This window comes from Microvirga sp. 17 mud 1-3 (assembly GCF_003151255.1).
Taxonomy (GTDB): Bacteria; Pseudomonadota; Alphaproteobacteria; order Rhizobiales; family Beijerinckiaceae; genus Microvirga.
Map to the genome: position 1 here is coordinate 2263703 of NZ_CP029481.1, position 112159 is coordinate 2375861.

Here is a 112159-nt window from a genome sequence, read left to right on the forward strand (position 1 = left end):
CGCCGTCGGCACCCACGCGCTCTTTCAGGAGGGTGTCGCGTTCCACGACCTCGGCATTGCGGTGGTGGACGAACAGCACCGGTTCGGCGTCCATCAGCGCCTTGCGCTGGGCGCCAAGGGCGAGGCGGTCGACATCCTGGTCATGACCGCGACGCCGATTCCGCGCACCCTCGCGCTCACCTATTTCGGCGACATGGACGTGTCGGTGCTGGACGAGAAGCCGGCGGGCCGCAAGCCCATCGCCACAAAGCTCATCTCCATCGAGCGGCTGGACGAGGTCATCGGCGGAATCGGCCGGGCTGTCGCCAACGGCGATCAGGTCTATTGGGTCTGTCCGCTGGTGGGCGAATCCGAGACCCTGGACCTCGCGGCCGCCGAGGAGCGGTTCGAGCAGCTGCAGAGCATTTTCGGGGACCAGGTGGGCCTCGTTCACGGCAAGCTCCCGGGCCGCGAGAAGGACGCCGCCATGGAGCGCTTCTCGAAGGGAGAGACCAAGATTCTCATCTCCACCACCGTCATCGAGGTGGGGGTCGACGTTCCACAGGCCACCATCATGGTGATCGAGCACGCGGAGCGCTTCGGGCTGGCGCAGCTCCACCAGCTGCGCGGCCGCATCGGCCGCGGGTCGCGCTCGTCGACCTGCCTGCTCGTCTACAAGGGCCCCCTCGGGCAAACCGCGCAGGCAAGGCTCGAAATGATGCGCCAGACCGAGGACGGCTTCCGGATCGCCGAGGAGGACCTTCGCCTGCGTGGCGAAGGCGAGGTGCTGGGCACGCGCCAATCCGGCCTTCCGGGCTTCAGGCTCGCACGTCTTGAGAGCGACGGCGACCTTTTGGCCGCAGCGCGGGACGATGCGCGCCTGATCGTGGACCGCGACCCGGAGCTCACCAGCGAACGTGGCCAAGCCCTGCGGGTGCTGCTCTACCTTTTCGAGCGAGATTCGGCGATCCGGCTTTTAAGGGCGGGATAGCATCGCATCCTATTTTCGTGGGCGAAAGCACGCGGGAGGTACGGTCAGACAAAGAAGAAGTCCTTTTCGGTCAGCTTGAGGCCCTTCTTGAGGGTCGCAATCTCGACCGCAGCCTTCGACCCGGACCCATCCGCATCATAGGACAGCACGCCCGTCTTCTTGTCGTAGATGAAGAAGTCGTTGGCATCCTTGGCCTTGTCGCCCACCGTGAAGAACTTGCTCGCCATCTTCGCCGGCTTGGCCTCGCTGCCCTTCTTGATCGCCGCATAGAGGCTCTTGTTGGCCTTGAACAGGCTGTTCTCCAGCCAGAGCGTGTCGTCCTTCACATTGAAGTCGGCGATCTTGTCGAGGTTGGTCTTCTTGTTGAACTTGGCATCGAACACGAAGATGTCCTGGCCCGCGCCGCCATACAGCACGTCCTTGCCGGCCCCGCCGTAGAGCCTGTCATGGCCGGACAGCCCCTTGAGCACATCGTGGCCGTCCGCGCCGGTGAGCCGGTCAACCCGCGCCGTGCCGCGCAGGCTCAGCGCCACCGGGCCGGACGGGTTGCCGGCCCCACCGGACGAGCCGCCCCCTCCGCCGGCGGGCGTGTCGGCCACGTCGGTCACCGTGACGGTCACTGTCTCGGAGCGGGCAAGACCGTAAGCATCGGTCGCCGTGAGGGTGAGCTCATAGGCGTGCGGGCCGGTCTCGTAATCGGGCGCCTTGAGCAGCACGAGCTTCGTGCCGTCGAGCTTGAACGTGCCGGTCGGATCGGTGAGCGCATAGGTGATGGCATCGCCGTCCGCATCCGTGGCCGAGACGGTGGCGACCGTCGTGCCGGCGGGCGTGTTCTCGGCCACCGCGGAGGCCGACAGGGTGAGGCTGGCGGGCGCGGTGTTGGAGAGCACGACCGTCTTGTCGGCGAACTGGGCAAAGCGGATGTTGCTGAGCGTATCGGTGCCGTCGCGGCCGGACACTTTGTCCTGCACCTTGAAAAAGAGTCCTCCCCCCTCCAGGCTTTGAATAGAGTAATCGGCGGCTTTGCCGGAGAAGACCGCCGTGTTGACGCCGCCGCGGCCGTCGAGGGTATCGTCGCCTTTGCCGCCGGTCAGGACATTGTTGCCCGCATCACCTTTCAGCAGGTCGCCGGCTTCTCCGCCGATGACGTTCTCGATGTTCTGCAGCGTATCGGTATGGTTCGGCCCGACCGCCTGCGGCCCCGCCAGGCTGAGATCGATGATCACGCCATATGTTCGGTCTTCATACGAGACCGTATCGATGCCGGCGCCGCCATCCACGACGTTGTTGCCCGCTCCGGGCAGGAGGACGTCGTTGCCGCCATTGCCGGTCAGGGTATCGTCACCGTGTCGCCCCTCGAGGCGGTTGGCGCCGTCGTCGCCGATGAAGGTGTCCTTTCCGGCGGATCCTGTGAGGTTCTCGATATGGATCAGAGTATCCATCCCCTCGCCGGTGTTCTGCGCGGTGGTGAGGCGCAGGTCGACCGTCGCAGCATGGTCGAAGGCGACAGTGTCGAGGCCGCCGCCGCCATCGATTAGGTCATCGCCGAGGCCGCCATAGAAGACCTCGGTGCCGGCGCCGCCATAGGCGGAATCCTGCCCGTCGCCGAGACTAATATATCCAAAGAGAACGCTGCCCAGCTCCCCGTGATAGGTATCATTGCCTTTCGTGAGATCGACGATGCCCTTGATCGTTCCGCTGTTGGTGATCACGTCATCCCCGAGCGAGGCATAAATGGCATAATCTTGATTTCCTGGAAAATCGACGGCTAGCCGACTTTCGATGATTCCTGTGTTGGTGAGCACGAGACTGTCGGTTGGGCGTTGCCCAGAGAAGTTGATCGCTTGAGACTGCAGCGAGCTGATGTGGCCCGCATTCTCGATGATCGACGGGCCAATGAGACTGATGGTCGAAGCTCTAGTAACGCTACCTGAATTCGGGTCTGCGTGGACGTACCCTTCTGCCCCAATGGCGATGTACGAAGGGCCGCTAACCGCAATTGCGCCACGCAGCTTTCCGTAGACCTCACCGTTGATCGTGAGGCGCGTCGGAACAGCGGCGGTCGCGGCGCTCTGGACATAGACGCCGAAGGACGCCGCCCCCGTCGCCCTGAATAGGCACCCTCGTCGACAAAGAGGATATCGTCCTTTTCCATCGTAAGGGCCGGCGTATTGTCCGCCGTCGCCTCGAGGGAGGTCTCGGGCGTCACGATATAGGTAGTGGCCATGCGGCGTCTCCGAGGCGGAGGGGACAAGCCCCCATTAACGATATGATGTATCGTTAATGGATCACGCCAGATCCCGCAAGGTTACGCCCGGCGGCGCGATGGCGCAGGCCCGCCTAGCCCAGCCGCCCCAGGATCGGAAAGGTCTCCAGGAGCCAGAAGGACGCGTTGGCGATCCAGCCCGTGAGGAACGCGATGCCGGTCAGGACCATGAGGACGCCCATCACCTTCTCGACCACTGCGAAATGCGAGCGCATGCGCTTCATGAAGGCCACGAAGGGCTTCATCGCGAAGGCGGCGAGCAGGAACGGGACACCGAGGCCCGCCGAATAGGCCGCGAGCAGCAGGGCGCCGCGGGACACGCTCGTCTCCGATCCTGCCACCGCCAGGATGGCAGCGAGAACCGGGCCGATGCAGGGCGTCCAGCCGAACGCGAAGGCGAGGCCCATCACGTAGGCGCCCCACAGGCCCACGGGCCGGTTTACCGAGAACCGCGCCTCCCGGTAGAACAGTGCGATCCTGAAAAGCCCCAGGAAATGCAGGCCCATCACGATGATGGCGATGCCCGCGAGCGTGCTCAGAACGTCGAGATATTGCCGCACCGCCTGCCCCAGGGCCGAGGCGGTGGCGCCCAGGAGCACGAAGACGGTCGAGAAACCCGCCACGAAGAGGAGCGCCGCCGTCATAGCCCGGCGACGTACCGCATCGTCCCCCGCGCTCAGGCGGTCGAAGGTGGTTCCGGCCAGGAAGGACAGGTATGGCGGCACCAGCGGCAGGACGCAGGGGCTCAGGAAGCTAATGAGGCCGCCGAGGGCCGCGGCCGGAAAGGAGACGCTAAGCATGATGGGGGCTTTCTAGCCTCTCGTCCGTTCACAGGAAAGGCGACACGAGGCGCAATCGCCGCCTTGTGAACGTGGCTGTTTTGCGCTTGCCTTCCCGGATGATGACCCTACGCAATCTGATCACCGACGTGCCCGGCCTGCGGGTCGGCAACGCCCAGGACGAAACCATCGCGTCCGGCGTGACCGTGGCTCTCTTCGATGCGCCGACCGTCGCTTCCTGCGCCGTGCTCGGCGGCGCGCCCGGTACCCGGGAGACGGATCTTCTCGAGCCGGACAAGATGGTGCCCGGCATCCACGGCATCGTGCTCTCGGGCGGCTCCGCCCTCGGGCTCGATGCGGCGGGCGGCGTCCAGGCCTTCCTGCGCGAGCGGGAGATCGGCTTTCAGATCGGCAATATGCGCGTGCCCCTGGTCTCCCAGGCGGCGGTCTTCGACCTGCTCAACGGCGGCAACAAGGATTGGGGCCGCTACTCGCCCTATAGGGAGCTGGCCTACGAGGCGGCCGGCAAAGCTGGGGCTGAATTCGCCTTGGGGACAGCCGGCGGCGGCTACGGCGCCACGACCGTGAATCTGAAGGGCGGCCTCGGCTCCGCAAGCATCGTCACGGCTACCGGCCACACGGTCGGGGCCCTGGCGATCGTGAACAGCATCGCGTCGGCGGTGATCGGGGACGGCCCGCATTTCTGGGCCGGCGCCCTGGAGGTCGGCGAGGAGTTCGGCGGCGTCGGCCTGCCCGAAAGGGTTGCGCCGGAACGGCTGGAGCCGTTCTGGAAGGGCGGTCCGCAGCCCGCCACCACCATCGCGCTCGTGGCGACCGATGCCATCCTCACCAAGGCCCAGGCAAAGAGACTTGCGCTTTCGACCCATGCGGGCCTCGCCCGGTCCCTGCGCTTTTCGAACGGCCTCTTCGACGGCGATACGGTCTTCACGGCCGCCACCGGCCACAAGCCGCTTGCCGACGAGGCGACGGATTTCACCTACATCACGGTCGCGGCCGCCGATTGCCTCGCCCGCGCCGTCGCCCGCGGCGTCTACGAGGCCACCGCCCTGCCCTTCGAAGGCGCCCTGCCGGCGTGGAAGGATCTATTTGGCCAGAAGTGAAGGTGATGCACCAGGAGCGTAGACAATTTCCATGATATTACGAAATCACGTTACGTTTTGTTGGACACAATAGCGTCTTACGAGTAAAAGCGCCCTCTCTTTAAGGAAGGCAGGAGGGTCCGAGATGGCGCAGGGCTATGACGATCTCGTCGCGTATGTGAAGGTCAACAAATCGAACCCTCTCGCGACCGCGAAGGTCATGGTTTCCTGGATCTGGGCCTCGGTCGAGGCCCTGAACGGCCCGACCAAGACCTCGGAGGTCGTGAGCATGCTCAAGGGCGCCTGCGGCTGGCGAGACAATCTGCTCGAGTCCCTATTCGATACGATTGGTATCGAGCACCGGCGCGCCAACTTTTTCGACGTGCCGATCCAGTCGAACCATTCGGCGACGGAACTCCGCATCAATGGCAAGTGGATGTTCTTCGATGCAATGATGGGAATCTACTTCACATTCAAGGGAAGTTCGACGCCGATCTCTATGGAGGAGGTTCGCAACAACTGGCCGAACGTGATCGTTCACAAGTCGTCCCTAGAGGGATGGCAGGGTAAGTTCATAGACCCCAAGACGATCAGTCCCGCCAATTTCGAAGTCTATGACGACCTCTTCGTCCATGCTCCCAAGGATTTCTACAAGACCGACAACGCGATTCCGGCCGAGCTCTTCACGATCTATTTCGGGCCCAAGGCGGGCTATCTGCAGGACGGTAAGGCGACCAACATGGTCAACCAGTCCCGGTCATGGAAGACAGCCGTCGACCAGGCACATACAAAGGCGTGGGCCGAACAGACCAGCATCTACGATGCCAGCGGTCGCATCGAGGCCAATTACACGCGCTTCGACAACAAGTCCCATCGCTTCGTCCACCACGACCGGAGCAACAAATACGATTGGCTGACGCAGACGACCTTCCTCACCGCCAGTAGCCGCGTCGATCATAAAGTCACCGTCAACGACGATGGAAGCCGTACCTATCAAGCCTACAACATGGCAGGCACAGGCGACTGGAAGGAACAGACCACCTTCTATACGGCCGCCAAGGCCGTCGACCACGAAACCATCCTCAACAAGGACGGCTCGTCGATCGTCCGCGAGTATGACACTTTCAGTCTCGCCGACTGGCAATCGTACGAGGATGTCGTCTCGCCGGACGGCATCACACTCAGGACGACCCTCACGCAGGATGACGGCAGCACGACCACCTATGACTGGGCAACGGCCTGAAGGTTGCGGGCACGCCGGGCGACGAGTTCCTCACCGGCACGAGTGAGGCGGACGCGCTTTTCGGCTTCGGCGGGAGCGACACGCTCGACGGTGGCGCCGGCGTCGACCGGCTCGAGGGCGGACCTGGCAACGATGTCTATTACGCGGATTCGGTGGGCGAGATGGTGGTCGAAATGCCGGACGGCGGCCGGGACACCGTCTTCGCCGCGACCAACTATATCCTGAACCGGGAGGTCGAGAACCTCGTCCTCGGCGAGAATGCAGTCTATGGAACCGGAAATGCGCTCGGCAACACGATCATCGGCAGCGGGCTAGACAACATCCTTACCGGCGACGGCGGCAACGACCGCCTCGTAGGCGGGGCCGGAGCCGACATCCTCACGGGAGGCTCTGGCAAGGATATGCTGGAAGGCGGCGACGGTCCGGATACGCTCACGGGTGGGGCTGGGAACGATACCTTCCTTTGGCGCAATCTCGCTGAGACCGCTGCATCTCGGGCCGGTTCCGATCTGGTCAGAGATTTCGCCTCCTGGCAGGGCGACGTGCTAAATCTCCGATACATTGATGCCGACGCAACCCGGGCCGGAAACCAGAACTTTCAGTTCGTTGGCGAGGGAGCCTTCACGGCCCCCGGCCAGGTCCGATACGGCCATGTCGGGAAAGAGACCTGGATCTATCTGAACACAGATGGAGACGCCTCTCCCGAGGCCGTCCTGCGCCTCGCGGGTTCCCACGAGCCACAGGCCAACGGGTTCGTTCTCTAGTTTTTCACTACCCTCAAAACCGCTCCGGCCGGTAAGGCTTGGGATCGATCACCGGCGCCTCTCCGGTGATCATCTCGGCCAGGAGGCGGCCCGTGATGGGGCCGAGGGTCATGCCGTGATGGGCGTGGCCGAAGCCGAACCACAGGCCCTGGTGACGGGGCGCGCGTCCGATGATCGGCATCATGTCGGGCGTGCAGGGGCGCATGCCCATCCAGGGCTCCGGATCGACCCGCTCACCCAGGGGAAAGAGAGATTTCGCGATCGGCTCAGCCCGGGCGAGCTGCACCGGGGTCTTGGGCGCGTCGCGGTCGGCGAATTCCGCCCCCGTCGTGAGGCGGATGCCCCGAGCCATGGGCGCCAGGAAGTAGCCGCGCTCGAAATCCAGGGTCGGGCGGTTGAGGACTGCGTTGCCCTCCGGCCGGTAATGCATGTGGTAGCCGCGCTTCACGGCCAGCGGGAAGCGATAGCCGAACCGGCGCGTCACCACGTCGGCCCAGGGACCCAGCGCCACAACGACGGCGCCAGCCTCGACCGGACCCTTCTCGGTCTTGAGGCGCCATCCGCCGCCGGCCTGCTCCAGGGTGCGGGCGTCGCCCTCGGCAGCCTCGCCGCCCAGGCGTTCGAACAGCTCCACATAGGACATGACGAGGGCGTGCGGATCGTAGATCGCCGCCGGGTCGGTCCAGTGAATGCCGCCCTTCAGCGGGATCTTGAGATGCGGCTCGCGCTCCGCCACGGTCCGGCCGTCGAGGGCGTCGAAATTGACGCCGAAATCGCGCTTCACCTGCTCAGCGTCGCGGACCTGTACCTCCATGGCACGGTCGGAGCGGAAGACCTTCATCCAGCCGGTCGGGCGGATCAGGTCGACAGAGCCGGCCTCCTCGGCGAGGGCCATGTGCTCCGTCACGCTGTGTTCGATCAGCGGAGCGTAAAGCCGCGCGATGGCCTTGTGCTGGGCCGGGCGGGAATGCATCCAGTACTGGAACAGGAAGGGCGCAATCTTCGGCAGCGCCGCCATGTGGTAATGGGCATCAATGGTGTTGTTGAGGGCATAGCGCAGCAGCGCGCCGAAATCGTGCGGGAAGCCATAAGGATAGACGCCCTCGCGCTGGATCAGGCCCGCATTGCCGAAGGATGTCTCCAGGCCCGGCTGCCGCCTGTCCACCAGGAGCACGGATCGGCCCCGCTTCTGCAGGTGCAAGGCGATCGACACGCCGACAATGCCGGCCCCCAGAACCACAACATCCTTACGCATGAAGACCCTGCCCCGTTCCAGAACTCTCAGGCGCGGAAGGCCAAGCCTTCCCGCGACCGCTTCTTTACTCCCGTTCCTTTAGGGCCGTCCACGCCTTTCCTGTGGCAAATGGACCTCTCCCCAGCTCTCTCCGGACAAGCGGCGCGCTGCTTGTCCCGCAAGGCCGTTGCCGCGGGGAAAGGCTCGTGCTACCGGCGCGGCATGACACGCCCTCTCCTGATCGCCCCTTCCATCCTGGCCTCCGACTTTTCCAAGCTCGGCGAAGAGGTCCGCGCCATCGACGCGGCCGGCGCCGACTGGATCCACATCGACGTGATGGACGGCCATTTCGTCCCGAACATCACCCTCGGCCCGGATATCGTGAAGGCGCTTCGCCGCCACACGACCAAGCCTTTCGACGTTCACCTGATGATCGCCCCCGTGGACCCCTATCTCGAGGCCTTCGCCAAGGCCGGGTCGGACGTCATCAGCATCCATGCCGAGGCCGGCCCGCACCTGCACCGCAGCCTCCAGACCATCCGGTCGCTGGGCAAGAAGGCCGGGATCGTCCTCAATCCCGGCACCCCCGAGCACTCCATCGAGCCCGTGCTCGACATGGTGGACCTCGTCCTGCTCATGACCGTCAACCCGGGCTTCGGCGGCCAAGCCTTCATCGGCTCGGTCTGCGACAAGGTGCGGAGGGTCAAGGCCATGATCGGGGAGCGTCCCATCGACATCGAGATCGACGGCGGGGTCACGGCCGAAACCGCCCCCCTGGTGGTGGAGGCCGGCGCCAACGTGCTCGTGGCCGGCTCCGCAGTCTTCAAGGGCGGCCCGGAGGCCTACGCCCCCAACATCACGGCGATCCGCGAGGCGGCCGCAAAGGTGCGTTGAGATCGGGCGTCCGGCATGCTACCGCGCGGGGGAAACCTCCCCCGTCGGAAAGTGTGAGCCCATGATCCCCCGCTACAGCCGCCCCGAGATGGTGGCCATCTGGTCGCCCGAAACCAAGTTTCGCATCTGGTTCGAGATCGAGGCGCATGCCACGACCGCCCTCGCCGACCTCGGCGTCGTGCCCAAGGAGGCGGCGGCGCTCGTCTGGGACAAGGGCGCGAAGGCGACCTTCGACGTCGAGCGGATCGACGAGATCGAGCGTGAGGTGAAGCACGACGTCATCGCGTTCCTGACCCATCTGGCCGAAATCGTCGGGCCGGAGGCGCGCTTCGTCCACCAGGGCATGACCTCCTCGGACGTGCTCGACACCACCTTCAACGTGCAGCTGGTGCGCGCGTCCGATCTGCTCCTGAAGGACATCGACGGACTCCTGGCAGCCCTCAAGCGCCGGGCCTTCGAGCACAAGATGACGCCGACCATAGGCCGCTCGCACGGCATCCACGCGGAGCCGACCACCTTCGGCCTCAAGCTCGCCCAGGCCTATGCGGAGTTCGAGCGCTGCAAGCTGCGGCTCATCGAGGCCCAGCGCGAGATCGCGACCTGCGCCATTTCGGGCGCGGTCGGCACCTTCGCCAATATCGACCCGCGGGTCGAGGAATACGTGGCCGAGAAGATGGGGCTGTCCGTCGAGCCGGTCTCGACCCAGGTCATCCCCCGCGACCGGCACGCCATGTATTTCGCGACGCTCGCGGTCATTGCCTCCTCGATCGAGCGCCTTGCAATCGAAGTCCGCCATCTCCAGCGCAGCGAGGTGCTGGAGGCGGAGGAGTATTTCTCGGCCGGCCAGAAGGGCTCCTCGGCCATGCCGCACAAGCGGAACCCGGTGCTGACCGAGAACCTCACGGGCCTCGCCCGCATGGTCCGCGCCTATGCCATGCCGGCCATGGAGAACGTGGCGCTTTGGCACGAGCGGGACATCTCCCACTCGTCCGTAGAGCGCATGATCGGGCCGGACGCCACCGTGACCCTGGATTTCGCCCTCGCGCGCCTCACGAGCGTCGTCGACAAGCTCGTGGTCTATCCGGAGAACATGCAGAAGAACCTGGACCGCCTCGGCGGCCTCGTCCATTCGCAGCGCGTGCTCCTGGCCCTTACGCAGAAAGGGGCCTCCCGCGAGGACGCCTATCGGCTCGTCCAGCGCAACGCCATGCCGGTCTGGCGCGGGGAAGGCGACTTCCTGACCCTACTAAAGAACGATGCCGAGGTAACGAAATACCTGGCGCCCTCGGAAATCGAGGCCTGCTTTGACCTTGGCTACCACTTCAAGCATGTGCATACGATCTTCACGCGGGTCTTCGGCGCAGCACAAGCATAGCTGGAGGGGTGGAAATCTTTCCCCAATGCGCGACAATCCCCGTCGAGAGACAAACCACGACGGGGATTGTCCATGCTGTCGGAGACACTTCTCAAGACAGGTCTGACCCGGGCCGTAAAGCACGGCACCCTTAAGTTGACCACCGCCCGCGGCGAGTGCTTCAGCTTCGGCGACGGTACCGACCCTAAGGTGGCGATCCGCTTCACGGACGAGGCCGCCCAGCTCGCTCTCTGCCTCCATCCCGAGCTGAAGCTCGGAGAGCTGTTCGTGGACGGGCGGCTCGTCATCGAGAGCGGCACGATCTTCGACCTGCTCCAGCTCGTCCTTCAGGACACGCATGGAGAGCTCGACGATCTGCCGTTCCATCGCCTGCGCAAGATCCGGACCTGGATGCAAATGCGCAGCGAGAACGACGCCGCCCGCTCCAAACGCAACGTCGCCCACCATTACGACCTGGACGGGCGGCTCTACAGCCTCTTCCTGGACAGCGACAAGCAATATTCCTGCGCCTATTTCGACCATCCGGACGCTACCCTCGAGGAGGCCCAGCTCGCCAAGAAGCGCCATATCACCGCAAAGCTCCTCCTCGATCCGGGCCAGAGCGTGCTGGATATCGGCTCCGGCTGGGGCGGGCTCGGCCTCTACATGGCCCAGGTGGCCGGTGCGGGCTCCGTGAAGGGCGTGACCCTTTCGGAGGAGCAGCTCGAAGTGTCGCGTAAGCGCGCCGCCACGGCAGGCCTGCCGGACCGGGTCCGCTTCGAGCTCGAGGATTACCGCTCTACTCAAGGAACCTTCGACCGCATCGTGTCGGTGGGCATGTTCGAGCATGTGGGCGCCCCATCCTACGACACCTATTTCCAGACCTGCCGCCGTCTCCTGAAGGAAGACGGCGTCATGCTGCTCCACACCATCGGCCGCACGGGCCAGCCCTATCCGACCAATCCGTGGATCGCGCGCTACATCTTCCCGGGCGGGCACCTGCCGACTCTCTCGGAAGTCATGCCGGCCATCGAGCGGGCGGGGCTGGTCGTGACCGACCTGGAGGTTCTGCGCCTGCATTACGCCTTCACGCTCCAGAAATGGCGCGAGCGCTTCATGGCACAGCGGGAAGAGGTTCTTCGCCTCTACGACGAGCGCTTCTGCCGGATGTGGGAATGCTACCTCGCCATGTCGGAATCGGCCTTCCGGTTCCAGGATGCGGTGGTGTTCCAGATCCAGCTCGCCCGGCGCAACGACACGGTGCCGCTCACGCGGGACTACATCGCCGAGCGCGAGGCCACTCTCAAAGCCGCCGAGACGGCGGAGCTGAAGCAGAGCGCCTGAGCGCCCGTCTTGAACCGCGGCCTTCGGACCTCTACCTCCGGATCATGAAAACCTCCGATTGCGACATTCTCATCGTTCCCGGCTATCAGGATTCCGAGGCCGACCACTGGCAAAGCCGCTGGGAGCGGCAGCTCTCGACAGCCCGGAAGGTCAAGCAGGAAAGCTGGGATTCCCCCAACCGCGACGCCTGGGTCGCGAAGATCGTCGAGGACGTGGCGGCGGCGGAACTGCCGGTCGTCCTCGTGGGTCACAGCCTCGGCGTCCTCGCCATTGCGCATGCGGCGCCTCAACTTGCGCCCGACAAGGTCTCGGGCGCCTTCCTGGTCGGACTGCCCGACGTGGAGCGCCCGGATTTCATGCCGGCAATCGACCGTGCCTTCGCGCCGATTCCCCGCGATCCCCTGCCCTTCCCGTCCGTCCTCGTGGCAAGCCGCACGGATCCCCATTGCGACTACGACAAGGCGGAGGACATCGCCTATGCGTGGGGCTCTGCCATCGTGGATGCGGGCGATGCCGGGCACATCAACTCCGACAGCGGCCACGGCCCTTGGCCCGAGGGCCTAATGCGTTTCGCGGGCTTCCTGAAGAAGCTCTGAACGCCACATGACGAAAAGTTCATGCGGCCTTCATGCGTCGGACAGCACGGTGGTCCGATCCTGATGTCCTCATCATCGAGGAGGAGATTTGCATGAAGACCCTTGCCATCCTGTCCGCAGCTTCCGCGCTGGCCCTCGCCGGAACGGTGGCCTATGCGCAGCCCGCTCCTCCGCCGGCCGGCCCGGGTGGTCCCGGTGCGCGCCCGCCCATGAGCCGCGAGGATTTCGAATCCCTGACCGATGCCCGCATCGCGTCCATCCAGGCGGGCCTCAAGCTCACGGCCGATCAGCAGAAGCTCTGGGGCCCGGTCGAGCAGGCCCTGCGGGCCCAGTCCGCTGCGCGGATCCAGCGGGTCGAGGAGCGGCGTCAGAACGGCCCCCGCAAGGAGCGCCCAGACATGATGCAGCGCCTCGAGCGCAGGGCCGAGATGGCCTCACGGCAGTCCGAGTCGCTTAACAACCTCTCGACCGCCATGAAGCCCTTCTGGGCCTCTCTGGACGACCGGCAGAAGCGCCTCCTGCCGATCCTCATGCGTGACGGGCGCCAGGGCCGTCGCATGGCCTGGCACGGTCACGGTCACCGCGGCGATCATGGCCGCATGGGCATGATGCATCGTGGCCAAGGCATGCAGGGCCAGGGCGCGCAGGCTCCGGCGGGCAACCAGCCCCCAGCCCCGCCGAAGCAGCCGTAACGGGAAAAGGCCGCCTCCGGGCGGCCTTTTTCATAGGCCCGCCTTATGGAACCGGGAGAGGCAGCCCACGGCCGGAAACAGCCCCAAAGTCTCGGGCGAGACATCGAATTCACGTCCGAGGCTTTAAGTTTCTGTTTTTGAGCATCTTTTCCCCCAAAACAGCTTCCTACTTTTGCGCCCGATGCTCTAGTCACCCGGGCGTTCCGCCATTATGGTGCCGGCCAAATCGACAGGTTCAGAGCAGGCGCGATGGCTGAGAGCAAAGGCACCCCTCATTTTCACAACGAGCCGGGCGTTCCGGTGATTTACGTGGGCTCGAAGGAATTCATGTGCATCGGCGCGAAGCCGCCCATGGACCATCCTCACATCTTCTGCGACATGGGCCGGGATTCGGAGCTCGTCTGCTCCTATTGCTCGACCCTCTATAAGTACGATCCTTCCCTGAAGACCTTCGAGTCCCGCCCGGCGGAATGCGCCTGGGTCGAGCCCGAAATCGCCGCCGACATTCCGCATCCGGGCCGGTGAGCGGCCGCTCCTTCGCGGTCGTCGGTGCCGGCATCGGCGGCCTGACGGCAGCGCTCGTCCTGGCCCGCCAGGGCCATGCGGTCACCCTCGTGGAACGGCGGACCGGCTTTGCGGAGGTCGGCGCCGGGCTGCAGCTCTCGCCCAATGCGAGCCGCATCCTCCTGGGTCTCGGCCTCGGCGCGGCCCTGCGCCGGGTGGCGAGCGAGCCGGACCGGGTTGTGATCCGCAGCCTCCGCTCGGGCCGCGAGATCGGCCGGATCGCCTTAGGCTCCTTCATGCGCGAGCGCTTCGACGCACCCTACTGGGTGGTGCACCGGGCCGATCTGCAGACCGTGCTTCTCGATGCGGTGCGCTCCCTCCCGACCATCCGCATCGTCATGGGCCGCACGGTGGAAACAGTCACCGACGGGCCGGACCGGGCGAGCCTCGTCATGGAATCCGCCAATGGGGCCCGCGAGAGCCTCGAGGCCGATGCGATCATCGGCGCGGACGGCGTCTGGTCCAAGATCCGCCAGGCCCTCGGCGACAAGGCCGCACCCACCTTCCGCAACGCCATTGCGTGGCGCACCACCATCGACCGCCTCGCGGCACCGGCCCAACTGTCCGGCAACGAGACCGGCCTCTGGCTCGGCCCACGGGGCCACGTGGTCCATTATCCCATCGCGGGCGGCGCGAGGATCAACATCGTCGCCATAGAGAAGAGCACGAGCCCGGTGGACGGCTGGGCCGCCCCCGGGGACCGGAACGTCATCCTGGCCCATTACGGCTCCGCTGCTCCGGCCTTGCGCGCCCTCCTCGGCGCCGCAACCGAGTGGCTGCGCTGGTCCCTGTTCGATCACCCGGCCGGACGATTTGCGCAGGGACGTATCGCGCTCCTCGGGGATGCGGCCCACCCTGTCCTGCCCTTCCTGGCCCAGGGCGCAGCCCTGGCGATCGAGGATGCGGCCGCCCTCGGGAGCCTGCTCCAGGACCCGCAGGCGGATATCCCGCAAAGCTTCCGAGCTTACGAGGCCCAGCGCCGCGACCGCGCCCGACAGGTCCAGGATCATGCCCGGCGCAACGGGCGGATCTACCATGCGGGCGCCCTCGTGGCCTTCGGCCGCGACCGGGTCATCCGTCATCTCGGCCCCGAAGGCATGGTCGAGCGCTACGGCTGGCTCTACGGCTACGGGGGATGACTGCGCGCTCACGCCCGGACGGGCTTGCGCTCCCGCCCGCGGCCCGATAACCGTCAACCGATGCGGACGTGGCGAAACCGGTAGACGCAAGGGACTTAAAATCCCTCGGGCTATGCCCGTGCGGGTTCGACCCCCGCCGTCCGCACCATCCTAATTTGGGACGTCCTTCCGCACACGAAGACGTGATAAATGCTGTCCTTGTAGGGGCTTCGGCCGCCTCCCAATTCATGGAGTGCGGACCTCATCTATGCCCCCCGCACACCCCTTGTGCCAGGTCCGTAAACTGCAGAGACCTAGGTCCTTTTTTCAAAGCCCGCCACTTCAGAGCGGGCTTTCTTTTGTGCCCTGCACCTCGACAGGCCGACCGCCCCTGTTACTCTATCCACGTGACCACCTGAGGGGCCTTGCATGCACGCCGACATCGCACCGGGCGAGCCGCTTTTTGTCGAGACGGACACACCGCCGCCCGGCGCTTACGAGGCGCTGCTCGGCGAGCTGCGCCGTTTCACGACGGGCGCCGTCGGAGCGCCGGACAACCACGATTTCGCAGTCCTGATTCTCGATCCCGGCACCGAGGTTCCGCTCGGCGGGCTGTGGGCGCAGTCACGCTGGGGCGGGTTTCACATCGACATGATCGTCGTGCCCGAGGCCCTGCGCGGTCGCGGCGCGGGCACGCGACTGATGCAGGCCGCCGAGGCGGAGGCGCGGCGCCGGGAATGCCGGCATATGTGGCTCGAAACCTACAGCTTCCAGGCTCGGCCCTTCTACGAGAAGCTCGGCTTTCGCGTCTTCGGCCAGCTCGACGGACCGGGGCCGATCTATCCCCGTTTCTTCATGACAAAGATCCTGTCCTGAGACGGCTCTCTTCTCACGTGACGGAACCACAGCCGAGCCCATGACGTTCGCTCGGCACGGTACATGTTGATTTTCGGAGATCACGCGATGAAGAAGCTGGCTTTCATCCTGCTGGCGGGTGCCTTCAGCACGGCTGCCTTCGCCCAGGACACTACGACGACGATCAAGAAAGAGGACGGTATCCTCGGCAGCAAGACGACCATCGAGCGCAAGACCGAGCCGAGCGACACCACCACGTCCACGTCCGTGACGACCACCGGCAGCGTCGGCTGCACCACCGAGACGAAGCATAAGACGAACGAGTTCGGAGACACGAAGACGACGAAGAAGACGGAGTGCTGATCCCGTCAGTATCCGAGTCCTGCCGAAAAGCCCCGGTCTTCCGGGGCTTTTCCATATATGTCTTCCGGGATCAATCGTCGAAGAAATCCGCCGGGCCGCTGCGGCAGCGATAGCCGACAGGGCATTGCGGCGTATCACGCGCGGGCACCCAGGCGGGCTCGATATATTCGTTGATCTCGCAGAAGCTCCGGTCTCGGACGAAACGGTCATACGTATAGGTGCCGGTGCCCAGCACGGCGGCGCCGTTGGCGGCGACGATCTGCTGGGCTTGACGGCACGGCATGCTCGGCGTGAAGGGGCGCTGCTGCGCGAATGCGGTCGTCGCGAAGGCCGTGAAGGCGAGAGTCAGGGCTAACTTCTTCATCGTTCGTGTCCGATCCGGGACCTCTGCGGGAGAAACTAGAGGAAGGCCCGTCAGAGCCCAGCCGACAACACCGATTTGTGACCGAAGGATCCGATTGTCTGCTCAGCTTACAGCATCGGCTGCAGGCGCCGGGCCATCTCGACGGCGCCTGCATAATCCGTCTTGCCCGAGCCGAGGACCGGGATCGACGCAACCAGGATCGCCTTCGGCACCCAGAACTCCGGGAAGCCCTCTTTCTGGGCGTGACGGAGAAGCGCGTCGCGGTCCGCGTCCGGCTTCTCGGTAACGAGGACGATCTGCTCGCCCTTGCGTGGATCAGGCAGCGCCACGACCACGTGCGAGAAGGTGGGCCACAGGCGCTGGACCAACGCCTCCACGGCCGCGAGCGAGACCATCTCGCCGCCGATCTTTGCGAAGCGCTTGGCCCGGCCCAGGATGCTGACCAGCCCGTCCTCGCCCACGGCCACGATATCGCCCGTGTCGTGCCATCCGCCGGACGGCGGCAGGATCCCGCCCGGGCTATCCGGATCGAGATAGCCCTTCATGACATTGGGCCCGCGCACGAAGAGACGCCCGCCCTCGTGGACGCCCTCCACCGGGTCGAGCCGCCACTCGATGCCGGGCAAGAACGGACCGACCGCCCCTTCTCGGCTGCGGCCCGGCACGCTCACGGCGATCACCGGGGAGCATTCCGTCGCGCCGTAGCCTTCGAGGATCACGGTGCCGTGGCGATCCCAGAGCCTGCGGGTTTCGTCCTTCACGCGCTCGGCGCCCGCGATGGCGTAGCGCACGCTCGCAAGATCATCCTCTCCGGCCGCGCGGGCATAGCCCTGGAGGAAGGTGTCGGTGGCGAGCATGATCGTCGCGTGCGTTCCGGCCACGAGCTTCGGGATCTGCCGGTAATGCAGCGGGCTCGGATAGAGCACCGATTTCATGCCGTTGAGGACAGCCGTCAGGAGCCCGGCCGTCAGGCCGAAGGAATGGAAGATCGGCAGTGGGTTGAAGAAGACGTCGTCATCCCCCAGCACATCGCCCGCCTGAGCCTTCACCTGATAGGCATTGGCCACGAGATTGGCGTTGGACAGGGCGACGCCCTTCGGCCGTCCCTCGGAACCCGAGGTGAACAGCACTACGGCCGCATCGTCGGGCTTCACGCCCGCCCGGGCATGGACCTTACGGGCAAGCCAGCTCTCGACCAGGGCACGGATCTTATCGAGGCTCGTGATCGTGCCGCGCAGGTCCTCCAGGTAGAGGATCCGGCGCCCGGCGCCGAGGCTCGCGATCACGTCGTCGAGCTTGCCCTGCTCGATGAAACGGCGGGACGTGACAATGGTCCCAATTTTCCCGATCTCGCAGGCTGCCTCCAGGTTCCGGGTCCCGGCCGTGAAGTTGAGGAAGGCCGGAACGCGCCCGAAGGCGTTGAGGCCGAAAAGCGTGACCGCGATGGCCTGCACGTTCGGCAGCAGGATCCCGATCGTCCCGCCCGGCTCGACCGCCGCGGAGAGCTTGCGCCCGAGGAGCAGGGCCGCGAGAACGAGGCGCCCGAAGGTGACGGGCTGGCGCTCCATGTCCTCCAACGCGACCTTGTTGCGGCCGAAACGGTCCCGCGCGTCGAGAAGGGCGACGAACAGGCTCTTCCGCGTCGCGGCGATGTCGAATGCGGCCAAGGCGCCCTCCCCGGTCCGCCGGCTCAGCCGGCCGAGCCTTCGCGGATCGGCGCCTGGTAGGCGAGACCCATATCCCACGGGAAATAGATCCAAGTGTCCTGGCTCACTTCGGTCACGAAGGTATCGACCATCGGGCGGCCGGCGGGCTTGGCATAGACGGTGGCGAAATGGGCGTTCGGCAGCATGTCGCGCACGATCTTGGCGGTCTTGCCCGTATCGGTCAGGTCGTCCACCACGAGGACGCCCTTGCCGGTGCCGCCGCCAATCGCCTTGATGGGGGGAGCGATATCCTTGAGCACCCGCAGCTCGCCCTGGCTCTTGTAGTCATGGTAGCTGGCGACGCAGACGCTCTCGATCAGCCGGACGTCGAGTTCGCGAGCCACGATGGCGGCCGGGACGAGACCACCGCGCGTGATGCACACGATGGCCTCGAAGGGACCGGCCGCGGCCAGTCGCCAGGCCAGGGCCCGGGCATCGCGGTGAAACTGATCCCAGGAGACCGGGAAGGCTTTGGGGGAGGACGGGGACATCGGGTTCGCTCTCAGGCTTGACGGTTGGGGCAGATTCTAAAGGGGGTTGCGGTCGCCCTTGAGACGGGCGAGCAATTGGATGACCGCCTCGGCGGCGGCCTCGACCGCAGCAGCGTCCTTGCCGCGCACCACGATCTGGTTGCGGAAGCCGTTCGCCGAGAAGGACGGGTAGGAGCCGATGGAGACGCGCTCGTCGGCGGCCGCGATGGCCGCGAGGCCCTCGGCATAATGGCCTTCCGGGATCCCTTCCGCCTCGATGAGCCGGGAAATCATCTTCGCACCGGTCTCGAGGGTGGGCGCGATGGAATCGAGCATCACCTGCATGATGGCCGGCACGCCCGCCATGACGAAGACATTGCCGATCCGGAAGCCGGGCGCCTTGGAGATGGGGTTCTCGATGAGGTCGGCCCCATCGGGGATACGGGCCATGCGCATGCGGGCCTCGTTCAGCTCGCCGGGCTGGTAGCGCTCCTGCAGCATGGCGACCGCGCGGGGATCGTGGCCGATCCCGACCCCGAAGGCCTTCGCCATGCTGTCGGCCGTGATGTCGTCGTGGGTCGGGCCGATGCCGCCCGTGGTGAACAGGTAGGTGTAGCGCTGCCGCAGGGCGTTCACGGCCGCGACGATCTCGGCCTCCACGTCCGGAACGATCCTGACTTCGCGAAGATCGATGCCGATCCCGGTCAGGTACTTGGCCACGTAGCCGATATTCTTGTCCTTGGTGCGCCCTGTGAGGATCTCATCGCCGATGATGAGGAGCGCGGCTGTGACGGAAACGGCCATGGGCAAGGGTCCTTTTGAGGGCGTTTAGCGCCGGATGCGGCATTTCTCAAGCAAGCCTGCGGTTGATGCAGGGGCTTCTCCCCTGCTAGGGAGGCTGCCCGCCCTCCGATCCCGGTTTGTTCCCATGATTTTTTCCGAACCCCTGCTCGAGGGCCGCCTGATCGAACGCTACAAGCGCTTCCTCGCCGACGTGACGCTCGACACCGGCGAGCAGGTCACGGCCCACTGCGCCAATCCGGGCGCCATGATGGGGCTAAAGGAGCCCGGCTCCCGGGTGCTTCTGTCCCGCGCCTCCAATCCGAAGCGCAAGCTTGCCTATAATTGGGAATTCGTAGAGGTGGCAGCCGGCGGCGGGCCGCCCCAGCTCGTGGGCATCAACACCTCCCGGCCCAACCTCCTGGTCGCCGAGGCCCTGCGCGAGAACAGGCTCGCGCCCTTTACGGGGTACGACCGGGTGCGGCCGGAGGTGAAATACGGCCGCAACAGCCGGATCGACTTCCTGCTCGAGAAGGACGGCGCGCCGCCCTGCTACCTGGAGGTCAAGAACTGCCACCTGATGCGGGAGGCGGATTTCGCCGAATTCCCCGACTGCGTCGCGGCCCGCAGCGCCAAGCACCTCTACGAGCTCGCCGACATGGTTGCGGCGGGAGCCCGCGCGGCCCTGGTCTATGTGATCCAGATGCGGGCCTCCCGGTTCGCCGTCGCCCGCGACATCGACCCCGTCTACGACAAGGCCTTCCGCCATGCCCTTGCGGCCGGCGTCGAATCCTATGCCTATATCTGCCGGATCTCCCCGGACGGGATTGCGATCGACCATCCGGTCCCTATCGTGACCCCACGATAGACATGGCCGTCGGAGCAGAAAGCAAGGGCTGCTCTTCACTCGTGAGGGAGTGCCAGGCGGGCTGATCCGGTCTAGGAACCTGAGAACGATGCGACACGATCTCAAGGCGGCGCGGGCCGCCACCAGCAGCCTGTTCTTCGGCAACGGTTTCCTGATCGGCACCTGGGCCGCGCAGCTTCCGCGGTTCAAGGCTGCCCACGGGCTGTCGGATGGCGAGCTGAGCATGGCCCTGCTCGCCTTCGGGCTCGGAGCGGTGCTCCTCATGCCGCTCATCGGCTGGATGACGGCGGCGCTCGGCAGCGGGCGGGTGGCGGCCGCCTCGGCCTTCGCGTTCGCCGGGACCCTCGTCCTGCCCGGCTTCGCGCCGACCCTTGCGACCCTGGTGGCAGCCTCGTTCCTGGCCGGAGCCTGCAACGGCACCATGGACGTCTCCATGAACACCAACGCGACCCTGGTGGAGCGAGCCTGGGGCCGGGCTATCATGTCCTCGTTTCATGCCTTCTTCAGCCTCGGCGGGCTTCTCGGAGCGGCGGCCTCCGGTGCGCTGATCGCCGCAGGCTACGACATCGCCCCTACCCTTCTGGTCTCCTGCGGCGGAGCGGGCCTGCTGTTCCTGGCTGCGTCGTTCGCGCTCATGAATGAGACGGAGCGGTCCGGTCAAGGACACGGCCTCGCCCTGCCCCGCCGGGGCGTGCTGGCCCTCGCGGGGCTGACGCTCCTGTGCTTCCTAGTGGAAGGCGCCATGGTGGATTGGTCGGCGATCTATCTCCAGACCGTTGCGGGCGCGAGCCTGGAGGCGGCTGTCAGCGGGTTTGCGGCCTTCTCGCTCGCCATGACGGCCTGCCGGTTCATGGGTGACTTCGCGGTCCGGGCCCTCGGGCGGGTGCGCACCCTCATGGCCGGCGGTCTCCTGGCGGCCTTAGGCCTCGCCCTCGCACTCATCGTACCGCAGCCGACCGTCGTCTCGGCGGGCTTCGCCCTGGTCGGGTTCGGTCTCGCCAACGTGGTTCCGGTGCTGTTCAGCACGGCGGGCGAGACACCCGGCATTCCCCCGAGCATGGGCGTCGCCATGGTGGCGACGCTGGGTTATGCGGGTCTCCTGCTCGGCCCGCCGCTCATCGGCTTTGGGGCGGATCTCCTGGGCCTGCGTGCCATGTTCGGCCTTCTGGTCCTGTGCGCCCTCTCGGTCGTGCTGGTGGCGCGGCCGGTCCTGGCCCCCTCCCGGACTTTCCTTGCACCCGGAACGACCCGATAAGCTTGTCGCGCGTTGTTCATAAGACCTTCACGGGATCAGGGTCATAAACCAAGGGCAGGTCTGGAGTTCGGCCATGTTGTGGGACAACATCGCCCGGCGCAGCGCCGGGTCGGGAGGCGGTGGCGGCATTGCGGACATGCACGCCCCAACGGAACGGGATCCCCGCTCCCGGATCAGGATCGGCCTGGCGCTGGGCGGCGGCGCGGCGCGCGGCTGGTCTCACATCGGCGTCCTGCGGGCCCTGAGCGACGCCGGGATCGTGCCGGACGTAATCGCCGGCTGCTCCATCGGGGCCGTGGTCGGCGGGTGCTACGCGGCCGGCAAGCTCGATCAGCTCGAGACCTTCGCAATGTCCCTGACCAAGCGCCGGGTCATGGGCCTGCTCGATTTCCACATCAGCGGATCCGGCCTGATCGCCGGTACCAGGCTCCAGCGTCTCCTCGACCAGGATCTGACGGACCTGAAGGTGGAGGAATTGCCCATCCGCTTCTGCACCATCGCGACGGAACTGGCGAGCGGCCATGAGATTTGGCTGACCCGCGGTCCTCTCGTCCAGGCCATGCGGGCTTCTTACGCCCTGCCGGGCGTCTTCGACCCGATCCTCATCGGTGGGCGCTGGCTCATGGACGGCGCTCTGGTGAATCCGATCCCGATCACGGCCGCCCGGGCCCTGGGGGCCGACCTGGTAATCTGCGTCAATCTGAACGGCGAGATCCGGATCCGCGGCACGGTGATTCAATCCTACGAGACCGAGAACGAAAGCGACGAGCGCGAGATCGAGGAAGCGATCGTGGAGCCCCGGCGCTGGGGCATCTTTCCGGCCTCCCGCGCCGGCAAGCCGCGCAAGCCCAATGCGCCGGGCATTGCGACCGTGATGGTGGATGCTTTCAACATCACCCAGGACCGGATCGCCCGCTCCCGTCTTGCCGGCGACCCGCCGGACATCATGATCGCCCCCAAGCTCGCCAAAATGGGCCTCTTCGAGTTCCACCGGGCGGAGGAATGCATCGCACTCGGCCGTCTGGCGACCGAGCGCGCATTGCCGGACATTCTCGAGCTGATCCAGGATTCGTCCCAGACCGTCTGACCCGGCCGGTCAGGCGGTGGCGATGTAGTCCTTTATGGCCTGGGCCTCGGCCTCGATCTCGGCCAGGCGGTCCTTCACCACGTCCCCGATGGACACGATTCCGACCAGGGCGCCGTCCTCCACGACCGGGATGTGGCGGAACTTGCCTTCGGTCATGGTCTCCATCAGGTCGTTCACGGCGGTCCGGGTCGTGCAGGTGACGACCTTCGCGGTCATGAAACGGGAGATCGGCTCGTCGAGCGCCCGCGGCCCATGGGCGGCAACAGCCCAGACGATGTCCCGCTCGGAGATGATGCCCGAGACAGGCCGGACTCCGTCGACCGCCAGGAGGGCACCGATCTTACGCTCGGCCAAGAGACGGGCCGCCTCGCCCAGAGTCCTGTGGGGCTCGATGGTGACGACGTTGCGGCCTTTGGCCGAGAGGATTCGATGGACGGACATGCTCGCCTCCGTTGCGCGGCTGCGAGGCCTGTCCCGTCGCGGCCGCAAGACCGACGGCGAGGCTCCCGCCCATCGGGCAGGCTGACCTACCGTCAGGCGGCAATGATCCGGCGAAACGTCGCCCTTTTCAAGCGGTGAAGCGCGACTGGCGGGGCGGGAAAGGGTCGAGGACCGGAAAAAGCACCAGGCCGACCAGGAAGCCGCCGATATGAGCCTCCCAGGCGATGCTGGCATCGGTCACGCCGAGGGGCTGAACGAAGCCGAAGACGTAGTTCGCCGCGAACCAGACCCCCAGGAAGATCAGGACCTGCCGGTTGCGGACAATGTCGATGAGGCTTTCGCGGGGCCGTTCGTGCGGCTGGGTCGGCCTCCCCTCCGGATGCCAATCGACCGGGGCGAACATGAACCACGAGGCGGCCGCCATCATGCCCGACACGGCCGCCGATGCGCCGATCATCGGCAGGACCTGGAGGGGGTTCATGAAGACGAAGAGCACCGCCCCGCCGATCGCTGACAGCGCCGCGAGGGCGAGGAAGCGGCCCGTGCCGCAGCGTCGCGCGATGGGCGTGCCGAAGGCCGCGAGCCAGATGCCGTTGATGAGGACATGGCTCCAGGAGCCGTGCAGCAGCGCATAGGTCAGCGCCGTCCAGGGGCGCCCCTCCCCGTCCTGGAGGACATATTGCCCGAGAGCGACGAGGGAGGAGGATTGCCCGTCCAACGCGGCCCGTCGCAGAGCATCGATGACCTCCCGAACCTCGACACCCCCATAGGCCACTGACCAGCGGGCCGGGATCACGGCGTAATCCAGGAGGAGCTGGAAATCCGTCTCTTCGGACAGGAACGTCCGCAGGAGGTGGATGCCCACGAGGACACCGATGCTCCAGGCAACGACGGAGGGCAGGTTGAGGATCGGCTCGCGGGGCCGACGGGACGGATTCGAAACCATGGAGCAAGCTTTGCACGGAGAGGGCGCCGGAGCCAACGGCGGCCGCAATATCGGGTTCAGGCCCCTTTTTCGATGGAGGCGACAAAGGAGCCGGTTCCCTTAGCGGCATCTGCATGTAAGATCCGGATCCGGCAAGGCGAGCGGCCCAGCTTCCCCATCGAAAAAAACTGGAAACTTTTCGTTAACCATAACGGAACCGATCAGCCCGCGACGCGTTAACTCACCTTTTACTTTTTGCTTGAGCCGTGAATCCCACCGTGTCAGTTTGGTTAAAAGAACATTAACCGGCTGGTGGGGCATGCGGCAGGATTATTTCAAGAATTTATTCGGTCAGGCGACGAAGTCGTTCTTTTCCTCCAAAACCGTTCGTACAGCGTTTCTCGGCCTTTCGTTTCTCGCTCCGGCCTGCTTCGCCGAGGCGCAGACCCTGGCTTCGCTGCCGCCGGTTGGTCATTCCCTTGCCGATATGGGCGGCGCCAAGCCGATCATGGGCTGGGTAAGGTTCTGCGAGACCTATGCGTCGGAATGCGCCGTCAATACGGCCGAACCGCAGACCATCGAGCTCACTCCTCAGGTCTGGAAGATGATCACCTCCGTGAACCAGCGCGTGAACGCCTCCGTGAAGGCTGTCACAGATGCGGATCATTGGGGCGTGGTCGACGTCTGGGGCTTCCCTGACGACGGCAAGGGCGATTGCGAGGACTTCCAGCTCCTCAAGCGCCGCATCCTGGCGGAAAACGGCCTGCCCCGCCGCGCCATGCGCATGACGGTGGTGATCGACGAACTCGGCGAAGGTCACGCGGTCCTTCTGGTCCGCACGAATCAGGGCGATTACGTCCTCGACAACAAGACCTCGACGGTTCTTCCCTGGGATCGGACCGGCTACGTCTACATCAAGCGGGAAAGCCAGGCCGGAAAGGGCTGGGTCTCCCTCGGCGGCATCACGTCGCCGACGATCAGCTCCCCCACCACGACGGCGAACCGCTGAAGCCTGCCTAGGCGGATCAATCGATCCGCTTCAGGCCTGCGGCAAAACGCTTCCAATTCGCCACATAGCCCCGCGCGGAAGCACGCAGGCGCTCGATCGATTCCTCGTCGAGCGCTCTGACTGCCCGCGCAGGCGCGCCCACGATCAGGGCATTGTCCGGGAATTCCTTGCCTTCGGTCACGAGCGCATTGGCGCCCACGATGCAGTTGGCACCGATCCGCGCCCGGTTGAGAATCGTCGCCCCCATGCCGATCAGCGTGTTCTCGCCGATGGTGCATCCATGAAGGATGGCGTGGTGCCCGATGGTGCACCCGGCCCCGACGCTCAGGGGCGCTCCGGGGTCGGTATGCAGCATGGCCCCCTCCTGGATGTTGGTGGCCCCGCCGATGTCGATAAGCTCGTTGTCGCCCCGCAAAACCGCACCGAACCAGATGCCCACATCGGGACCGAGGCGGACCCGGCCGATCACGTGGGCATCGGGGGCAATCCAGAAGTGGCCAGGCTCAGGCAGGTCCGGAATCCGGTCGTCGAGACTGTAGATCGGCATGGGTCTTCCGGAGGATGCAAGGGGGCCGGCAGGCGGGATCAGTCCTCGAGATCCGTGTCGAGGATCGCCATGGTGAAGTTGAAGGAACGGTCTCCGTCCTCGTCATCGACGAAGAGAACGCCGACGAACTCCTCGCCGATATAAACTTCCGCCGAGTCGGTCTTCTTGGGGCGACCGACCACGCGGATCGAGTGGTTCGCGAAAGTCTGCCGCAGATACTGCTCGACCTTCGCCATCTCCGTTTTGTCCACCGCTAGTCCTTTCTTGATTTGCATGGGTGCAGCACTTGCCATGCCGGCCCAACGCGGGCAAGCCGCGATAGGTTCGCCCTGAAGGAAATGCGCGTCAGATGCCGTCCGCCTCGCTCAGGAGATGATCCATGGAGCGGGCAGGCTCCGCACAGCCGGCGCTGCCGACCACCTTGGCCGGGACGCCCGCCACCGTAGCATTATGGGGAACGGGCTTGAGCACCACGGAGCCGGCCGCCACCCGGGCGCAGTGGCCCACCTCGATATTGCCCAGGATCTTGGCGCCGGCGCCGATCAGGACGCCATGCCGGATCTTGGGATGGCGGTCGCCCCTCTCCTTGCCGGTTCCGCCCAGGGTCACGTTCTGGAGCATGGAGACGTTGTCCTCGACGACCGCCGTGGAGCCGACCACGAGCCCCGTCGCATGGTCGAGGAAGATGCCCCGGCCGATGCGGGCAGCCGGGTGGATATCGGTCTGGAAGACCTCGGACGAGCGGCTTTGAAGATAAAGCGCGAAATCCTGCCGGCCGCGGTGCCAGAGCCAATGGGCCAGGCGGTAGGCCTGGATGGCGTGGAACCCTTTGAAGTAGAGAACCGGCTCGATCACCCGGGTCGTGGCCGGGTCGCGGTCGAGCACGGCGCGGATATCGGCCCGGATCGCCTCTCCTATGCGGGGCTCCTGCGCGATGGCCTCCAGGAAGGTCTGCTCCACGATGTCGGCCCCGAGCGCCGCATGGCCGAGCCTGGTCGCCACCCGGTGGATGACGGCGGCCTCGAGGCTCGGCTGCTGCAGCACCGTCGCCAGCGCCACGCCGCCCATGGCCGGCTCGTCGCGGACGATGGCCTCGGCCTCGGCGCGCAGGCGATCCCACAGGGGGTCGACGGTTCCGGCGACGCGGTTCTGGAGGGCCGGTTTCATCCGTGGCTGTGTCATCTTGGGCTCCCTGCCGGAGACGGTTCGCAAGGTTCGGTCGAGTAGCATAGATAGGCGCAGCGCCTCCATTCCCCTAGATGCGAATCGGTCATGCCCGTTCAATTTTCCTCGCCCTCTCCGAACTTCGTCCTTTCCCTCGAGGGCGCCGTCGCAACCATCGCGATCCATAATCCGGCGAAGCGCAATGCCATCGGCCTGGAGATGTGGAAGGCCCTGCCGCGGATCGCTGCTACCTTGGAGGAGGATGAGCGGGTCCGCGTAATCGTGCTGCGGGGCGCAGGCACCGGCGCCTTCACGTCCGGAGCGGACATCTCGGAGTTCGAGACGGTCCGCGCCGATGCGGCGGGTGGGCGGCGCTACGAGGCCGCCAATGAGGCGGCGTTCCAGGCCGTCGCTCATTGCGCGAAGCCGGTCATCGCCATGATCCGGGGTTTCTGCCTGGGCGGCGGCTTCGGCCTCGCGCTCGCCTGCGACTTGCGCGTCGCCTCCGAGAACGCAACCTTCGGCATCCCGGCCGCGAAGCTCGGCGTGGGCTATCCTCCCGGCGCCATGCGCCTTGTGACGGCCGCCGTAGGCGGGCCCGCTGCCCGCGACCTTTTCTATACGGCGCGCCGAATCGGTGCCGCGGAGGCGGAGCGTCTCGGTGTCGTGCAGCGGGTCGTTCCGGACAGGGAGCTGGAAGGCGCCGCCATGGCCCTGGCACAGGAGATTGCCGGAAACGCACCGCTCACAATCCGGGCCGCAAAGGCGGCCATCGATGAAGCCCTCGGAATCGCACATCCCGGATCGGACCCGGTCGCCCTGGCGGATGCCTGTTTCGACAGCGCGGATGCGGTCGAGGGACGCCGGGCTTTCCTGGAGAAGCGCGCGCCGGTCTTCACCGGGCACTAGAGCATCGGACGCAAAAGTGGGAACCGGTTTTGCGTCCGATGCTCAAAAACAGAAATCTAGAGGCTCAAGCGTGAAGCCGGTTCCTCGTCCGAGACCCTGGGAGAACCCGCCTCATCCGTGCGGCGATAGACGTAGTATCGCCCCTCGGGAATGCCCGTCTCGGCCGTAATGTCGGCACAGTGGGGCAGCGCAAAGGCACGGTCCGCCAGGAGCAGCCCGCCGGGCTGGAGGAGCCCGTCGAGGAGCGGCGACAGCCGCAGGGCCACCTCCCGGTTCAGGGCCTCGTCGCCTGTGCCGATATCCGCATGGACCAGGGAACAGCGGTGCGCCCCCTTGGCGGAGATGAAGGACGGCAGGGTTTCGAACATATCGCCGACCAGCAGGTATCCGTCCGGCGGCATGCAGCTGGGATGCGCGGCGGGCCGGCGCTCGAAAACGTAGATCTCCCGGCCCGGCAGGCGGTTTCTCAGGTGGTCGTAGGTCCGGCCGTTGCCGAGGCCGAGCTCCAGCACGAAGCCGGTCGGGGCGACAAGACGGCTCGCCCAGTCGAGGAGATCGCGCTGGGCCGTGAGCCGCCGAATGGCACTGTCGAGTCGGGTCATCCAGGCTCCTCATGACTGTAGAGGAAATGTCCCGGCGGCCTAAGAAGTCAAAGGCCGGGCTGCGGACCGGTCACGGCCTTTGCGCCAGGAAGTCCAGGACACCCTGCTTATGGACCCGGTCGCCGACCGCCAGGTTGTGGTCCCGCCCGGGAATGTCGAGGGGCACGGCGTTCGGGATCAGTGCCGCAAGCTCCGGCCCAGAGCCCGCCACGTCGTCCCTGGTCCCCACGGCCACGAGGGTGGGCAGCGTGATCGACGCAACCTCCTCCCGGGTGAGGACCTGGCGCGAGCCGCGGATGCAGGCCGCGAGCGCCTTCAGATCGCTCTTCGTCTGCTCCGCGAAGGCCCGGAACATGCGCTGCATGGGGTCCGTGAGATCATCCAGGGACGGCGCCTCCATGGCGTCCGCGATGCCGAGCGGCAGGCCGACGCCCTCGACGAGGTGGATCCCTAAGCCCCCGAGGAGCACGGAGCGCATCCGCTCCGGCGCCGAAAGGGCCAGATGGGCCGTGATCCGCGCCCCCATGGAATAGCCCATCACGTCGGCCCGCTCGATGTCGAGATGGTCGAGAAGCCGGCGCGCATCAGCCGCCATGGCGTAGGAATCGTAATCCGCCGGCTGGTAGAGCTTTTCGCTCTGTCCATGCCCCCTGTTGTCGAGGGCAATCACCCGATAGCCGGCGCGGCTGAGCGTCTTCACCCAGAGCGTGTTCACCCAGTTGACGGCGTGGTTGGACGCGAAGCCGTGGATGAGAAGGATCGGCTCGCCCTCCCCGCCTTCGGGTGCAATGTCGACATAGGCGATGTTGACGCCATCGGAATTGAAGAAGCGCATGGGTCCGGGAAACGGTTTTGGCAATGATGCTGGAGTTGCCGGCGCACCCTAAGGCAGGCCCCGGCCCGGATGCAATCCTTGCCTGCCGCTGGCGTGGGCTACGAAGCAGCAGCACCCCCTCCGTCATTCCGGGCCCGGCCAAAGGCCGTCCCGGAATGACGGAGGGGTGCCGCAAAATGGAAAAAGGCCGCCCGAAGGCGGCCTTTCCCGAATGCAACCTCTCGCGGCGATTAGCGCGAGTAGAACTCGATCACGAGGTTCGGTTCCATCTGGACCGGGTACGGCACCTCGGACAGGGTCGGGATGCGGGTCATGCGGGCCGTCATCTTGGAATGATCGACCTCGATGTAATCCGGGACGTCGCGCTCAGCGAGCTGGCTCGCCACGACAACGATCTCGAGCTGCTTGGACTTTTCCTTCACCTCGATCACGTCGCCCGGCTTCACGAGATAGCTCGGGATGTTCACCCGGCGGCCGTTCACCTTCACGTGGCCGTGATTGACGAACTGGCGCGCGGCGAACGGGGTCGCGACGAACTTCGAGCGGTAGACCACCGCGTCGAGACGGCGCTCGAGCAGGCCAACCAGGTTCTCGCCCGAGTCGCCCCGCTGACGGATCGCCTCAGCGTAGTACCGACGGAACTGCTTCTCGGTGATGTTGGCGTAGTAGCCCTTCAGCTTCTGCTTGGCGCGCAGCTGCGTGCCGAAGTCGGAGAGCTTGCCCTTACGGCGCTGGCCGTGCTGGCCGGGGCCGTATTCGCGGCGGTTGACGGGGCTCTTCGGGCGACCCCAGATATTCTGACCCATACGGCGGTCAAGCTTGTGCTTGGCCTGAATGCGCTTCGACATCGCGATTCCTCTTGGATGATCGAAAGTTTCGAGGAACGCGCCCTCCTCTTCCAGTCTTCCGGTCAGACCCTAATGGGCCGTTGCGGGGACGGGACGACAGGCCGGCCGAAACCGGGCCACGGGAGCGTAAAAAGTTTGCGCGGCCGTTGCCGGACCGCGCGAACCGGGATGCCCTAGTGGAAAACGGCTGCCGAGTCAAGAAAGGTGCGTCTAATGCACCGCCTGGTCATGCAATTCCTGACCACCGCGCTTCATCCGCAGCACGAAGCGAGCTTGCGATTTAGCTATTGATGGCTCGTCGGCACTTCATCAGAGTAAGAAGTGCAGTTTACATCCTACTACTCAGCGGTCGGCACCGGGATCAGCTCGGGGGCGATTACGCGGACAGCACGCTTCTTGCCGTCGCTCGTGACCGCCTCGCGTTTCGCACCTTCACCTTGGGTGACGACGCGGTTGTTCTCGATGGATTTCGGCCCGATGCCGGAGGATTCCTTGCTGGCGGTCGGTGCAGCGGCGGCCGTTTCGGCGGCGGCTTTGGCCTCCTCGTCGGCCTTCTTGTCGGCGGCCTTGCGGGCCTGCACGACCTTGGGACGGGACATCTCCTCGGCCTTCTCGGCCGTCACGATAATATCGCCCTTGCGCTGCTCCAGCATGCTCTCGGCCCGGCGCAGGACCACGGCCCAGCTTTCGGTGTCCCGCTTGCAGGCCACCGCGGAATCGAAGCTCTTGCGGAACTTGAAGGCATTGGGAAGGGACGTGTAGGGCTTACTTCCGACGACCGACACGGCTTGGTTGAGCCCGTTATCGCCGCCCGGATACGCGAATGCGAGGGTCTCGGTCTCCGGGCAGAGGGCCTGACACATCTCGTTGGCGCCCTCGCGTCCGCCGGGCGAGACGCTCAAGGGGAAGAAGGAGCCGTCCCCGGTCCGCACGCAGATGAGCTTTCGGCCGCCATAGGCCTGCTGCTCCTCGGTGATGATCGGCTGGCCCTCGGGCATGATTTCGGCCGGCTGGGGCTGGCCGCGGGGCGGGCCGAACAGGGATTCGAAGAAGCCGCGCGGCTGGTCGGCGGCGCAGCTCTGCTGGACGGCCGCCATGAGCTGGCGACGCCGGAACTCGAAATCCCCCGAATCGTAGCCCTGGGCCGACAGCCTGGCGAAGTTCGCCTCCATCTGCCGGATGCGCCCCGCAATGGCGCCGCACTCGGCCGGCGGCGGACCGGCCAGGAAGCCGAGGGGGCCGCGCTCGCAGCCGATGGATCGGTAGTAATTGACGAGGCGGCCGATCTCGACGCGCATGCTTTCCGCCTCACCCGAGGTGGAGCGGCCGCCGCTGCGCTCCAGGGCGGCCAGCTGAGCCCGGAAGCGCTGGCACTCGGCGGATTGGGCGAACGCGGCTCCGCCGGCGGCCAAAAAGGCCGCGACGGCGACAAGGGAACGGAGGAAAGATGTCTTGGCCATTATGAGCGTCGCGAAACCGTGTCGTTCAAGTGGTTCTCCCGGAAGGGAGGACAAAAGACGTCGTGAAAAGGGCCCCAATATGGTCGGAGCCTTGCCGGATGAAGGGAAATGACCATCATGGCCCCCGGCCAGCAGAATCCCCGTCACACCGAGATCTGGGGGACAGCATGTACTCTCATACGACGATTGGGGCAAATGACCTCGACCGCGCAAGGGACTTCTATGACGCGGCCCTCGCGCCTCTGGACTTGCGGATCCGCTTCTCGTCGCCGGAAATGATCGCTTACGGTGCCGGCGGACGCCCTCTATTCCTTGTTGTGCGCCCCTTCGACGGCCGTGACCCCTCTCCCGGGAACGGCACCATGGTGGCTTTCATGGCCGAGCGGCGCGAGCAGGTCGATGCCTGCCATGCGGCCGCCCTCGCCATGGGCGGGCAGGACGAGGGGCAGCCGGGCCTGCGCCCCCAGTATCATGCCCATTATTACGGGGCCTATTTCCGCGACCCGGATGGCAACAAGATCTGCGTGTGCAGCCACCATCCGGAGTGACATCGCTGGGCGAATCCTCGGGCGCCTCCCCTCGCGAAAGCCATCTTCCGTTCCTACATGGCAGCTTGACCTTGGCGGCCCGATTCCGGGAGCGCGAGGATCCCGGCAGGCGGAGACCCCGCCGGATCATCTCTTAAGGAGACCGAAGCCATGCTCGCCCGCCTTGCCCTGGCCGCCGCCCTGACCCTGGGAGCCGTCTGCGGTGCCGCAGCGCAGGAGCCCGACGTCATTTTCAAGAAATCCACCGTCTGGCGCGCCCTGACCCCCAACGACAAGCTCGCCGTCTACGGGATCGACGACCCGGACATCGAGGGCGTGGCCTGCCATTACACCACCCCCGAGCGGGGCGGCATCTCAGGCACTTTCGGGGTCGCCGAGGAAGTCTCGGACATTTCCCTGTCCTGCCGCCAGATCGGCCCGGTGCGCTTCAAAAAGAAGTTCTCGCAAGGAGACGCGGTGTTCAGCGAGAGGCGGTCGCTCATCTTCAAGCGTATGCATATCGTTCGGGGCTGCGACGCCAAGCGCAACACCCTCGTCTACATGGTCTATTCTGATCGACCCATCGAGGGTTCGCCCAAGAACTCTACCTCCAGCGTGCCGCTTATGCCCTGGGGCACCGAGCAGCCTCCGAAATGCGGCGAGTGGCTGAACGGCTAGGATTGGTGTGGGCGTGCACGCTTGGCCAGATGGCTGGACGGTCAGAATTCGCCGGCTCAGCCGAAATTGATAAATGCCCCAAAGTTGCGGCGTTGCTGCTACTCCACCGTCACGGACTTCGCGAGATTGCGCGGCTGGTCCACGTCTTTCCCCATAAAGACGGCCGTGTGATAGGCGAGGAGCTGGATGGGCACCGAGTGGACGATGGGTGCCACGATCGGATGAACCGACGGCATCACGATGGTCGCGAGCGTATCGAGGCCCGTTTCCAGCGCGCCTCTCTCGTCCGTGATGAGGACGATGCGTCCGCCGCGCGCGGCGACTTCCTGCATGTTGGACACGGTCTTCTCGAACACCGCGTCGTGGGGTGCGATCACGATGACCGGCATGGCCTCGTCGATGAGCGCGATGGGACCGTGCTTCAACTCGCCAGCCGCATAACCTTCCGCGTGGATGTAGGAGATTTCCTTCAGCTTCAGGGCGCCCTCGAGGGCGAGCGGATAGGACGTCCCACGCCCGAGATAGAGCACATCCTTGGCCTTGGAGATCTCGCGCGCCAGGATCTCGATCTGGTGCTCCCGCTTGATGGCCTCGCTCATCTGGCCCGGCACGCCGATCAGCGCATCGACGATGGTCTTTTCATCCTCAGGGCTGAGGGTGCCCCGGGCACGGCCGGCCGCGATTGCGAGGCACAGCAGAACGGTGAGCTGACAGGTGAACGCCTTCGTCGAAGCGACGCCGACCTCGACACCCGCGAGCGTGGAGGCGATCACGGCGCTCTCCCGCGCCATGGTCGATGTGGGCACGTTTACGACCGAGAGGGTGTGTTGGCCCTCGGCGCCCGCATAGCGCAGGGACGCGAGGGTATCGGCCGTCTCGCCCGACTGGGACACGAAGATCGCAAGGCCGCCGGGTTCCATAGGCGCTTCCCGATACCGGAATTCCGACGCCACATCGATCTCAACCGGGATCCGGGCGAGGCGCTCGAACCAGTATTTTGACACCAGGCCGGCCAGATAAGCCGTGCCGCATGCGGAAATGGAGATCCGCTTCAGGTCCTTGAAATCGAACGGCAGCTCGACGGGCAGCTCGACCCGCCCGGCCGAGAAATTGACGTAATGCGCCAGGGTACGGCCGACGACTTCCGGCTGCTCGTGAATTTCCTTCGCCATGAAGTGGCGGTAATTGCCCTTGTCGGCAATGAACGAGCCCGAGAGAATCTTGTGACGGGGGCGATGGACCGATTGGCCCTTCTCGTCCCTGATGTCGACGTTCCTATGGCGCAGGATGGCCCAGTCGCCGTCCTCGAGATAGGCGATTTCGTCGGTGAAGGGCGCCAGTGCCAGGGCGTCGGAACCGAGATAGGTCTCGCCGTCGCCATAGCCGATGGCGAGCGGCGCGCCGTGACGGGCGCCGATCATCAGGTCGTCCTCGCCCGCGAACAGGAATCCGAGCGCGAAAGCCCCGCGCAGGCGCGGCAGGGTGACGGCAACCGCCTCGATGGGCGGGCGGCCCTGGCGCATCTCATAGGTGACGAGCTGTGCCACAACCTCCGTATCGGTCTCGGTCTCAAAGCGGATCCCCTTCGATTCCAGCGCCGCCTTCAGCTCGCGGAAATTCTCGATGATCCCGTTATGGACCACCGCCAGCTTGTCGGTCGCGTGGGGGTGGGCATTCGTCTCGTTGGGCTTGCCGTGAGTGGCCCAGCGGGTGTGGCCGATGCCGATGAAGCCCGAGAGAGGGGCCTGGGAGAGCTTGGCCTCCAGGTTGCGAAGTTTGCCCTCCGCCCGGCGTCGGTCCAGGCGTCCATCCTCCAGGGTTGCGACGCCGGCGGAATCGTAACCGCGGTATTCGAGCCGCCTGAGAGCCTCGACGATCTGTCCGGCGACAGGTTCCTTCCCGACGATTCCAACGATTCCGCACATGTCCGGCAATGTCCCCTGGGGCCCGAGGCCCGTTAAGCTTACGGCCCTGCTACAGAGGCACGTGCCTCATCTCAAATAAACTTGCGTGACCGATTGTGACATATGGCATCACTTCGACTTTGCGGCCTGTGATTTCACCCTGAAGTTCCGCGCCCACTCCTCCTTGACGACCTGACGCCCACGTCCGAGCGCAAGGGCATCGGCCGGCACATCCTCCGTCACGACGGACCCGGAACCTACGAAGGCTCCCGCGCCGATCTTGAGCGGCGCCACGAGGGAAGAATTCGAACCGATGAACGCCCCCTCTCCGATCTCCGTACGGTATTTGCCGAAGCCGTCGTAATTGCACGTGATGGCACCTGCGCCGATATTCACGTCGGCCCCGATATTCGCGTCACCGAGATAGGTCAGGTGGCTGACCTTGGCTCCGGCGCCGAGCTGCGTGTTCTTGATCTCGACGAAGTTGCCGATCTTGGCCTTCGGGCCGATCTCGGCGCCCGGACGCAGGCGCGCAAAGGGGCCGATTCCGGCCTGCGGGGCCACGTGCGTGCCTTCGAGATGGCTGAAACTGTGGACCACAGCGCCGTCCTCGACGACGACGCCGGGGCCAAACACCACATGCGGCTCTACGATGACGTCCCGGCCGAGTCTGGTGTCGTGGCTGAAGAAGACGGTCTCGGGCGCCACAAGGGTCACACCGTCCGCCATGGCGGCTTGCCGCAGGCGCTCCTGGATCATGCGCTCCGCCTGAGCGAGCTGTGCCCGGTCGTTGACCCCGTGCACCTCCTCCTCCGGCACCGTGGCGGCAACGGCCCGGTGCCCGAGCGAACGGGCGATGGCGACCGCGTCGGTCAGGTAATATTCCTGCTTGGCGTTCCGGTTCTCGATCTTCTCGAGGATGGCGAGGGCCACATCGCCCCGCAGGGCCATGAGGCCGCCATTGCAAAGGCGGATCGCCCGCTCGGCCTCGCTCGCATCCTTGTGCTCGCGGATGTCGAGCAACTCGTCGCCCGACATGATCAGGCGTCCGTACCCCGTCGGGTCCCGCGCCTCAAAGCCGAGAGAGACGACGGCCGCCCCCTGCGCCAGGGGCGCCCTCAGACGGGCCAGCGTCTCAAGGCTCACAAGGGGCGTGTCCGCATAGACCACGATGACATCGTCCGGCCGGCGCGCCAGGGCGTCGCGGGCGCTGAGTACCGCGTGGCCGGTTCCGAGCCTCTCCCGCTGCACGAAAATCTCCGCATCCGGGACCTGCCGGTGCGCATCCCTGGCAACGTCGTCCCGATCAGGGCCGATGACGACGGCTACCCGGTCCGCGCCGGCCTCCGTCACGGTGGCAAGGACGTGCCCGAGCATCGATCGGTTGGCGATCTCGTGGAGAACCTTCGGCTTCGAGGACTTCATCCGCGTCCCCTCGCCGGCCGCGAGGACGACGGCGAGACAGCTCCGGGATGGCGTATTCGACGGGAGAGATGATGTCATAGGGTTTCGATCCAGAGTCGATTCTTCACGGCTGCTAGCCCATTCAGGGGTATTCCGGCAATCATCGATGACAAAATGGCGAAGCTCGGCACCAATTCGTTTCCTTCTGCCCCATCTTTGCTGATATGTACGGGCACGCAAATCTCCGTCGTCTCTGCCTTGTTCACTCAATGAGTATCGCTGTGCCGGTCCCGATGGCTTCGCGCCTCTCTCATCCCCGCCGGCGCGATATGCTGGCCTATCTCGGCGTGTCCTTCGCCGGCCTCGCATATGCGCCGTCCCTTCGCGCCCAGACCTTTCAGGCAGTCGTTCAGGCCCGGATGGGCAACGGCCAGCCGTTTGACCCTGCTGTCGTGGTCGATATTGCGCGCCAACTCGCGAAAAAGCCTTATGTGGCGCCTCCGAACGACCTGCCGGACGTCTTCTCCGGACTGAACTACGAACAATATATCGGCATCAAGTCCCTGCAACAGCCTCTCTGGATCAACGAAGGCCGGGGAATTGCCGTCGAGCCGCTTCATCGCGGCTTCGTCTTCACCAATACGGTCGAGATCTTCCTGGTGGAGGACGGCGCGGTCCGGCGGATCGGCTACGACCCGTCGCGATTCGACTTCGGACGCATCAATGTCCCGGCCGGGATCGGCGATATCGGATTCTCGGGCTTCCGGCTGATTGCCACATCGAGCGATAGCCCTCCCTTCGACTTCGCCATTGTGCAGGGTGCAACCTTCTTCCGCGCCATCGCAAAAGGCCAGAATTTCGGGGCCATTGCCCGGGCCCTGACCCTGAAGCCCGCGGATCCGAAGGGTGAGGAATTCCCGGCCTTCCGGGCATTTTGGCTCGAACGGCCCGCCATCGGCAGCAACAGTCTTACGGCCCACGGGATCATCGATTCCGAGTCGGCCTCGGCGGCCCTGCGCATGACCTTCCGGCCCGGCGACATGACCATCGTCGATGTGGAGACGACCATCTTCCCACGCGTCAATCTGGACCATGTGGGCCTTGGAGGCATCGGCTCGACCTATTTCTACGGTCCGAATGACCGCCGCAATGCGGACGATTTCCGTCCGGCCGTCTACGAATCGACCGGCCTCCAGATGTTCAACGGCAAGGGCGAATGGCTCTGGCGCCCTCTCCAGAACCCGGAGACGCTCCAGATCTCGGCCTTCGTGGACGAGTCACCCCGCGGCTTCGGCCTGATCCAGCGCGACCGCGCCTTCGAGACCTTCCAGGACGATGAGGCCCGCTTCGAACGGCGGCCGAGCCTGTGGATCGAGCCTCTGGCCGACTGGTCGCAGGGCAGCGTCCAGCTCCTTGAGATCCCGACGGATGCGGAGATCAACGACAACATCCTGACCTACTGGCGCCCGAAGGCGCCGATGGCGGCCGGGTCGGAAGTGCCCTTCGCCTATCGCCAGTACTGGTGCTGGACCCCTCCGGAGCGCCCGCCCCTCGCGACCGTGGTCACGACCCGGGTGGGGCGGGGGTCGAGCGGCCGCAAGCGGCGCTTCGCCGTGGAATTTTCCGGCGACGTCCTGGGTGACAATCGCCCTGCTGACCTTAAATCCGTCCTCACGGTCAGCCCGGGTTCATTTCAGAACCTTAAGGTGTGGTCCTATCCGGAGAGAAAGGCGGTTCGCGTCGTCTTCGAACTTGACCCGGGCAATGAAAACGCGTGTGAGATGCGTCTCATTCTCGAAGCTGGCGGGAAGCAGATTAGCGAAACATGGCTCTATCGTTGGACACCATAGGTCCCGATTCGAAGAACGCCACGACCGGGCGCTCCGAACCCGGCATGCCGCCTGAAAACCGGCTGGAGATGCCGACCCAATCGCTCCGGCGCTGGTCCGCATCCCAGGAGCGTAAGCCTATCGTCGAGCGATCGGCCTGGCGCACGGCCCTGGCGCGCCTGTTCGTCTTCGGCGGCGCCCTGCTCCTGACAGGATACGGCACCTACGAGATGTACCAGGTGGTGTCGGTCAGCCGCACCACCGTGCTCCAATGGCTGCTGGTTGCGCTCTTCACGGTCAATTTCTCGTGGATCGCCGTCGCCTTTACGAGTGCTTTGCTCGGGTTCTTCACACTCCTGAGCCAACCTCGGACGCGCCCCGCCTTGCCGACAGCCCTCGCGGCCCGTACGGCCATCGTCATGCCCGTCTACAACGAGCAGACGGCGCGGACCTTCGCGGCCCTCGAGGCAATCTACGAATCCGTGGAAGCGACCGGACTCGGCTCCCATTTCGACTATTTCATCCTCTCCGACACCACGGACCCGGATGCCTGGGTTGCGGAGGAGCGGGCTTTTCTCGATCTGCGCCGTCGGCTCGGCCCGCAGGCCCGGTTCTATTACCGGCACCGGGAGAAGAACTATCACCGCAAGGCCGGCAATATCGCGGATTTCGTCACCCGCTGGGGTGGCCATTACGAGCAAATGCTGGTCCTCGACGCGGACAGCCTGATGACCGGCGACTGCATCGTGCGCCTCGCGGCCGCCATGGAGGCGGATCCGGATGCCGGCATCATCCAGTCCCTGCCGCTCATCATCAACCGCAACACCCTCTTCGCGCGCCTCCAGCAATTCGCCGCGCGGGTGACGGGCCCGGTCATCGCCACGGGCCTCGCAGTCTGGATGGGCCGGGACGGGAACTACTGGGGGCACAACGCGATCATCCGCACGAAGGCCTTCGCGGACCAGGCCGGCCTGCCGGACCTGAAGGGCAAGCCGCCCCTGGGCGGGCACATTCTCAGCCACGATTTCGTCGAGGCGGCGCTCATGCGCCGCGCCGGCTGGGACGTGTACATGCTGCCCGACCTCGAAGGCTCCTACGAGGAAAGCCCGCCTTCCCTCATCGACCTCTCGGCGAGGGACCGGCGCTGGTGCCAGGGCAACCTCCAGCACATGCGGGTGATCGGCGCCAAGGGGCTCAAGCTCCCGACGCGCCAGCATTTCGCCACCGGCATCATGTCCTATCTGGCCTCGCCGTTCTGGCTGTTCCAGCTCATCGTCGGTATCGCGCTGGTTCTGCAGACGACCTATATCCGGCCGGAGTATTTTGCCCGCGATTTCCGTCTCTACCCCATCTGGCCGCGCTTCGACCCCGAGCGCGCTCTCGCGCTCTTCGCGCTGACCATGGGGATCCTGCTCGCTCCCAAGATTTTCGGGACGCTTCTCATGCTCCTGCGGGGCCCTGAGCGTCGCGCCTCGGGCGGCGGAATTCGGGTGGTCCTGTCCTCCCTGATGGAGATCATCCTCTCGGCTCTGCTGGCGCCGATCCTGATGCTGATTCAATCAGGCTCCGTGTTCCAGATCCTGCTCGGACGGGATACCGGGTGGCAGCCGCAGCGCCGCGACGACGGGTCGATCCCCATGCAGGACATCATCCGCCGCCATCGGTGGCACACGGTCCTGGGCGCCCTGACGGGCATCTCGGCCTTCATGATCGCCACGTCCCTGTTCCTCTGGATGTCTCCGACGATTCTCGGCCTCCTCCTGGCCATTCCGCTCTCGTGGCTGAGCGGCCAACTCGGGGCAGGTCTCGCCCTCAAGCGCCTGGGGCTCCTGCGGACGCCGGAAGAGCATGAGCCTCCGGCCATTGCGGTGCGTGCCAACGAACTTCAGCAGCGCAACACGTCCTTCGGCTTCGACGATCAGGATGGCCTTTTCGCCCTCTGCTGCGACCGCGAGCTTCGCGAACGTCACGCCGAGATGCTGTCTCCTGCCTCCCGTCGGAAGCGGGGCGAGATCGAGACCGACCGGGCCTTGGCAGAGGCAAAGCTGACGGATGCCGAGACGGTCGAGGAAGCGCTCGGCTGGCTCAAGCCCAAGGAGCGTATGGCCATCCTCAAGGATCCGGCGCTTCTCACCCGGCTGGTTGAACTGAGCGGCAGAGGTGTCGAGGCCAAGGCGGCCGAGTAACCCTGCGGTCAGGCCGAGGCCTGCTCGGGGGCGGCTCGCTCCGCGTCGCTTGCCACCTCGCTCATCAGCCAGTCGCGGAAGGCCTGGATCTTCGGGGCGCGACGCCGCGCCTTCGGATAAACCACCCAGTAGCTCCGCTCCGCCGTGACCACGAGGTCAAACGGCTGGACCAGCCGTCCGGCCGCCAGATCCGCCCGGAAGAAGAAGGGGTTGATCAACGCCACCCCCTGCCCGGCCATCGCCGCCATGCCCTCGAATTGCTGCGCCCCGAGCGAGAAATCCGGCCGGCTCGACAGATCGACGCAGGACACGCCCGCGGCTGTGAACCAGTCCTGCCACCAGGGATCGCTGGGAGCAATCAGGGGCAATTGGAGAAGGTCTTCGGGCTCGCGCAGGCAGGCCCGCCGGGCGAGGTCCGGGCTGCAGACCGGCGTGAACTGGTTGGGGAACAGGAGGTGCGCCTCCAGTCCCGGCCAGTTGCCGGTGCCGCTGCGGATGCCGAGGTCGAAATCGTGCTTCGAAAAATCGACGATCTGCTGGTTGATGTCGATCTGAACAGCGATGCCGGGGTGCAGCTGTTGGAATCGGCCGAGCCGGGGCACCAGCCAGTTGGCCGCGACCGTCGTCAGCGTCGTGATGCTTAGCGTGGCCTGAACCGCCTCGTCGAGACCCTCGAAAGCGGCCCGCAGTAGGCCGAAGGCCTCCGTCACGGCGGGGACAAGCTGTTTCCCCTTGGCCGTCAGGCCAACATGACGGGCATGACGCGTGAAGAGCGGTGCTCCGATCCGGTCTTCCAGCATCCGGATCTGGTAGCTGACCGCCGCCTGGGTCATGCCGAGTTCCTCGGCGGCCCGGGTGAAGCTCTGGTGGCGCGCGGCCGCTTCGAAGACGCGGACGGCGCTCATGGGTGGGAGTTTCGACATCGAGGCTCATCCATAAGGCTGCCTTATGCCAGGCATCTGCCTTTCGCTTTGTCAAGAATCGAGCCGAAGCGCATCGTGATCCAGTCGCCGGATGACGTTGCTCCGGCCTTCAGCAATCGGATGATCGCCATGAGATACCAGGACGTGCGCCGCTTGAGCGGCGTCGAGGGCGCTTGGCTGCGCCTGAAACTGTGGTTGAGGCCCGTTCTCAGCCCCCAGGCAGCTCCGCTCATCGATAACCTCAGCCACCTGTCGGATCATGACAGACGGGATATCGGGATCCCGGACCCTGTGCGCTACCTGGACTGGCGCAGCCTCAGAGATCGGGGGTCGATCTATTGATCACGAACTCAGCCGGCTCGGCTTCAAGTCTCCGCTCTGCTCGAGCAGGGAATAGGCCGTTGCAGCGATGTGGGCCTCGATGCGCTTCAGATCGCGGACGACGTCGAGTTGGAGCGCCGAGGTATCGCCGACCGACTTGCCGGAGCGTAGCTGCTCGAAGTGGCGTTGCGTGATGTCCCGTTCGAGATCGCGGAACCGCTCTTTCTCAGCCACGAGGCGCCGGGCCGAGCCGATATCCTGGAACATCAGGACCGAGGCCGCCAGCTGGAGGTGCTCCAGGAGCTTGGCGTGCATGTCGTTGATGTCCTTGAGGCCGTCCTTGGGAAGGCGCAGATGGTTCTTGATGCGCTTCGCCGCGAGCTCCATCAGGTTCTTGTCGACGATGTCGCCCACATGCTCCAGGTTGATCGCGAATGCGAGGATGTCCGAGAGGCGCCTCGCTTCCTCGTCGTTCAGGGCTTCGTGGTTGATGGAGCTGAGATAGCGCCGCACGGCGCTGTAGAGCCGGTCGACCACATCGTCCGTCCGGCTGATCTCGTTCACGCGAGCGATATCCCCCTCATGGAAGAGATCCTGCGAGCCCCGCAGCATGGTTTCGACGATATCGGCCATACGCAGGACCTCGCGGGCCGCGTTCGAGAGTGCCACCGAGGGTGTGTCGAGCGCATCCACGTCGAGATATTGCGGAACGCCGGGATCGGCGGAGCGGATCTTGGCCGGAAAGAGCTTGAGCAGAAGGCCCGCGATCCAGGGCAGCGGCAGGATGAAGACAGCGGCTAGGACCACATTGAACAGGGTGTGGAAATTCGCCGCCATTCGCGCCGGATTGGGGTCGATCAGGTTCATAGCCGACAGGATCGGGTCGATGAGCGGCAGCGCCACGACGCATCCGACAGCCCGGATCGCCAGATTGCCGAACGGCACCCTCAGCTTCACAGGATCCCCGCCTGTGCCCTCGAGGAGCGGATTGAGGGAGCTGCCGAGATTGGCCCCGAGCACCATGGCCATAGCCGAATGGGAATCGATGACCCCCGCCGAGGCCAGCGACATGATGAACAGCAGGGCTGCGACGCTGGAATGAGCCGCCCAGGCCAGCGCCGCCGCAAGCATGACCAGGATCAGCGGATCGGGCGCGATGGAGGCCAGGAGATCCTTGAGCACTACCGAGGATTCGATGGGCCGAATCGTCTCGGTGAGGAGGTGAAGCGACAGGAGCATCAGCCCGAGGCCGATGACGACGCGGCCGAGGTCCTTGGCGCGGCTGGACGATCCCCTCCGGTAGCCCATGTAGCCGCCGAAGATCAGGACCGGGAAAATCAGCGTGATGTCGAAGGACAGGACCTGGACAATGAGGGTCGTGCCCACATTCGCGCCGAGCATGACCGCAAGAGCCGGTACCAGATCGACCGAGCCGCCCGCCGAGAAGGACGATACCATCAGGGCCGTGGCCGTGCTGCTCTGGAGAACCGTGGTGACGCCAAGACCCGCCAGGAACGCCCTGAGGCGGGTTTTCAGGCCCACACCGAGGATCCACCGCAGATCGCTACCGAAAGCGCGCTGGACCCCGCTGTTGACCATGTTGATGCCCCACAGGAGCAGGGCAATCTCTCCCAGCAGATGGATCAGAACGGCAGTAGCGGACATTCATTCCTCAAGAGGTCAGGCAGATTTCGAATATTCTGCTTAGTCCCCTTGGTCTCGGACGGCAATCAGGTTGCCGGCTAATAATTTACCGGCAGCGGCATTTTTTGACGGAACCGCCGTCTCTCCCCTGCCCGCTCGAGCCTAGATCGGGGGAAGATTCAGCCATTGGGCCAGGGCCGAAACGATGAGATTCACCGAGAGCGCCGCCAGGATCACGCCCATGACGCGGCGCAGTACGTTGGTGCCCCCGCGCCCGATGATGCGGCCGATCCTGTCACCGAGCAGGAAGATGACGAGGAGAAGCCCCAGCACGACGGCGAGCACCGCGAAGGTCGTCATTTGCTGCGAGAGGGTGAAGCGATTGTTGTCGGTCAGAATGATGATCGACAGCATAGCCCCCGGGCCTGCAATGATCGGGGTTCCGAGGGGATAGACGGCAACGTTGAGCGCATTGTTCGGGGCCGAGGCTTGAACCGCAGCCGGCGACGACGGCTCTGACAACACCATCGACGTCGAGAATAGCAGCAGGATGATGCCGCCGGCGATCTGGAACGAAATCAGGGAAATCCCCATGGCGTGGAGCAGGTACTGGCCTGCAATGCCGAAGAACACCAGGATCAGAAATGCGAAGCCCACGCCCATCAGGGCCGAGCGCTGGCGCTCTTGCCGGTCGAGATCGGCCGTTGCGCCAAGAAAGAGCGGCAGATGGCTGATCGGATCGAGCATTGCCCAGAGCGTGATGAACTGAGTGAGCAGAAGGTTCTGGTCTTCGAGCATCGGGAAACCGTCAGGACGTGTGCCATGCCCATTCCGGACAAGAGTCCGGGACCGGCGGAGAAATCCCTCGGTGCCAGGAAAAAAGGCAGATCGCAAGCGTTCCCAGGACCGAATTGCCCGGGACGTGCTTTAGGCGCGGCGTTCGGGGGCCGCCAGAGGCAGGCCGAGCAGCGCGCGGCGTTTCAGCCAGGGCGAAGGACGGTAGCGCGGATCGCCGTAGAAGGCATGGCAGGCCTCCAGGATCGCCAGGATCCGCTTTGGACCAAGCTCGTCCCCGAACCGGAGGGATCCGCGCGGATAATTGAGCCCGAGCTCAGTCGCGATATCGATATCCTCCGGTGCTGCGATGCGCTGCTGCGCAATCTCGCAACCCACATTGACGATGCAGGCCACGATGCGCTGGGCGATGAAGCCGGGGCTGTCGTGGATCACCGTGATGGCGCTCCCGTCGGCGGCGAGCCATGAATGAGCGGCGCGCAGGCTTTCCGGCGCAGTCGCGGGCGAGTGCATCAGGGTGCGGCGGCGGTCGAGACCGAACAGGCAATCGACCGCGACGGCGCGGGTTGGATCGAGATGTTCCGCGAGCGCAGCGGTTGTCGTGTCCTCTCCGAACGGCGTCAGGAGGATGACGGCCTCGGGAGATGGTTTGGGGCCGCCCTCCACGCTGGCTCCCGCTTTCGTCAAACAGGCCCGCAGCGCGTCTGCGGCCTCCGGGTACCGGTCAGACACCCAGAGTGGCCTCGTCCGGTCCGGAGACGGCGGCGGGGCCTCCGGCGGCTTCTCGGCCATACCGTCCCGGTAGGTGTAAAACCCCTCTCCGGACTTGCGTCCGAACAGGCCCGCGGCCGCGCGGCGCGCCGTCATGACCACGGGCCGGTGGCGCGGCTCTTCGTAATACTGGTGGTAGATCGATTCCATCACCGTGTGGGAAACGTCGAGCCCCGTCAGGTCGAAGAACGCGAAGGGACCCATGCGGAAGCCCGCAGCCTCGGTCATCACCCGGTCGACGTCCGCTACGTCGGCGATACCCTCCGAGACGATCCGCAGGGCCTCCGTGCCGAAAGCGCGGCTTGCGTGGTTCACAAGGAAGCCCGGCGTATCCGTGGCCCGGACGGGCTTATGACCGATCCGGCGAGCAAGCCCCGTGAGGGCCGCAAGCACGCCCTCGTCCGTCCGCGCGCCGCCGATTACCTCGACGAGGCGCATGAGCGGCACCGGGTTGAAGAAATGGAAGCCGGCAACTCGCCCGGGAAGGCGCGCATTCGCGGCGATTGCCGTGACCGAGAGGGATGACGTGTTCGTCGCGAGGACGCAATCATCGGCGACAACACGTTCGAGCGCCGCCATGACCTCATGCTTGACGTCGAGTCGCTCTGCCACGGCCTCGATCACCAGGCGGCAGTCGGCAAAATCCGCGTAGGGCTCCTCGGCGCCGGGGCTCGCCCCGCCGATCCTCGCAATAGCAGCCTCAGCAGCCTCGGGGTCAGGGCCCCTTTTGCAGCCTTGCGGCGGATCATGTCGGCGCAGAAATTCCGCGCCTCGGTGATCGCCTCAGGGCGCATGTCCGCAATGAGCACCCGAATACCGGCTTCGGCCGCCACCTGCGCGATGCCCCTCCCCATGATTCCGGCACCGACGATGCCGATGGTCAGGTCAGGGCGAGAAGGATCGAAGGTCATGATCAGCGCCCCGAGAAAGCCGGAGGACGTTTTTCCAGGAACGCCCTCATGCCCTCCTTCTGGTCCGCCGTGCCGAACATGAGCCTGAACGCATTGCGCTCGAGGAGCAGAGCCGAATCCAGCGAAAGGTCGCCGCCCTGGAGCACCAGCTCCTTGATGGTCCGTGCCGCGATGGGCGGAAGCGCCGCGATCTGGCCCGCAAGGGCAAGCGCCCGGTCGAGCACCTCCCCGTCCGGCACGACCTCGCTCACGAGCCCCATCGCCTCCGCGTCCCGGGCGGAGACGAAGTCCCCGGTCAGGAGGATCTTCATGGCCTTGAACTTGCCGACCGCCCGCACGAGGCGCTGGGTGCCGCCGGCGCCCGGGATGATCCCGACCTTGATCTCCGGCTGGCCGAAACGGGCACCCTCCCCGGCCACGATGATGTCCGCATGCATGGCGAGTTCGCACCCGCCACCGAGGGCGTAACCGTTCACGGCGGCGATCAACGGCTTGGGGAACTCCTTGAGCACCTTCCAGGCCCGGTCCCCGGGCCGGTTCATCATATCGATGGGCTCGGCCTCCGCCATGGCCTTGATGTCGGCCCCGGCTGCGAAGACCTTGTCGGTCCCGGCCAGGACGGCACAGCGCACTGAATCGTCCGCCGCGATTTCTGCGAAAATTTCTGCCAGACGCTCACGGATCGCACCGTTCAGGGCGTTCCGCGCCTCCGGTCGGTCGATGCGAACGAGCGCGACGTTCCCCGGGCGGCACTCCAGAGTGACTTCCATCCGGATTTCTCCTTGGCGGTACACAGAATCAGGCGCTCTTGGGAACGACTGCCGTCGCCTCGATTTCGACCCGGGCCTCCCTCTCGACCAAGCGCACCACCTGCACAAGGGCCATGGCGGGATAATGGGCGCCGAAAACTTCCCGGTAGGCTCGCCCCAGATCGCGCAGATGGGTGAGGTAGTCGTCGATGTCGACGACATACCAGGTAAGCCGCATCAGATGCTGCGGCCCGGCCCCGCCCTCCTCAAGGATGGCCCGGATGTTGAGAAGCGTCTGGCGCACCTGGGCGACGAGCCCTTCCGGGAAGACGCCGTTCTCGTCCCAGCCGACGACGCCGCCCGTGACGAGGAGCCGGCCCTCGGCCATCATGCCGTTGGAATATCCCTTCGGAACGGGCCAGTTCTTCGGGTGCAGGATTTCGGGGACGTCGGAACGGTCGGACGGAGCCGTCGCGCTCATAGCGTGTTTCACTGGCAGCTCTCCCAATAGCGCTCCAGCGCCGCGCGCAGATCGTCGGGCAGCGGAATCGAGCGGTGGATGTCGAGGGACGTGGTGACCATGACGAAACGTGCGGTGAGGACTGCCTCTCCGTCGCGGCTCGCATGGATGTGGAAGGTGAGCGAGGAGCGGCCGATCCGCTCCACGGTGACGGCGCAGGATAGGCGGTCTCCCATGAAGCCGGGCGTCGCGAACTCGGCCCCGGCGCTCACGAAACCGAGCCCGGTGCGCCTGCGGCCGATCATGTCGTGATAGTCGATCCCGAGCGCCTCGGCGAACCAGTCCTCGACCACCCCGTTGAGCATGTCGAAATACCGGGCGAAGTAGACGATGCCGGCCGGGTCGCAATGGGAGAAGCGGACCAGAACCTCCGTGCGCCAGGCGCGCGCAGACGGCTCCGACGCGACGGGCGCGGCGGAGCCCTGCTCCTTCGGCATGGTCATAACAGGGTCATTCATGCCGGGGCCCTATGAGCAGGCGCGGCTGCGGCCAGGAGCTTCAGCATCTCGCGGGCGATGACGACCTTCTGGACCTCCGTCGCCCCCTCGTAGATGCGAAGCGCGCGGATGTCGCGATAGAGCTCCTCCACCTTCTCGCCCTTGCGCACGCCGGCACCGCCGAAGATCTGCACGGCCTTGTCGATGACGCTCTGCGCAGCCTCGGTGGCGTGCATCTTGGCGATCGCGGCCTCCCGGGTGACGCGCAGTGCTCCATGGTCCTTGGTCCAGGCCGCGCGATAGACGGCAAGCGCGGAGGTGTCCACCAGGGTCGCCATGTCGGCGAGGGCCGCCTGGGTCATCTGAAGGTCCGCCAGGGGAGCCCCGAAGAGCTTGCGCGATGCGGCGTGGCGGAGCGATTCATCCATGGCACGGCGCGCAAAGCCAAGCGCCGCCGCCCCGACCGTGGAGCGGAACACGTCCAGGGTCGCCATCGCAACCTTGAACCCCTCGCCAGGTCCGCCGATGCGGTGGCTGACCGGGATCCGGCACCCCTCGAAGCGGAGGGTCGCGAGCGGGTGCGGAGCGATCACCTCGATGCGTTCCTGGATCGTAAGGCCGGGCGTATCCGCATCGACCATGAAGGCCGACAGGCCCTTGGCGCCCGGCGCCTCGCCCGTGCGGGCGAAAACCACGTAATGGTCCGCGATGCCGCCATTAGAGATCCAGGTCTTCACACCGTCGATCCGCACATGGCCTGGGCCGTCCACCCGGGCGGTCGTAGCCATGGCAGCCACATCCGAACCCGCCTCGGGCTCCGAGAGCGCAAAGGCGGCGATCGCCTCCCCGCGGGCAACACGCGGAAGATAGAGGCCCTTCAGGCCCTCCGACCCGAACAGGGTCACGGCGCCGGTTCCGAGCCCCTGCATCGCGAAGGCGAAATCCGCAAGGCCATCCCTGTAGGCCAGGGTCTCGCGGGCAAGGCACAGGAGGCGCACGTCGAACGTGGTGCCGATCCCACCATATTCCTGCGGAACGACGGCCTTGAGCCAGCCATCCTCGCCGAGCCTGCGCACGAGGGCGCGGCAGGAGCCGTCCACGTCCTCATGGTCGATGGATTCCTCGATGGCCGTGTCGGCCCATTCGCCGAGCGCGTGCGCGAAGCGCCTGTGGCGCTCCTCGAAGAATGGCCAGGAGAGGAAGCTCTGATCGATCACGTCAATCTCCCTGGAACACTGGCTTCTCCTTCGCGGCGAAGGCGCGGTAGGCGCGGGCGAAGTCTTCCGTCGTCATGCACAGGGCCTGGGCAACGGCCTCGGCCTCGATGGCCTCCTCGACGGACATCGCCCACTCCATGGCGAGCATCCGCTTCGTCATGGTGTTTGCATAGGTCGGCCCGGTGCCGATGACACGGGCGAGTTCCGCGGCCTGTGCGAGAAGATCCTCGGCCGGAACGATGCGGCTGAAGAAACCCCAGCGCTCCCCTTCCTCAGCGCTCATGAAGCGGCCCGTATAGAGCAGCTCGGAGGCACGGCCCTGGCCGATGATCCTCGGCAGGATCGCACAGGCGCCCATATCGCAGCCGGCGAGCCCCACCTTGTTGAACAGGAACGCGACCTTCGCTTTCGGAGCAGCGAGTCGCAGGTCTGAGGCCATCGCCACGATGGCCCCTGCGCCGGCGCAGATCCCGTCCACGGCGGCGACGATCGGCTGGGGCGCGGCCCGCATGGCCTTGACCAGCTCCCCGGTCATGCGCGTGAAGGCCGTCAAGCCCTTGGTGTCCATCTCGACCAGCGGACCGATGATCTCGAACACGTCGCCACCGGACGAGAAATTCCCGCCCGCCCCCGTCATTACCACGGCCTTGACCGCATCGTCCTTCGCGCAGGCATGGAAGAAATCCGTCAGTTCCCGATAGCTCTCGAAGGTGAGCGGGTTCTTCTTCTCCGGGCGGTTGAGGGTCACGGTCGCAACCGGCCCTTCGACGGAGAGGACGAAATGCTGCGGGCGATACTCGGCCAGCGGAAGCGTGACCGGGTTGGCGTAATGCGTCACGGCGTGCCTCCGGACATGGCGCGGCGGGCGGAAATCTTGGTCTTGGCGAGAAGGCGCATGAGGTCGTGCTGCTCCTTTTGCGTGAGATCGCCGAAAATCTCGGCGATCCAGGCTTCGTGCGCGGCCGCCATGAGGCGGAACTCGTCCTGCCCGGCTGGCGTGAGGCGGATGATCTGCGCCCGTCGGTCGAGCTCGGAGACCCGGCGGTCCAGATGGCCGGAGGCGACGAGCCTGTCGACGAGGCCCGTGAGGTTGCCGTTCGAGACCATCATGCGCCGGGAGAGGTCGGACAGGGTCATCCCGTCCGGAGCCTTGTCGAGCTGCGCCATCAGGTCGAACCGCGGGAGAGTGACGTCGAAGCGCTCCCGCAGGCGGCGGCGCACCTCGGCCTCGATCAGGGTGGAGCAAGTCAGGAGGCGCAGCCAGAGCCTGAGTTCGTCCCGGTGGTCCTCGGGCATCTCGACCGCCTTCGTCTCGGCGTCGAGGGGAATGGCCTGATCGCTCATGTCAGATCTCTCCTCCGGCGACCACGATGGCCTGTCCGGTCACCGAGCGTGCATTGCCGCCACAGAGCCAGAGCACCGCGTCGGCGACCTCTCGCGGGTCGATCAGACGTCCCTGAGGGTTGTGCTTCACGAACTCGCTCAAGGCCTCCTCGCGGCTGCGGCCGGTCTTCTGGACGATCCGGTCGAGGCTCTCGGCGACGAGGTCCGTATCCGTGAAGCCTGGGCAGACGGCGTTCACCGTGACGCCGGTGCGCACGGTCTCGGCCGCGAGGGACCGCACCAGCCCGACGACGGCGTGCTTGGCGGCGCAATAGGCCGTGACATAGGGGTAGCCTTTCAGGCCGGCCGTGGACGCGACCGCCACGATGCGCCCGAAGCCGTGCTCGATCATCGGACCGAGCACCGCCTGGGCCGCGTAGGCGACGCCGAGGAGGTTCACGTCGAGCATCCGGCGGAAAACGTCCGGGCCCGATTTCAGGAACGGCGCGGAGGCGGCCGTGCCCGCATTGGCAATCAGGAGCTGAATCGGCCCGCGTTGCGCGGCCGCCTGGTCGACGGCGGCCTGGACAGCCGCAGGATCGGTCACATCGGCAACCGCGAAACCATGGGCGGCGCCTTCGCCCACCGCAGCTTCCAGCGCGGCGCGATCACGCCCGGTCACGGTCACGGTCGCGCCGGCCTGCATCAGGGCCTCGGCGATGGCCCGCCCGATACCGCGGCCCCCGCCTGTTACGAGGGCATGGCGCCCCTGGAGATCCATCCCGCTCATCTCATTCTGCGGCGAGAGACGCTTCCCCCGCCTCCATCTTCAGCTCGGCCCGCGTCCTCGGCCGGGCACGGATCTTGAGATCCTCGAAATCCTGGCGATCGCGAACGGTGTTACGGAAAATCTGGTCCTTACCCGGAAGGTATTGCGGCGGGCAATGGATATCGCGCGCGCCGTACCAAGCGGCGGCCTTCATGGTGAAGAACGGATCCACGAGATGCGGACGTCCGAGGGCGACCAGATCGGAGCGGCCCGCCGCCAGGATCGTGTTGACCTGGTCGGCCGTGGTGATGTTGCCGACGCACATGGTCGCGACCCGCGCCTCGTTGCGCACCTGGTCGGCGAAGGGAGTCTGGAACATGCGCCCGTAGATCGGCCGCGCCTCCTGCACCGTCTGGCCCGTCGAGACGTCCACGAGATCGACTCCGTGTTCCGCAAAGGCACGAGCGACCTCCACGGCGTCGTCGCCGGTCACGCCGCCCTCTGCCCAGTCGGTCGCCGAGATGCGCACCGACATCGGCTTGTGGGCAGGCCAGACCTCGCGCATGGCGTCGAAAATCTCGAGCGGGAAACGCAGGCGGTTCTCCAGGGAGCCGCCGTATTCATCCGTGCGCCGGTTGGTCAGGGGGGAGATGAAGCTCGCCAGGAGGTAGCCATGAGCGCAATGCAGCTCGAGCATGTCGAAGCCGGCCCGGTCGCCGCGTTCGGCAGCCGAGACGAAGTGGCTCTTGATCTCGTCCATATCGGCGCGGCTGAGTTCGCGCGGCACCTGGCTGTCCGGGAAATATGGGATGGGCGAGGCGGAGCAGATGTCCCAGGCACCCTCCTCCAGCGGCCGGTCGATTCCCTCCCACATGAGCTTGGTCGCGCCCTTGCGTCCCGCGTGGCCGAGCTGGAGGCAGATCTTCGCGGCGGAGTTTCCGTGGACGAAATCGACGACGCGCTTCCAGGCCGTCTCCTGCGCGTCGTTCCACATGCCTGTGCAGCCGAGCGTGATGCGCGCCTCCGGCGACACGCAGGTCATCTCGGTAAAGATCAGGCCGGCCCCGCCCGTTGCCCGCGATCCGTAATGAACCAGATGCCAGTCGCCCGGAACGCCGTCCTTTGCCGAGTACATGTCCATAGGCGACATCACGACCCGGTTTGCGAGGGTCATGTCGCGCAGGCGGAAGGGCTGGAACATGGGCGCGGCGGGCTCTTCGACAGACACGTCGAATCCTGCCTTACGGACCTGACGGGCGAACATCCGGTCCACATCGGCGACGAAGTCCGGCGCGCGCAGGCGCAGGTTGTCGTAGGTGATCGCCTTCGAGCGCGTCATGACGCCGAAGGAGAACTGCACCGGGTCAAAATCTAGGAATCGAGCCACGTGCTCGAACCAGACGAGGGACACGTCGGCGGCGTGCTGGGTCTTCTCGACCTCCTCCCGCCGTCCCGTCTCGTAGAGGCCCAGCGCCCCCGTGACCGTCGGGTCGCGGCGAAACGCTTCATAGAGTGCGATTGCGTCCTCCATGGCGAGCTTGGTGCCCGAGCCGATGGAGAAATGCGCCGATGCCTTGGCGTCGCCGAGCAGAACCATGTTGCCTCGGACCCAGTGCTTGTTCCGGATCATCGGGAAATTGCGCCAGATCGAGCGGTTGGTGAGGATCTTGTGCCCGCCCAGGAACCAGCCGAACACCTGTTCCATCAGGGCGGCGGACTCGGCCTCGCTCTTCTGCCCAAGGCCGGCGCGCTCGAAGGTATCGGGATCGGTCTCGAAGACCCAGGTCGAGCGGTTCGCCTCGTACTGGTAGGCGTGGGCGATAAACGGACCCCACTCGGTTTCCTGGAAGATGAACGTGAAGGCATCCAGCGGCTTCGTTGAGCCCATCCAGGTGAACTTGTTGGGCCGCAGGTCCGTCTCGGGTTGGAAATGGTCCGCGTAGCGCTCCCGGAAGCGGCTGTTGATGCCATCCGCGACCACCACGAGGTCCGCGTCCGCGAAGAGGCTCTCGTCATCCACGTCGGCCTGATAGCGCAGGTTCACGCCGAGCTCCGCGGCACGGTCCTGCAGGATCAGCAGGAGAGTGCGTCGCGAACAGCCGCAAAAGCCATTGCCGCCAATACGATGCTCTGTTCCCTTGAAGTGAATTGCGATGTCGTCCCAATAGGCGAATTCGCGGGTGATGCGCTCGTAGCTCGGCCGGTCGTACTTCTCGAAATTGTCCAGAGTCGCGTCCGAGAACACGACCCCGAAGCCGAAGGTGTCATCGGCGCGGTTGCGCTCGTAGACCGTCACCTCCGCCTGCGGCTGGTGCTTCTTCATCAGGATCGCGAAATAAAGACCGGCCGGGCCGCCGCCGACGATTGCCGTTTTCATGAGAGCCACATCCGAGAGTGAACTGAATTTATTTTAAGCTTAAAGTAATTTCCGATCAAGCGGCCGAAGCCTGGCTGCCGGACGCGCCCGTCGAGCTCTCCGCTCCCTGGGCGGTTTCGGCAAAATGGCGCAGGGCGAAGCGCTGCAGCTTGCCGGTCTGGGTCCGGGGCAGCTTTTCCATATACTCGATGGCTCTGGGATACTTGTATGGGGCGATCTCGGCCTTCACGTGATCCTGGAGCTGCTTCGTCAGTTCGGGGCTCGGCGTATAGCCTTCCCGCAGCACCACATAGGCCTTCACGATCATTCCCCGGCCGTCGTCCGGCGCGCCGACGACACCGCATTCGGCCACGGCCGGATGGGTCAGGAGGGCAGCCTCCACCTCCGGGCCGGCGATATTGTAGCCCGACGAGACGATCATGTCGTCGGAGCGGGCCTGGTACCAGAAGTAGCCGTCCTCATCCATGAGGTAGGTGTCGCCGCTGATATTCCAGCCATTCTGGACGTACTTTCGCTGCCGCTCGTCCGCAAGATAGCGGCAGCCGGTCGGGCCGCGCATGGCGAGGCGGCCGATGGAGCCGGGCGGAAGATCGCGACCCTCTTCGTCCACGATCTTCGCCTCGTATCCAGGCACGGGCTTGCCGGTGGAGCCTGGACGAATCTCTTCCTCGCGCGCCGCGATGAAGATGTGGAGCATCTCGGTCGCGCCAATGCCGTCCATGAGGTTGATTCCGGTCGCGGCCTTCCAGGCGTTGAAGGTGTCTTTCGGAAGGGGTTCGCCCGCGGAAACGCATTTGCGCAGGCTGGAAATGTCGTGGTCCTTCAGCTTCGGGAGCATGGCGCGATAAGCCGTCGGCGCCGTGAAGCAGATCGTTGCCCGGTATTGCGCGATGGCCGGCAACAGGTCGTCGGGACCCGCCTTCTCCAGGAGCACCGTGGAAGCGCCGATCCGCATGGGAAACAGCACGATGCCGCCGAGCCCGAACGTGAAGGCGAGCGGCGGCGAGCCGATGAAACGGTCGGTCTGCTCGGCGCGCAGGACATTTCCCGCATACGCGTCGCACACTGCCAGCATGTCCCGGTGGAAATGCATGGTCCCTTTCGGCTCGCCCGTCGTTCCGGACGTGAACCCGATGAGGCAGACATCGTCGGCCGCCGTATCGACGGCCTTAAAGTCAGGTGAGGCTTCCGCCAGGAGCGCCTCCAGCCCGTCGGCCGCACCGGAGCCCCAATAGACGACGTGCCGAAGGTCAGGCGCCAATGCCCTCGCCTTCTCCATCTCGTCGGCCAGCCGATGGTCGCAGAACGCGATGGCTATCTTCGCCTTGTTGAGCGGATAGGCGATCTCCTTGGCGCGCAGGAGCGGCATGGTCGCAACCACGACTCCGCCCGCCTTGAGCACCGCCAGATAGAGCGCCACCATCATGGGATTGTTGGCGGAGCGGAGAAGCACCCGGTTGCCGGGCACGAAGCCCAGCTTGTCGACGAGCAGATTGCAGATCCGGTTCACCCGCCCCTGCAGCTCCTGATAGGTGAGCGTCTCGGATGGACTGACGAGGCAGGGCTCGTGGCCCCTGCCCTCGTCCACCCAGCGATCCAGGAAGGCGGCCGCACAGTTCAGACGCTCCGGATAGCGAAGCTCGGGCCGGTCGTGACGGAAGACCGGCCATTGCTCCTGAGGTGGAAGGTTGTCTCTCGCGAAAGTGTCGACATGGGCCGTGTGCGCCATCGTCCGTTCCTCTGTCCGTTCGGTCGGGCGGCGTCGTTGGATGCGCCTGCCTCGGCGGAACAATCCGCTTGAAGAATTCCTAAAATTATTTAAAGCTTCAAATAATGCTTGGCAATCCCGAACGGAAGCTCCGGCCTATCGGCACCGTCGAAAAGGAGTGTTCGGCCGGCTCGATTTGGGGCAGATTACAGCCGAGCAGGGATGGGATCGCCTTTCGCCCCACCCGGAAAAAACACGCAGCGCGGCACACCGTGCGCAGGGAACAGTCACTCGGGAGTCAATGATGAATCTGACAATCAAAAGCCTTGGTCTTGCGGCCGCCTTCGGCCTCGCGGCATCGCCGACCATGGCGCAGGAGAAGCTGAAGATCGGCCTGCTTCTGACCCTTTCGGGTCCCTCGGCCGTACTGGGCCAGCAGGCCCGCGACGGCTTCCAGCTCGCCATGAAGGACCTCGGCGGCAAGCTCGGCGGCCGCGAGGCGGAAGTGATCATTGTCGACGACGAGCTGAAGCCCGACGTCGCCGTGACCAAGGTCAAGGGCCTGCTCGAGCGCGACAAGGTCGATTTCGTGGTCGGCCCCATCTTCTCGAACGTGGCCGTGGCGGTCCACAAGCCGATCGTCGATTCCAAGACCTTCTACATCAGCACCAATGCCGGCCCGTCCAACCTCGCGGGCAAGAGCTGCAACCCGTATTTCTTTGCGACCTCCTATCAGAACGACCAGAACCACGAGGTTCTCGGCAAGGTTGCCCAGGACCGCGGCTACAAGAAGGTCTATCTGCTGGCGCCCAACTATCAGGCTGGCAAGGACGCGCTGGCGGGCTTCAAGCGGCACTACAAGGGCGAGATCGTCGAGGAATCCTACGTTCCTCTCAACACCCTCGACTTCCAGTCGGAGCTCGCGAAGATCGCTTCCATGAAGCCCGACGCGATCTTCACCTTCATGCCGGGCGGCATGGGCGTGAACCTGGTCAAGCAGTACCGCGCTGCAGGCCTTGCCGACCGCATCCCGTTCCTGTCCGCCTTCACGGTGGACGAATCGGCCCTCCCCGCCCAGCAGGATGCGGCGGTCGGCATGTATGGCGGATCCAACTGGGCGCCGAACCTGGACACGCCTGAAAACAAGAAGTTCGTGAAGGACTACGAGGCCGCCTATAACAGCGTGCCGGGCTCCTATTCCATGCACGCCTATGATGCGGCCCTTCTGATCGACAGCGCCCTGAAGGCGACCGGCGGCAAGACCGACGACAAGGACGCCCTGCGCGCCGCCATCAAGAAGGCGGACTTCAAGTCTCTGCGCGGCGACTTCAAGTTCGGCTCGAACGGCTTCCCGATCCAGGACTTCTATCTGGTGAAGGTCGCCAAGCGTCCGGACGGCAAGTTCCAGACCGAGATCGAAGAGAAGGTGTTCGACGACTACACGGACGCCTATGCGAAGGAATGCGCGGCGACGAACTGATCAGCCGTCCTGTTCCCCACCCCGTCCCGGGTCAAGCCGGGACGGGACCGTCACATCGCGACGGGAGCGACCGGTCCGGATGGGCCGTGCAGCGCCTGAACGGTCTCGCCCGCCGTCGCCCATGAAGCGCCGATGACAGCGACACTCTTTCTTATCCAGACCTTGAACGGCCTTCAGTTCGGGCTCATCCTGTTCCTCATCGCCGCGGGCCTCACGCTCGTCTTCGGCGTCATGGATTTCATCAACCTGGCCCACGGGGTCCAGTACATGGTCGGCGCCTATCTGGTCGCGGCCTTCAGCGCCTGGACGGGCAATTTCGGCTTGGCGCTGCTCCTGGCGCTGCCGACCGCCCTCGCGTTCGGCCTGCTGCTGGAAGTCCTCGTTTTCCGCCACCTCTACGACCGGGACCATCTGGACCAGGTGCTCGCCACCTTCGGGGTCATCGTCTTTCTGAACCAGGCCGTGAAGTTCGTGTGGGGCGCTGCGCCTCTCAACGTTCCGGTTCCGGAGATTCTGTCCGGCTCCATCGAGATCGCCGACGGGCTGCTCTACCCAGTCTATCGGATCGCCATCATCCTGGCAGGCCTCGCGGTAGCCGGACTGCTCTATATCCTCGTCAGTCACACCCGAGTCGGCATGCTGGTGCGCGCCGGCGCCACCAACCCGCAGATGGTCTCGGCCCTTGGGGTCAACATCCGGCGCCTGTTCATGGTGGTGTTCGGTTTCGGCGCCATGCTGGCCGGCTTCGCGGGCGCCATGGTGGCGCCGATCCTCTCGGTCGAGCCCGGAATGGGCGACAACATCCTCATCCTGGCCTTCGTGGTGATTGTGATCGGCGGAATCGGCTCGATCCGCGGCGCCTTCCTGGCCGCGATCCTCATCGGTCTCGTGGACACGGTGGGACGTTCCTTCGCGCCGAACCTGTTGAGGTTCTTCCTGGATCCGGCGACCGCCAGCCAGACCGGGCGGGCCATCGCGCCCATGCTGATCTATATCTTCATGGCCGCCATCCTGTTCTTCCGCCCTTCCGGGCTGTTTCCCGCCAAGCGCTAGGGTGTAAGCCATGACGGACCTCGCCCAGACGCGCCCTGCCCCCTTCGCCACCCGCTCGCCGCGGATCGAGCCGATTCCCCTCATCCTCTTCGCCGTCTTCGCCGCGACACCCTTTTTGGCGCCTATGTCAGGGGCGGAGGGCTATGTCCTGTCCCTCCTCACGCGGGTGATGATCCTCGGCCTTGCGGCCATGTCCCTCGACTTGATCCTCGGTTACGGGGCCCTTGTCAGCTTCGGCCACGCGGCCTTCCTGGGCATCGGCGGCTACACGGTGGGAATCCTGGCGAGCAACGGGGCGGAAGACGCCCTCGTGCAGATCCCGGTCGCGCTGGCGGCCTCCGCTGTCTTTGCAGCGGTCACGGGAGCGATCTCGCTGCGGACGAAGGGCGTCTATTTCATCATGATCACCCTGGCCTTCGGCCAGATGCTGTTCTTCCTCGCGACTTCGCTGGCCTCCTATGGAGGCGACGACGGCATGACGCTTTCGTCCCGCAGCCTGGTCGCTGGCACTTCCTTCCTCAAAGACGACCGTGCCTTCTACGGTTTCACCCTGGCGTGCCTCTTCGGCACTTACGTCCTGTCCCGCGCCATCGTCGCGTCCCGCTTCGGGCGCGTCCTGCGCGGCTCGCGGGAGAACCCGGTCCGCATGGAGGCGATCGGCTTCCAACCGTTCCGCTACCAGCTGTTGGCCTACGTGATCAGCGGCATGATGGCGGGTCTTGCGGGTTTCCTCCTGGCCAATCAGGCGGAGTTCATTAGCCCGTCCTTCATGACCTGGCAGCGCTCGGGCGAGTTGATCTTCATGGTAGTCCTCGGTGGGCTCGGAAGCCTGCACGGCGCCATCATCGGGGCCGCCGCCTTCCTGCTCCTCGAAGAATTCCTGCCGGAGATCCTCCACGCTGCCGGAACGATGCTGAGTTCCGACCTCCAGTACCGACTGGTCGAGAACTGGAAGATGGTCTTCGGCCCGCTCCTGATCCTCATCGTGCTCTTTGCCCGCGGCGGGATCATGGGCCTTCTCGGGCGAGGTCGCCCGGACCGACAGGAGGGCTGAGACATGACCGAGCCGCTCCTCGAACTGCGCAACCTACGCAAGTCCTACGGCGCCCTCGTCGTCACTGACGACGTGAGCCTGTCCGTCCCGGCCGGAGAGGTCCATGCGATCATCGGCCCGAACGGGGCCGGCAAGACGACCCTGATTCACCAGATCTCGGGCCTGGCCTCGTCCGTCTCCGGCCAGATCCTGTTCGCCGGTCAGGACATCACCCGTCTGCCCATGCATGAGCGGGTAAAGCGCGGTCTGGCGCGCTCCTTCCAGATCACCTCCATTCTACCGGGCTTCAGCGCGCTGGAGAACGTGGCTCTCGCGGTTCAGGCCCGCTCCGGGTCGAGCTACCGCATGGTCGGGAATGCCGCGCGGGAGCGGCAGCTCAACGAGCCAGCCATGGAATGCCTGACCCTCGTCGGCCTTGGGCCGCGCGCCCTCGTTCCGGCGGGCCTCCTTTCCCATGGCGAGAAACGGCAGCTCGAACTCGCGATCGCGCTTGCGACAGAACCGAAGCTCTTGCTCCTTGACGAGCCGCTTGCCGGCACAGGCCACGATGAATCCCGGCGCGTCGTAGAGGTTCTGCAGCGTCTGCGCAGCCGTACGACGATCCTGCTCATCGAGCACGACATGGACGCGGTATTCTCCCTCGCGGATCGGATCAGCGTTCTCGTCTATGGACGCCTCATCGCCACGGACGTCCCGGAGAAGATCCGGACGAACCCCGAGGTTCGCTCGGCCTATCTCGGCGAGGAGGAGACGGTCTGATGCTGTTCGTCCGCAATCTCCAGGCGTCCTATGGCGCCGCACAGGTCCTGTTCGATGTCTCGCTCACCGTGCAGACGGGAGAGGTTGTGACCTTGCTCGGGCGCAACGGCATGGGCAAGACCACCACGATCCGCTCCATCATGGGACTTCTGCGTCCTCGCGGCGGTGAGGTGCATTTCGATGGCGCCGCCGTCACGGGCCTTGCGCCCTACCGGGTCGCAAAGACCGGCATCGGCCTCGTTCCCGAGGGGCGGCAGGTCTTCCCGACCCTCACGGTGGAAGAGAATCTTGTGGCCACCGCTTCGGCCCGGACGGGCTCCCGGCGCTGGACCTTGGATGCGGTCTACGAACTCTTCCCCCGCCTGAAGGAGCGGCGCCTTAATCTTGGCACCCAGCTTTCCGGCGGGGAGCAGCAGATGCTCGCCATCGGCCGCGCCCTGATGACGAACCCCAAGCTCCTGATCCTCGACGAGGCGACCGAGGGACTTGCGCCACTCATTCGCGCCGAGATCTGGGACTGCCTGAAACGCCTGCGCGGGGAGCGCCAGTCCATCCTGGTGATCGACAAGAACGTGAACGCCCTCGCGGCCTTCGCGGACCGTCATGTCATCCTGGAAAAGGGCCGGACCGTCTGGATGGGCACCAGCGCCGAGCTGATGGCCGACACATCCCTGAAGGACCGGTATTTGCACGTGTGAGGTAAGCGTCGTGGCTCTGGCGGATATCGACCTCGAGGTCGAGTACAACAACCGGGCACGGGTGCCTGACCATCCCATGCACATGGCCGGTTGGGAGCGGGATGCTGCCGCCTACCGCGCGATTGCCCACTGTGAGCTGGACGTGGCCTATGGGCCGGGCGAGCGGCACCGGCTCGACCTGTTCCACCCGCCGGGCGGGGATGCGGGCGGCCCGCTGATCGTGTTCATCCACGGTGGCTATTGGCAATCCTTCGACAAGTCTTCGTCGAGCCATCTGGCCCGCGGCGCCAACGAGCGGGGCTTCTCGGTGGCGGTGCCGAGCTACGACCTCGCGCCGCACATCACCCTGAGTGGCATCGTGGCCGAGATGGAGACGGCGGCCGATTTCCTCATGCACAGGACCGGACGACCTCTCGTGGTGACCGGGCACTCGGCCGGCGGACACCTGACAGCCTGTCTCATGGCGCGTAGCCCCAAGGCACTCAAGCGGCCCATCGTGGCCGGGATGCCGATCTCCGGCCTCTTCGACCTCGTGCCCCTCGTCTCGACCTCCGTCAACCGTGCGCTCGGCCTGAGCGTCGAAGAGGCCCGGCGCCTGAGCCCGATCTACGCGACGCCGCCCCTGGACAGCAGGGTGGTTGCCGTCGTCGGGGGAGCGGAAAGCGACGAGTACCGGCGACAGACGCGCGCCTTCGCAGAGCAATGGGGCGCCATGGATGCGTCGACGCGCGTCATCGAGGTGCCGGATGCGCACCATTTCGACGTCATTGCCGGTTTGGCCGATCCGGGCGATGTGCTGGTCGAGACGCTGGTGGAGCTCGCAGCCGGCACATGATTACCAAGGCCGAACACTCCGACATCAGTTGTCCATTGCACCGGCCGATCTCACCCACACGCTACCAGCGGAAAAGCGTTGATGCTGACCGTTGTCACGGCTTCCACATTATACAACCCTAGCGCGATTTCGTGCCTCGGTGTAGATTGTACGATACGTCCCGGCCTTTCGGCATAAGGGATTCGACCGAACCGAGCGGCGGTGCCTCGCTCGGCATTTCCAGGGGGACCTGCTTTGCCGAGCGACCATCTCCATGAGACCGATCCCCCGCGCCTGTTACGACGCCCGTCCTCCATCCAGCTCCTGAAAGGCTTCATCGTCCTCGTCTGCCTGGCCATCCTCGGCCTCGAAGGATGGCGGGACTGGAGCGAGCACGAGGGTGCGCTGGAGGAGACGGAGACCCAGATGGTCAACCTCGCGCGCTCGCTGAGGCAGCACGCGGAAGACACGTTCGAGATGACGGATTACGCGCTCGCCGCGGTGGTCGATCTCCTGCAGGTGGACGGCACCTCCCCTGAAGCGCTGGCCCATCTTCATTCCATCCTGGTCAACCGGGTTTCGCTCCTACCGCGTCTGAAGGAGATCGGCGTCTACGGCCCCAACGGGGAATGGCTCACCAGCTCGTCCCAGGAGCTGGTGCCGGACAGGGCAAACCTGAACGGGCGTGACTTCTTCATTCATCACCGGAATACGCTGAGCAGACGCGCCTTTTTTGCTCCCCCGGAGCGCGGCCGGCCGCTCGGCGAACGGGTCACGACGATTTCGCGCCGTTTCAACAATCCGGACGGTACGTTCGGCGGGGTTGTCGTCGCCAGCGTCGATCCCAGCTATTTCGCACGCTTCTATTCGCAGTTCGACATCGGGCGGAACGGCTCGATTTCGCTCGTCTCGACGGACGGGACGCTTCTGTCCCGCTTTCCTTTCAATGGCTTCGTTCGTGACGGCAATGCGCCAAGGACAATCGCTGCCGAGCGAGCGTCACGCTCCCCTTCGGGCGCCTTTCGCTTCGTCTCTCCCATCGATGGGATCGACCGGGTGAGCGGCTATGACAGCGGCACCTATTTCCCCTTTGTCGTCGTCGCGGCCAAGAGTCGGGATGAAGCCCTGGCCAGCTGGTGGTCGGATGTGGCGCACCGTGGCGTGGGCGTCGGGATTCTGGTCGGCTCCATCGGCCTTCTGGGCTGGCGGCTCGTCATCCAGTCCAGGCGGCGCGAGAATGCCGAGGCCAAGCTGGCCGTGCTCGCCAGGACGGACGGGTTGACCGGGCTCGCCAACCGCCGCTGCTTCGACGAGCAATTAGCGCGGGAATGGCACCGCTCCATCCGTGATCGGACGCCCTTGTCCCTGGTCATTGTGGACATCGACCGCTTCAAGCGATTCAACGACGTCTACGGCCATCAAGCGGGAGATAACTGCCTGAAAACGGTGGCGCAGGCTGTCAGCACGGTCGCCCGACGACCTGCAGACCTACCGGCCCGCTATGGGGGCGAGGAGATGGTCCTGCTTCTCCCGGGGACCGATGCCGAGGGAGCCGCCAAGGTGGCGGAACGGCTCCGTTCGGCCATCGAGGCCCTGGCCCTTCCCCACTCAGGCAACGCTCCGAAACGGGTGGTGACGGTGAGCATCGGAACTGCGACCCTTCATCCTGGGCCCGAGGCTCCGGACCGGCGCTATGACAGCCTGGTGTCACTGGCGGACCACGCCCTCTACAACGCAAAGCGCCAAGGCCGGAACAAGGTGGTGACGGCGGGCCCAGAGAATATCGCGGCCTGAGCCAGGATGGCCCGGATTGGTCGTGCGTTCATTCTCGAAAGAGAGGCCGCGACTACCCGATCTGATCGATGACAATTCTGCGGACCTCCTCCCGGCTCAGCGGGAAGGGCTGCGGAGTCCATGCCCGAACCGCAACCGGTTTCGCTTCGACCGGCCGACGATTGCCGGTTTTCCGGGCATCCCTGATCTTGTTTTCAGTTTTCATTCTTCTTCTCCTTGATTTCTTGAATTCGCGCTTTCGCTGCGAAACTCCCCAATGGCTTCAGACCTCGAGGCCGGCCATTCGCTCGGGCTGGAAGCGGACCCTTCGCACTGTCAGCTCACGCCGCCCGCCGGTCGGGCCCTCCCACTCGATGGACTGTCCTTCCGACAGGCCGATGAGAGCGGCGCCAATATGGGTCAGAATCGAGATCCGCCCCGCATCCAGGTCCTCCTCACCCGGATAGACCAAGGTCACGCGGCGAACTTCGCCCGTTACCCCATCCCGGTACTCGACCTCCGAATGCATCGTCACGATGTCCGGGCGAATCGAACCGGGTGCCGCAACCATCGCGCGGTCGAGCTCGTCAGCCAGCATTTCGGCGACGGTGTACCGTTGGCTGTTCACGCCGGCGGTCGCGATCCACGACAGCCTGTCGTAATCGACCGCCGTGATGGTGATGGGAGGCAGATTCACCTGGCTCATTGTTGTCTCCTGCATGTCTTGTTCCCTTTCCAAAGCGGTGACTCTGTATGGAAGATCGGCAACGTCAGGCACGTCGGCAGACGATGACCGAGACCGGGTCACTGGCCGGGAAGGTCTCCATCAGGGCCTCATCCAGCCGCCGTTCAAGGTCCTCACGCGAGTTGCCGCTCCCGCTGTGACCTGACGGATCGGGCCCATCTTGCTCGCTCCCCACTTCACGCGGCAGAAGCCTGAACCGAACGTCCTCCACCACCACCTCGTGCACCGGCCCGTTAGGACCGGTTCGGAACGGCATGCGGTCGCCCACGCGAAGGCCGAGAAGGGCGATCCCCAGCGGGGTCATGACGGACAATTCCGCCCCCGGCCAGAACAGGTCCTCGGGATAGACCAGGACGTGCGACATACGCGGTCCGGTGCCGTTGATCCGGTAGGTGACCTTCGCGTTGGTCGAGACCACGTCCTCCGGCAACTCGTCCGGATGGCAGAGTTCCGCCCGCCGCAACTCGGACATCAGGAAATCGCGACGCGGCGTGCGCCGGTGGCGGTTCATGGCCGCGGCAGACATGAGACGGTTGTAGTCGTGCGTTGCGAGCGTGATCGGCGGCAACTCAACGGTTCTGTGCATCGTGTCCTCCTATACGCAGCGCCGTCCGAGCAGGAGAACGAGCCGCGCCGGCTCGGACGGCAGCGTTCACCCGAGCGGTTCAGGCGTACTGAATTCGGTTGTTGTGAAATTGGTCATGACCCCGAACGGAGGCGGTGCAAGGCGCTCGGCCCAGGTTCGGGGTTCAGCGGCCTGCGAAGAGGCAGCCTCCGCGGAAATAGAAAATGTGACGCGATGTAATCATGACAATATACATTTAAGTACTAAACGGCGGAATTCAAGACTCACACCCTGATGAAGAAGTCATACCCTCTTCGACTTCCCATGAAGGAATGTATGAACAAGAATAAATTCGATATCTAAATTATCGAGAGAAGGTATTCTATTTAATCCAAGTCCGCTTGATATTTGGAGCGTGCTTATCTTGCCGCCCTCCCGGCCGAAAGCCAGTTGCAGCCACGGAATTCACTTCTCAAAGGCCCAAGCGACGATAGAGGCTCAAATTTTTAGGGACGCTCTTGCGTCCGCACCAGCGGCCTATGGGCATAGCCGAGAGTGGCGACCCCACCAGGAATCGAACCTGGAACCTACAGCTTAGAAGGCTGTCGCTCTATCCGGTTGAGCTATGGGGCCTCACGGCCGGCCATCCGGCCCCTCAATGGGTCCAGGGGCCGACCCGGTTGAACTTGAAGTTGTCCGAATAGGACATGGTGCGCCGCTTCACCTCCTGGGGCTCCTCGACGCGATAGGCGATTCCCTCCCGCTCGGCGTAGGCGATCGCCTCTTCCTTGGTATCGAACCAAAGGCGGAGCTGCTGGCGGGTGTCGCCGGAGCTGGTCCAGCCCATCAGGGGCTCGATCTCGCGCGGCTTGTCCTGCTCGAAGACCAGAAGCCATTGCTTGGTGCGGGCAAGGCCGGATTGAGTGGCGGCTTTGGCGGGCTTGTAGATCCGTGCGGACATCGGTTTCGACAATCTCTCAAAGGTTTCTCGGCGGATGGTCGGGGCGGCAGGATTTGAACCTGCGACCCTCTGCTCCCAAAGCAGATGCGCTACCAGACTGCGCTACGCCCCGTCCTCGCCAAGGAGGCTGTTGGCTATCACGAGGGCCCGGGTTCAGCAAGCGCCGTTCTGGTCAGCGCTTGAAAAGGGAATGCTCCACCCGGTCGCCGGCTTTGATTCCCAGTTTGGCCGCCGTGCCGGCATTGAGCTCGAGAACGGCCAGGACGGGCTCACCGGAGGGAATCGTGCGGGTAGACAGGGGTTCCGTGTTGGCGGCGATCCGCGCGATGGTCCCATCGGGCCGGATGAACAGCATGTCGAGGGGCAGGTAGGTATTCTGCATCCACATGGAGACCGGCTGGACGCGCCCGAAATCGAACAGCATTCCGTGGTTGGCTGGCATGGACCGACGATACATGAGCCCCTGTGCCCGGTCCGCGTCGTTGCGGGCGACCTCCACCTGGAAAGCCTGGCGCTGACCGCCCTGGGTCACGACGGCAAGGTCTTCCAACGCCTGTTGCGCCACGACCGAGACGGAGGCTGCGGCCCCGAGCGTCAGGGCCAGCGCAAAGGTCCGCGCGCCGCGCAGCATCGGCGTCAATGGGAGTGCGGGAGGGCCATGTCGGCGAGGCGCACCTCGGCCGCCATGAGGCCCTTCGAGCCGTCGCCGAAGCGGACAAAGACCCGCTCGCCGGGCTTCAGCTCGGCAATGCCGTAGCGCCGCAGGGTTTCCATGTGCACGAAGATGTCGGGCCGCCCCTCCCCCTGCGTCAGGAAGCCGAAACCGCGGAGACGGTTGAACCACTTCACCACGGCCGGTTCGAGGCCGCTCGTCGGGACCACCTGAACATGGGTCCGCGGGAGGGGAAGCTCGGACGGATGCAGAGCCGTGGAATCGTCCAGGGACAGAATGCGCAGAGCCTGCAGACCCCGGGGCCGGTGCACGGCCTCGACGACGATGCGAGCCCCTTCATTCGCGGCCTGATACCCATCGCGGCGCAGGCAGGTCACATGCAGGAGAACGTCCGGCATTCCATTGTCGGGGACGATGAAGCCGAAGCCCTTCGCGACGTCGAACCATTTGATCCGGCCACTGACCTGGACGAGATCGAGGGATTTCTCCTCCGAGACACTCTCGGCAACGTCGCGACGCCCCTGTTCGACCGAGGATCCGTGTCCCCGCGCTTGAAATGGGTTGGAGCTATAATCGTTAGTCATGAAGAAACCCGCACTCGAATCAAAACTTCGACTCTTAACGAGAGGATAACATTGTCCTGAATCTGGGGAAGCCGGAAACGGCCACGAAAGTGCGATGTTTTTCTTAGCCGACGAACTAAATCAGCTTGTTTCCCCTACCGCGGCCGAGAGAACCGGGCCGATTTCCTCATGGATCACAAGGTCCGCCGCGTCATCGAGCGGGGTCGGGTCACGGTTTACGATGACGAGGCGCGCGCCGCTTTCCTTAGCCATCAGGGGCAGCGAAGCGGCGGGATAGACCACGAGAGAGGAGCCGACGACCAGGAAAAGGTCGCAAGAGACTGTGAGCTTCAGCGCCTTCCGCATCGGAAGCTCGGGCATCGCCTGACCGAACGAGATGGTGGCGGACTTCACGATGCCACCACAAGCGTCGCAGTCGGGCGCCTCGCCGGTCGCCTCGAAGCGGGACCGGACCTGCGCCAGGTCATGGCGCCTGCCGCAGGACAGGCAGACCGCGTAGGTACCGTTGCCGTGCAGCTCGATGATCTTCTCATCGGCGATTCCGGACGCCTGGTGGAGCCCGTCGATATTCTGCGTGATGACCGCCGGCATTTGTCCGGATGCTACCAGGGACGCCAGAGCGCGATGCCCCCGGCTCGGCCGCGCTCCACGATAAAGGTCGTCCATCGTGAATTTCCGCCGCCACGCTTCCCGTCGAGCCTCAGGGCTTCGGAGGAAGGCCTCAAACGGAATAGGCTTGTTCTGGAGCCAGGGGCTGCCGGGCGAGCGGAAATCAGGAACGCCGCTCTCGGTCGAGATGCCTGCGCCGGTGAAACCCGCAATCGCATCGGCACCGTCAACCATCTCCTTCAGCCGGGCCATTGACGTCGTCAGAGGTTCGGTCATGAACATTATATAGGGTGCGAAGCCCGCATTGCTCTTTTCCGCATGGATCGCCCGTGACCGCAATTCCCCTACAGGCCAAGGCCGTCGCCGCGCAGCGCTGGGACGCCATCGACGTCGCACGGGGAATCGCGATCGTCGCGATGGTCGTCTATCACTTCAGCTGGGACCTGAGCTTCCTCAAGCTCATCGCGACCGACATCGTTGCCGTTCCGGCATGGCGCTGGTTCGCCCGTTGCATCGCCGGATCGTTTCTGTTCCTCGCCGGGGTCGGCCTTTTTCTAGCACACGCCCAGGGCCTGCGGCGCAAGCCATTCCTGCGGCGCCTCGCCAAAATCGGCGGAGCGGCACTCCTTATTACGGCCGCGACCTATCTGGCCTTTCCGGAAAGCTTCATCTTCTTCGGCATTCTCCACTGCATCGCGGTCTCGAGCATTCTCGCTCTCCCATTTCTCAGGTTGCGCGCCTCTGTCGTCCTGATCTCGGCGATTTTGTGCCTCGTGGCGCCTTGGATCCTCACGGATCCGGCCTTCGACCGGCCCTGGCTCGACTGGCTCGGCCTCGGCGCCACCGACCCGGTGACCAACGATTACGTGCCGATCTTTCCATGGTTCGGCCTGGTCCTGGGAGGGATAGCTCTCGCGAAGATCGCCCTCCCCCATGCGGAGACGCTGCGCCTCGCCCGCTGGCGCGCGAAGGACCGGTTCTCCCGGTTCCTCGTCTGGGCAGGGCGCAAGAGCCTGCCGATCTACCTCATCCATCAGATTGTGCTGCTCGGAGCTCTCTACGGCGTGCTGCAGCTGACCGGCCCGAATCCCATGGCCGAGGCGAGGCCTTTCCTGGCCCAATGCGAGGCGAGCTGCCTGGAGCAGAACGGCCAGGCCGGCACCTGCAGGGCGCTCTGCTCCTGCGTGGCCGACGAGCTGCGCCGGACTGATCTGTGGCGCAAGGTCCTGGCCGATGCCGTCCCGCCGGAGGACCAGACGCGCATTTCCCGCATGGCGCAGCAATGCCTGCGCGGGAAGGAACCGTGACGGACGCCCCTATTGCGGCTCGTCCGGAATGGGATAGCCCTCGAAAGCCTTGAGGGTCTTGAGTACGAAGGTGGTGTGGATCCGGGCGATGCCGAGTCCCGCATCCGCAAGAAACTCCTCCGTGAGCGCCTCGTAGGCTGCGATGGTCGGCGCGACGATGCGGGCAATATAATCGTATTCGCCGTTGACCAGCTGGAGCTCGACGACGGCCGGATGGGCACATAGCGCGCGTTCGAGCCTCTGGCGTGCGGTCGTGGAGGGATCCCGGATCCCGATGCCCGTCAGGGCCACGATGTCGTGGCCGAGCAGGGCCGGGTCGACGAGGGCGCAGTAACCGCGGATGATCCCCTTCTGCTCCAGCCGCCGGACCCGCTCCAGGCACGGTCGAGGCGAGAGCCCGACCAACTCCGAAAGGGCTTGGTAGGTTACCCGCCCGTTCTCGCTCATCGCCTTCAGGATCGACAGGTCGATCCGGTCGAGGGCGCTCTTGCGGGTTCGGGGAGGCGGTTTGGCTAAGGTCTTCATGGCTGTCTCGCGACGGGTGACGCTCGCCGCGGCACCGCGCCCGGGCGAATTCGGCCTGTCTCTAGCCCAGCCGGCAGGGCGGGCAAAGCCCTGCAGGCGGGAAGTTCCGCAGGCCGGTTGAAAGCGGACCATCTCTCCGCCACCTATGGATCAGGTACGTGCGGATTCGGATGGCTCCGGCCGGCCTGGCCTTAAGTCGTGAAGCGCTAACATGCGAAAGGGGGCTGTCGTGTTCCGGGATTACCTCACCGAACTTCCGTTGATCGCGATCCTGCGGGGCCTGAAGCCGGACGAGGCGGAGACGGTTGGGCTTGTCCTCGCGGAGGCGGGCTTTCGCATCATCGAAGTTCCGTTGAACTCCCCGGATCCGTTTCGCAGCATCGAGATCCTGGCTAAGAAACTTCCGGCGGAGGTGCTGGTCGGGGCCGGGACCGTACTTGAGCCAGCCATGGTGGACGGGGTTCATGATGTCGGCGGCAAGCTGATCGTGATGCCCCACGCGGATCCCGAGGTCATCCGGCGCGCCAAGGAACAGCGCCTCTACTGTACCCCAGGCGTCGCCACGCCCACGGAGGCCTTCGCGGCCCTTAAGGCGGGCGCGGACGCCATCAAGATTTTCCCCGCCGAGGCCATTCCGCCGGCCGTCGTGAAGGCCTGGCGCGCCGTCCTGCCCCGGGAGACCCTCGTGCTGCCCGTCGGAGGCATCAAGCCCGACACCATGAAGGGCTACGTGGATGCGGGGGCGAACGGCTTCGGCCTTGGCTCGGCCCTCTTCTCCCCTGGCCTGTCCGTCGAGGAGATCGGACGCAACGCCCGCGCGTTCGCGTCGGCCTGGCGGGATCTGCGACGGGGATGAGCTGGCTCATCCAGCCGCGCCTTATCAACGGCCCCTTCGACGATCCGGGCCTTTATCTCGATTTCCGCTTCGGCCGCAGGGCCATTCTGTTCGATCTCGGCGATCTGGGCGCCCTTTCGGCCCGGGAACTCCTGCGCGTCAGCCATGCTTTCGTGTCCCACGCCCATGTGGACCATTTCATCGGGTTCGACCGCCTGATGCGCCTGTGTCTGCATCGGCCCGGCCCGCTCCATCTCGTCGGCCCGCCCGGCTTCATCGATCATCTCGAGCACAAGCTGCGCGGCTATACGTGGAACCTCATCGACGAAGGCTCCGTGGATTTTCAGCTTCATGTGGGTGAGTTCAACGGCCTTCGGCTCGACCGTTTCGCAGTCTTTTCCGCCCGGCATGTCTTCGAGCGTTGGGAGGGGGAGCCGCCCGCACTGCCGCAGGGCGTCGTCTATGCGGACGCCGATCTGCGGATCGAGGCGGCCGCCCTGGACCACGGGATCCCGTCCCTCGCCTTCGGGCTGCGGGAGACCCGGCGGGTCAATGTCCGGCGCGGCGTTCTCGACCGTCTCGGCCTCCCCAAGGGGCCCTGGCTGACGGAGGCGAAGAAACTGCTGCGCAGCGGCGCGGAAGGGGCTGAAATCGAGATACCGGGCGTCGGGCGCACCTCTCTGCGGGAGCTGAAGGACCAGGTTTTCCTCGTCGGGCCCGGGCAATCCCTCGCCTATGTGACGGATGCGGCGCCGACGCTTGGCAATGCCGAAAAGATCCTGTCCCTGGCGGCCCGGGTGGACCAGCTCTTCATCGAGGCCGTCTTTCCGGAGCAGGACCGCACCCTGGCGGAGGCGGCACTCCACCTGACCGCACGGGAGGCCGGCCGCCTGGCGCGCAAGGCCGGCGCCAAGCGGCTCGTCGTGTTTCATCATTCGGCCCGCTACATCGAGACGCCTGACGCCCTGCGTCGAGAGGCCATCCTTGCCTTCGAGGGACGGGACGAGCCCTGAAAGGCGCGTCGAAGCCCTACAGCATCGGACCCAAAAGTGGACGCACTTTTGGGATCCATCCGATGCTTATTCTTTGGGCTGGAGCATCGTTCGGGCAGAAAACCGGGTCCACTTTTCGCTGACGCGGCCCTCTGGGTCCGCACGATGCTCTAGCCCTTGCGCCGTATCTCGGCCCTCAGGACGAGCGTGAACGGAAGCGACGCCCGATGAAGGCGGTCCTCGTCCTCGATCTCGACCGCCCAGGTCGTCCAGTTGCGAAAACGCCCCTCCTCGGCGATCAGGTTGAGCACCGCGACCACGCCGTATTCGATAGCCTCTCCGAGGCTGGCGCATTCTTCCCCGTGCTTGTCGACAAGGTGAAGATGGGCGCGTCGGAGGTTGAAATAGTACCGCGGCAAAGGCGGGCTCTAGATGTCGATGGGCCCAGCTGGACCGTGATAAAGTATCCGAAAGCCGTCCTGACGCAAGCGGTATAACAGGGCGTTCGACTTCTGGTGGTCGTACACAACCGCGTCCCCTTGCGGCATGCCGCCTTGGAACAGAAGGTAGGGAGCCGCTCTTCGGGCCCGCTCGGATACCGGACGAATGCTCCAGAGTGCACCCTGTATCCGGCTCACTTCGAAATCCGTGCTCCGGCTCTGAACAGGCGGGATGGCTTCCCAGCGCGGAGCGAGTGTCACTGCCGACGTCATTCCTTCCTCCGGTTCTAGGGGCAAGAGGCGGTGCGATTCGGGCTTATCTTTTAAAACTCCATCGAAGCACCTCCGCATTTCATCTCCCAGTTGGGATAAAAGCGCGGCCTGCTGCGTTGTCTGGGCAGAGCCCTATCGGCTCGCCGGTTGGCGCGATGCAACATTTGCGAACCAATCCGCCTGCATTCTCCCCAGCGCGCTGCTTCCTGCGCGTTTTCGATGCCCTGGGGTTCGGCGTCGTGTTGATCGGAGACGCCCGAAAAGTTCTTCACCTCAACGGTCAGGCGGAGCGGCATCTCGGCCCAGACGTCACTCTCCGGTCGGAGCGTCTCTACGCGACCAACGGGGCGGCCGATCGGATGCTACAGGCTCTGCTCACCGCCCATCTCGACGGAGAGGACGGCGCGCGTGAAATCGTCGGCCTGCAGCGCCGGGAGTGGCGGCCGCTGATCCTGCGTGTTGTATCGCTTCCGGAGAACGTCCGCGCGGCCTTCGAAGGCGCACGCCTTGCCCTGTTCTTCGTGGACCCTGAGTTCTGTCCGGAGCCGCCACCGGAATTGCTCTTGCAGGCCTTTGGCCTGACCCGGAGGGAGGCCAAGGTCGCAACTCAGCTCATGTGCGGCTGCACGCTTCAGGAGATCGCGGACGAGACCGGCGTCGGGATCGGAACCGTCCGCGCACAGACGAAGGCGATCCTTGCCAAGACAGGAACGAATCGCCAGGCGGAGCTGGTCGGCTTCCTGACCCGCCTCGCCATCGTCTCAGGCAAATCTGCCTGAGGCATTCACCGACGCCCTCTCGCGCCGCGGAAGAACGGAACCGTCAGCAGGCGCTGCCCGCTTTCGTCCGCAATCTCCAGCTCGATATTGGCCGCGTCGGTCAACTGATCGCGCAATTCCTCGACGATGGCGAGGGCCTCGGCGCGGGCTGCCTCAAGGTCCGGAAGCTCAATGCCTTCTTCATCCTCATCGAGCTCGTAGCCGTCCCGGATGTTGAAAAAGTAAAGCGGCATGGGGGTCCCTCTCGCTCTCAGGCGTCCGAGCCCGGAGATCGGGCCAAGACATTCTATGGAATAACGGACTAAGGAAGAACGAATGCCGGGCTAAAGATCCGGCATGGTGATGATCATAGGAGCAGGAAGATGGAGATCAGGCGAAGCGGCGCCCAGCCGTCCGGCAAGGGACCGGCCGAGTGGTTCACCGGAGCGGTGAGAATCGATCCGCTGTTTAGCCCGCCCGACCCGGCCCGCGTCGCGGGTGCCCTGGTCACGTTCGAACCCGGCGCGCGCACGGCCTGGCATATGCATCCGCTCGGCCAGACGCTGATCGTCACGGCCGGTTGCGGCTGGGTTCAGCGCGAGGGCGGGCCGGTCGAGGAAATCCGGCCGGGCGATGTGGTCTGGTTCGATCCCGGCGAGAAGCATTGGCATGGCGCCACCGCGACGACGGCCATGAGCCACATCGCCATCCAGGAACGGCTCGACGGCAAGGCTGTCGACTGGATGGAGCATGTGACCGACGCGCAATATCGGAGATGACATCAGCCACGTGACATCAGGCGGGGCCGGATTTCGGCCTTGCCGAGCTGGGGCATCGAAATGGAAGGTGTTGTGTTGGAATGGCGCGGCCTAGGGGAATCGAACCCCTCTTCCCAGCGTGAAAGGCTGGTGTCCTAACCGATAGACGAAGGCCGCTTGAACGGGGCGCTGCCCCTGAGGTGGGCGGACATATAGATGGGTTCTTTCCTGACGGCAAGCGCCAGAATGATCATTCGGGCTTCGCCGCGTCCATAATCCTCACCTCGACCTTTTCGCCGCCGCCCCAGCGGTCGATCGAGAGGGTTCCGGCCACGTGGACGGCATTGCCGATGTTCTCCGTGAGGGCGATTCCCAGGGGCTGACCGGCCGCCCGGAAGGCGATTCCCCCGATAACGGCCCCATCCCCACCCCGCAGCCTGACCCGCACGTGCCCGCCCGTTCCGACCTCCCGCGCCTCGACGATTCGATGGTGAGGAAAGACGAAGACCGGCTCCGGTTGGCCGGAACCGAAGGGCCCTGCCCGCTCCAAGGCCGAAACGAGCTTCGTCTGCGCCCCTCCGGCCGTCAGGGTGGCGTCGACGGCGAAATGGTCACTCAGAAGCGAAGCGCCAACCGGCTCCAGGAGCCGTTCCGTCGCGAAGGCCCGGAAGGCCTCCAGGTCTGTGGCCTGAATGGTCACGCCCGCCGCCATCACGTGACCACCGCCCTTGAGGGCGAGTCCCGCCTCTACGGCAGCTCTGACGACGGCACCGAGATCGACGCCCGGAACGGACCGTCCGGAGCCTGTGGCGGTTCCATCCGGATTGAGCGTGAAAGCGAAAGCCGGGCGGCGGAACCGCTCTTTGGTGCGGGCTGCGATGAGGCCGACCACGCCAGGATGCCACTCGGCGGATGCCGTAAGGATCACCGGCAGGTCGGGCAACCGCTCCAGAAGGACGAGAGCCTGCGCCTCAGCCTCCTCAACGGCCATCGCCTCGATGGTCTGGCGCTCGCGGTTCAGACGGTCGAGCTCGGTCGCCAATTGCCCGGCATGGACCGGGTCCTCGGACAGGAGCAGCCGGGAGCCGAGGGCTGCGTCCCCGATGCGGCCACCCGCATTGATACGGGGGCCGACGAGATAGCCAAGGTGCCAGCTTTCAGGGGCGCCCGAGAGCCCGGCCGTGTCCAGGAGGGCCGCAAGGCCATGACGGCGGCGACTGCGCATGACGGCCAGCCCCTGGCGGACGAAGGCCCGGTTAAGGCCGACCAGGGGCACCACGTCGGCCACCGTGGCGAGGGCCACGAGATCGAGGCTCGCCATAAGGTCCGGCTCGGCGCGCTGACCGAAGAAATTACGGCGACGCAGCGCCCGGTTGAGGGCAACCACCGCCAGGAACACCACGCCGGCCGCGCAGAGATAGCCTAAGCCCGACAGGTCGTCCTGCCGGTTCGGGTTGACCAGAGCCAGCGCCTCGGGCAGCCGTTCGGGAGCCTGGTGGTGATCGAGCACGACCGCGTCGAGGCCGAGGCGCCGGGCCTCGGCCAGGGGCTCGTGGCTCGCCGTTCCGCAATCCACCGTCACCAGAAGGCCGGCGCCCTGCTCTTTCAAGGAGCGGATCGCATCCACGTTGGGGCCATAGCCCTCGGTGATCCGGTCCGGAATGTGAATGAGATACGGAACGTCGCAGGCGCGCAGGTACTCTGCCAGGACGGAGGCGCTGCAGGCGCCGTCCACGTCGTAATCGCCGAAGATCGCCACCTTCTCCCGACGCACGACCGCGTCGGCAAGGCGCTCGGCAGCCTTGTCCATATCGGTGAGCACGTTCGGATCGGGCATCAAGTCCCGCAGTCGCGGATTCAGGAAGCCCTCCGTCTCATGCACGCCAATGCCCCGCCCCGCCAGGACGCGGGCCAGCACGTCGGGCAGGCCATGGGTCTGGGCGATGGCGAGCGCAATGGTGCCTTGAGCGGCATCGCACCGCTCGACCCAGGTGCGCCCGAGGGCGGAATGGCTGACGCCGAGGAAGGGCCGGGCGGAGGACAGGAAAGCTGATTCGGTCACGGGCGGAGTTTAAGCTCCGAACGCGATCAAAACACCTTCCTGTACTGAATAAATCCGCTCCGGCTCGCGACCTTGTCATAGAGGACCTTGGCGGTCTCGTTGGTCTCATGGGTCAGCCAGTAGACCCGGCTTGCCCCGTCGGCCTTTGCCTTTTCGTAGACGGCCTCGATCAGGGCGCGCCCGACACCCCGGTTGCGGGCCTTCTCGGAGGTGAACAGGTCCTGCAGGTAGCAGTAATTGCCCGGCGTCCAGGTCGAGCGGTGATAGATGTAGTGCACGATCCCGACGATCTCCCCGTCGAGAACAGCCGCGATCCCATGCATAGGCTCTGCCGGATCGAGCAGCCTCGCCCAGGTGGTGTCCGTGGCCTCCGGCGGGAGGCTCGCCTTGTAGAAGGTCAGATAGCCCTGCCACAACGGGTCCCAGCCCTGCCGGTCGCCCGACGTGAAAGGCCGAATGACGAGGTCGCCCTGCTGCTGCTCCGCCACGAATGTCCCCCTGCGCATTGTCGTGAATTGTTATTGGCGTCCGGAAATGCGCCCTGCTCCATAGACCCGAAGACAGGGCGCACCCCTCTTAATCGAGATGGAACTTCGACAATTCGCGGTGCTCACCGTAGATCCGGCGCACGGTTCCGGTCGCAGAGCGGTACACCACCGTCTCGGTCGTGATCACGTCTCGGCTGAAATTGACGCCCTTCAGGAGCGCGCCGTCGGTGACGCCCGTCGCGGCCACGATCACGTCGCCACGAGCCAGGTCGGTCATGTCGTATTTGCGGTTGGGGTCCGTGACACCCATCTGGAGCGCCCGCGAGCGCTTCTCCTCCGTGTCGAGGATCAGGCGCGCCTGCATCTGGCCGCCGATGCAACGCAGGGCTCCGGCCGCCAGCACGCCTTCGGGGGCCGCGCCGATGCCGAGATAGATGTCGATGCCCGTCTCGTCGGGCTTGGTGGTGAAGATGATGCCCGCGACATCACCATCCGTGATGAGGCGGATGCCGGCACCGGTCTTCCGGATGGCCGCGATCAGGTCCGCATGGCGCGGACGGTCGAGGACCAGCACGTTGATCTCGCTCGGCTTCACGCCCTTCGCCTTGGCGAGGTTGTGAATGTTCTCCTCGGGTGAGGCGTCGAGGTCGACCACGCCGGTGGGGTAGCCGGGGCCGACAGCGATCTTGTGCATGTAGACGTCAGGCGCGGCGAGCAGCGTCCCAGCCTCGGCCATGGCCATGACCGCGATGGAGCCTGGCATGTCCTTGGCGCACAGGGTCGTGCCCTCCAGGGGGTCGACCGCGATATCCACCTTCGGGCCCTGCTTGTTGCCGACCTTCTCGCCGATGAAGAGCATCGGCGCCTCGTCGCGCTCGCCCTCGCCGATCACGACGGTGCCGTCAATGGGAAGACGGTTCAGCTCACGGCGCATAGCGTCCACGGCAGCCTGGTCGGCGGCCTTCTCGTTGCCGCGCCCGCGCAGCCGCGCGGAGGCCACGGCGGCACGCTCGGTCACGCGCACGAGCTCCAGGGTCAGGATGCGTTCGATGATTTGGCCCGGTTGGACGGTAATGCCCTGCGACATGGACGTGTCGTCTCCTTTGAATGGGGAAGGCGAATGATACCATTCGCCTGGAAGCTACTCGCGTTCGATGCGGATCACCTGGGGCGGCTCGGCAATAAGACCATCCCCGGAGATTTTTTCAACGGCGGAGCGAATGGCCGCCTCGGTCGCCGCATAGGTGATGAGAACCAGGGAGACCGGAGCGCCGGAGCGACCGTGCGGGTCCTTGGTGGCGGCGGTCTCGGAGCGCTTCTGGAGAATGCTCTCCAGGGAAATGTCCGCCTCCGCCATGCGCGTCGCGACGCCGGCCGCGACGCCGGGCCGGTCGTGGACCGTCAGGCGGATATAGTAGCCGCCCTCGTGTCGCTGCATGGGCGCCCGCGCGGCCTTCTCGAGGCCGTTTACGGGCTGGCCGAAAGGCGGCTCGGCCCGGCCCAGGGCCACGTCGGCGATATCCGCCACGACTGCCGAGGCCGTCGCATCTCCGCCAGCGCCGGGCCCGATGAGCGTCAATTCCTTTACGGCATCCGCGTCGATGGTCACGGCGTTCGTCACGCCCATGACCTGGGCGATCGACGAGGACCGGGGCACCATTGTCGGGTGAACGCGCTGTTCGATGCCCGTCTGGGTCCGCTCGGCGACCCCGAGGAGCTTGATGCGGAAGCCAAGCTCGTTCGCCATGGCGAGATCGAGCGGAGTGATCGACGAGATGCCCTCCACATAGATCGCATCCGCATCGATCTCGGTCCCGAAGGCGAGGCTCGTGAGGATGGCGAGCTTATGGGCGGTGTCGAAGCCCTCCACGTCGAAGGTGGGGTCGGCCTCCGCATAGCCGAGGCGCTGGGCGTCCTTCAGGCATTCGGCGAAGGTGAGCCCCTCCAGCTCCATGCGGGACAGGATATAGTTGCAGGTGCCGTTGAGGATGCCGTAGAGCCGCGAAACCCGGTTGCCCGGAAGGGCCTCGCGGAGGGTCTTGATGACCGGGATCCCGCCCGCCACGGAGGCCTCGAATGCCAGGGCGACGCCCTTCTCCTCGGCGAGGCGGGCAAGCGCCAGGCCATGCTTCGCCAGCAGCGCCTTGTTCGCCGTGACCACGTGCCTACCCTGCGAAAGAGCGGTCTCGACCGTCTTCAGCGCCGCACCGCCGGAGCCGCCTACAAGCTCGACGACGCAATCCACGTCGGCCGAGCGGGCCAGTTCCACCGGGTCGTCGAACCAGGCGAAGGTCGAAAGGTCGATGCCGCGGTCCTTCGTCCGGTCACGGGCCGAGACCGCCGTCACGGCCACCGGCCGCCCGAGGCGGCGGGCAAGGACCTCGCTCTGGCGGGATAGGATCCGGACGACCGACGCACCGACCGTACCGAGACCGGCGATTCCGACCCGAAAAGGACGTGTCACGAGCAGCATCTCCTCCATAAAAGTCGCGCTGCTCTTTACGACTGCTACGGTTGCATGTCCATGCACGGACGATGACGTTCCGCCCCGCGGGCCCCTACCCCGCCCTGGTCATCGGCACCACGTTGTGGAGCGTATCGTCCGCTGTGTCGAAGAAACGGCGGATGTTGCGGGCTGCCTGACGGATGCGCTGCTCGTTCTCCACGAGGGCGATGCGGACATAGTCGTCCCCATGCTCGCCGAAGCCGATTCCCGGCGCCACCGCCACGTCGGCTTTCTCAACCAGGAGCTTCGAGAATTCCAGGCTGCCCAGGGACCGGAATTTTTCCGGGATCTGCACCCAGGCGAACATGGAGGCCGTGGGCTCCGGCACCTGCCAGCCCGCTTTGGCGAAGGATTCGACCATCACGTCGCGGCGGCGCTTGTAGGTGGCGCGCATCTCGCGGATGCAGTCGTCCGGGCCGTTGAGCGCCGCGGTCGCGGCCACCTGGACAGGCGTGAAGGCACCATAATCGAGATAGGATTTCACCCGTGCCAGGGCCGCCAGCAGCCGTTCGTTGCCGACCGCGAAGCCGATGCGCCAGCCGGCCATCGAGAAGGTCTTGGACATGGACGTGAACTCGACCGCCACATCGATGGCCCCCGGCACCTGGAGAATCGAGGGCGGCGGGTTGCTCTCGTCGAAATAGACTTCCGAATAGGCGAGATCGGACAGCAGGATGAGGTCGTGCTTCTTCGCGAAGGCGACGAGGTCCCGGTAGAAATCAAGGGAGGCCACATAGGCGGTCGGGTTCGACGGATAGCAGACCACGAGCGCCACCGGCTTCGGAATGGAATGCATGACGGCCCGCTCAGCGGCCGGGAAAAAGGCGGGTGTGGGCTCGGCCGGAACGGAGCGGATGACACCGCCCGCCATCAGGAAGCCAAAGGCATGAATCGGATAGCTCGGGTTCGGCACCAGCACCACATCACCCGGCTCGGTGATGGCCTGGGCCATGTTGGCGAAGCCCTCCTTGGAGCCCAGGGTGGCGACCACTTGGGTGTCCGGGTTGAGCTTCACGCCGAAGCGGCGCTCGTAATAGGCCGCCTGGGCCCGGCGCAGGCCCGTGATGCCCTTCGAGGCCGAATAGCGGTCCGTGCGGGGCTTGCCGACGGTCTCGACGAGCTTGTCGATGACATGCTGGGGCGCCGGCAGGTCAGGGTTGCCCATGCCCAGATCGATGATGTCGGCGCCGTTGGCCCGGGCGGCGGCTTTGATGCGGTTGACCTGCTCGAAGACGTAAGGGGGAAGGCGCTTGATGCGGTAAAAATCGGGCATGGTTCGGTTCTCGAGCAGGTCTTGTTTGGAAAATCGGCCGTCAGGGCGTCGTCTTCTTTTTACCCTTCTGCGGCTTGGCGGAGGCTGTCGTCGGCATGGCCACCGGCTCTGGGGCGGGCGTCCCGCCGAGTTGTGCGGCGGCCTCGCCCCGGGTCTGGTTCTGCGCCCGCAGGGCATCGAGCTCCGCCTCGGCGGCCTTGACCTCGTCGGTGGTTTTCGCGGCAGTCGGCCGCCCCTGCTGCGGCGTGCCGATGGGGATGTAATCGAGAGATTGCGGCCGCGACGCGGCCACGAAATCCGGCCGCGGCGCCGTTTTCGGGGCCAGCCCGCTGGATTCCAGGAAATCCCCCGTCGGGTTGCCGCTGCATCCTGCCGTTACGGCAGACGCCAGGATGGCACAACCGACCAGGATGGCGCGAACCGAAGGGGCAGATGGAAAGTTCATTCTAAATTCCGAGAACAACGCGATGGCTCTGAATGGTATGATGGCTCAATCGCTAAAATGTCGGAAATGCGGCATATGAGCAATGGTAGCGAAATCGGCCGGGAGAATGCCTTATGGACAAACCGCCTGGGGATGACAACGCGTCGACTGTTGCGCCGGATTTCGATGAACTGTCCCGCAACCTGACATTGCTCCTGGAGGGAGCCGGCAAAGCGACCGCCGCCTATCTCAAGCCCCTGACGGAAGGCCAGAGCCGGTCCGGCTTCGCCGAGGAGGCCGCGGAAGCGGTCCGATCCTTCGGGCATATCGCGGAAGCCTGGATGACCGATCCGCACAAGGCGCTCGAGGCCCAATCCCGACTGGGAGCGCAGTTTCTCGATCTTTGGTCCACCACCCTCAGGCGCGCCCAAGGGGAGCAGGCCGAACCGGTGGTGCAGCCCGATCCGAAGGACAGCCGCTTTCAGGATCCGGAATGGTCCGAGAACCCCGTCTTCGATTTCCTGAAGCAGGCCTATCTCATCACGTCACGCTGGGCCGAGGGCTTGGTCGAGCACGCCGAGGGCGTGGACGACCACACGCGACACAAGGCGCAGTTCTATCTCAGGCAGCTCGCAAGCGCCCTCTCGCCTTCCAATTTCCTTCTGACCAATCCCGAATTACTGCGCGAGACCTTGCGCAATAACGGCGCCAACCTGGTGCGCGGGATGGAGATGCTGGCCGAAGACATTGAGGCCGGAGGCGGCGAGCTTAGGATCCGCCACTCGGACCCAACGCGTTTCAAGGTCGGCGTCAACATGGCGACGACGCCCGGCAAGGTGATCTTCCGCAACGACCTGATGGAGTTGATCCAGTACGCGCCCACGACCGAGACGGTGCTCAAGCGCCCTCTTCTGATCGTGCCGCCCTGGATCAACAAGTTCTACATCCTCGATCTCAATCCGGAAAAGAGCTTCATCCGCTGGGCGGTGTCGCAGGGACTTACGGTGTTCTGCATTTCCTGGGTCAATCCGGGGCCGGAACATGCCGACAAGGGCTTTGAGCACTACATGCGCGAGGGCATCTTCGCGGCGCTCGACGCCATCGAGGCCGCCATCGGCGAGAAGAAGGTGACGGCGATCGGCTATTGCGTCGGCGGCACCCTCTTGGCCACCACCCTCGCCTATATGGCTGCCAAGAAGGATGCACGGATCGCCAGCGCCACCTTCTTCACCGCGCAGGTTGACTTCGCCCATGCGGGCGACCTGAAGATCTTCGCCGATAAGGATCGGGTGAGCGCCCTTGAGGCCAGCATGAAGCGCCGGGGCTACCTGGAAGGCTCCCACATGGCGAACGCGTTCAACATGCTGCGCCCCAACGACCTGATCTGGCCCTATGTGGTGAACGTGTATCTGAAGGGCCATGCGCCCTTCCCGTTCGACCTGCTCTACTGGAATTCCGATTCCACCCGCATGCCCGCGGCGAACCACGCCTTCTATCTCCGCAACTGCTACCTGGAGAACCGGTTGTCACGGGGCGAGATGGAGATCGGCGGCGTCAGGCTCGACCTGAAGAAGGTGAAGATCCCGATCTTCAACCTCGCCACCAAGGAAGACCACATCGCACCGGCGCGCTCCGTCTTCGTAGGCTCAAAAGCGTTTGGCGGGCCGGTGGAGTATGTGCTGGCGGGCTCGGGCCACATCGCAGGCGTCGTCAATCCGGTGGCGAAGCCTAAATACCAGTACTGGACGAACGGCCCCACCGAAGGCGATCTGAACGATTGGGTGGCGGGCGCGACCGAAAATCCCGGGACTTGGTGGCCTTACTGGTTTTCGTGGATCGAGAAGCAGGCCCCCCGCAAGGTGCGCGCCCGGGAACCGGGAGGCGGCAAGCTCCCTGCGCTCTGCGACGCGCCGGGAACCTATGTACTCGTCAAATCCTGACGCTCACGGTGTCCCTCAATGAAAAAGGCCGGCTTCACGCCGGCCTTTTCGTTGGAGATCCCGGGTCTCAGTACTTGCGGACGATCGGGGCCGGAATGGCCTTTGCCGGATTGTCCCAGCGATACTTGACGGACGCCGAGATGATGTCGACCTGCGAGTCCACATCCGCCGCGAATACGATCCCGCGGGTCGGGAAGATCGGGTTGCCCGGAGCGATATTGATGTCCGTGTTCCCGACCGAGAAGATGTGCGTATAGGCCAGGTCGAACGAGAGCTGATCGCTCCAGTTGTAGGTGGTGCCGACGGAGAGCCACACGCGGTCGGAATCGGGCAGGCGGGGATTGCGGTTTTCGAGATCGATCGGAGCGATTTCGTAGCCGAGGCCGGCGCGCAGGGTCCAGGCCGGGTTCACGCGGTACTCGCCGCCCACGGAGAAGAACCAGCCGTCCTTGTAGTCGAGCGGCAGATACGGCGACGAGGCAAGGAAGCCGCCCGTCAGAGCGTTCGTGACCCGCGGGAAGCCGAGGCGGCTCCAGTTGGTCCACTCGGCCGAAGCATTGAGCGTGAAGGCGTCGGTGATCCGCTGGCTGAGGCCCACGGACACGGATTCCGGCAGCATCAGGTTGGCCTTGATCGGAATGCCGAAATGCTGGAACGAGCCATCGAGCTTCTGCTCGACCGCCGAGCGGAAGCCGATACCGATCGAGGTGCCGGCGAAAGGCGTCAGCGTGGCGCCGAGGGAGTAGCCGAAGCCCCAGTTGTCACCCTCGAGACCGGCCGAGGGCGCAAAAGGCGTCGCAGCGGTGGCCGAGAAGTAGCGCACCTTGAAGTACTGTGCACGCACGCCTGCACCGATCGACAGCCAGTCGTTCACCTTGTAGGCGACCGTCGGCATGGCCTCGAACGAGAACACCGAGGTCGTACGCGCATAGAGCTGGCCGGCCCAGGTGGGATTCGGCTTGGTCACAAGGCCGAAAGGCGCGCCGCTATAGAAGCCGACCCAGAGCTGGTCGTTGATCTGATAGCTGGTGTAGCTGGACGCGATGACCGCATCGAGCCCGATATCGCCCGACGGGCCCAAAGCCGCGAGGCCAGCGGGGATCGTGTATAGCGGCGTGACCTTGGATTCGGGAATGATGGCGGTTCCGTGGAACTCGCTTTGCCAGCCCGGCGCCATGGTGATCGTGGCCGGGTTCCAGTACATGGACGACACGCCGGCTGAACCGGCCGCCACGCCCGCGAAGGATGCGCCCTGCCCGGTCGCGCTCTGCTCGCGCAGCGCGAATCCGCCGGCCTGGGCCCCACCCTGAGCCGACACGAGAGCCGCAAGAGAGACCGCGGCCAGGATCAACGATCGATTGAAGCGCATAAGAAATTCCTGCCCTAGCATGGATTATTGTGTCTGATGCGGAAGAATCCTCCCGCCTTGGGCCTTACTCTGCCAATGCTTTAATTCTGCCGCAATCGGTTAACGAGTTCCTGACAGGCGCCGCAACGTCCCCCGATATTTTTCATCATTACTGCAAACAACAGCGGGCTTACTTAGCGTTCACTTCCAAACCCCAAGTCGTCAATATCGTTCACATGTAAACAAGTGAGTAGAGACTCTGATCTCGGACATGCACATGAAACTCTGAAACATTCGATCGCCGTGCACTTCCTCGACGCGCGTGACAAAACGGCAACAATTCCGTGTCGCTCGCGAAGGCCGCGCCCGGGCCGTTACTCAGGGCGTTGCACCCCGCCGGCAAATGGGACCATATGGGCCCGCGCCATAAACAAGGGGATATTCCGATGAAGCTGGTGAGATATGGACAAGCCGGGCAGGAGAAGCCGGGCCTGATCGATGCGCAGGGGACGCTTCGGGATCTTTCGTCGGTCATTCCGGACGTTGCGGGCGACGCTCTGAGCACGAAGAGCCTGGAAAAGCTGCGCGGGCTCGATCCCGCAGGTCTTCCCGTCGTTCCGGCCGGGCAGCGGCTCGGCGCCTGTGTGGGCCGGGTAGGCAATTTCATCGCCATCGGCCTGAATTATGCCGACCACGCGGCCGAGACCGGTGCTCCCATTCCGGCGGAGCCCATTGTCTTCAACAAGGCTCCGTCGTGCATCGTCGGCCCGAACGACGACGTGATCATTCCGCGCGGATCGCAGAAGACCGACTGGGAGGTCGAGCTCGCCATCGTGATCGGCGAGCGCGCATCCTATGTGGGCGCCAACGAGGCCCTGGACTTCGTGGCCGGCTACTGCGTCTGCAACGACGTGTCGGAACGCGAGTATCAGCTCGAACGCGGCGGCACCTGGACCAAAGGGAAAGGCTGCCCGACCTTCGGCCCGCTCGGCCCCTGGCTGGTAACCCGGGACGAAATCCCGGACCCGCAGAACCTGGGCATGTGGCTCGACGTGAATGGCGAGCGGATGCAGACGGGCTCGACCAAGACGATGATCTTCGACGTGGCCCAGATTGTGTCCTACGTGTCCCACTTCATGATTCTGGAACCCGGCGACGTCATTACGACGGGCACGCCCCCGGGTGTCGGCATGGGCATGAAGCCGCCGCGCTACTTGAAGTCCGGCGACACGGTGAGCCTCGGTATCGATGGCCTCGGCGAGCAGCGCCAGAGGGTGCTGGCTTACGAGGAGCACGCCTCCGACACCAGCCTCCCCGTGCGGGAGCGCTCGGCCTCAGCTTAGGCCGAGCATCAGCTTGATGTTCTGAACGGCCGCGCCCGACGCCCCCTTACCGAGGTTGTCGAGGCGCGCCACCAGGACCGCGTGGCCATAGGCCTCGTGCCGGAACACCCGTAGCTCCATGCGGTTGGTGTCGTTCAGCGCCTCCGGCTCGATCCGCTCTATGCGCTTGTCCGCCGAATGGGTCGGCACCACGGTCACGAAGGCGCTGCCCTCATACCAGCGGACAAGGGCCGCCTCGAGGTCCTCTGCCTTCGGCTTTCCAGGCAGCATCTCCAAGTGGAGCGGCACGCTCACCAACATTCCCTGACGGAAATTGCCCACCGACGGAATGAAGATCGGCCGCCGCGTCAGGCCCGTATATTTCTGCAGCTCAGGCACGTGCTTGTGCTCGAAGCCCAGGCCGTAAAGCTCGAAGGCTGGGGCCGTACCAGCCTCATAAGCCTCGATCATCCCCCGCCCGCCGCCGCTATAGCCGCTCACCGCATTGACGCTGATCGGATAGTCCGCCGGGATCAGCCCGGCATCGACCAGCGGGCGAATGAGCGCGATGGCGCCTGTGGGATAGCACCCCGGATTGGCGACCCGGTCAGCAGCGATAATCGCATCCTTCTGCGAGGGCGCGAGTTCCGCGAATCCGTAAACCCAGCCGGGGCTGACCCGGTGGGCGGTGCTGGCATCCACGATCTTGGGCTTGTGGCCCTCCAGAGCGTCGACCAGAGCGACGGTTTCGCGGGCCGCGTCGTCGTGCAGGCAGAGCACCACGAGATCGACCTCGCCGAGAATCGCCCGCTTGGCCTCCGGGTCCTTGCGCCGCTCGGGAGCGATGCTCCTGATCGCGATGCCCGGCTCACCCTTGAGGCGATCCCGGATGCCGAGGCCCGTAGTACCCGCCTCCCCGTCGATGAAAACGGTCTTGGTCCGTGTGTCGAGCGCTGCTGTAGATGTCGTCATGGTCGCTACCGTGGATCCGTTTTAGCCCGTCAGGCCGCTGATATAGGGGATGTCATGGAGGAGAAAACAAAAAGCCGCGCACTTGGCGCGGCTCGCAATCGGACCTGGACGGCCGTCATCGCGCTCGCGCGGCGGGAGCGTTCGAGAAACGTCGGCGGGTCTGAATCCGGTCGATCATACCCAACACATGCGTTGGAACGCTTGTCCTGTCAATAAGCGTGACGGTCAGAGCCACTTCATTCCGGGATGGTCCGCAGGACCAGGCCCGGAACCCATAACCACTGACGGTGTAGGATAAAGCACAGCGGCTGCCGCAGCTCTTCGTTCTGAAACACTGGTGGTTGGGATCCGGGCTCCGCTGCGCGGCCCCGGAATGACGAGGAAGCAGACCCTCGGCCCGCCCAACGAAAAAAGGGCGGCCGAAGCCGCCCTTTCGAAATTTCCGGTGTGGCGAAGCTTAGCGCTTCGAGAACTGGAAGCTGCGGCGGGCCTTGGCCTTGCCGTACTTCTTACGCTCGACCACACGGGCGTCGCGGGTCAGGAAGCCTTCCTTCTTGAGCGGGCCGCGAAGCTCAGGCTCATAGTAGGTCAGCGCCTTGGCAAGGCCGTGGCGGACAGCGCCAGCCTGGCCGGACAGGCCGCCGCCGTTGACGTTGACGACGATGTCGTACTGGCCGTCACGGTTGGCGATCTGGAGCGGCTGCGCGAGGATCATGCGCAGCACCGGGCGGGCGAAGTAAACCTCGACGGCGCGGTCGTTCACGACGATCTTGCCGGAGCCCGGCTTGATCCACACGCGAGCGACGGCGTCCTTACGCTTGCCGGTCGCATAGGCGCGGCCCTGGGCGTCGAGCTTCTGGACATGCTTCGGAGCTTCCGGAGCGGCGGTCTGGGCGCTCTGGCCCAGATCGGCGAGAGACTGGAGGGTCGCCATGATTAGACTCTCACGTTCTTGCTGTTGAGGGCAGCGACGTCCAGCACTTCCGGCTGCTGAGCAGTATGCGGATGCTCAGCGCCACCATAGACGCGCAGGTTGCCCATGATCTGGCGGAAAAGCGGGCCGCGGGGGAGCATGCGCTCCACAGCCTTCTCGACCACGCGCTCAGGGAAGCGGCCGTCGAGAATGAACTTCGCGGTCCGCTCCTTGATGCCGCCCGGATAACCGGTGTGATGGTAGTACACCTTCTGCTCGCGCTTGCGGCCGGTGAACGCCACCTTCTCGGCGTTGATGACGATGACGTTATCGCCGCAGTCGACGTGGGGCGTGTAGCTCGCCTTGTGCTTGCCACGCAGGCGCATGGCAACGATCGAGGCAAGGCGGCCCACAACAAGGCCCTCTGCGTCGATCACAACCCACTTCTTCTCGACCTCGGCGGGCTTCAGCGAAGTCGTAGTCTTCATTGCGCTGTTTCCCGTTGCGGAGCCATGACGGCTCAGGTTCTTCAAAAACGACAGCCGCTGCGGAATGCGGCGGCAGGTGAGCGCTCAATAAGCGTGCCTCGGCGACCTGTCAACATAAAACGGAGACATTCATCGACCAAAATCCCTTGTTTTATAAGGGTTTTTCGATGGCGGTATTTAAATACCGCTGCAGCGGTATCAAAACACCACATCGTCCGGAATCCCGTCATGACAGGCTCGCCGGCAGCCTTATAATCGCCAGGCGCAATATAAAAGGGGCCGCCATGAGCGACGAGATCGTCTTCTATACCAACCCCATGTCCAGAGGCCGGATCGCCCGCTGGATGCTCGAGGAACTCGGCCGCCCTTACCGCACGGAGGTTCTGGACTTCGGCACAGGCATGAAGGCGCCCGAGTACCTGGCGATCAACCCGATGGGCAAAGTACCGGCCATTCGCCACGGCGAGACTGTCGTGACCGAGGCGGCCGCCATCTGCGCCTATCTGGCCGATGCGTTTCCGGAGGCTGGTCTTGCTCCACCCCACGGCGACCCGCGCCGGGCCCCCTATTACCGCTGGATGTTCTTCGCGGCCGGCCCACTTGAGGCTGCGCTGAGCAATAAGGCGCTCGGCCTTCAGGTGCCGCAGGAGCGCAGCCGCATGATCGGATACGGCACCGAGGCGGACGCCGTGAACGCCCTGGAGAGCGCCGTATCCACTTCGGACTATATCGCCGGCGACAGCTTCACGGCGGCGGATGTCTATGTGGGTTCGCAGATCGGCTGGGGCATGATGTTCGGCACCCTGGAGAAGCGCCCGGCCTTCGAGCGCTACTGGGCCCGTCTCGCCGGCCGCCCGGCTGCGATCCGCGCCCGCGAGATTGACGACGTGCTGACGCCGAAACAGCCCGCCGAGTGACGGCCTTGTCATCCTGCCACGGGAATCGAATAGGTTCCCGTCGCATGGCACACCATGTCTGTGCTGCCTTCCGAGAACATGGCCACCTCCCCGACCGCCAGGCGCTTGCCGAGCTTGAGCAGGCGCGATTCGGCCAGCAGGGCACGGGGTTCAGGCTTCCGAAGGAAATTGAAGTTCAGGCTCGTAGTGACGGCGAGCGCCACTGGACCGATCTGGGCAAGGATTGCGGCATAAAGCGCGAGGTCCGCGAGGCCCATCATTGAAGGGCCCGAGAGCGTTCCGCCCGGGCGCAGATGCCGCTCATGGTAATCCATGCGCAGGCGCGCATAGAGCGGGCCGACCTCCTCGACATGATAAGTCCGGCCGCCATGGTGGATCTGCGGAAACTCGCTGTCGAGAAAGGCGCTGAGCGCCTCGCGGGTCATGACCGGCTTGTGGGATGTCGTCGACATGTGATCCCCATTGAACTGCCCCGTCGTCTCCCATACGGTCCCGCCATGGATCACGACAATTATCCGAACGATTATATCCGCGGCATCCTCCAGGGTGTGAAGAGCATCGCGCTCGTCGGTGCCTCCGCGAACCCGGCCCGCCCGAGCTGGATCGTGATGAAATATCTCCTTGAGCGGAGCTACGACGTCGTTCCGGTCAATCCGGGCCTCGCCGGCCAGGAACTGCTCGGCAAGAGGGCCTATGCGTCCCTCCGCGATATTCCGCATCCGGTCGACATGGTCGAGATCTTCCGCAATTCAGACGCGGCCGGGCCGATCACTGACGAGGCCCTGAGCCTCGATCCCCTGCCGAAGGTGATCTGGATGCAGCTCTCCGTCCGCAACGACGAGGCGGCCGCACGCGCCGAAGCCCAAGGCGTGAAGGTGGTCATGGACCGCTGCCCCAAGATCGAATTCGGCCGTCTCTCAGGGGAGATTTCCTGGCAGGGCGTCAATTCACGCATGCTAAGCTCAAAAAAGCCGGTCCTTGCCGGAAAAGGCTTCCAGAAGCTCAGCCTCAACCGGCCACGCTAGACGTTCTTCCTTCAACGGGCCCGGCGGTAAATTCCCGTGAATGTAACATTGTGCCCGCCGCACATGTTATTGTCCTTCACAAGCAGGTAAGGACCCAGGCGGCGCATCTGGACCCGGCAATCGGACTCATCGGCTTCCGTATAGGGGAGCGTCCCGTTCTCGCCCATTCCGAAGGAAAGGGCGGATCCGCGTAAAGGCGCTTCTCCCTCCAGTTCGCCGACATTGACGGCGCCGCGGGCAACCCGTCCCGGATCGGATGCACCCCAAGTCGCATCGCCTTTGATCTTCAGGCTGTTTTGCGCAGCGCCTCCTTCGAGGACGATGGTTTGCTCAGGGCCGCTCCGCCATTGCCCGATCCAGCCCTCCCGTCGTTCGACCGGCGCCTCCTGCACGGGAGAGATGGCATCCCGCGGCAGCCAACCTTCCGTTAGAGCACCCGTTCGGCCGGCATAACTGGCGCAGACGAATTCGCCTCGGCTGCCGGAGATGACGACTTCATCCCCGGGAACGAGATAAGCCTTGTCCTTGCAAGCTGCGCTGGTGCTCGGACAGCCCTTTTGGATGACCTCGCGCTTCACGAAGTTCACGCGTGGCGAGCGATCATTGATCCTGGCGAGTGATACCGCGCTCGCCGCCTCAAGATTTTCGATCTCATAGCCGAAGTGAAAGCACCCGGCACTTTCGGCAAAGGACGGACCAGTCCAAACCAGGCCCAGGAGCAGAATTCCGGCTGCCTTCATCTTAGATCCCCCGCCCATGGCGCCCCTCTGAATAGTGTTCTACTTCACCGCCTCTTCATAGAGGTCCGGCTTGAAGCCGACCAGAAGGCTTTCCTTGAGTTCCAGCACGGGGCGTTTGATCATCGACGGTTGATCGAGCATGAGCGCAACGGCCCTCTGCTCATCGAGATCGCTCCTGTCTTCCTCCGAGAGCTTCCGGAAGGTCGTCCCGGCCCGGTTCAGAAGAATCTCCCACCCTACCCTTCGCACCCAGCCGTCAAGACGGGCCCGCTCTATCCCTTGGACCTTGTAGTCGTGAAACGCATAGGCGACACCTTTGGCATCGAGCCAAGCGCGGGCCTTCTTCACCGTGTCGCAGTTCTTGATGCCATAGAGTGTCACGGCCGGCTCAGGCGTCATGTCTTATCCTCACTCACCTATCTATATGCTGCGAACCCTATAGCAGAGATCGGAAGGACCCTCGCGACCGCCCTGCCGAAACGTGGGAGGCTCTGATATCGACGGCGCTGACCAAGCCCCTGCCCTAGGGGCTTGAGGCTCGGTACACTTGCACATTATTCGGATGTCCGGCGCCCTTGGCGCTGCGTCTCCTCGTTGCGGCGAACCATCTCGGCGATCCAGATCGGCGCATAAGGCGGAGTGCAGCCCGGTGAGGCGGGATAGTCGATCAGGACCGCGAGCCGCTCACCGATCCGGATGGCGCGTTGGCGATGTTGGGCGTGTCGGATACCGATCTCGGCCAGGCAGTGGTTCATGGCCCACTGCTTGTAAATCGGCGCCTGCTTCATCTCCTTCTCGATCTGGTCGAGCAGCGCTTCGAGGTCGAGGTCCCGCGCTTTCTTGACAACCCTTTCGGTCGTCAGGCTCCAGCCTGCGCGCCCGAGGAGATCATCGCCGTCCTTCCAGCGCAGGCGAAGCGCCTCCGCATGGGAGCTGGCCCTGACTACGTTCACGACGAACCAGTCGAGGAGCTTGGGCGAACGAATGTCTCGGACCATCGCGTCGAGATCAGCTGGCGAAAGGGCTTTTGGCCTGCATATCAACGTTGCGAGAAGCCGACCGGCCGTGTCGCCAGCAGCCCACAATTGGAGCGCAAGTTGGTGCTGGGCTTTGAGGCGGCCGGCTAAACCGCGCAGGCGGGTGAGGTTCACGCCATAGTCGTCGCCACGGCGTTCGTTGGCCTCCCGAATTTTCGGGTCTTCAAGCGCAGCAAGCTCGCGCAGGACATCCGCGATCGTAGGCTCCGACGACATCAGGCTCTTTTCCCGGCTCGTCCGGTCATAGGAGCACTGCGCCGCTCCCGTTTCCCACGTGCGATTTCCGTGGCCAGCGCATCCAATTTCGGCTCCCAGAAACTCCTGAACTGACCGACCCACGCATCGACCGACTGAAGGCCTGAAGCATCCAACGAATAGAGACGCCTTTGCGCCTCCGCGCGGACTCGCGCAAAACCACTCTCCCGCAACACCTTGAGGTGCTGCGACACGGCAGCCTGCGTGATGCCGAACTCGGCCCTAATCGCCTCTACGACTTCTCCAGACGCCATCTCCCCCGAACCGAGGAATTCGAGGATACGGCGGCGCACCGGGTCTGCCAAGACTTCGAAAGCGTGCATCAGCTTCCTGTGCCCGGATGCGCTAGGTTCGGTGGGAGCTCGCCGCGATAGAAAGCGATGGTCCGGTCCGACCGCTCCTTTGCCGAAGCCGGGTCAACGCCGCTCGCAACATGGGCTTCCCGCCACGCCTCGCCGCTCTGCCTCATGAAGTCCTTGCCGTTGGGCGAACCCATCCATGACCCGGCGGTCGTCGGATCAATAGACGATCCAGTTTCCAGATAACGCGCGAGACCCATGGCGGCGAGGTCCCAGCCGATCCCCACCGCGCCGGGGCCGAACTGGTTCCAGTGGTCTTCGATGATTGCCGTGTGCTCCAGCGTTATCCGTGCCTGGCCCTTGTCAGCCGCCAACGTGACGTCGATCCAGCTTGTCCCGCCGCCGAACTCCCATGTCGCCGAAAAATGGCGCGGCGGCGTGCAGGCCGTGATGGTTCCGCCCGCGTTGCCCTTGAGCTGATACCTTCCGCCTAATTGAAGATCACCCTCAACCGGCAAAAACCATCGCGGGATACGTTCCTTGCTGGTCAGGGCGTCCCACAGGTCGTCGATATCCGTATCGTAAAGACGTGTCAGCGTGACGGTGCAGGCTGGCTTCCCATCCTTCACGAAATTACGCACGGAACGCGTGACCAGTCCAAGCACGCTTGCGACGTCGAGATGCATTGTTTTCTTCCCGGTCTTCCCAGGGGATATTAAAAGCCATCGCTTATATAAGTAAAGCCTTTTTATACATCCCTGAAGCATCAAACAGAACAGCGCATCTCGCCAGTCGATTCGTATTAGGCAGCCGTTGGTCCAATAAGATCCGCCGTAATGCGTGGCAGGTAGGTGAGAAGGACCTCGCCATAGCGGGCGATGGTATCCGGGTCGAAGCGCGCTGCGGGACCGGCGATGCTAACTGCGGCCACCGCCTCTCCGGACGCTCCGAAAATCGGTGCGGCGATGCAGGCGCTCCCGAGCTCGTTCTCTTCCATCTCCACGGTCCAGCCGTCGCGGCGGCAGCGCTCAAGGACCTCCTCGAGCCTTTCAGGATCGGTGATGGTGTGCCGTGTGGACGGTGACAGGGTGCTGTTGCCATAAATGAACTGGCGGAAGGGTTTGGGCTGCCAGGCCAGAAGTGCGCGGCCGCAGGCGGTGGAGTGATAGGGAGTTCGGGTTCCCGAATAGGACGACACGCGCAAAGTGTGGCTCCCTTCGAGGCTGTCGACGATCACCGCATCGGCCGGGCCGGGCAGAGCAAGGTTCACGGTCTCGCGCGTGAGCGTACATACGGCGATAAGGTGCGGGCGGGCTACGGCGCTGACGTCGAGCCGACGTTCGACGGCGCGCCCATAGACCAGGTGCTGCAAGCTAAGGCGATAGGCGCCGGCTTGCGTGTTTCGTTCGGCGAGCCCGGTATCGACCAGCGCCTTAACGAGGTTGAAGGCCGTTGTCTTCGCAAGCCCAGTGCGCGCTGCGAGATCGCGCAGCGACACCCACCCCCCATCAGCCATGACGTCGAGCAGAGCTTTTGCTCGCGCGATAGATTGAATGCGCGCTTCTCCAACGGCTCTTGAATCATCTGCGGAAGCACCTTCGTCACGCTGAACCACTTGCATGCAGCCCTCCTTCACTTTCGAGGTCATACCATATTGTGGGAGCATCATCGACTAGCCAAACGGAGGGGCCGTGAAGTCTCTACACCTTCCATACGAATGTATTGACGCATCTGGCAGTTTGAACCTAATCTTCCTCGAACAGAAAACAAGAATAATCGTTCCACCATATGGGACGTTCTGAACAGAGGGTTTCGCGCATATGTTGCTTCGGCCGATGCGCGAGAAATGGTCACGACGGATAGAAATCCGTCACAGGCATTCGGCCTCGGGCGCGAGACGCGTTGTTTCGCATTCCGCTGGCCGCGCTGTCGCCAATCAAGAAGGGGAACTCGTGTGACGAAGGATACGGATTTTACGGCCCTGCCGGACGCGGCGTTCGCTCTCGATCGCCGCCATCTCCTCCGCCTCTTGCTGGTCGGAGGTGCCATGGCCGCCTGCCCTTCCGCCTTTGCGGCGGCTCCTGAAGGTACTGCGCCGAAACGTGGCGGCACATTACGGATTGGCGCCGACGCAGATCCGATCGGCCTCGACCCAACGACCGTTACGGCGTTTTCCTCAAACGATTTCACGGCGCTTCTCTATTCCGGGCTTCTTCGCTGGAATGCGAAGATGCAGGTGGAGCCGGATCTTGCCGTTGGGTACGAGATGCCCGACGAGCGGACCTATCTCTTCAAACTTCGCCAGGGCGTGAAATTCCACAACGGCCAGGACTTCACGGCTGAGGACGTTAAATATACCTTCGACCGCATCCTCGATCCGGCTACCGCGAGCCGCCTGCGCGCCCAATATGCCAGCATCGAGAACGTCACGGTCGTCGATCCCTTCACTGTGCGCTTCACGCTGAAGACGCGCGATGCCGCATTCCTGAGCTATCTGGCGAGCAACCCGGACGGTGCCATCGTGCCGAAGGGGGTCGAGGATCTGGCCACCAAGCCGGTCGGGACCGGCCCATTCATCTTCGAGTCCTATCAACCCAACCAGCAATTCACGCTGGCGCGCAATCCGAACTACTTCGAGGAAGGGCAACCCTATCTCGATAAGGTCGTGTTCAAGTTCTACAAGGACCAGGCAACGCTCTCCTCCGCGCTGCGGTCCAAGACCATCGACATGACGTGGCTGAAGGATCCCAAAGTGGCGGCGCTGATGGCGCGCGCCTCCAAGGACTTCGTCTCGGCACCGGGCCAGACCTCCCGCACCTTCCCGGTCTGGCTCAACATGAAGGCGCCGCCACTCAATGATGTCAGAGTCCGCCGGGCACTGAGCCTTGCGACGGACAGGCAGGCCTGCCTTCAGACCGTTCTCGGGGGCTCCGGCAAGGTCGGCGCCATGATCCCGGAAAGCCAAGTTGGCGGCTATGACGGCGTCGGTGAAATGCCGTACTACAAACACGATCCGGCAGCCGCCAAGGCGCTGCTGGCGGAAGCAGGCTTTCCGGATGGCATTGATCTCGGCGAATACATCGTCGTTGCGGCCAATCCCCTCGACGTCGCCTGCGCACAGATCCTTCAGCAGCAATGGCAGGCGGCCGGTATCAAGGTGCGGATTGTGCCTATGGAGACGGCGCCGCTCCTCAACCATTGGAGTGCAGGCACCTGGCCGACTCTGTTGTCCGTCGCCCTTTCGTGGACGCCGGATTCCGACGCCATCCTCCAGTACGTCAATTCCCAGAGCAAATTCGGCAAGGCAATGGGCATCACCGACGAATCTCTTGATCGGATGATGGCCGAGGCACGGGCCGAGACGGACAATACCAAGCGTGCGGAGAAGAACCTCGCGATTCAGAAGCACATCGCCGATCAGGCTTATATTCTACAGATCTATCAGTACCCCCTGCGCTGGGAGATCTGGTGGAATTACGTCGAGGGCTATGTTCCACTGGCGGCGAACATCCGCTCCTACGTTCGGACCACTTGGCTGAAGGACTGACGCCTTGGCCATGACTATCCTGCACGCCGGAGCGGCGTCATGAGGCGCGTCATATTCGTGCGGTCGATGTGGATGGGGGCGATCCTTCTTGGGGTCTCCTTCGTCGCCTTCATGCTCATGAGGGCCCTGCCGGGCGATTTCGTCCTGGCAGCGGCCGGCGCTCAGATGCTCCAACCGGACGTGCTGGACGCGATGCGCCGAGACCTCGGCCTCAACCGCCCACTGATCGAGCAATACATCTCCTGGTTGGGCGCTGCGCTGCAAGGCGACTTCGGCACATCCTTTGTGACGCGGCAGCCGGTTCTCCAGGAGTTGTGGCCTCGCCTCCTGGTGACCCTCGAGCTCACCTTCATCGCGGCCATCATCGCTCTTATCATGGGCGTCGGCACGGGCATCGCATCAGCGCGCCTTCGAGGAGCGGCGGACTGGATCGTACGCCTCTACAATGGGTTCATCCTCGCCGTACCGAACTTCGTCGTGGGCACGTTAATCGTCCTTCTGGTCGGCCTCTATTTTCCCGAACTTGCTGTCCTCGGCTACGTGCCCTTCCGCGAAAACCCCATTGGAAACGTCACCGGCCTGATCCTCCCCGCCCTTGCGCTGGCCCTCGCGATCTCGGTCACTATATCCGAAAATACGCGGGCGGCCGTGCTTGAGGTGTCGAACCAGGACTTCGTGATGGTCGCGCGCGCCAAGGGTCTGCGGCCCCGGACGATCCTCTGGAACTACCTGATGCGGAACGCCTTGACGCCCATCATCACCGTTACGGGACTACAGGTCGCAACCCTCCTTGGGGGCAGTATTCTCGTGGAGACGATTTTCGCCATACCTGGAATGGGTCAGTACCTATTCGATTCCATCACGAGCCGCGACTACCCTGTCATTCAGGCCATCGTTCTCGTCGCAGCCGCCTGTGTCGTCCTCGTCAACACATTGGCGGACATTGCCTACGCTCATGCGGATGCGAGGGTGGAGGCATGAGCGACGCTGCGACCACGAACGAACGCCCCCTGGCCGATGCCACGCCTTCAGCAGCGCGCCGGATATGGCCCAGCGCTGGGCAATGGCTGTTAGGCCTTGGGCTTGTGATGCTGGCAGCCCTGGTGCTGTTGACCCTTCTCGCTCCCTTGATTGCACCTTACGACCCCTCTGCCACTTCGCCCAATTCCCTGGAAGGCTCGAGCGCACAGCACTGGCTCGGAACCGACGCGATCGGCCGTGATGTGCTGAGCCGCATCCTCGTCGGTGGACGCACGACCCTCTTTGTTACCTTCACGGCTGTCGCATTCGCTCTCCTCGCCGGGCTCGTCCTCGGGCTCGTCAGCGGCTATGTCGGCGGCTGGGTGGACGAGGCGATCATGCGCGTGCTGGACGTGGTCTTCGCCTTCCCGGTCTTCCTTCTTGCCATCGCGGTCGTTGCCGCCCTCGGGCCGACAGTGCCGAACCTCATTCTGACAATTGCCATCGTCTACACGCCGGCCATGTCCCGCGTTGTGCGAGCGCCAGTGCTCAGCGTCAAAAAATGGGATCACGTCGAGGCAGCCCGAAGTATCGGCATGAGTGAGTTTCGGATCGTCATTCGGCATGTTCTGCCGATGGTCGTGTCGCCCATTGTTGTCGCGACGAGCCTTACCCTGGCACAGACGATCTTCACTGTCACGGCCCTGTCCTTCCTTGGGCTCGGACCGCCTCCGCCAGATCCTAACTGGGGTGGCATGCTGGCCGATGCGCGCCAGTTCATGGAACTTGCTCCGTTGACCGTCGTCGGCCCGGCTGTTGCCATCGTCTTTGCAACGCTCACCTTCATTATTCTTGCGAATGGGTTGAGGGAAGTTCTCGATGTGGGGAGCAGCCGGTGACCGCGGACGGACCCATTTTGAGTGTGCGCGACCTGACGGCACGCATCGTCACGCGCAAACAGACGGTCGAGGCCGTCAAGGGCATCACCTTCGATATCAAGCGCGGTGAGGCGGTCGGCTTCATCGGGGAATCCGGTTGCGGCAAGAGCGTAACGGCCCGCGCCATCATGCGTCTCGCGCCTGAAGGCATGCGGGTCGATTTAGGCGGATCGGTAAATTTTTGCGGCCAGGACCTTCTCGCCGTAAGCGAAACTGACATGCGAAACATCCGGGGGCGGCGCATCGCCATGGTGTTTCAGGATCCGATGACTTCTCTCAACCCGGTCATCACCGTAGGCGCCCAGATCGAGGACATGCTGCGCCGCCATACCGGCCTGTCGGGACCAGCCGCCCGGGAGCGGGCAATCGAGCTGCTCGATCAGGTCGGCATCCCCTTCCCTGCTCGAAGGATCGACGATTATCCGCATCAGTTCTCCGGCGGCATGCGCCAGCGGGCGCTTATTGCCATCGCGATTTCCTGCGATCCGGACCTTCTGATCGCGGATGAGCCGACCACGGCTCTCGACGTCACCGTTCAGGCACAGATCCTGCGCCTGCTGCTGCGTCTGAGGGAAGAAAGGGGCATGTCGCTGATGCTGATTACGCACGATTTCGGCGTCGTTGCCGGGATGGTGGAAAGGGTAAACGTCATGTATGGCGGCAGAATCGTCGAAACGGCCGGCATCGACGAAATTTTCCGGGCGCCTTCTCATGAGTACACCCGGGCTCTGCTCGATGCCGTTCCGCGCCTGCATCGCGAGGGAGCCGAGCCATGACCGTCGTGTCCCCCTTGGTTTCCGTACAGGATTTGTCGGTCTCGTTTCCTTCTCGGGGCCGCCATCCGGCCTTCATGGCCGTCAACGGCGTATCGTTCGACATCGCGCCGGGCGAGACTCTCGGCCTCGTCGGTCAATCGGGTTCCGGAAAGACAACAACGGGGCGAGCAGTCCTCCAGCTCCAGAAGATCTCATCTGGATCGGTCAAGCTGCGCGGACGCGAACTCACCACCATGCCGCAAGGGGAATTGCGGCGCATGCGTCGCCACATGCAGTTCGTCCTGCAGAACCCCTATTCGAGCCTGCATCCGCGCATGACGATTGCCCAGACGCTCATGGAGCCCCTGATCGTCCACGAAGCGGTGCCCAAAACACGCTATCGGGAGCGCGTGGCGGAACTGTTGGAACTCGTCAGCATGGATCCGTCCGTGATGGACCGCTATCCACACGCATTCTCCGGCGGTCAGCGCCAGCGCATCGTCATCGCCAGGGCTTTGGCGGTCAATCCCGACTTCGTGGTCTGCGACGAGCCCGTCTCGGCTCTCGACGTTCGCACGCAGGCGCAGATCGTCGCCCTACTGCACTCCCTTCAAGAGAAGCTCAAGTTGTCCTATCTCTTCATCGCACACGACCTCGCCATCGTGCGCGAGGTCTGCCACAAGGTGGCCGTGATGTACCGGGGAGAAATCGTAGAAAAGGGTGAGGTTTCCCAAGTCTACGACAACCCTTCGCATCCGTATACGCAGATATTGTTCGATTCCGCGCCGGTGCTCGATCCCGCCCTGCAGCGTCGGCGCCTTCAGATGACGCCGCCCGATCCATCGGTCCTGGTGGCAGGCCGTCCCGACGAGACATGCGCCCTCGGCGAAATTCATGCCGGAACCGGCACAGCCCCGTGGCACGAGATCGCGCCAGGCCACGGCGTCTCGTGCCGTTATCGGCCGGCCTGAGCGCTACTTATACTCGATGCGTGGATCGATATAAGCGTAGAACACGTCAACCGAGAGGTTGATGAGGATGTAGATCAACATGATCACGATGATGCAGCCCTGGATCAAGGGATAATCCCGTGTGCTGATAGCCTGGATGAGCAGCCGCCCGAGCCCCGGATATGTGAACACGGCCTCGGTGACGACGGCGCCACCGATGAAGTTCGCCATCATCAAGCCAACGATGGTGACGAACGGCAGAAGCGCGTTGCGGAGGATGTGGACGCTGACCACCTGCCATTCCGGCAACCCCTTCGACCGCGCCGTGCGAATATAATCCGAGCGCATCTCGGTGACCAGCGATGCACGCAGGAACCGGGCCAGCACCCCTGACACATAAACGCCGAGGGTTACGGCCGGCAGGATGAGGTTGCGCAAAGCCGCGACAGGATCTTCCCACAGTGGAACATAGGCGGAAGCGGACGGGAGCCAGCGCATCTCCACCGAGAACCACAGGATGAGCAGGATGCCGAGCCAGAAGGTCGGTACCCCTAGTGTCATCGCGTTCCAGAGGGACAGGATGCGGTCGACCCAGGATCCGGGCTTAAGGGCACTGATGATCGCGACCGGAATGCCAAGTACGAGTGAAACGAGAGTCGCCATAAAGGCGAGCTGGAACGTCGCCGGCAGGCGCTCTGCGACCAGTCCGAGCACTGGTGCGCTGGCGTGGATGGACGTGCCGAGATCGCCGCGAAGAGCGCGCCAGAGCCAATCCGCGTATTGCACCAGGATGGGCCGGTCGAGCCCGTATTGCGCAGTCGCGGCTGCGATCTGCTCGGGGGTCGCGTTCTCGCCGACAAGCACCGAAACTGGATCGCCAGGTACCGCATAGATGATCGCCCACACGGCGGCCGAGCCAAGAAGGAGGACGGGAACGAGATGGAACAGCCGTCTGAGGACATATCCGATCATGGGATCACGCTGCTCCTTCTGAACCGGTTTTACGCAGTTCGTAACGCTCGCCGAGCAGGTCCGCCATCGCGCGTCCGATGGCATCGAACGACAGGATGGTGAGGGTCAAAATCAGGCCCGGCAGAACCGCATAGTATGGGGCCTCGTGCAGATAGGACTTGCCGGATCGCAGCATCTCGCCCCAGCTCGGAGTTGGCGGCGCGACGCCGACCCCAAGGAAGGCCAAGGCCGCCTCAAGGAGGATCGCGACCGAACACAGTACCACGACCTGCACCAGGATCGGGCTCCAGGAATTTGGCAGGATGGTCCGGAACATGTTGTACCGGGCGCTGCCGCCGAAGGCCTCCACGGCCACCACGAAGTCTCGGCTTCGCAATGTCAGCGTCTGTGCCCGCGTAATGCGGGCAAAGCTCGGGATGCCGGTGATCCCGACCGCGATGATCGCCGCGACTTGGCTGCGACCGAGGATCGCGATCAGCGCCATTGCAAAGAGAATGGCCGGCAGCGTCATCATCACGTCGACGAGACGCATGAGTGTCGCATCGCGCCACCCACCGAAGAACCCGCTGACCAGCCCCATGGGCACACCAACGGCGGCCGCAATGACGACAGCGCCTGCGGCCGTGGTCAGGGAGGTTCGTGCGCCATAGACCACACGGGCGAAAATGTCCCGGCCGAGCTCATCGGTTCCGAACCAATTGGTGCTGGATGGACCTTTCAAGGCATCGACCAAGCGCTGCCGGAACGGATCGAAGGGCAGCAGATCCGCAAAAACTGCCATGAGCGAGACGAAAAGCAAGAAGGCAAGTGCCGCCGCCGCCCCCTTATGTCGCCACAGCGCGCGAATGAAAGTGCCGATACGGCTCGACGCAGCACTCATTCTCCAAACTCCATCGAAGCCCTGCGGATTGTGGGACCCGCTTGAGCAACATCGGGATAGTGGCAGGCGACGAGGGTCGAGGCTCCCGGCAGATGCAGCGCACCCGGGACTTCCCGGCGGCAGCGGTCGTTTGCCCGGAAGCACCGGGGATGGAAGGTGCAGCCCGGTGGCGGAGCTGCAGGATTGGGAATCTCGCCTTCGAGAACGATGCGCCGTCGCGTACGGCCGTAGGATGGATCAGCCACCGGTGCCGCCGACAGCAAGCTCTGAGTATAGGGATGGCTCGGCGCGTCGTAGAGCTCATCCCGCGTTGCCTGCTCGATGATGCGGCCGAGATACATGACGGCGACACGATCCGAAATGTGCTGCACGACCGACAGGTTGTGGGAGATGAAGAGATAGGCGAGCCGCAGCTCCTTCTGCAGGTCCTGAAGCAGGTTGAGAACCTGCGCCTGAATGGAGACATCAAGCGCCGATACGGGCTCGTCGAGGATGAGCAGGCGCGGGTTGAGGGCAAGCGCCCGGGCGATCCCGATACGCTGGCGCTGCCCGCCCGAGAACTCGCTCGGATAGCGACCGAACATGGTTCGCGACAGGCCGACCATTTCGAACAGCTCGGCGATACGCCTTGCCCCGCCCGCTTCCTCGTAAAGGCCGTGCAGGCGCAGGGGCTCAGCCACAATCTCCTCTACCGGCAGAACCGGATTGAGGGCCGCATAGGGATCCTGGAAGACATATTGCATCCACCTGCGTGCCTCGCGCATTCGTCCGGCGGACAGGTTGAGAATCGAGCGCCCCTCGAAGCGTACGTCTCCCCCGGAGGCCGGAATGAGACCCATGATGGAGCGGGCGGTGGTCGTCTTCCCGCAGCCGGACTCACCGACAAGGCTCACCGTCTCGCCCGCCCGCACCGTGAGACTGACCCCGTCCACGGCGCGTACCCATCCGACGACGCGCTTGAGAATGCCCGCCCGCACCGGAAAGTGAACCTTCAGGGCATCAATTTCGAGGAGAGGCTGCCCGATTGAGCTGCTCGTGGGAGCGACAAACTCTTCTCGGCGCAAGCTAACGGGGGCCCGCGTCTCATCGACGAAATGGCATGCCGCCTTGTGCCCGCTTCCGACGGATCGCAGTGGAGGCTCCTCCGTCCGGCACGGGGCACGGTCGCTGCCGAGGGCACAACGCGGATGGAAGGGGCAACCACCTGGGAGTGTCTCCGCCGTGGCCGGCTGGCCCGGGATAGCGTCTAATCTTGTACCGACCCCCTCGCCCCGCGGAATGCTGCGGAGCAGAGCCCGGGTATAAGGATGGCGGGGCGAGGAGAAAATCTCGTCGACGGTGCCGGTTTCGACGATGCGTCCGGCATACATGACCGCAACGCGGTGAGCGACCTCGGCGACCACACCGAGATCATGGGTGATCAGGATGACGGCGGCGGAAGTATCCGCCTGCCGGCGCTGGAGAAGCGACAGGACCTGCGCCTGGACGGTCACATCAAGGGCCGTAGTCGGCTCGTCCGCAATGATGAGCCTCGGCCGGCCCGCCATAGCCATGGCAATCACCGCCCGCTGGCGCATCCCGCCCGAAAACTGGTGCGGATATTGCTGAACCCGGTTGACCGGATCGGCAATGTCCACCTCTCGCAGCAGCTCGGCAGCGCGCTCATTCGCGTCGGAGGGTTTGAGGCGGCCGTGAGTAACCTCGCCCTCCACAATCTGGCGCCCGACGCGCAGGACAGGGTTCAACGTTGTGGCCGGGTCCTGGAAGATGAATCCAAGGTCTCGGCCCCTCACCTGTCGTAGGGTTTCGGGGGCCGCGCCCACGATCTCAGTCCCCCCGAGGCGGATCGAACCCGAGACCCTTGCGCCACCCGGCAGCAGTCCGGCGACAGCAAGAGACGTAACACTCTTGCCGGAACCGGATTCGCCAACAATGCAGAACACCTCGTTCGCGAACACGTCGAAACTGATGCCGCGTACGACGGACACCGATTTCTCGGTGCCGCCGAACGCGACAGTCAGATCACGCACGGACAGAATTGGCGTCGTCAACGGCGCGCCCTGTACTTGCGCGAGAACGTCACTGGCGACCACCTCATTTCTTCAATCCGATCGTGCGGGCCACGAACAGGTTGTCAATGTCCGGGGTAAACCCGTCGAGCTTGGGCGAGGACACGATGAGTCCCACATCGTAGGAGTTGGTTGGAATGGCGAACGCGCTCTTCACCAGCACACGGTTGAGGTTGTCGTACGCTGCCTTGACCTCCTCCTGAGAGCCATAGGTGGTATTGACCCGCTCGATCGCCGCCACGTAATCCGGGAATGGATGCGGCTCCTTCAGGACCGGATTGTCCTTGGTGCGATAAATGCTGTTGGTGGCGACGCGGGACGGAAACTTCTGCACGTTGCCCACGCCACCAAAAGTGGCCTGGTAGTCACCGGCGAGCTGCGCCTTCACGTATTCGGAACCTTCCAGCACATCGAGCTTTACGTCGATCCCAACCTCGGCCAGCGTGCTCTGCACGATTTGGCTGATCACCACCGTCGGCTGGTCGGTCCCGTAGACGAGAAGTTTCCAGTTGCTCATCTGCTCCTTCGAGAGCCCCGATTCCGCGAGGAGCGCCTTGGCCTTCCCGGGGTTGTAGGCAAACTCCTTGAGATAGGCCGCATCGAAGGCCGGGCTCGCGGGCGCCCAAGGAAGCGCGACCGGCTCGCCGAGACCGGCGTAACCGACCCGCAGAATACCTTCGCGATCCATCAGGTAGTTGAAGGCCTGGCGGAATTTCTCGTTGTTGAACGGCGGGCGGGTTGTGTTGATGCGGAACACCTGCACCAAGGGTCCCGGCCCACGCGTGACGGTGAATCCGGAATCGCGCAGACGTACGGCGCTCCGGGCGCCACCACCATAGATGATATCGGCCGCGCCGGATTCCAGCGCCGCGCTCGCGGCTGCATCGTCGCTGAAGACCGTGAAACGGATCTCCTGGCTGACGGGCTCGCCCTCGCGCCAATACTTCGGATTGGCCTTGAGCGTCACGCTCTGGCCGACGGCGCGTCCGGCCAGCATGTAGGCACCGGTGCCGGCGGGCTTGGTCTCAACTGTATCGATGCCGGCCGCCTCGATGGGCATCGTGAACTGGAGGAGATCGAGGATCTGGCGCTCCGGTACCGAGTTCTTGAAATTGATGACGATGGTCTGCTCGTCCGGCGTCGTCCAATCCTGGACGATGCCCATGGTCGCATAGACGTTTTTGCCCTTCGCCGGATCAGACGCTTTTTTGAGCGTTGCGGCCACATCCGCCGAGGTCAGCGGCGCCCCGCTATGGAACAGAACCCCTTTCCGCAATGTGACGCGCACCGACTTGTTGTTCTCGCCGATGGACCATTCCGTCGCGAGGCTCGGCACGGCTTTTCCGTCGGCCGTGTATTCGATGAGACTGTCGTAGAGGTTCTTGATGAGATGGAAATTGACGAGCGAGAACTGCATCGGGTCGAAGTTGGTCATGTCGGCGACAACCGCGACCCGAAGCGTCGTGCCCTTGAGCTTCTGCGCATGAGCATGGTCCGGAGCAGCAACGGCCGCCATCGCGGCAAAAGCGAACGCTCCTAGAACTTTGGTGAATGGGATACGCCTGTTTCTCATGGCAACGCTCCTGGTCCTCTGGTTTATGAACTTTTTCACGTCTTGGGCCTGCCGAGGCGTAACCTCGGCAAAGTCGAAATCCGGCTGCCCGGCGGCAGCCTTGCCCGACGTTTTGCTCCGCCTCCCCACGTTACGCCGGGTTTTCCTGGTCGTGACGTCACGGAGTTGCATCGTTTAGAATGCACGACGGGCCGTGCGACTAGGCTAGAAGCCGGTTGGCGCTAAGGTCAACGCCACCCGGTTTCGCCTTGAGAAACAACCTCAGGCAAGCCCAACCGTGTCGAAGCGCCTGTTTCCGTAGATCTTCTCAACGATCCGATTGGCGGACGCCCTCAAGGCAGCGGCGGCTTCAAGGCGGCGCGTTGGCGCCAGGCGCGGCTCCGGGGCAGACAGGCTGATGGCAGCGACCGGCCGCCCGCAATCATCGAGGATGGGCACGCCGATGCACATGTGGCCGTCTTCATTCTCGCCCATGTCCAGCGCATATCCCTGCTGACGAATGTGATCGACCTGCCTGCGCAGGAAGCGGCCGTCCGTCACGGTGTGGATCGTCCGTGCCGGGAGAAGCGGCATACAAAGTGCTTCAAATTCGTCGTCAGGGAGATGCGCCGCAATGGCCTTTCCCAGCGAGGTGGAGTGGATCGGATGGCGCTGCCCCACCCGTGCCTCCGTCCGCGGCGCGCGGCCCCGGTCGACGATATCGATGTAGACAATGGCCTTCTGCGCCAGAATGGCGAGATTGATCGTTTCACCGAACCGTTCGGAGAGATCGTGCATTTCCGGCTGCACGGCATTACGGAGCCGTTGCAGGCTGCGGTCGACATCAGCAAGGTGACGAAAGCGCGGCCCCGCGCGATAGCGGTCACGATGCAGATCGTATTCCAGGAAGGAGGCGGCGGAAAGCGTCTGGAGATATCGGAAGACGGTGGTCTTAGGCAGCTTGAGTCCTTTGACTGTCTCCGTCAGGGTCACGTCCCGCCCCTGCTTCGTCACGTAGTCGAGCACCTCCAGCGCCTTCATCACCGGCTGAACGATGTAGTCTTGGCCGTCCTTACGCATCGGTCTCCTCCACATCGGGCCGGAAGCGGCTCCGGCCCTCGCCATCTCCCCCGTCGGGGCTTCAGAAGAACGTCTTCACCGCCTTGAGAACATTGTAGTCCTCGTCGACGGCCAGCAGCAGTGACCAACGGTCGAAGGTCGTGCATGGGTGGCCGATGCCGAACCCTACGAGGTCACCGACCTGGAGATCGCTGCCCTCCGGCAATTCCAGATGACAATGCTGATCATTGAGGGCGGCGGTCTTGTACCCGGGCGGCATCGGCCGAGGCCCCTCCATCGCGCTGCCTGGACGGTACCAGTATTGAGGAATCGGCAGGCCCGCATCGAAGCCGACATCGCGCTTGCCCATGGACAGGAGAGCCCGCCTCGCCTCAGGCACGGATTGAACCTGTGCCCAGACCTCAAGGGCCGGAACGAGACCGCCCGGTGGCAGGGTAAGCCGGGTCTGCTGACAGATCCGCTCGAAGGCAGCCGCGTAACCCATGCAGTCATGCGTCAGATAGCAGCCGGACCGCAGCACCCGCAGGACCGGCGCCGGGAAGTCGTGGGCGTTGAAGCGCTCACCGACCCGATCGAAGAAGGCAGATCCGCCGGCGCTGATGATGACCGATCCGCTGCTTGGCAGCAGGCCCTCTGTGATGGCCTGCCGCGCAAGGTCGGCGACCACGTCCAGAAGCTCGTCTGCTGCCTCTGGGGTCGGCAACAGGCCCTCGAAGCATTCGAATCCAGCGAGTGCGAGCCCCTCCGTCGCGGCGATCTTTCGGGCAAGCGCCAGCGCCGTCTCCGGGGTGCGGGCACCGGTGCGTCCGCCCGGGAACCCGACCTCCACGAGCACGCGCAGCGGATTGTCTGCGGGCGGCTGAGCACGGCCCGCCCCTTCGGCAAGCTGTCTCAGCCCCTCTTCCCCGTCCACGAGACAATAGAGCTCGAATTCTCTGTCCGCGAGGGCGGCGAAACAGGCATCCACGGCCTGCCGGCCGATTGGCTGATTAGCCATCAGGACGCGGCGTACGCCGAAATGCCGGCACACCTGCATCTGCTGAACCGTGGCGACCGTGATCGCCCAGGCACCGTCGGCAATCTGCAGGTCGAACAGGTAAGGCGCCATGGTGGTTTTGCCATGGGGAGCGATCACCAGCCCGTTCGCCTCTGTGAATGCAGCCATCCAGGCGCTGTTGGCCTCCACACGGGCCTGGCGGATCACCGCCGCCGGCATCGGCACGTCGCCTCTCAGAACATTCCAACCCTGGGCGCCGATATCTCCAAGCCGCAATGCGGGCGCGTCGAAGGGAAGACCCTTGGTGAGTGGGTCAACCGTTTGCGCATCGAGCGCCGCGATATCGAGACGGGGAATCAAAGCCATGGGTGGGGATCCAGAGGAGCTAGCGGGCGACGCGCCTTACGATACTCGACCTTTGTCGCATCGTAGGGATAGGGGCCGCCGGTATTGAGATAATGGACTTTCGCGGCAATCGGCGCGAAGGCCGCGTAGAAGTGGTTGGATGACTTGACCACGACGATCTTCTTCCGCGCAAGATCGATGCCTAGCTTTGTAAAGGCAGGCGGACTGAAAGTCTGGGCTCTTCCGCTTACGAGCACGACGTCGAGCTCCCCGATAGAGATGGCCGCAGCCGGACCGAGCGAGACGACGCTCTCCTCGAAGGGGATCATAAGCTCGTCGCTCACTCCCTTCACGACGACTTCCGCGTCAATGGGCGAGCCCGATTGTGGGGTCGCCTTGCCGCAGAAGCGCAAGGGGATGCGGGCTCCAACCCCGGCAGCACGACAGAGGGATACGGCCACCGGGTCCCACAGCGCGCCGATAGCGGCCGGAATATCCGGATGTTTCAGGAGCGTCTCGATCATCACGGTCGAGTCCCCGGCAACCCCGCCGCCCGGATTATCCCACCGGTCGGCGAAGACGATCGGCTGTCCCGGCTCCGCGAGCGCCTGCTCGACCGCCTCCTCGGGCGTATAATGATACGGTCCGGGCGCCTTGCGTTGCCACCCGAGGATCTCCCGACCGAGGGACTCAGCCAGCGCGTCTGCCTTTGAGCGGTTCTCCTCACCATCGGCGATAACAAGCACCTTGGTGCCAACGTCGTAGACATCAGCGGCCTGAAAGCCGTGAGCGACGGAAATGCTGAGAATACCGTCCCTGCCCTCCATGGCCATGATACGGTCCACAAAACTGCGGCCGGGCTCGCTGCTCGTCATGAATCCCGACATGGAGCGGCAATCGAAGACGGCGGGAACAGGCTTCACCTCGCGGCGGGCGGCCCGCAGGCAGAGGTCGACGAGATCCTCCGCCCTATCGAGGAAGTCAATGTGCGGGAATTCCTTGAAGGCCAGAAGTACGTCGGCGGCCGCGACACGCTTCTGTGTGAGGTGGCAATGCATGTCGAGTTCAGCGCCGATCACGCAATCGGGCCCGACCATTTCGCGAACCCTTGCCAGAAGGTCTCCCTCGCAATCGTCATAATCGCGCGCGACCATGGCGCCGTGCAGACCGAACAGAGCAACATCGACAGGCATGGCCGCCTTGAGCTGACCGAGGATCTCGTCCCGCAGGGATTCGTACGCCTCCCGTGAGACCAGTCCCGCTGGTTCTGCCCATGTGGCCGTGCCTTCGATCAGCGTGAAACCATCCGTTTCAGCCCGCCGTCGCGCAGCGACCATCGGCGCGGAGCAGAGCGTCGGAGTCGGCGGGTGCTCTCCGGGCGGGCAATAGAAAGCCTCCTCAAAGGCGCGGCGATCGACGAACAGCGGCGAGAAGGTGTTCGTCTCGGTGGCGAGCGAAGCAACGAAGACACGCAAATCTGACCCTCCGAAGCGATGTTCCATATTGTAGTATGCTGCTCTCGAACATCGCCACAAGATTAACCGCTAGGATTTTCGCCATGTCAACTACTCTCATGTTGTAGCGACTGTTTCGATTGAAATGATGACTTGCGTGACGCCGAACGTTCGTGTTCACTTCTCCGGCCACGTAACTCGTTGTGGTTCTATAATGTAGGATGGCCTGAACAGACATCGCCTGCGATGTCCCGTGAAGGCCTCCCGGACGGAGATGCGTCCGTCAGAGGACAAGGTCAGCTGCGGCTGATGGGGAACGTCGATTTCAGCCTGGATACATCAAATGGCCAAGCGCAGGATTCTGTTTGCGGGTCTCTTCCATGAGACCCACACATTCGTCGATGAGATCACGGGACTCGACGATTTCACTGTCTATCGCGGCGAGGAGATTCTCCGCCGACGCGGCGACGGCTCGACCACGGACGGATTTCTCGAGGTCGCCGAAGCTCGTGGCTGGGAAGTAGTGCCGATCTGCGAATATGCGGCCCTGCCATCCGGCACCGTGGATCATGCGGTGTTCGAGACATACTGCGCCGAGGTCGAGAGCGGGTTGCGCCAAGCCCTCGCGGGCACCGGACTTGATGGAATCTGGCTCGGGCTGCACGGGGCCATGGTGACGACTGAGTGCGAGGATCCCGAAGGGGAGCTGCTTGCCCGCCTGCGCTCAGTTCCAGGCGCAGAGAACCTTCCGGTCTTCGGCGTATTCGACCTGCACGCCACCTTCACGGCCAAAATGGCGCAGCACGCCAACGGCCTTGTCGCCTATAGGGAAAATCCGCACTCAGACGCTCGCGAATCCGCGGTCCGCTCGGCCCATCTCCTCGCGCGGGCGCTCGATGAGGGGAGCTCGCCACGGATGTACGCTCGCATCGCTCCGATCATGTGGCCCCCGCCGGGGACCGGGACGGCGGACAGTCCGATGCGCGACCTTGCGGCTCTCGCACGGCAGATCGAGGCGGAAAACCCGGACATCTGGGTCGCGAACATTGTCGCTGGTTACGCCTTCTCGGACGTTCCCGATGCGGGCGTCGCCTTCTCGGTCGCGACGACTGGCGAGGAGGCTGGCGCGACAGACGCCCTCGACCGGCTTGAGGCGCTCGCGATCTCCATGCGTGAGCTCGGCCTTCCCCAGGAATGGGATCTCGACCAGGCATTAGCTGAGATCAGCACTCGCGACGGTGGCCCCTGGATCGTTGTCGAACCGGCCGACAATATCGGTGGTGGCGCGCCCGGAGACGACACGGCGGTCCTGCGCGGCTTCCTGCGCCATGGTCTACGCAACTGCGCCGTGGCAATCGCCGATGCCGCAGCCGTGCAAAGCCTCGCAGATGCCAAGCAGGGCGAAAAGCGACGCCTGTCGATCGGCGGCAAGGGCAGCCGTCTCGGGGCCGCTCCCCTCGAGGTAGACGCGGAGTTCATCAGTCGCAGTGACGGCCGCTTCACGTTGGAAGACCGCAATAGCCACCTTGCAGCCTCCCGCGGCATCCATTTCTCGATGGGTCCCTCGGCCGTTATTCGCGTCGACGGCGTCACTGTGCTGTTGACCAGCCGCAAGACGCCGCCTTTCGATCTGGCCCAATTCCGCTCCCAGGGGATCATCCCCGAGGACCTCTTCGCCATCGGGGTGAAAGCGGCCGTTGCTCATCGGAAGGCTTATGATCCCATCATGGCTGGAAGCTACACCGTCAGCACGCCCGGGCCCTGCACCAGCGCCATTGCGACGCTCGACTATCGCCGCCTGCGCAAACCTGTTTTCCCCATCAGCGATCGGAGCACCCAATGAGCATCGAATATCCCGGCAAATCGGACACGCCGCGCTCGCACCTCCCCTTCAGCCCTGCGACCCAGGTCGGCGATCTTCTCTTCGTCTCCGGACAGGCTTCGGTCGACGTCACAGGAAAAATCGTCTCGGATACATTCGAGGGCGAGATGCGACGTTCCATCGAGAACTTGCGAAAGGTTCTGGAGGATGCCGATAGCGACCTTGCTCATGTGGTGCAGACCCGCAACTACGTCCGCGATCCAGAGGACGTAGCGGAGTTCAACCGGATTTACCGTGAGTACTTCTCTGCCCCCTTCCCGGCTCGCACGACCATCACGAATTGCCTCGGGCCCAACCTTCGCTACGAGATCGATTGCGTGGCGGTCGTGAAGACGAAGCGTAGCTGAATATCCCGTTCCGCGCGGGTTTCCGCCCCGCGGAACGGGCAAGCATTTACTTTGCGGGTCGGCTCGGGCCTGTTGTTGCAAAATCCCCTGAGGAGCATTCAAGCCACATGTCTTCCCTTGCTGAATCGACACGCGCACGCGGTAACAATCCCCTCTCGTTCGACAAGTCTGCGGAGCTGATCGAACGTAACGCCCAATGGATGGCGGGCGGCGTCAACAGCAACTTTCGCCTGAACATCTCGCCGACTCCTCTCGTCTTCGAGCGCGGCGAGGGCCCGTGGCTCTACGATGCCGATGGCAACAAGCTGATCGACTATTACCTGGGCATGGGACCGATGATCCTCGGCCACAAGCCGCAGGCACTGGTCGACGCCGTGAAGCAGGAGGTCGAGAAAGGCTTCCTCTTCGCAGGCCAGACCGCGGTAGAGGCCGAGGCGGCGCGGCTCGTGTGCGAACTCGTTCCCTCGGCCGAGCGCATGCGGTTCGGCTGCTCGGGCTCCGAGGTCGATCAAGCGGCTATCCGTCTTGCCCGTGCCGCGACGGGCCGTAAGAAGATCATCAAGTTCGAAGGCCATTATCACGGCTGGTTCGACAACGTGCTGTGGTCGACAGCCCCGGCCCTCAATGCGGCGGGCCCGGAGAATGCGCCGGTCCCGGTTGCCGGTAGCAAGGGCCAGCTTACGGAAACCGCAGACGCCCTTGTGGTTCTGCCGTGGAACAACCTGGACCTGCTGGTGGAGCGGCTTGCACAGGGGGACATCGCCGGCGTCATCATGGAAGCGGCGATGTGCAACGCGGGCGCCGTACACCCCGCGCCAGGCTATCTCGAAGGCGTGCGCGAGGCCTGCACGCGATACGGTACCATCCTCATTTTCGACGAGGTGATCACGGGCTTTCGCCTTGCACCCGGGGGCGCGCAGGGGCGTTTCGGCGTGACACCCGACCTCTCCACTTTCGGCAAGGCCATCGCCAACGGCTTCCCTGTCGCGGCCATCGCCGGGCGGGCCGACCTCATGGACATGTTCGCCACCGGTGGCGTTGTGCATGGCGGCACCTACAATGCGCAGCCCATCGCCATGGCGGCCACGGTTGCGACCCTCAAGTCGCTGAAGCCTTCGCTCTATGCGACCTTGGAGGAACGCGGCGGACGGCTCATGTCGGGCATGCGCGAGATCTTTGACCGCGCCGGGGTACGTGCGCAGGTCGCCGGCTTTCCGCAGGTCTTCCACGTGGCCCTCGGCCTCGATGCGCCGGCGCGGAACTACCGCGATCTCGCCCGAATGGACCGGCCGGCCTATGTCGCGCTCACGACGGCTTTGCTGCACCGCGGCGTGCGTGCCCTGGAGCGCGGCGCCTGGTTCCTCTCCATCGAGCACGGCGACGCGGTGATCGACGAAACCCTCCTGGCCGTCGAGGATTCCGTGCGCGAGCTCAAAGCCAAGGGAGTTCTCCCGACCGGAGACTCCCGCAAGTAACCTGCCATCGCGCGCCGGGACAGACAGCATGCGCCTTTTCGTCGCCACACTCGGGACCGAGACGAACACCTTCTCGTTTTTTCCGACCGGAATCGAGGACTTCAAGGATACGCTCTGGTGCGAGGGGGACATCGAGTCGATCCCCTCCTCGCCCTGGTCGGCACCGGCACAGATCTGGGTTGAGCGTGCGCGCGAGCAAGGCTGGGAGGTGACCCAGAGCCTCTTCGCCTTCGCGTCACCGGCCGGACCGACGACGCGGGCGGCCTATGAATCGATGCGCGACCGCATCCTTGACGACTTGAAGGCCGCTGGCCCTGTCGACGCGATCCTCCTTTTCCTACACGGGGCGATGGTGGCTGACGGCTACGACGATTGCGAGGGCGACCTTGTCTCGCGCATGCGCGCGCTCGTCGGCACCGCTACGAAGATTGGGATCGAGCTCGATCTCCATGCCCATATCGACCACACTCTTCTCGATGCGGCCGACATCATCGTAATCTACAAGACCTATCCGCATATCGACCATTCGGAGCGGGCCGAGGATCTTTTCGATCTTACGCGGCGGACCCTCGCGGGGGAAATCGAACCGAGGATGGCCCTGTTCGATTGCCGGACCATGGGACTGTTTCCGACGACTATGGAAGGGCCAATGATCGCCTTCACGCAGGCGATGTTCGATGCGGAGGGCAAAGACGGCATCCTGTCTCTATCCCTGAACCACGGTTTTCCCTGGGCGGACGTTCCCCTAGCGGGCGCGAAGATGCTGGCGGTCGCCGACGGCGATTTGGCGCTGGCCGAGCGTGCCGCGCGCGACTTTGGCGAGCGGTTCTATCGCATCCGCAAGGCCGCCATGCTGCCGTTTACTCCCTTCGAGGAGGCCATCGCGGAGGCCAAGATCGAGGGCGACAAGCCGCTCCTGATTGCCGATACGTCCGATCAGATCGGCAGCGGCGCCCCGGGAGACACAACTTATGTCCTGCGGGCCTTCGTCGAAGCCGGCATTCGCAATGCGGCGATTGCGCCCCTCTGGGACCCGCTCGCCGTCCGAATCTGCTTCCAGGTGGGGGTCGGCGCGCAGATCAAGCTACGCATCGGCGGAAAGTTCGATCCGAATTCCGGCCCGTCCTTCGATGCGGACGCCGAGGTCCGCTTCCTGAAGAAGGATGCCTATCAGGACCATATCAACGACGAGCGCATCGACATCGGTGATGTCGCGGTCGTACGGGTGGAAGGCATCGACATCCTGTTGACGACGCAGCGTACCAATCTCTATTCGCTCAGCCTTCTTACGCTGCACGGCATCACCTTCGATGACAAGCAGGTGGTCTCGATCAAGAACCTCTACAAGCACAAGGATCTCTTCGTCGACAACACGCGCAAGCAGCTTTTCGTGGCAACGCCTGGGACAAGTAATCCGGATTGGTCTGCCCTGCCCTTCCAGCGCCTGCCCCGGCCCATCTGGCCGCTGGATCCTGATCCGCTAGGGCTCGACTGACGTTATCCCCTGCCGCGCCGTCGAGTCCCCTCGCCTCAGGTGCGAGTATTGCGCAAGAACTCCGCGAGGCGTGCGCTCCGCGGATTGCCGAAAATCTCGGCTGGCGGTGCATCTTCGACGACCTGTCCCTGATCCATGAAAACGACCCGGTCCGAGACGTCCCGGGCGAACCTCATCTCGTGGGTCACGATCAGGAGAGTCGCCCCATCATCCGCGATAGCCTTGACGGTATTCAGCACCTCCTGGACGAGCTCGGGATCGAGGGCGGAGGTTACCTCATCGAGAAGGACGAGCTTGGGATCCATCGCGAGCGCACGGGCAATGGCGACCCGCTGCTGCTGCCCGCCTGAAAGCTGGCTCGGATAGTGGTCGGCACGGGCGGCAAGACCTACGCGAC

114 protein-coding genes, 4 tRNA genes and 1 pseudogene (2 of these 119 cut by a window edge) are annotated in these 112159 nt (G+C 64.5%); 50 read left to right on the forward strand and 69 right to left on the reverse strand.

The genetic code is table 11. From position 1 onward, the window contains the following. Nucleotides 1-970: the 3' end of an ATP-dependent DNA helicase RecG gene (recG, locus tag C4E04_RS10725; protein ID WP_109597451.1), read on the forward strand. The gene continues 1148 nt to the left of window position 1, outside the view; only the last 970 of its 2118 coding nucleotides appear in the window; the start codon falls outside the window, past its left edge; the stop codon is at nt 968-970. A gap of 44 nt (nt 971-1014) precedes the next feature. On the opposite strand, the gene C4E04_RS10730 is transcribed toward recG, so the two are convergent. Beyond that, entirely contained in the window at nt 1015-2682 is a 1668-nt protein-coding gene (locus tag C4E04_RS10730) for a cadherin domain-containing protein (RefSeq protein WP_162559355.1), read from the reverse strand. Nucleotides 2683-3310: 628 nt separating this feature from the next. Then, nucleotides 3311-4036, reverse strand: a complete 726-nt coding sequence (locus tag C4E04_RS10735) for a cytochrome c biogenesis CcdA family protein (RefSeq protein WP_109597454.1) — start codon at nt 4034-4036, stop codon at nt 3311-3313. 80 nt (nt 4037-4116) lie between these two features. On the opposite strand from C4E04_RS10735, the gene C4E04_RS10740 reads away from it, so the two are divergent. From C4E04_RS10740 to C4E04_RS10755, 4 genes and pseudogenes are all read left to right on the forward strand, one after another. Next, the gene (locus C4E04_RS10740) at nt 4117-5136 is read left to right on the forward strand and encodes a P1 family peptidase (protein ID WP_371681989.1); all 1020 of its coding nucleotides are present in this window, start codon (nt 4117-4119) and stop codon (nt 5134-5136) included. Nucleotides 5137-5260: 124 nt separating this feature from the next. Then, complete coding sequence (locus C4E04_RS10745; RefSeq protein WP_109597456.1) at nt 5261-6358, forward strand: hypothetical protein; 1098 nt, start codon at nt 5261-5263, stop codon at nt 6356-6358. Continuing rightward, nucleotides 6355-6465 (forward strand): annotated as a pseudogene (locus C4E04_RS21735) (hypothetical protein); the annotation flags it as partial. The gene C4E04_RS10745 and the pseudogene C4E04_RS21735, both read left to right, overlap by 4 nt. A gap of 54 nt (nt 6466-6519) precedes the next feature. Next, entirely contained in the window at nt 6520-7122 is a 603-nt protein-coding gene (locus tag C4E04_RS10755; RefSeq protein WP_109597457.1) for a hypothetical protein, read from the forward strand. Between the two features lie 13 nt (nt 7123-7135). Here C4E04_RS10755 and C4E04_RS10760 read toward each other — a convergent pair whose 3' ends face one another. Next, complete coding sequence (locus C4E04_RS10760) at nt 7136-8377, reverse strand: FAD-binding oxidoreductase (protein WP_109597459.1); 1242 nt, start codon at nt 8375-8377, stop codon at nt 7136-7138. A gap of 201 nt (nt 8378-8578) precedes the next feature. Here C4E04_RS10760 and rpe point away from each other — a divergent pair, with 201 nt between their 5' ends. From rpe to C4E04_RS10810, 10 genes are all read left to right on the forward strand, one after another. Then, nucleotides 8579-9250 carry a ribulose-phosphate 3-epimerase gene (gene rpe / locus C4E04_RS10765; RefSeq protein ID WP_109597460.1) on the forward strand — a complete coding sequence of 224 codons (672 nt, stop codon included), beginning with the start codon at nt 8579-8581 and terminating at the stop codon, nt 9248-9250. 61 nt (nt 9251-9311) lie between these two features. Then, on the forward strand, nt 9312-10625 hold the full coding sequence (gene purB / locus C4E04_RS10770) for an adenylosuccinate lyase (RefSeq protein ID WP_109597461.1): 1314 nt from the start codon (nt 9312-9314) through the stop codon (nt 10623-10625). 72 nt (nt 10626-10697) lie between these two features. Continuing rightward, nucleotides 10698-11948, forward strand: a complete 1251-nt coding sequence (locus tag C4E04_RS10775; RefSeq protein WP_109597462.1) for a cyclopropane-fatty-acyl-phospholipid synthase family protein — start codon at nt 10698-10700, stop codon at nt 11946-11948. Nucleotides 11949-11992: 44 nt separating this feature from the next. Beyond that, the gene (locus C4E04_RS10780) at nt 11993-12544 is read left to right on the forward strand and encodes an alpha/beta hydrolase (protein WP_109597464.1); all 552 of its coding nucleotides are present in this window, start codon (nt 11993-11995) and stop codon (nt 12542-12544) included. Nucleotides 12545-12636: 92 nt separating this feature from the next. Then, the gene (locus C4E04_RS10785; RefSeq protein ID WP_162559356.1) at nt 12637-13236 is read left to right on the forward strand and encodes a Spy/CpxP family protein refolding chaperone; all 600 of its coding nucleotides are present in this window, start codon (nt 12637-12639) and stop codon (nt 13234-13236) included. A gap of 249 nt (nt 13237-13485) precedes the next feature. After that, nucleotides 13486-13761, forward strand: a complete 276-nt coding sequence (locus C4E04_RS10790) for a zinc-finger domain-containing protein (RefSeq protein ID WP_109597466.1) — start codon at nt 13486-13488, stop codon at nt 13759-13761. Continuing rightward, nucleotides 13758-14939: an FAD-dependent oxidoreductase gene (locus C4E04_RS10795; RefSeq protein WP_245416077.1), complete on the forward strand. Its 1182-nt coding sequence runs from the start codon at nt 13758-13760 to the stop codon at nt 14937-14939. Before C4E04_RS10790 ends, C4E04_RS10795 begins: the two co-directional genes overlap by 4 nt. Nucleotides 14940-15001: 62 nt before the next feature. Beyond that, a tRNA-Leu gene (locus C4E04_RS10800) sits at nt 15002-15087 on the forward strand. Nucleotides 15088-15347: 260 nt separating this feature from the next. Continuing rightward, on the forward strand, nt 15348-15794 hold the full coding sequence (locus tag C4E04_RS10805; RefSeq protein ID WP_109597468.1) for an N-acetyltransferase: 447 nt from the start codon (nt 15348-15350) through the stop codon (nt 15792-15794). An 87-nt stretch (nt 15795-15881) separates the two neighbouring features. Then, complete coding sequence (locus tag C4E04_RS10810) at nt 15882-16136, forward strand: hypothetical protein (protein WP_109597470.1); 255 nt, start codon at nt 15882-15884, stop codon at nt 16134-16136. A 70-nt stretch (nt 16137-16206) separates the two neighbouring features. On the opposite strand, the gene C4E04_RS10815 is transcribed toward C4E04_RS10810, so the two are convergent. The 4 genes from C4E04_RS10815 to C4E04_RS10830 form a co-directional block, all read right to left on the reverse strand. Beyond that, nucleotides 16207-16500 (reverse strand): hypothetical protein, encoded by a 294-nt coding sequence (locus C4E04_RS10815; RefSeq protein ID WP_109597471.1) that lies wholly within the window; start codon nt 16498-16500, stop codon nt 16207-16209. Between the two features lie 107 nt (nt 16501-16607). Continuing rightward, complete coding sequence (locus C4E04_RS10820; protein ID WP_109597472.1) at nt 16608-18167, reverse strand: AMP-binding protein; 1560 nt, start codon at nt 18165-18167, stop codon at nt 16608-16610. A gap of 23 nt (nt 18168-18190) precedes the next feature. Beyond that, nucleotides 18191-18697: a xanthine phosphoribosyltransferase gene (gene gpt, locus C4E04_RS10825; protein ID WP_109597473.1), complete on the reverse strand. Its 507-nt coding sequence runs from the start codon at nt 18695-18697 to the stop codon at nt 18191-18193. A gap of 36 nt (nt 18698-18733) precedes the next feature. Then, the gene (locus C4E04_RS10830) at nt 18734-19480 is read right to left on the reverse strand and encodes a molybdopterin-binding protein (RefSeq protein WP_109597475.1); all 747 of its coding nucleotides are present in this window, start codon (nt 19478-19480) and stop codon (nt 18734-18736) included. A 124-nt stretch (nt 19481-19604) separates the two neighbouring features. Between C4E04_RS10830 and sfsA the strand changes: the two genes are divergently transcribed. The 3 genes from sfsA to C4E04_RS10845 all read left to right on the forward strand — a co-directional run bounded on the left by sfsA (nt 19605) and on the right by C4E04_RS10845 (nt 22666). After that, nucleotides 19605-20324: a DNA/RNA nuclease SfsA gene (gene sfsA / locus C4E04_RS10835; protein ID WP_109597476.1), complete on the forward strand. Its 720-nt coding sequence runs from the start codon at nt 19605-19607 to the stop codon at nt 20322-20324. Between the two features lie 88 nt (nt 20325-20412). Then, nucleotides 20413-21579, forward strand: coding sequence for an MFS transporter (locus C4E04_RS10840; RefSeq protein WP_109597477.1), 1167 nt, complete (start codon nt 20413-20415; stop codon nt 21577-21579). A gap of 73 nt (nt 21580-21652) precedes the next feature. Continuing rightward, nucleotides 21653-22666, forward strand: a complete 1014-nt coding sequence (locus C4E04_RS10845; RefSeq protein ID WP_109597478.1) for a patatin-like phospholipase family protein — start codon at nt 21653-21655, stop codon at nt 22664-22666. Nucleotides 22667-22675: 9 nt separating this feature from the next. Here the strand turns inward: C4E04_RS10845 and C4E04_RS10850 are convergent, their stop codons facing one another. Both C4E04_RS10850 and C4E04_RS10855 read right to left on the reverse strand, forming a co-directional pair. Next, nucleotides 22676-23107 (reverse strand): CBS domain-containing protein, encoded by a 432-nt coding sequence (locus C4E04_RS10850; protein WP_109597480.1) that lies wholly within the window; start codon nt 23105-23107, stop codon nt 22676-22678. A 127-nt stretch (nt 23108-23234) separates the two neighbouring features. Then, nucleotides 23235-24053, reverse strand: a complete 819-nt coding sequence (locus C4E04_RS10855; RefSeq protein ID WP_109597481.1) for a rhomboid family intramembrane serine protease — start codon at nt 24051-24053, stop codon at nt 23235-23237. A gap of 298 nt (nt 24054-24351) precedes the next feature. Here C4E04_RS10855 and C4E04_RS10860 point away from each other — a divergent pair, with 298 nt between their 5' ends. Continuing rightward, nucleotides 24352-25041, forward strand: a complete 690-nt coding sequence (locus tag C4E04_RS10860; RefSeq protein ID WP_109597482.1) for a transglutaminase-like cysteine peptidase — start codon at nt 24352-24354, stop codon at nt 25039-25041. A gap of 16 nt (nt 25042-25057) precedes the next feature. On the opposite strand, the gene C4E04_RS10865 is transcribed toward C4E04_RS10860, so the two are convergent. The 3 genes from C4E04_RS10865 to cysE all read right to left on the reverse strand — a co-directional run bounded on the left by C4E04_RS10865 (nt 25058) and on the right by cysE (nt 26770). Next, nucleotides 25058-25588, reverse strand: coding sequence for a gamma carbonic anhydrase family protein (locus C4E04_RS10865; RefSeq protein ID WP_109597483.1), 531 nt, complete (start codon nt 25586-25588; stop codon nt 25058-25060). A 38-nt stretch (nt 25589-25626) separates the two neighbouring features. Then, nucleotides 25627-25839: a DUF3126 family protein gene (locus C4E04_RS10870; RefSeq protein ID WP_109597485.1), complete on the reverse strand. Its 213-nt coding sequence runs from the start codon at nt 25837-25839 to the stop codon at nt 25627-25629. A 94-nt stretch (nt 25840-25933) separates the two neighbouring features. Next, nucleotides 25934-26770: a serine O-acetyltransferase gene (gene cysE, locus C4E04_RS10875; RefSeq protein WP_109597486.1), complete on the reverse strand. Its 837-nt coding sequence runs from the start codon at nt 26768-26770 to the stop codon at nt 25934-25936. Nucleotides 26771-26860: 90 nt separating this feature from the next. Between cysE and C4E04_RS10880 the strand changes: the two genes are divergently transcribed. Beyond that, nucleotides 26861-27661, forward strand: a complete 801-nt coding sequence (locus C4E04_RS10880) for an enoyl-CoA hydratase (protein WP_109597487.1) — start codon at nt 26861-26863, stop codon at nt 27659-27661. A 56-nt stretch (nt 27662-27717) separates the two neighbouring features. On the opposite strand, the gene C4E04_RS10885 is transcribed toward C4E04_RS10880, so the two are convergent. The 4 genes from C4E04_RS10885 to C4E04_RS10900 form a co-directional block, all read right to left on the reverse strand. After that, nucleotides 27718-28263 carry a class I SAM-dependent methyltransferase gene (locus C4E04_RS10885; RefSeq protein WP_109597488.1) on the reverse strand — a complete coding sequence of 182 codons (546 nt, stop codon included), beginning with the start codon at nt 28261-28263 and terminating at the stop codon, nt 27718-27720. A gap of 70 nt (nt 28264-28333) precedes the next feature. After that, nucleotides 28334-29098: an alpha/beta fold hydrolase gene (locus C4E04_RS10890; protein ID WP_109597490.1), complete on the reverse strand. Its 765-nt coding sequence runs from the start codon at nt 29096-29098 to the stop codon at nt 28334-28336. A gap of 230 nt (nt 29099-29328) precedes the next feature. Further along, nucleotides 29329-29946 (reverse strand): 30S ribosomal protein S4, encoded by a 618-nt coding sequence (gene rpsD / locus C4E04_RS10895; RefSeq protein ID WP_109597491.1) that lies wholly within the window; start codon nt 29944-29946, stop codon nt 29329-29331. Between the two features lie 338 nt (nt 29947-30284). After that, on the reverse strand, nt 30285-31406 hold the full coding sequence (locus tag C4E04_RS10900) for a DUF2865 domain-containing protein (protein ID WP_109597492.1): 1122 nt from the start codon (nt 31404-31406) through the stop codon (nt 30285-30287). A 167-nt stretch (nt 31407-31573) separates the two neighbouring features. On the opposite strand from C4E04_RS10900, the gene C4E04_RS10905 reads away from it, so the two are divergent. Both C4E04_RS10905 and C4E04_RS10910 read left to right on the forward strand, forming a co-directional pair. Beyond that, a complete protein-coding gene (locus C4E04_RS10905; RefSeq protein WP_109597493.1) occupies nt 31574-31954 on the forward strand; it encodes a VOC family protein in 381 nt (126 codons plus the stop codon). 150 nt (nt 31955-32104) lie between these two features. After that, complete coding sequence (locus C4E04_RS10910) at nt 32105-32611, forward strand: CreA family protein (protein ID WP_109597494.1); 507 nt, start codon at nt 32105-32107, stop codon at nt 32609-32611. Between the two features lie 98 nt (nt 32612-32709). On the opposite strand, the gene glmS is transcribed toward C4E04_RS10910, so the two are convergent. Together glmS and glmU are read right to left on the reverse strand one after the other, a co-directional pair. Next, the gene (gene glmS / locus C4E04_RS10915; RefSeq protein ID WP_109597496.1) at nt 32710-34536 is read right to left on the reverse strand and encodes a glutamine--fructose-6-phosphate transaminase (isomerizing); all 1827 of its coding nucleotides are present in this window, start codon (nt 34534-34536) and stop codon (nt 32710-32712) included. A 108-nt stretch (nt 34537-34644) separates the two neighbouring features. Continuing rightward, complete coding sequence (glmU, locus tag C4E04_RS10920; RefSeq protein WP_109597497.1) at nt 34645-36018, reverse strand: bifunctional UDP-N-acetylglucosamine diphosphorylase/glucosamine-1-phosphate N-acetyltransferase GlmU; 1374 nt, start codon at nt 36016-36018, stop codon at nt 34645-34647. 194 nt (nt 36019-36212) lie between these two features. On the opposite strand from glmU, the gene C4E04_RS10925 reads away from it, so the two are divergent. Together C4E04_RS10925 and mdoH are read left to right on the forward strand one after the other, a co-directional pair. Next, on the forward strand, nt 36213-37769 hold the full coding sequence (locus C4E04_RS10925; protein ID WP_245416078.1) for a glucan biosynthesis protein: 1557 nt from the start codon (nt 36213-36215) through the stop codon (nt 37767-37769). Then, entirely contained in the window at nt 37745-39934 is a 2190-nt protein-coding gene (mdoH, locus tag C4E04_RS10930; protein ID WP_109597498.1) for a glucans biosynthesis glucosyltransferase MdoH, read from the forward strand. Before C4E04_RS10925 ends, mdoH begins: the two co-directional genes overlap by 25 nt. A gap of 8 nt (nt 39935-39942) precedes the next feature. Here the strand turns inward: mdoH and gcvA are convergent, their stop codons facing one another. Beyond that, entirely contained in the window at nt 39943-40857 is a 915-nt protein-coding gene (gene gcvA, locus C4E04_RS10935; RefSeq protein WP_109597499.1) for a transcriptional regulator GcvA, read from the reverse strand. Nucleotides 40858-40986: 129 nt separating this feature from the next. On the opposite strand from gcvA, the gene C4E04_RS10940 reads away from it, so the two are divergent. Beyond that, nucleotides 40987-41199: a hypothetical protein gene (locus tag C4E04_RS10940; RefSeq protein ID WP_162559357.1), complete on the forward strand. Its 213-nt coding sequence runs from the start codon at nt 40987-40989 to the stop codon at nt 41197-41199. On the opposite strand, the gene C4E04_RS10945 is transcribed toward C4E04_RS10940, so the two are convergent. From C4E04_RS10945 to C4E04_RS11000, 13 genes are all read right to left on the reverse strand, one after another. Further along, nucleotides 41200-42843: a Na/Pi cotransporter family protein gene (locus C4E04_RS10945; RefSeq protein ID WP_109597502.1), complete on the reverse strand. Its 1644-nt coding sequence runs from the start codon at nt 42841-42843 to the stop codon at nt 41200-41202. A 141-nt stretch (nt 42844-42984) separates the two neighbouring features. Beyond that, nucleotides 42985-43620: a MarC family protein gene (locus C4E04_RS10950; RefSeq protein WP_109597503.1), complete on the reverse strand. Its 636-nt coding sequence runs from the start codon at nt 43618-43620 to the stop codon at nt 42985-42987. 129 nt (nt 43621-43749) lie between these two features. Further along, nucleotides 43750-45000 carry a 3-hydroxyacyl-CoA dehydrogenase gene (locus C4E04_RS10955; RefSeq protein ID WP_256385730.1) on the reverse strand — a complete coding sequence of 417 codons (1251 nt, stop codon included), beginning with the start codon at nt 44998-45000 and terminating at the stop codon, nt 43750-43752. Between the two features lie 8 nt (nt 45001-45008). Beyond that, on the reverse strand, nt 45009-45299 hold the full coding sequence (locus tag C4E04_RS21575; protein ID WP_256385731.1) for a 3-hydroxyacyl-CoA dehydrogenase NAD-binding domain-containing protein: 291 nt from the start codon (nt 45297-45299) through the stop codon (nt 45009-45011). A 2-nt stretch (nt 45300-45301) separates the two neighbouring features. Then, nucleotides 45302-46069, reverse strand: a complete 768-nt coding sequence (locus tag C4E04_RS10960) for an enoyl-CoA hydratase-related protein (protein ID WP_109597504.1) — start codon at nt 46067-46069, stop codon at nt 45302-45304. Between the two features lie 28 nt (nt 46070-46097). Then, nucleotides 46098-46529 (reverse strand): RidA family protein, encoded by a 432-nt coding sequence (locus C4E04_RS10965; protein ID WP_109597505.1) that lies wholly within the window; start codon nt 46527-46529, stop codon nt 46098-46100. Nucleotides 46530-46537: 8 nt separating this feature from the next. Beyond that, nucleotides 46538-47026, reverse strand: a complete 489-nt coding sequence (locus C4E04_RS10970; RefSeq protein WP_210204562.1) for a thioesterase family protein — start codon at nt 47024-47026, stop codon at nt 46538-46540. After that, a complete protein-coding gene (locus C4E04_RS10975) occupies nt 47023-48222 on the reverse strand; it encodes an acyl-CoA dehydrogenase family protein (RefSeq protein WP_109597507.1) in 1200 nt (399 codons plus the stop codon). Before C4E04_RS10975 ends, C4E04_RS10970 begins: the two co-directional genes overlap by 4 nt. Before the next feature lies 1 nt (nt 48223). After that, nucleotides 48224-49060: an enoyl-CoA hydratase family protein gene (locus C4E04_RS10980; RefSeq protein ID WP_109597508.1), complete on the reverse strand. Its 837-nt coding sequence runs from the start codon at nt 49058-49060 to the stop codon at nt 48224-48226. Next, nucleotides 49057-49566, reverse strand: coding sequence for a MarR family winged helix-turn-helix transcriptional regulator (locus tag C4E04_RS10985; protein ID WP_174219264.1), 510 nt, complete (start codon nt 49564-49566; stop codon nt 49057-49059). The genes C4E04_RS10980 and C4E04_RS10985 overlap by 4 nt, the downstream gene beginning before the upstream one ends. A gap of 1 nt (nt 49567) precedes the next feature. After that, the gene (locus C4E04_RS10990) at nt 49568-50335 is read right to left on the reverse strand and encodes an SDR family NAD(P)-dependent oxidoreductase (protein ID WP_109597509.1); all 768 of its coding nucleotides are present in this window, start codon (nt 50333-50335) and stop codon (nt 49568-49570) included. Between the two features lies 1 nt (nt 50336). Beyond that, nucleotides 50337-52691, reverse strand: coding sequence for a bifunctional salicylyl-CoA 5-hydroxylase/oxidoreductase (locus tag C4E04_RS10995; protein WP_109597510.1), 2355 nt, complete (start codon nt 52689-52691; stop codon nt 50337-50339). Nucleotides 52692-52746: 55 nt separating this feature from the next. Next, nucleotides 52747-54420, reverse strand: a complete 1674-nt coding sequence (locus tag C4E04_RS11000; RefSeq protein WP_109597511.1) for a benzoate-CoA ligase family protein — start codon at nt 54418-54420, stop codon at nt 52747-52749. Nucleotides 54421-54703: 283 nt separating this feature from the next. Here C4E04_RS11000 and C4E04_RS11005 point away from each other — a divergent pair, with 283 nt between their 5' ends. The 7 genes from C4E04_RS11005 (at nt 54704) to C4E04_RS11035 (ending at nt 62051) form a co-directional block, all read left to right on the forward strand. Continuing rightward, nucleotides 54704-55879: an ABC transporter substrate-binding protein gene (locus tag C4E04_RS11005; protein WP_109601022.1), complete on the forward strand. Its 1176-nt coding sequence runs from the start codon at nt 54704-54706 to the stop codon at nt 55877-55879. Nucleotides 55880-56011: 132 nt separating this feature from the next. Next, on the forward strand, nt 56012-56932 hold the full coding sequence (locus C4E04_RS11010; RefSeq protein WP_109597513.1) for a branched-chain amino acid ABC transporter permease: 921 nt from the start codon (nt 56012-56014) through the stop codon (nt 56930-56932). Between the two features lie 10 nt (nt 56933-56942). Beyond that, the gene (locus C4E04_RS11015; RefSeq protein WP_109597514.1) at nt 56943-57986 is read left to right on the forward strand and encodes a branched-chain amino acid ABC transporter permease; all 1044 of its coding nucleotides are present in this window, start codon (nt 56943-56945) and stop codon (nt 57984-57986) included. A gap of 3 nt (nt 57987-57989) precedes the next feature. Beyond that, on the forward strand, nt 57990-58745 hold the full coding sequence (locus C4E04_RS11020; protein WP_109597515.1) for an ABC transporter ATP-binding protein: 756 nt from the start codon (nt 57990-57992) through the stop codon (nt 58743-58745). After that, nucleotides 58745-59443 (forward strand): ABC transporter ATP-binding protein, encoded by a 699-nt coding sequence (locus C4E04_RS11025; RefSeq protein WP_109597516.1) that lies wholly within the window; start codon nt 58745-58747, stop codon nt 59441-59443. Before C4E04_RS11020 ends, C4E04_RS11025 begins: the two co-directional genes overlap by 1 nt. A 10-nt stretch (nt 59444-59453) precedes the next feature. Further along, the gene (locus C4E04_RS11030) at nt 59454-60278 is read left to right on the forward strand and encodes an alpha/beta hydrolase (protein WP_245416079.1); all 825 of its coding nucleotides are present in this window, start codon (nt 59454-59456) and stop codon (nt 60276-60278) included. Between the two features lie 234 nt (nt 60279-60512). After that, nucleotides 60513-62051 carry a sensor domain-containing diguanylate cyclase gene (locus C4E04_RS11035; protein WP_109597518.1) on the forward strand — a complete coding sequence of 513 codons (1539 nt, stop codon included), beginning with the start codon at nt 60513-60515 and terminating at the stop codon, nt 62049-62051. A gap of 262 nt (nt 62052-62313) precedes the next feature. On the opposite strand, the gene rnk is transcribed toward C4E04_RS11035, so the two are convergent. From rnk to C4E04_RS11075, 8 genes are all read right to left on the reverse strand, one after another. Further along, a complete protein-coding gene (gene rnk, locus C4E04_RS11040) occupies nt 62314-62736 on the reverse strand; it encodes a nucleoside diphosphate kinase regulator (RefSeq protein ID WP_109597519.1) in 423 nt (140 codons plus the stop codon). Between the two features lie 64 nt (nt 62737-62800). Beyond that, nucleotides 62801-63361 carry a GreA/GreB family elongation factor gene (locus C4E04_RS11045; protein ID WP_109597520.1) on the reverse strand — a complete coding sequence of 187 codons (561 nt, stop codon included), beginning with the start codon at nt 63359-63361 and terminating at the stop codon, nt 62801-62803. Nucleotides 63362-63896: 535 nt separating this feature from the next. Next, a tRNA-Arg gene (locus C4E04_RS11050) sits at nt 63897-63973 on the reverse strand. Between the two features lie 22 nt (nt 63974-63995). Continuing rightward, nucleotides 63996-64301, reverse strand: a complete 306-nt coding sequence (locus C4E04_RS11055) for an ETC complex I subunit (protein WP_109597521.1) — start codon at nt 64299-64301, stop codon at nt 63996-63998. A 35-nt stretch (nt 64302-64336) separates the two neighbouring features. Further along, nucleotides 64337-64413: transfer RNA gene (locus tag C4E04_RS11060), tRNA-Pro, on the reverse strand. Nucleotides 64414-64473: 60 nt separating this feature from the next. Next, on the reverse strand, nt 64474-64932 hold the full coding sequence (locus C4E04_RS11065; protein WP_109597523.1) for a DUF192 domain-containing protein: 459 nt from the start codon (nt 64930-64932) through the stop codon (nt 64474-64476). A gap of 5 nt (nt 64933-64937) precedes the next feature. Further along, a complete protein-coding gene (locus C4E04_RS11070; protein ID WP_245416080.1) occupies nt 64938-65558 on the reverse strand; it encodes a cold-shock protein in 621 nt (206 codons plus the stop codon). Nucleotides 65559-65678: 120 nt separating this feature from the next. Continuing rightward, complete coding sequence (locus C4E04_RS11075; RefSeq protein ID WP_109597524.1) at nt 65679-66449, reverse strand: Sir2 family NAD-dependent protein deacetylase; 771 nt, start codon at nt 66447-66449, stop codon at nt 65679-65681. A 47-nt stretch (nt 66450-66496) separates the two neighbouring features. Here C4E04_RS11075 and C4E04_RS11080 point away from each other — a divergent pair, with 47 nt between their 5' ends. Further along, on the forward strand, nt 66497-67474 hold the full coding sequence (locus C4E04_RS11080) for a DUF1624 domain-containing protein (protein ID WP_109597525.1): 978 nt from the start codon (nt 66497-66499) through the stop codon (nt 67472-67474). A gap of 9 nt (nt 67475-67483) precedes the next feature. Here the strand turns inward: C4E04_RS11080 and C4E04_RS11085 are convergent, their stop codons facing one another. Further along, nucleotides 67484-67999: an Lrp/AsnC family transcriptional regulator gene (locus C4E04_RS11085; RefSeq protein WP_162559358.1), complete on the reverse strand. Its 516-nt coding sequence runs from the start codon at nt 67997-67999 to the stop codon at nt 67484-67486. Nucleotides 68000-68210: 211 nt separating this feature from the next. On the opposite strand from C4E04_RS11085, the gene C4E04_RS11090 reads away from it, so the two are divergent. Then, nucleotides 68211-68855: a 2-dehydro-3-deoxy-6-phosphogalactonate aldolase gene (locus tag C4E04_RS11090; protein WP_162559359.1), complete on the forward strand. Its 645-nt coding sequence runs from the start codon at nt 68211-68213 to the stop codon at nt 68853-68855. Beyond that, nucleotides 68852-69847, forward strand: a complete 996-nt coding sequence (locus C4E04_RS11095; protein ID WP_109597528.1) for an MBL fold metallo-hydrolase — start codon at nt 68852-68854, stop codon at nt 69845-69847. The genes C4E04_RS11090 and C4E04_RS11095 overlap by 4 nt, the downstream gene beginning before the upstream one ends. 149 nt (nt 69848-69996) lie before the next feature. Here C4E04_RS11095 and C4E04_RS11100 read toward each other — a convergent pair whose 3' ends face one another. Beyond that, a complete protein-coding gene (locus C4E04_RS11100; protein WP_109597529.1) occupies nt 69997-70245 on the reverse strand; it encodes a hypothetical protein in 249 nt (82 codons plus the stop codon). 449 nt (nt 70246-70694) lie between these two features. On the opposite strand from C4E04_RS11100, the gene C4E04_RS11110 reads away from it, so the two are divergent. Continuing rightward, nucleotides 70695-71318 carry a helix-turn-helix transcriptional regulator gene (locus tag C4E04_RS11110; RefSeq protein WP_109597531.1) on the forward strand — a complete coding sequence of 208 codons (624 nt, stop codon included), beginning with the start codon at nt 70695-70697 and terminating at the stop codon, nt 71316-71318. Nucleotides 71319-71323: 5 nt separating this feature from the next. Here C4E04_RS11110 and C4E04_RS11115 read toward each other — a convergent pair whose 3' ends face one another. Continuing rightward, the gene (locus C4E04_RS11115; protein WP_109597532.1) at nt 71324-71551 is read right to left on the reverse strand and encodes a hypothetical protein; all 228 of its coding nucleotides are present in this window, start codon (nt 71549-71551) and stop codon (nt 71324-71326) included. 129 nt (nt 71552-71680) lie between these two features. Between C4E04_RS11115 and C4E04_RS11120 the strand changes: the two genes are divergently transcribed. Beyond that, nucleotides 71681-72076, forward strand: a complete 396-nt coding sequence (locus C4E04_RS11120; RefSeq protein WP_109597534.1) for a cupin domain-containing protein — start codon at nt 71681-71683, stop codon at nt 72074-72076. Nucleotides 72077-72157: 81 nt separating this feature from the next. Here C4E04_RS11120 and C4E04_RS11125 read toward each other — a convergent pair. The 7 genes from C4E04_RS11125 to C4E04_RS11155 all read right to left on the reverse strand — a co-directional run bounded on the left by C4E04_RS11125 (nt 72158) and on the right by C4E04_RS11155 (nt 78829). After that, nucleotides 72158-72232, reverse strand: a tRNA-Glu gene (locus C4E04_RS11125). A gap of 73 nt (nt 72233-72305) precedes the next feature. After that, on the reverse strand, nt 72306-74117 hold the full coding sequence (recJ, locus tag C4E04_RS11130; protein WP_109597535.1) for a single-stranded-DNA-specific exonuclease RecJ: 1812 nt from the start codon (nt 74115-74117) through the stop codon (nt 72306-72308). 26 nt (nt 74118-74143) lie between these two features. Further along, a complete protein-coding gene (locus tag C4E04_RS11135; RefSeq protein ID WP_245416081.1) occupies nt 74144-74605 on the reverse strand; it encodes a GNAT family N-acetyltransferase in 462 nt (153 codons plus the stop codon). Nucleotides 74606-74693: 88 nt separating this feature from the next. Then, nucleotides 74694-75692, reverse strand: coding sequence for a class II fructose-bisphosphatase (gene glpX, locus C4E04_RS11140; RefSeq protein WP_109597537.1), 999 nt, complete (start codon nt 75690-75692; stop codon nt 74694-74696). A gap of 54 nt (nt 75693-75746) precedes the next feature. Then, complete coding sequence (locus tag C4E04_RS11145) at nt 75747-77078, reverse strand: homoserine dehydrogenase (RefSeq protein ID WP_371681990.1); 1332 nt, start codon at nt 77076-77078, stop codon at nt 75747-75749. A gap of 85 nt (nt 77079-77163) precedes the next feature. After that, on the reverse strand, nt 77164-78384 hold the full coding sequence (locus tag C4E04_RS11150; RefSeq protein ID WP_109597539.1) for an LL-diaminopimelate aminotransferase: 1221 nt from the start codon (nt 78382-78384) through the stop codon (nt 77164-77166). A gap of 40 nt (nt 78385-78424) precedes the next feature. Next, on the reverse strand, nt 78425-78829 hold the full coding sequence (locus C4E04_RS11155) for a hypothetical protein (RefSeq protein ID WP_109597540.1): 405 nt from the start codon (nt 78827-78829) through the stop codon (nt 78425-78427). Between the two features lie 113 nt (nt 78830-78942). Between C4E04_RS11155 and C4E04_RS11160 the strand changes: the two genes are divergently transcribed. Beyond that, nucleotides 78943-80748: an alpha/beta hydrolase gene (locus C4E04_RS11160; RefSeq protein ID WP_109597541.1), complete on the forward strand. Its 1806-nt coding sequence runs from the start codon at nt 78943-78945 to the stop codon at nt 80746-80748. 67 nt (nt 80749-80815) lie between these two features. Here the strand turns inward: C4E04_RS11160 and C4E04_RS11165 are convergent, their stop codons facing one another. Beyond that, a complete protein-coding gene (locus tag C4E04_RS11165; protein ID WP_245416082.1) occupies nt 80816-82117 on the reverse strand; it encodes an OmpP1/FadL family transporter in 1302 nt (433 codons plus the stop codon). A gap of 425 nt (nt 82118-82542) precedes the next feature. On the opposite strand from C4E04_RS11165, the gene C4E04_RS11170 reads away from it, so the two are divergent. After that, the gene (locus tag C4E04_RS11170; RefSeq protein WP_109597544.1) at nt 82543-83439 is read left to right on the forward strand and encodes a fumarylacetoacetate hydrolase family protein; all 897 of its coding nucleotides are present in this window, start codon (nt 82543-82545) and stop codon (nt 83437-83439) included. Here C4E04_RS11170 and argC read toward each other — a convergent pair. The 3 genes from argC to rplM all read right to left on the reverse strand — a co-directional run bounded on the left by argC (nt 83431) and on the right by rplM (nt 85791). Further along, nucleotides 83431-84390 carry an N-acetyl-gamma-glutamyl-phosphate reductase gene (gene argC, locus C4E04_RS11175; RefSeq protein WP_109597545.1) on the reverse strand — a complete coding sequence of 320 codons (960 nt, stop codon included), beginning with the start codon at nt 84388-84390 and terminating at the stop codon, nt 83431-83433. The two genes, C4E04_RS11170 and argC, sit on opposite strands and share 9 nt — an antisense overlap. A gap of 457 nt (nt 84391-84847) precedes the next feature. Further along, nucleotides 84848-85324 (reverse strand): 30S ribosomal protein S9, encoded by a 477-nt coding sequence (gene rpsI / locus C4E04_RS11180; protein ID WP_109597546.1) that lies wholly within the window; start codon nt 85322-85324, stop codon nt 84848-84850. Nucleotides 85325-85326: 2 nt separating this feature from the next. Further along, nucleotides 85327-85791: a 50S ribosomal protein L13 gene (gene rplM, locus C4E04_RS11185; RefSeq protein WP_109597547.1), complete on the reverse strand. Its 465-nt coding sequence runs from the start codon at nt 85789-85791 to the stop codon at nt 85327-85329. A 284-nt stretch (nt 85792-86075) separates the two neighbouring features. Here rplM and C4E04_RS11190 point away from each other — a divergent pair, with 284 nt between their 5' ends. Then, the gene (locus C4E04_RS11190; protein ID WP_109597548.1) at nt 86076-86708 is read left to right on the forward strand and encodes a glutathione S-transferase family protein; all 633 of its coding nucleotides are present in this window, start codon (nt 86076-86078) and stop codon (nt 86706-86708) included. An 8-nt stretch (nt 86709-86716) separates the two neighbouring features. On the opposite strand, the gene C4E04_RS11195 is transcribed toward C4E04_RS11190, so the two are convergent. Next, the gene (locus C4E04_RS11195; RefSeq protein ID WP_109597550.1) at nt 86717-87160 is read right to left on the reverse strand and encodes a PaaI family thioesterase; all 444 of its coding nucleotides are present in this window, start codon (nt 87158-87160) and stop codon (nt 86717-86719) included. A 45-nt stretch (nt 87161-87205) separates the two neighbouring features. Between C4E04_RS11195 and C4E04_RS11200 the strand changes: the two genes are divergently transcribed. Continuing rightward, nucleotides 87206-87733 (forward strand): CoA-binding protein, encoded by a 528-nt coding sequence (locus C4E04_RS11200; RefSeq protein WP_109597551.1) that lies wholly within the window; start codon nt 87206-87208, stop codon nt 87731-87733. An 11-nt stretch (nt 87734-87744) separates the two neighbouring features. Here the strand turns inward: C4E04_RS11200 and C4E04_RS11205 are convergent, their stop codons facing one another. The 6 genes from C4E04_RS11205 to C4E04_RS11230 form a co-directional block, all read right to left on the reverse strand. Continuing rightward, a complete protein-coding gene (locus tag C4E04_RS11205) occupies nt 87745-88491 on the reverse strand; it encodes a hypothetical protein (RefSeq protein WP_162559360.1) in 747 nt (248 codons plus the stop codon). 21 nt (nt 88492-88512) lie between these two features. Next, nucleotides 88513-88872, reverse strand: a complete 360-nt coding sequence (locus C4E04_RS11210; protein ID WP_109597553.1) for an ArsC family reductase — start codon at nt 88870-88872, stop codon at nt 88513-88515. 155 nt (nt 88873-89027) lie between these two features. Beyond that, nucleotides 89028-89726 (reverse strand): DNA alkylation repair protein, encoded by a 699-nt coding sequence (locus tag C4E04_RS11215; protein WP_109597555.1) that lies wholly within the window; start codon nt 89724-89726, stop codon nt 89028-89030. Beyond that, nucleotides 89726-90088, reverse strand: coding sequence for a helix-turn-helix transcriptional regulator (locus C4E04_RS11220; RefSeq protein ID WP_109597556.1), 363 nt, complete (start codon nt 90086-90088; stop codon nt 89726-89728). The genes C4E04_RS11215 and C4E04_RS11220 overlap by 1 nt, the downstream gene beginning before the upstream one ends. Next, nucleotides 90088-90750: an SRPBCC family protein gene (locus C4E04_RS11225; RefSeq protein WP_109597557.1), complete on the reverse strand. Its 663-nt coding sequence runs from the start codon at nt 90748-90750 to the stop codon at nt 90088-90090. Before C4E04_RS11225 ends, C4E04_RS11220 begins: the two co-directional genes overlap by 1 nt. A gap of 116 nt (nt 90751-90866) precedes the next feature. After that, nucleotides 90867-91685 (reverse strand): IclR family transcriptional regulator, encoded by an 819-nt coding sequence (locus tag C4E04_RS11230; RefSeq protein ID WP_109597558.1) that lies wholly within the window; start codon nt 91683-91685, stop codon nt 90867-90869. A 333-nt stretch (nt 91686-92018) separates the two neighbouring features. On the opposite strand from C4E04_RS11230, the gene C4E04_RS11235 reads away from it, so the two are divergent. From C4E04_RS11235 to C4E04_RS11255, 5 genes are read left to right on the forward strand one after another with little or no spacing between them, the layout of a single operon-like run. Further along, entirely contained in the window at nt 92019-93611 is a 1593-nt protein-coding gene (locus tag C4E04_RS11235) for an ABC transporter substrate-binding protein (RefSeq protein ID WP_109597559.1), read from the forward strand. A gap of 39 nt (nt 93612-93650) precedes the next feature. Then, nucleotides 93651-94592, forward strand: coding sequence for an ABC transporter permease (locus C4E04_RS11240; protein WP_109597561.1), 942 nt, complete (start codon nt 93651-93653; stop codon nt 94590-94592). After that, complete coding sequence (locus C4E04_RS11245; RefSeq protein ID WP_109597562.1) at nt 94589-95470, forward strand: ABC transporter permease; 882 nt, start codon at nt 94589-94591, stop codon at nt 95468-95470. The genes C4E04_RS11240 and C4E04_RS11245 overlap by 4 nt, the downstream gene beginning before the upstream one ends. Further along, on the forward strand, nt 95467-96285 hold the full coding sequence (locus tag C4E04_RS11250; protein WP_109597563.1) for an ABC transporter ATP-binding protein: 819 nt from the start codon (nt 95467-95469) through the stop codon (nt 96283-96285). Before C4E04_RS11245 ends, C4E04_RS11250 begins: the two co-directional genes overlap by 4 nt. After that, nucleotides 96282-97235: an oligopeptide/dipeptide ABC transporter ATP-binding protein gene (locus C4E04_RS11255; protein WP_109597564.1), complete on the forward strand. Its 954-nt coding sequence runs from the start codon at nt 96282-96284 to the stop codon at nt 97233-97235. Before C4E04_RS11250 ends, C4E04_RS11255 begins: the two co-directional genes overlap by 4 nt. A 3-nt stretch (nt 97236-97238) precedes the next feature. On the opposite strand, the gene C4E04_RS11260 is transcribed toward C4E04_RS11255, so the two are convergent. The 7 genes from C4E04_RS11260 to C4E04_RS11290 form a co-directional block, all read right to left on the reverse strand. Next, nucleotides 97239-98186 carry an ABC transporter permease gene (locus tag C4E04_RS11260; protein ID WP_109597566.1) on the reverse strand — a complete coding sequence of 316 codons (948 nt, stop codon included), beginning with the start codon at nt 98184-98186 and terminating at the stop codon, nt 97239-97241. Nucleotides 98187-98190: 4 nt separating this feature from the next. Beyond that, nucleotides 98191-99066 carry an ABC transporter permease gene (locus C4E04_RS11265; RefSeq protein WP_109597567.1) on the reverse strand — a complete coding sequence of 292 codons (876 nt, stop codon included), beginning with the start codon at nt 99064-99066 and terminating at the stop codon, nt 98191-98193. Then, entirely contained in the window at nt 99063-101117 is a 2055-nt protein-coding gene (locus tag C4E04_RS11270; RefSeq protein ID WP_109601032.1) for an ABC transporter ATP-binding protein, read from the reverse strand. The genes C4E04_RS11265 and C4E04_RS11270 overlap by 4 nt, the downstream gene beginning before the upstream one ends. Nucleotides 101118-101160: 43 nt before the next feature. Then, nucleotides 101161-102708: an ABC transporter substrate-binding protein gene (locus C4E04_RS11275; RefSeq protein WP_109597568.1), complete on the reverse strand. Its 1548-nt coding sequence runs from the start codon at nt 102706-102708 to the stop codon at nt 101161-101163. A gap of 261 nt (nt 102709-102969) precedes the next feature. After that, nucleotides 102970-103767, reverse strand: coding sequence for an IclR family transcriptional regulator (locus tag C4E04_RS11280; protein ID WP_109597569.1), 798 nt, complete (start codon nt 103765-103767; stop codon nt 102970-102972). 61 nt (nt 103768-103828) lie between these two features. Further along, nucleotides 103829-105130 (reverse strand): alanine racemase, encoded by a 1302-nt coding sequence (locus C4E04_RS11285; RefSeq protein ID WP_109597570.1) that lies wholly within the window; start codon nt 105128-105130, stop codon nt 103829-103831. Beyond that, on the reverse strand, nt 105121-106584 hold the full coding sequence (locus tag C4E04_RS11290) for a M81 family metallopeptidase (protein ID WP_109597572.1): 1464 nt from the start codon (nt 106582-106584) through the stop codon (nt 105121-105123). Before C4E04_RS11290 ends, C4E04_RS11285 begins: the two co-directional genes overlap by 10 nt. A gap of 322 nt (nt 106585-106906) precedes the next feature. Between C4E04_RS11290 and C4E04_RS11295 the strand changes: the two genes are divergently transcribed. The 4 genes from C4E04_RS11295 to C4E04_RS11310 all read left to right on the forward strand — a co-directional run bounded on the left by C4E04_RS11295 (nt 106907) and on the right by C4E04_RS11310 (nt 111762). Continuing rightward, nucleotides 106907-108406 carry a M81 family metallopeptidase gene (locus C4E04_RS11295; protein WP_109597573.1) on the forward strand — a complete coding sequence of 500 codons (1500 nt, stop codon included), beginning with the start codon at nt 106907-106909 and terminating at the stop codon, nt 108404-108406. Next, nucleotides 108403-108792, forward strand: coding sequence for a RidA family protein (locus C4E04_RS11300; protein WP_109597574.1), 390 nt, complete (start codon nt 108403-108405; stop codon nt 108790-108792). Before C4E04_RS11295 ends, C4E04_RS11300 begins: the two co-directional genes overlap by 4 nt. 107 nt (nt 108793-108899) lie before the next feature. Further along, complete coding sequence (locus C4E04_RS11305) at nt 108900-110267, forward strand: aspartate aminotransferase family protein (protein WP_109597575.1); 1368 nt, start codon at nt 108900-108902, stop codon at nt 110265-110267. Nucleotides 110268-110295: 28 nt separating this feature from the next. After that, the gene (locus tag C4E04_RS11310; RefSeq protein WP_109597576.1) at nt 110296-111762 is read left to right on the forward strand and encodes a M81 family metallopeptidase; all 1467 of its coding nucleotides are present in this window, start codon (nt 110296-110298) and stop codon (nt 111760-111762) included. Between the two features lie 35 nt (nt 111763-111797). On the opposite strand, the gene C4E04_RS11315 is transcribed toward C4E04_RS11310, so the two are convergent. Beyond that, on the reverse strand, nt 111798-112159 hold the 3' portion of the coding sequence (locus C4E04_RS11315) for an amino acid ABC transporter ATP-binding protein (protein ID WP_109597578.1). The gene runs 412 nt beyond the window's last position; 362 of the gene's 774 nt are visible here — the last part of the coding sequence; its start codon lies off the right edge, out of view; the stop codon is at nt 111798-111800.

Bases quoted from the DNA above. Each gene is read 5' to 3' on its own strand.
- C4E04_RS10735 (WP_109597454.1), bottom strand. From the start codon at position 4,036: ATGCTTAGCGTCTCCTTTCCGGCCGCGGCCCTCGGCGGCCTCATTAGC.
- C4E04_RS10745 (WP_109597456.1), top strand. From the start codon at position 5,261: ATGGCGCAGGGCTATGACGATCTCGTCGCGTATGTGAAGGTCAACAAA.
- C4E04_RS10755 (WP_109597457.1), top strand. From the start codon at position 6,520: ATGGTGGTCGAAATGCCGGACGGCGGCCGGGACACCGTCTTCGCCGCG.
- C4E04_RS10760 (WP_109597459.1), bottom strand. From the start codon at position 8,377: ATGCGTAAGGATGTTGTGGTTCTGGGGGCCGGCATTGTCGGCGTGTCG.
- rpe (WP_109597460.1), top strand. From the start codon at position 8,579: ATGACACGCCCTCTCCTGATCGCCCCTTCCATCCTGGCCTCCGACTTT.
- purB (WP_109597461.1), top strand. From the start codon at position 9,312: ATGATCCCCCGCTACAGCCGCCCCGAGATGGTGGCCATCTGGTCGCCC.
- C4E04_RS10775 (WP_109597462.1), top strand. From the start codon at position 10,698: ATGCTGTCGGAGACACTTCTCAAGACAGGTCTGACCCGGGCCGTAAAG.
- C4E04_RS10780 (WP_109597464.1), top strand. From the start codon at position 11,993: ATGAAAACCTCCGATTGCGACATTCTCATCGTTCCCGGCTATCAGGAT.
- C4E04_RS10785 (WP_162559356.1), top strand. From the start codon at position 12,637: ATGAAGACCCTTGCCATCCTGTCCGCAGCTTCCGCGCTGGCCCTCGCC.
- C4E04_RS10790 (WP_109597466.1), top strand. From the start codon at position 13,486: ATGGCTGAGAGCAAAGGCACCCCTCATTTTCACAACGAGCCGGGCGTT.
- C4E04_RS10805 (WP_109597468.1), top strand. From the start codon at position 15,348: ATGCACGCCGACATCGCACCGGGCGAGCCGCTTTTTGTCGAGACGGAC.
- C4E04_RS10810 (WP_109597470.1), top strand. From the start codon at position 15,882: ATGAAGAAGCTGGCTTTCATCCTGCTGGCGGGTGCCTTCAGCACGGCT.
- C4E04_RS10815 (WP_109597471.1), bottom strand. From the start codon at position 16,500: ATGAAGAAGTTAGCCCTGACTCTCGCCTTCACGGCCTTCGCGACGACC.
- gpt (WP_109597473.1), bottom strand. From the start codon at position 18,697: ATGTCCCCGTCCTCCCCCAAAGCCTTCCCGGTCTCCTGGGATCAGTTT.
- C4E04_RS10830 (WP_109597475.1), bottom strand. From the start codon at position 19,480: ATGGCCGTTTCCGTCACAGCCGCGCTCCTCATCATCGGCGATGAGATC.
- sfsA (WP_109597476.1), top strand. From the start codon at position 19,605: ATGATTTTTTCCGAACCCCTGCTCGAGGGCCGCCTGATCGAACGCTAC.
- C4E04_RS10840 (WP_109597477.1), top strand. From the start codon at position 20,413: ATGCGACACGATCTCAAGGCGGCGCGGGCCGCCACCAGCAGCCTGTTC.
- C4E04_RS10845 (WP_109597478.1), top strand. From the start codon at position 21,653: ATGTTGTGGGACAACATCGCCCGGCGCAGCGCCGGGTCGGGAGGCGGT.
- C4E04_RS10850 (WP_109597480.1), bottom strand. From the start codon at position 23,107: ATGTCCGTCCATCGAATCCTCTCGGCCAAAGGCCGCAACGTCGTCACC.
- C4E04_RS10855 (WP_109597481.1), bottom strand. From the start codon at position 24,053: ATGGTTTCGAATCCGTCCCGTCGGCCCCGCGAGCCGATCCTCAACCTG.
- C4E04_RS10860 (WP_109597482.1), top strand. From the start codon at position 24,352: ATGCGGCAGGATTATTTCAAGAATTTATTCGGTCAGGCGACGAAGTCG.
- C4E04_RS10865 (WP_109597483.1), bottom strand. From the start codon at position 25,588: ATGCCGATCTACAGTCTCGACGACCGGATTCCGGACCTGCCTGAGCCT.
- cysE (WP_109597486.1), bottom strand. From the start codon at position 26,770: ATGACACAGCCACGGATGAAACCGGCCCTCCAGAACCGCGTCGCCGGA.
- C4E04_RS10880 (WP_109597487.1), top strand. From the start codon at position 26,861: ATGCCCGTTCAATTTTCCTCGCCCTCTCCGAACTTCGTCCTTTCCCTC.
- C4E04_RS10885 (WP_109597488.1), bottom strand. From the start codon at position 28,263: ATGACCCGACTCGACAGTGCCATTCGGCGGCTCACGGCCCAGCGCGAT.
- C4E04_RS10890 (WP_109597490.1), bottom strand. From the start codon at position 29,098: ATGCGCTTCTTCAATTCCGATGGCGTCAACATCGCCTATGTCGACATT.
- rpsD (WP_109597491.1), bottom strand. From the start codon at position 29,946: ATGTCGAAGCGCATTCAGGCCAAGCACAAGCTTGACCGCCGTATGGGT.
- C4E04_RS10900 (WP_109597492.1), bottom strand. From the start codon at position 31,406: ATGGCCAAGACATCTTTCCTCCGTTCCCTTGTCGCCGTCGCGGCCTTT.
- C4E04_RS10905 (WP_109597493.1), top strand. From the start codon at position 31,574: ATGTACTCTCATACGACGATTGGGGCAAATGACCTCGACCGCGCAAGG.
- C4E04_RS10910 (WP_109597494.1), top strand. From the start codon at position 32,105: ATGCTCGCCCGCCTTGCCCTGGCCGCCGCCCTGACCCTGGGAGCCGTC.
- glmS (WP_109597496.1), bottom strand. From the start codon at position 34,536: ATGTGCGGAATCGTTGGAATCGTCGGGAAGGAACCTGTCGCCGGACAG.
- glmU (WP_109597497.1), bottom strand. From the start codon at position 36,018: ATGACATCATCTCTCCCGTCGAATACGCCATCCCGGAGCTGTCTCGCC.
- C4E04_RS10925 (WP_245416078.1), top strand. From the start codon at position 36,213: ATGGCTTCGCGCCTCTCTCATCCCCGCCGGCGCGATATGCTGGCCTAT.
- mdoH (WP_109597498.1), top strand. From the start codon at position 37,745: ATGGCTCTATCGTTGGACACCATAGGTCCCGATTCGAAGAACGCCACG.
- gcvA (WP_109597499.1), bottom strand. From the start codon at position 40,857: ATGTCGAAACTCCCACCCATGAGCGCCGTCCGCGTCTTCGAAGCGGCC.
- C4E04_RS10940 (WP_162559357.1), top strand. From the start codon at position 40,987: ATGAGATACCAGGACGTGCGCCGCTTGAGCGGCGTCGAGGGCGCTTGG.
- C4E04_RS10945 (WP_109597502.1), bottom strand. From the start codon at position 42,843: ATGTCCGCTACTGCCGTTCTGATCCATCTGCTGGGAGAGATTGCCCTG.
- C4E04_RS10950 (WP_109597503.1), bottom strand. From the start codon at position 43,620: ATGCTCGAAGACCAGAACCTTCTGCTCACTCAGTTCATCACGCTCTGG.
- C4E04_RS21575 (WP_256385731.1), bottom strand. From the start codon at position 45,299: ATGACCTTCGATCCTTCTCGCCCTGACCTGACCATCGGCATCGTCGGT.
- C4E04_RS10960 (WP_109597504.1), bottom strand. From the start codon at position 46,069: ATGGAAGTCACTCTGGAGTGCCGCCCGGGGAACGTCGCGCTCGTTCGC.
- C4E04_RS10965 (WP_109597505.1), bottom strand. From the start codon at position 46,529: ATGAGCGCGACGGCTCCGTCCGACCGTTCCGACGTCCCCGAAATCCTG.
- C4E04_RS10970 (WP_210204562.1), bottom strand. From the start codon at position 47,026: ATGAATGACCCTGTTATGACCATGCCGAAGGAGCAGGGCTCCGCCGCG.
- C4E04_RS10985 (WP_174219264.1), bottom strand. From the start codon at position 49,566: ATGAGCGATCAGGCCATTCCCCTCGACGCCGAGACGAAGGCGGTCGAG.
- C4E04_RS10990 (WP_109597509.1), bottom strand. From the start codon at position 50,335: ATGAGCGGGATGGATCTCCAGGGGCGCCATGCCCTCGTAACAGGCGGG.
- C4E04_RS10995 (WP_109597510.1), bottom strand. From the start codon at position 52,691: ATGAAAACGGCAATCGTCGGCGGCGGCCCGGCCGGTCTTTATTTCGCG.
- C4E04_RS11000 (WP_109597511.1), bottom strand. From the start codon at position 54,420: ATGGCGCACACGGCCCATGTCGACACTTTCGCGAGAGACAACCTTCCA.
- C4E04_RS11005 (WP_109601022.1), top strand. From the start codon at position 54,704: ATGAATCTGACAATCAAAAGCCTTGGTCTTGCGGCCGCCTTCGGCCTC.
- C4E04_RS11010 (WP_109597513.1), top strand. From the start codon at position 56,012: ATGACAGCGACACTCTTTCTTATCCAGACCTTGAACGGCCTTCAGTTC.
- C4E04_RS11015 (WP_109597514.1), top strand. From the start codon at position 56,943: ATGACGGACCTCGCCCAGACGCGCCCTGCCCCCTTCGCCACCCGCTCG.
- C4E04_RS11020 (WP_109597515.1), top strand. From the start codon at position 57,990: ATGACCGAGCCGCTCCTCGAACTGCGCAACCTACGCAAGTCCTACGGC.
- C4E04_RS11025 (WP_109597516.1), top strand. From the start codon at position 58,745: ATGCTGTTCGTCCGCAATCTCCAGGCGTCCTATGGCGCCGCACAGGTC.
- rnk (WP_109597519.1), bottom strand. From the start codon at position 62,736: ATGAGCCAGGTGAATCTGCCTCCCATCACCATCACGGCGGTCGATTAC.
- C4E04_RS11045 (WP_109597520.1), bottom strand. From the start codon at position 63,361: ATGCACAGAACCGTTGAGTTGCCGCCGATCACGCTCGCAACGCACGAC.
- C4E04_RS11055 (WP_109597521.1), bottom strand. From the start codon at position 64,301: ATGTCCGCACGGATCTACAAGCCCGCCAAAGCCGCCACTCAATCCGGC.
- C4E04_RS11065 (WP_109597523.1), bottom strand. From the start codon at position 64,932: ATGCTGCGCGGCGCGCGGACCTTTGCGCTGGCCCTGACGCTCGGGGCC.
- C4E04_RS11070 (WP_245416080.1), bottom strand. From the start codon at position 65,558: ATGACTAACGATTATAGCTCCAACCCATTTCAAGCGCGGGGACACGGA.
- C4E04_RS11075 (WP_109597524.1), bottom strand. From the start codon at position 66,449: ATGTTCATGACCGAACCTCTGACGACGTCAATGGCCCGGCTGAAGGAG.
- C4E04_RS11085 (WP_162559358.1), bottom strand. From the start codon at position 67,999: ATGAAGACCTTAGCCAAACCGCCTCCCCGAACCCGCAAGAGCGCCCTC.
- C4E04_RS11090 (WP_162559359.1), top strand. From the start codon at position 68,211: ATGCGAAAGGGGGCTGTCGTGTTCCGGGATTACCTCACCGAACTTCCG.
- C4E04_RS11095 (WP_109597528.1), top strand. From the start codon at position 68,852: ATGAGCTGGCTCATCCAGCCGCGCCTTATCAACGGCCCCTTCGACGAT.
- C4E04_RS11110 (WP_109597531.1), top strand. From the start codon at position 70,695: ATGCAACATTTGCGAACCAATCCGCCTGCATTCTCCCCAGCGCGCTGC.
- C4E04_RS11115 (WP_109597532.1), bottom strand. From the start codon at position 71,551: ATGCCGCTTTACTTTTTCAACATCCGGGACGGCTACGAGCTCGATGAG.
- C4E04_RS11120 (WP_109597534.1), top strand. From the start codon at position 71,681: ATGGAGATCAGGCGAAGCGGCGCCCAGCCGTCCGGCAAGGGACCGGCC.
- glpX (WP_109597537.1), bottom strand. From the start codon at position 75,692: ATGTCGCAGGGCATTACCGTCCAACCGGGCCAAATCATCGAACGCATC.
- C4E04_RS11145 (WP_371681990.1), bottom strand. From the start codon at position 77,078: ATGCTGCTCGTGACACGTCCTTTTCGGGTCGGAATCGCCGGTCTCGGT.
- C4E04_RS11150 (WP_109597539.1), bottom strand. From the start codon at position 78,384: ATGCCCGATTTTTACCGCATCAAGCGCCTTCCCCCTTACGTCTTCGAG.
- C4E04_RS11155 (WP_109597540.1), bottom strand. From the start codon at position 78,829: ATGAACTTTCCATCTGCCCCTTCGGTTCGCGCCATCCTGGTCGGTTGT.
- C4E04_RS11160 (WP_109597541.1), top strand. From the start codon at position 78,943: ATGGACAAACCGCCTGGGGATGACAACGCGTCGACTGTTGCGCCGGAT.
- C4E04_RS11165 (WP_245416082.1), bottom strand. From the start codon at position 82,117: ATGCGCTTCAATCGATCGTTGATCCTGGCCGCGGTCTCTCTTGCGGCT.
- C4E04_RS11170 (WP_109597544.1), top strand. From the start codon at position 82,543: ATGAAGCTGGTGAGATATGGACAAGCCGGGCAGGAGAAGCCGGGCCTG.
- argC (WP_109597545.1), bottom strand. From the start codon at position 84,390: ATGACGACATCTACAGCAGCGCTCGACACACGGACCAAGACCGTTTTC.
- rpsI (WP_109597546.1), bottom strand. From the start codon at position 85,324: ATGGCGACCCTCCAGTCTCTCGCCGATCTGGGCCAGAGCGCCCAGACC.
- rplM (WP_109597547.1), bottom strand. From the start codon at position 85,791: ATGAAGACTACGACTTCGCTGAAGCCCGCCGAGGTCGAGAAGAAGTGG.
- C4E04_RS11190 (WP_109597548.1), top strand. From the start codon at position 86,076: ATGAGCGACGAGATCGTCTTCTATACCAACCCCATGTCCAGAGGCCGG.
- C4E04_RS11195 (WP_109597550.1), bottom strand. From the start codon at position 87,160: ATGTCGACGACATCCCACAAGCCGGTCATGACCCGCGAGGCGCTCAGC.
- C4E04_RS11200 (WP_109597551.1), top strand. From the start codon at position 87,206: ATGGATCACGACAATTATCCGAACGATTATATCCGCGGCATCCTCCAG.
- C4E04_RS11205 (WP_162559360.1), bottom strand. From the start codon at position 88,491: ATGGGCGGGGGATCTAAGATGAAGGCAGCCGGAATTCTGCTCCTGGGC.
- C4E04_RS11210 (WP_109597553.1), bottom strand. From the start codon at position 88,872: ATGACGCCTGAGCCGGCCGTGACACTCTATGGCATCAAGAACTGCGAC.
- C4E04_RS11215 (WP_109597555.1), bottom strand. From the start codon at position 89,726: ATGTCGTCGGAGCCTACGATCGCGGATGTCCTGCGCGAGCTTGCTGCG.
- C4E04_RS11220 (WP_109597556.1), bottom strand. From the start codon at position 90,088: ATGCACGCTTTCGAAGTCTTGGCAGACCCGGTGCGCCGCCGTATCCTC.
- C4E04_RS11225 (WP_109597557.1), bottom strand. From the start codon at position 90,750: ATGCATCTCGACGTCGCAAGCGTGCTTGGACTGGTCACGCGTTCCGTG.
- C4E04_RS11230 (WP_109597558.1), bottom strand. From the start codon at position 91,685: ATGCAAGTGGTTCAGCGTGACGAAGGTGCTTCCGCAGATGATTCAAGA.
- C4E04_RS11240 (WP_109597561.1), top strand. From the start codon at position 93,651: ATGAGGCGCGTCATATTCGTGCGGTCGATGTGGATGGGGGCGATCCTT.
- C4E04_RS11245 (WP_109597562.1), top strand. From the start codon at position 94,589: ATGAGCGACGCTGCGACCACGAACGAACGCCCCCTGGCCGATGCCACG.
- C4E04_RS11255 (WP_109597564.1), top strand. From the start codon at position 96,282: ATGACCGTCGTGTCCCCCTTGGTTTCCGTACAGGATTTGTCGGTCTCG.
- C4E04_RS11260 (WP_109597566.1), bottom strand. From the start codon at position 98,186: ATGATCGGATATGTCCTCAGACGGCTGTTCCATCTCGTTCCCGTCCTC.
- C4E04_RS11265 (WP_109597567.1), bottom strand. From the start codon at position 99,066: ATGAGTGCTGCGTCGAGCCGTATCGGCACTTTCATTCGCGCGCTGTGG.
- C4E04_RS11275 (WP_109597568.1), bottom strand. From the start codon at position 102,708: ATGAGAAACAGGCGTATCCCATTCACCAAAGTTCTAGGAGCGTTCGCT.
- C4E04_RS11280 (WP_109597569.1), bottom strand. From the start codon at position 103,767: ATGCGTAAGGACGGCCAAGACTACATCGTTCAGCCGGTGATGAAGGCG.
- C4E04_RS11285 (WP_109597570.1), bottom strand. From the start codon at position 105,130: ATGGCTTTGATTCCCCGTCTCGATATCGCGGCGCTCGATGCGCAAACG.
- C4E04_RS11295 (WP_109597573.1), top strand. From the start codon at position 106,907: ATGGCCAAGCGCAGGATTCTGTTTGCGGGTCTCTTCCATGAGACCCAC.
- C4E04_RS11300 (WP_109597574.1), top strand. From the start codon at position 108,403: ATGAGCATCGAATATCCCGGCAAATCGGACACGCCGCGCTCGCACCTC.
- C4E04_RS11305 (WP_109597575.1), top strand. From the start codon at position 108,900: ATGTCTTCCCTTGCTGAATCGACACGCGCACGCGGTAACAATCCCCTC.
- C4E04_RS11310 (WP_109597576.1), top strand. From the start codon at position 110,296: ATGCGCCTTTTCGTCGCCACACTCGGGACCGAGACGAACACCTTCTCG.